The 110,533-nt window shown below is 63.2% G+C and carries 101 protein-coding genes, 2 rRNA genes and 3 pseudogenes (2 of these 106 cut by a window edge); 51 read left to right on the top strand and 55 right to left on the bottom strand.

Annotation, left to right across the window (positions count from 1 at the left end; genetic code table 11):
- The 4 genes from C2U30_RS12015 to C2U30_RS12000 form a co-directional block, all read left to right on the top strand.
- Positions 1-1,263: ribosomal RNA gene (locus C2U30_RS12015) — 23S ribosomal RNA — on the top strand; it begins 1,626 nt to the left of the window's first position.
- A gap of 123 nt (positions 1,264-1,386) precedes the next feature.
- Positions 1,387-1,501, top strand: a 5S ribosomal RNA gene (rrf, locus tag C2U30_RS12010).
- 373 nt (positions 1,502-1,874) lie between these two features.
- Positions 1,875-2,192: a PTS system regulator TmaR gene (gene tmaR / locus C2U30_RS12005; protein WP_010672687.1), complete on the top strand. Its 318-nt coding sequence runs from the start codon at positions 1,875-1,877 to the stop codon at positions 2,190-2,192.
- Between the two features lie 213 nt (positions 2,193-2,405).
- Positions 2,406-5,489 (top strand): transglycosylase domain-containing protein, encoded by a 3,084-nt coding sequence (locus tag C2U30_RS12000; protein ID WP_103243831.1) that lies wholly within the window; start codon positions 2,406-2,408, stop codon positions 5,487-5,489.
- A gap of 86 nt (positions 5,490-5,575) precedes the next feature.
- Here C2U30_RS12000 and yjgA read toward each other — a convergent pair whose 3' ends face one another.
- Entirely contained in the window at positions 5,576-6,100 is a 525-nt protein-coding gene (gene yjgA, locus C2U30_RS11995; RefSeq protein WP_010672689.1) for a ribosome biogenesis factor YjgA, read from the bottom strand.
- A 114-nt stretch (positions 6,101-6,214) separates the two neighbouring features.
- Here yjgA and pmbA point away from each other — a divergent pair, with 114 nt between their 5' ends.
- Positions 6,215-7,558 carry a metalloprotease PmbA gene (gene pmbA, locus C2U30_RS11990; protein WP_010672690.1) on the top strand — a complete coding sequence of 448 codons (1,344 nt, stop codon included), beginning with the start codon at positions 6,215-6,217 and terminating at the stop codon, positions 7,556-7,558.
- A gap of 75 nt (positions 7,559-7,633) precedes the next feature.
- Here the strand turns inward: pmbA and C2U30_RS22920 are convergent.
- The 6 genes and pseudogenes from C2U30_RS22920 to hemC form a co-directional block, all read right to left on the bottom strand.
- Positions 7,634-8,028 (bottom strand): annotated as a pseudogene (locus C2U30_RS22920) (integrase core domain-containing protein); the annotation flags it as partial.
- Positions 8,010-8,144: a hypothetical protein gene (locus C2U30_RS23040; protein ID WP_010672691.1), complete on the bottom strand. Its 135-nt coding sequence runs from the start codon at positions 8,142-8,144 to the stop codon at positions 8,010-8,012. The pseudogene C2U30_RS22920 and the gene C2U30_RS23040, both read right to left, overlap by 19 nt.
- Before the next feature lie 58 nt (positions 8,145-8,202).
- Positions 8,203-9,366 (bottom strand): heme biosynthesis HemY N-terminal domain-containing protein, encoded by a 1,164-nt coding sequence (locus C2U30_RS11985; protein ID WP_103243830.1) that lies wholly within the window; start codon positions 9,364-9,366, stop codon positions 8,203-8,205.
- Positions 9,367-9,376: 10 nt separating this feature from the next.
- The gene (locus C2U30_RS11980) at positions 9,377-10,453 is read right to left on the bottom strand and encodes a uroporphyrinogen-III C-methyltransferase (protein ID WP_039039811.1); all 1,077 of its coding nucleotides are present in this window, start codon (positions 10,451-10,453) and stop codon (positions 9,377-9,379) included.
- Complete coding sequence (locus C2U30_RS11975; protein WP_103243829.1) at positions 10,450-11,184, bottom strand: uroporphyrinogen-III synthase; 735 nt, start codon at positions 11,182-11,184, stop codon at positions 10,450-10,452. The genes C2U30_RS11980 and C2U30_RS11975 overlap by 4 nt, the downstream gene beginning before the upstream one ends.
- 46 nt (positions 11,185-11,230) lie before the next feature.
- Positions 11,231-12,160, bottom strand: a complete 930-nt coding sequence (gene hemC, locus C2U30_RS11970; RefSeq protein WP_158654913.1) for a hydroxymethylbilane synthase — start codon at positions 12,158-12,160, stop codon at positions 11,231-11,233.
- Positions 12,161-12,482: 322 nt separating this feature from the next.
- On the opposite strand from hemC, the gene C2U30_RS11965 reads away from it, so the two are divergent.
- Complete coding sequence (locus tag C2U30_RS11965) at positions 12,483-15,002, top strand: class I adenylate cyclase (RefSeq protein WP_042879398.1); 2,520 nt, start codon at positions 12,483-12,485, stop codon at positions 15,000-15,002.
- 187 nt (positions 15,003-15,189) lie between these two features.
- On the opposite strand, the gene C2U30_RS11960 is transcribed toward C2U30_RS11965, so the two are convergent.
- On the bottom strand, positions 15,190-15,843 hold the full coding sequence (locus C2U30_RS11960) for an alpha/beta hydrolase (protein WP_103243827.1): 654 nt from the start codon (positions 15,841-15,843) through the stop codon (positions 15,190-15,192).
- Positions 15,840-16,154 (bottom strand): iron donor protein CyaY, encoded by a 315-nt coding sequence (gene cyaY / locus C2U30_RS11955; RefSeq protein ID WP_010672698.1) that lies wholly within the window; start codon positions 16,152-16,154, stop codon positions 15,840-15,842. Before cyaY ends, C2U30_RS11960 begins: the two co-directional genes overlap by 4 nt.
- 73 nt (positions 16,155-16,227) lie before the next feature.
- Here cyaY and lptM point away from each other — a divergent pair, with 73 nt between their 5' ends.
- The 7 genes from lptM to C2U30_RS11920 all read left to right on the top strand — a co-directional run bounded on the left by lptM (position 16,228) and on the right by C2U30_RS11920 (position 21,604).
- Positions 16,228-16,428, top strand: a complete 201-nt coding sequence (lptM, locus tag C2U30_RS11950; protein ID WP_010672699.1) for an LPS translocon maturation chaperone LptM — start codon at positions 16,228-16,230, stop codon at positions 16,426-16,428.
- A gap of 20 nt (positions 16,429-16,448) precedes the next feature.
- Positions 16,449-17,699, top strand: a complete 1,251-nt coding sequence (lysA, locus tag C2U30_RS11945; RefSeq protein WP_039039806.1) for a diaminopimelate decarboxylase — start codon at positions 16,449-16,451, stop codon at positions 17,697-17,699.
- 62 nt (positions 17,700-17,761) lie between these two features.
- A complete protein-coding gene (gene dapF, locus C2U30_RS11940; RefSeq protein WP_029313578.1) occupies positions 17,762-18,592 on the top strand; it encodes a diaminopimelate epimerase in 831 nt (276 codons plus the stop codon).
- A 79-nt stretch (positions 18,593-18,671) separates the two neighbouring features.
- Positions 18,672-19,352: a DUF484 family protein gene (locus C2U30_RS11935; protein ID WP_010672702.1), complete on the top strand. Its 681-nt coding sequence runs from the start codon at positions 18,672-18,674 to the stop codon at positions 19,350-19,352.
- Positions 19,345-20,322, top strand: coding sequence for a tyrosine recombinase XerC (xerC, locus tag C2U30_RS11930; protein ID WP_103243826.1), 978 nt, complete (start codon positions 19,345-19,347; stop codon positions 20,320-20,322). The genes C2U30_RS11935 and xerC overlap by 8 nt, the downstream gene beginning before the upstream one ends.
- Positions 20,323-20,417: 95 nt before the next feature.
- Positions 20,418-21,128, top strand: a complete 711-nt coding sequence (locus C2U30_RS11925) for an HAD-IA family hydrolase (RefSeq protein WP_103243825.1) — start codon at positions 20,418-20,420, stop codon at positions 21,126-21,128.
- Positions 21,129-21,199: 71 nt separating this feature from the next.
- The gene (locus tag C2U30_RS11920; protein WP_043154050.1) at positions 21,200-21,604 is read left to right on the top strand and encodes a hypothetical protein; all 405 of its coding nucleotides are present in this window, start codon (positions 21,200-21,202) and stop codon (positions 21,602-21,604) included.
- Between the two features lie 151 nt (positions 21,605-21,755).
- On the opposite strand, the gene C2U30_RS11915 is transcribed toward C2U30_RS11920, so the two are convergent.
- The 3 genes from C2U30_RS11915 to C2U30_RS11905 all read right to left on the bottom strand — a co-directional run bounded on the left by C2U30_RS11915 (position 21,756) and on the right by C2U30_RS11905 (position 25,477).
- On the bottom strand, positions 21,756-22,526 hold the full coding sequence (locus tag C2U30_RS11915) for a gamma-glutamyl-gamma-aminobutyrate hydrolase family protein (protein ID WP_039039802.1): 771 nt from the start codon (positions 22,524-22,526) through the stop codon (positions 21,756-21,758).
- 363 nt (positions 22,527-22,889) lie between these two features.
- Complete coding sequence (gene yidA, locus C2U30_RS11910) at positions 22,890-23,699, bottom strand: sugar-phosphatase (RefSeq protein ID WP_103243824.1); 810 nt, start codon at positions 23,697-23,699, stop codon at positions 22,890-22,892.
- Positions 23,700-23,812: 113 nt separating this feature from the next.
- Positions 23,813-25,477 (bottom strand): DUF342 domain-containing protein, encoded by a 1,665-nt coding sequence (locus C2U30_RS11905; RefSeq protein ID WP_042864529.1) that lies wholly within the window; start codon positions 25,475-25,477, stop codon positions 23,813-23,815.
- A 395-nt stretch (positions 25,478-25,872) separates the two neighbouring features.
- Here C2U30_RS11905 and C2U30_RS11900 point away from each other — a divergent pair, with 395 nt between their 5' ends.
- On the top strand, positions 25,873-26,388 hold the full coding sequence (locus C2U30_RS11900; RefSeq protein WP_041214350.1) for a metal-dependent hydrolase: 516 nt from the start codon (positions 25,873-25,875) through the stop codon (positions 26,386-26,388).
- Here the strand turns inward: C2U30_RS11900 and C2U30_RS11895 are convergent.
- Positions 26,385-27,560, bottom strand: a complete 1,176-nt coding sequence (locus tag C2U30_RS11895) for a competence/damage-inducible protein A (RefSeq protein WP_103243823.1) — start codon at positions 27,558-27,560, stop codon at positions 26,385-26,387. The genes C2U30_RS11900 and C2U30_RS11895 overlap by 4 nt on opposite strands.
- A 28-nt stretch (positions 27,561-27,588) precedes the next feature.
- Entirely contained in the window at positions 27,589-28,833 is a 1,245-nt protein-coding gene (locus C2U30_RS11890; RefSeq protein ID WP_029313584.1) for an HD-GYP domain-containing protein, read from the bottom strand.
- Positions 28,834-28,977: 144 nt separating this feature from the next.
- Here C2U30_RS11890 and metA point away from each other — a divergent pair, with 144 nt between their 5' ends.
- Positions 28,978-29,925: a homoserine O-acetyltransferase MetA gene (metA, locus tag C2U30_RS11885; RefSeq protein ID WP_010672713.1), complete on the top strand. Its 948-nt coding sequence runs from the start codon at positions 28,978-28,980 to the stop codon at positions 29,923-29,925.
- Between the two features lie 6 nt (positions 29,926-29,931).
- On the opposite strand, the gene C2U30_RS11880 is transcribed toward metA, so the two are convergent.
- Entirely contained in the window at positions 29,932-30,450 is a 519-nt protein-coding gene (locus C2U30_RS11880; RefSeq protein WP_010672714.1) for a phosphatase domain-containing protein, read from the bottom strand.
- 149 nt (positions 30,451-30,599) lie between these two features.
- Between C2U30_RS11880 and C2U30_RS11875 the strand changes: the two genes are divergently transcribed.
- Positions 30,600-31,070 carry an Lrp/AsnC family transcriptional regulator gene (locus C2U30_RS11875; RefSeq protein ID WP_010672715.1) on the top strand — a complete coding sequence of 157 codons (471 nt, stop codon included), beginning with the start codon at positions 30,600-30,602 and terminating at the stop codon, positions 31,068-31,070.
- Positions 31,071-31,125: 55 nt separating this feature from the next.
- On the opposite strand, the gene C2U30_RS11870 is transcribed toward C2U30_RS11875, so the two are convergent.
- Positions 31,126-33,090, bottom strand: a complete 1,965-nt coding sequence (locus C2U30_RS11870; protein WP_103243822.1) for an LTA synthase family protein — start codon at positions 33,088-33,090, stop codon at positions 31,126-31,128.
- A 258-nt stretch (positions 33,091-33,348) separates the two neighbouring features.
- Between C2U30_RS11870 and C2U30_RS11865 the strand changes: the two genes are divergently transcribed.
- Both C2U30_RS11865 and C2U30_RS11860 read left to right on the top strand, forming a co-directional pair.
- Positions 33,349-33,627: a DUF2442 domain-containing protein gene (locus tag C2U30_RS11865; RefSeq protein ID WP_039039795.1), complete on the top strand. Its 279-nt coding sequence runs from the start codon at positions 33,349-33,351 to the stop codon at positions 33,625-33,627.
- 117 nt (positions 33,628-33,744) lie between these two features.
- Entirely contained in the window at positions 33,745-35,361 is a 1,617-nt protein-coding gene (locus C2U30_RS11860; RefSeq protein ID WP_103243821.1) for an alpha-amylase family protein, read from the top strand.
- A 55-nt stretch (positions 35,362-35,416) separates the two neighbouring features.
- On the opposite strand, the gene C2U30_RS11855 is transcribed toward C2U30_RS11860, so the two are convergent.
- Positions 35,417-35,947, bottom strand: coding sequence for an MgtC/SapB family protein (locus C2U30_RS11855; protein ID WP_039039793.1), 531 nt, complete (start codon positions 35,945-35,947; stop codon positions 35,417-35,419).
- 24 nt (positions 35,948-35,971) lie between these two features.
- Positions 35,972-37,414 (bottom strand): RimK family alpha-L-glutamate ligase, encoded by a 1,443-nt coding sequence (locus C2U30_RS11850; RefSeq protein WP_010672720.1) that lies wholly within the window; start codon positions 37,412-37,414, stop codon positions 35,972-35,974.
- A gap of 187 nt (positions 37,415-37,601) precedes the next feature.
- On the opposite strand from C2U30_RS11850, the gene C2U30_RS11845 reads away from it, so the two are divergent.
- From C2U30_RS11845 to C2U30_RS11830, 4 genes are all read left to right on the top strand, one after another.
- Positions 37,602-38,075, top strand: a complete 474-nt coding sequence (locus C2U30_RS11845) for a GNAT family N-acetyltransferase (protein ID WP_103243820.1) — start codon at positions 37,602-37,604, stop codon at positions 38,073-38,075.
- Positions 38,072-38,308 carry a DUF3624 domain-containing protein gene (locus C2U30_RS11840; RefSeq protein ID WP_041212265.1) on the top strand — a complete coding sequence of 79 codons (237 nt, stop codon included), beginning with the start codon at positions 38,072-38,074 and terminating at the stop codon, positions 38,306-38,308. Before C2U30_RS11845 ends, C2U30_RS11840 begins: the two co-directional genes overlap by 4 nt.
- 42 nt (positions 38,309-38,350) lie before the next feature.
- Positions 38,351-39,097, top strand: coding sequence for an SDR family oxidoreductase (locus C2U30_RS11835; RefSeq protein ID WP_103243819.1), 747 nt, complete (start codon positions 38,351-38,353; stop codon positions 39,095-39,097).
- Positions 39,098-39,322: 225 nt separating this feature from the next.
- Positions 39,323-39,748, top strand: a complete 426-nt coding sequence (locus C2U30_RS11830; protein WP_103244697.1) for a hypothetical protein — start codon at positions 39,323-39,325, stop codon at positions 39,746-39,748.
- Positions 39,749-39,848: 100 nt separating this feature from the next.
- On the opposite strand, the gene C2U30_RS11825 is transcribed toward C2U30_RS11830, so the two are convergent.
- The gene (locus C2U30_RS11825; RefSeq protein WP_103243818.1) at positions 39,849-40,433 is read right to left on the bottom strand and encodes a hypothetical protein; all 585 of its coding nucleotides are present in this window, start codon (positions 40,431-40,433) and stop codon (positions 39,849-39,851) included.
- 184 nt (positions 40,434-40,617) lie between these two features.
- On the opposite strand from C2U30_RS11825, the gene C2U30_RS11820 reads away from it, so the two are divergent.
- Entirely contained in the window at positions 40,618-41,793 is a 1,176-nt protein-coding gene (locus tag C2U30_RS11820; protein ID WP_103243817.1) for an iron-containing alcohol dehydrogenase, read from the top strand.
- A gap of 146 nt (positions 41,794-41,939) precedes the next feature.
- Here C2U30_RS11820 and C2U30_RS11815 read toward each other — a convergent pair whose 3' ends face one another.
- The 3 genes from C2U30_RS11815 to C2U30_RS11805 all read right to left on the bottom strand — a co-directional run bounded on the left by C2U30_RS11815 (position 41,940) and on the right by C2U30_RS11805 (position 44,271).
- Entirely contained in the window at positions 41,940-42,569 is a 630-nt protein-coding gene (locus C2U30_RS11815; RefSeq protein WP_199767271.1) for a glutathione S-transferase family protein, read from the bottom strand.
- Between the two features lie 108 nt (positions 42,570-42,677).
- Positions 42,678-43,946 carry an O-acetylhomoserine aminocarboxypropyltransferase/cysteine synthase family protein gene (locus tag C2U30_RS11810; protein WP_103243815.1) on the bottom strand — a complete coding sequence of 423 codons (1,269 nt, stop codon included), beginning with the start codon at positions 43,944-43,946 and terminating at the stop codon, positions 42,678-42,680.
- A 148-nt stretch (positions 43,947-44,094) separates the two neighbouring features.
- Positions 44,095-44,271 (bottom strand): hypothetical protein, encoded by a 177-nt coding sequence (locus C2U30_RS11805; RefSeq protein ID WP_080767934.1) that lies wholly within the window; start codon positions 44,269-44,271, stop codon positions 44,095-44,097.
- A 100-nt stretch (positions 44,272-44,371) separates the two neighbouring features.
- Between C2U30_RS11805 and sgrR the strand changes: the two genes are divergently transcribed.
- Genes sgrR through C2U30_RS11790 form a run of 3 tightly spaced genes read left to right on the top strand, consistent with a single transcriptional unit; the run spans position 44,372 to position 47,301 of the window.
- Positions 44,372-46,126: an HTH-type transcriptional regulator SgrR gene (gene sgrR, locus C2U30_RS11800; protein ID WP_103243814.1), complete on the top strand. Its 1,755-nt coding sequence runs from the start codon at positions 44,372-44,374 to the stop codon at positions 46,124-46,126.
- Positions 46,127-46,161: 35 nt separating this feature from the next.
- A complete protein-coding gene (locus C2U30_RS11795; protein ID WP_010672731.1) occupies positions 46,162-46,557 on the top strand; it encodes an acyl-CoA thioesterase in 396 nt (131 codons plus the stop codon).
- A 30-nt stretch (positions 46,558-46,587) separates the two neighbouring features.
- A complete protein-coding gene (locus C2U30_RS11790; RefSeq protein WP_103243813.1) occupies positions 46,588-47,301 on the top strand; it encodes a hypothetical protein in 714 nt (237 codons plus the stop codon).
- Positions 47,302-47,355: 54 nt separating this feature from the next.
- On the opposite strand, the gene C2U30_RS11785 is transcribed toward C2U30_RS11790, so the two are convergent.
- Positions 47,356-48,096, bottom strand: coding sequence for a lipase secretion chaperone (locus C2U30_RS11785; RefSeq protein WP_103243812.1), 741 nt, complete (start codon positions 48,094-48,096; stop codon positions 47,356-47,358).
- A complete protein-coding gene (locus C2U30_RS11780) occupies positions 48,093-49,004 on the bottom strand; it encodes a lipase family alpha/beta hydrolase (RefSeq protein ID WP_103243811.1) in 912 nt (303 codons plus the stop codon). Before C2U30_RS11780 ends, C2U30_RS11785 begins: the two co-directional genes overlap by 4 nt.
- A gap of 293 nt (positions 49,005-49,297) precedes the next feature.
- Between C2U30_RS11780 and C2U30_RS11775 the strand changes: the two genes are divergently transcribed.
- Both C2U30_RS11775 and C2U30_RS11770 read left to right on the top strand, forming a co-directional pair.
- The gene (locus C2U30_RS11775; protein WP_103243810.1) at positions 49,298-49,723 is read left to right on the top strand and encodes a hypothetical protein; all 426 of its coding nucleotides are present in this window, start codon (positions 49,298-49,300) and stop codon (positions 49,721-49,723) included.
- 23 nt (positions 49,724-49,746) lie between these two features.
- Entirely contained in the window at positions 49,747-50,361 is a 615-nt protein-coding gene (locus tag C2U30_RS11770) for a superoxide dismutase (protein ID WP_103244696.1), read from the top strand.
- A gap of 53 nt (positions 50,362-50,414) precedes the next feature.
- Here C2U30_RS11770 and C2U30_RS11765 read toward each other — a convergent pair whose 3' ends face one another.
- From C2U30_RS11765 to C2U30_RS11730, 8 genes are all read right to left on the bottom strand, one after another.
- Positions 50,415-51,332 (bottom strand): SanA/YdcF family protein, encoded by a 918-nt coding sequence (locus C2U30_RS11765; protein ID WP_103243809.1) that lies wholly within the window; start codon positions 51,330-51,332, stop codon positions 50,415-50,417.
- Positions 51,333-51,488: 156 nt separating this feature from the next.
- A complete protein-coding gene (locus tag C2U30_RS11760; RefSeq protein ID WP_103244695.1) occupies positions 51,489-54,236 on the bottom strand; it encodes a collagenase in 2,748 nt (915 codons plus the stop codon).
- 176 nt (positions 54,237-54,412) lie between these two features.
- Positions 54,413-55,813, bottom strand: a complete 1,401-nt coding sequence (menE, locus tag C2U30_RS11755) for an o-succinylbenzoate--CoA ligase (RefSeq protein ID WP_103243808.1) — start codon at positions 55,811-55,813, stop codon at positions 54,413-54,415.
- A 3-nt stretch (positions 55,814-55,816) separates the two neighbouring features.
- Positions 55,817-56,746, bottom strand: coding sequence for an o-succinylbenzoate synthase (gene menC / locus C2U30_RS11750; protein ID WP_039039780.1), 930 nt, complete (start codon positions 56,744-56,746; stop codon positions 55,817-55,819).
- Entirely contained in the window at positions 56,746-57,606 is an 861-nt protein-coding gene (menB, locus tag C2U30_RS11745) for a 1,4-dihydroxy-2-naphthoyl-CoA synthase (RefSeq protein ID WP_039039779.1), read from the bottom strand. Before menB ends, menC begins: the two co-directional genes overlap by 1 nt.
- The gene (gene menH, locus C2U30_RS11740) at positions 57,599-58,363 is read right to left on the bottom strand and encodes a 2-succinyl-6-hydroxy-2,4-cyclohexadiene-1-carboxylate synthase (RefSeq protein WP_103243807.1); all 765 of its coding nucleotides are present in this window, start codon (positions 58,361-58,363) and stop codon (positions 57,599-57,601) included. The genes menB and menH overlap by 8 nt, the downstream gene beginning before the upstream one ends.
- Entirely contained in the window at positions 58,353-60,098 is a 1,746-nt protein-coding gene (gene menD / locus C2U30_RS11735; RefSeq protein ID WP_199767270.1) for a 2-succinyl-5-enolpyruvyl-6-hydroxy-3-cyclohexene-1-carboxylic-acid synthase, read from the bottom strand. The genes menH and menD overlap by 11 nt, the downstream gene beginning before the upstream one ends.
- A gap of 33 nt (positions 60,099-60,131) precedes the next feature.
- Positions 60,132-61,463 (bottom strand): isochorismate synthase, encoded by a 1,332-nt coding sequence (locus C2U30_RS11730; protein ID WP_043154006.1) that lies wholly within the window; start codon positions 61,461-61,463, stop codon positions 60,132-60,134.
- A 210-nt stretch (positions 61,464-61,673) separates the two neighbouring features.
- Between C2U30_RS11730 and C2U30_RS11725 the strand changes: the two genes are divergently transcribed.
- The gene (locus tag C2U30_RS11725; protein WP_180344859.1) at positions 61,674-62,579 is read left to right on the top strand and encodes a 1,4-dihydroxy-2-naphthoate polyprenyltransferase; all 906 of its coding nucleotides are present in this window, start codon (positions 61,674-61,676) and stop codon (positions 62,577-62,579) included.
- Positions 62,580-62,784: 205 nt separating this feature from the next.
- Here C2U30_RS11725 and C2U30_RS11720 read toward each other — a convergent pair whose 3' ends face one another.
- The gene (locus C2U30_RS11720) at positions 62,785-64,179 is read right to left on the bottom strand and encodes a PepSY-associated TM helix domain-containing protein (RefSeq protein ID WP_103243805.1); all 1,395 of its coding nucleotides are present in this window, start codon (positions 64,177-64,179) and stop codon (positions 62,785-62,787) included.
- A gap of 285 nt (positions 64,180-64,464) precedes the next feature.
- Between C2U30_RS11720 and C2U30_RS11715 the strand changes: the two genes are divergently transcribed.
- A complete protein-coding gene (locus tag C2U30_RS11715) occupies positions 64,465-64,857 on the top strand; it encodes a hypothetical protein (protein ID WP_234917570.1) in 393 nt (130 codons plus the stop codon).
- Positions 64,858-64,866: 9 nt separating this feature from the next.
- Here the strand turns inward: C2U30_RS11715 and C2U30_RS11710 are convergent, their stop codons facing one another.
- Together C2U30_RS11710 and dbpA are read right to left on the bottom strand one after the other, a co-directional pair.
- Positions 64,867-65,157 carry a YkgJ family cysteine cluster protein gene (locus C2U30_RS11710; protein ID WP_103243803.1) on the bottom strand — a complete coding sequence of 97 codons (291 nt, stop codon included), beginning with the start codon at positions 65,155-65,157 and terminating at the stop codon, positions 64,867-64,869.
- Positions 65,158-65,243: 86 nt separating this feature from the next.
- Positions 65,244-66,623 (bottom strand): ATP-dependent RNA helicase DbpA, encoded by a 1,380-nt coding sequence (gene dbpA, locus C2U30_RS11705; protein WP_039039771.1) that lies wholly within the window; start codon positions 66,621-66,623, stop codon positions 65,244-65,246.
- A 527-nt stretch (positions 66,624-67,150) separates the two neighbouring features.
- On the opposite strand from dbpA, the gene C2U30_RS11700 reads away from it, so the two are divergent.
- On the top strand, positions 67,151-68,356 hold the full coding sequence (locus tag C2U30_RS11700) for a NupC/NupG family nucleoside CNT transporter (protein WP_041214374.1): 1,206 nt from the start codon (positions 67,151-67,153) through the stop codon (positions 68,354-68,356).
- A 106-nt stretch (positions 68,357-68,462) separates the two neighbouring features.
- On the opposite strand, the gene C2U30_RS11695 is transcribed toward C2U30_RS11700, so the two are convergent.
- The 3 genes from C2U30_RS11695 to C2U30_RS11685 all read right to left on the bottom strand — a co-directional run bounded on the left by C2U30_RS11695 (position 68,463) and on the right by C2U30_RS11685 (position 69,912).
- Complete coding sequence (locus tag C2U30_RS11695) at positions 68,463-69,020, bottom strand: cytochrome b/b6 domain-containing protein (RefSeq protein ID WP_103243802.1); 558 nt, start codon at positions 69,018-69,020, stop codon at positions 68,463-68,465.
- A 48-nt stretch (positions 69,021-69,068) separates the two neighbouring features.
- Positions 69,069-69,338, bottom strand: coding sequence for a PepSY domain-containing protein (locus tag C2U30_RS11690; protein ID WP_010672753.1), 270 nt, complete (start codon positions 69,336-69,338; stop codon positions 69,069-69,071).
- A gap of 121 nt (positions 69,339-69,459) precedes the next feature.
- Entirely contained in the window at positions 69,460-69,912 is a 453-nt protein-coding gene (locus C2U30_RS11685) for a YaiI/YqxD family protein (RefSeq protein ID WP_103243801.1), read from the bottom strand.
- A 131-nt stretch (positions 69,913-70,043) separates the two neighbouring features.
- Between C2U30_RS11685 and zntB the strand changes: the two are divergent.
- Positions 70,044-71,008: pseudogene (gene zntB, locus C2U30_RS11680) on the top strand (zinc transporter ZntB).
- 9 nt (positions 71,009-71,017) lie between these two features.
- Positions 71,018-71,536 carry a mechanosensitive ion channel domain-containing protein gene (locus C2U30_RS11675; protein ID WP_010672756.1) on the top strand — a complete coding sequence of 173 codons (519 nt, stop codon included), beginning with the start codon at positions 71,018-71,020 and terminating at the stop codon, positions 71,534-71,536.
- Between the two features lie 36 nt (positions 71,537-71,572).
- On the opposite strand, the gene C2U30_RS11670 is transcribed toward C2U30_RS11675, so the two are convergent.
- The 8 genes from C2U30_RS11670 to C2U30_RS11635 form a co-directional block, all read right to left on the bottom strand.
- A complete protein-coding gene (locus tag C2U30_RS11670; protein ID WP_010672757.1) occupies positions 71,573-71,821 on the bottom strand; it encodes a hypothetical protein in 249 nt (82 codons plus the stop codon).
- A 69-nt stretch (positions 71,822-71,890) separates the two neighbouring features.
- Positions 71,891-73,681: a cation:proton antiporter gene (locus C2U30_RS11665; protein ID WP_103243800.1), complete on the bottom strand. Its 1,791-nt coding sequence runs from the start codon at positions 73,679-73,681 to the stop codon at positions 71,891-71,893.
- 94 nt (positions 73,682-73,775) lie between these two features.
- Positions 73,776-74,297: an MltR family transcriptional regulator gene (locus C2U30_RS11660; protein ID WP_010672759.1), complete on the bottom strand. Its 522-nt coding sequence runs from the start codon at positions 74,295-74,297 to the stop codon at positions 73,776-73,778.
- 96 nt (positions 74,298-74,393) lie between these two features.
- Entirely contained in the window at positions 74,394-75,539 is a 1,146-nt protein-coding gene (locus C2U30_RS11655; RefSeq protein ID WP_042015428.1) for a mannitol-1-phosphate 5-dehydrogenase, read from the bottom strand.
- 37 nt (positions 75,540-75,576) lie between these two features.
- Positions 75,577-77,505, bottom strand: a complete 1,929-nt coding sequence (locus tag C2U30_RS11650) for a PTS mannitol transporter subunit IICBA (protein WP_041212287.1) — start codon at positions 77,503-77,505, stop codon at positions 75,577-75,579.
- A gap of 644 nt (positions 77,506-78,149) precedes the next feature.
- Positions 78,150-80,171: an exoribonuclease II gene (locus tag C2U30_RS11645; RefSeq protein WP_103243799.1), complete on the bottom strand. Its 2,022-nt coding sequence runs from the start codon at positions 80,169-80,171 to the stop codon at positions 78,150-78,152.
- 86 nt (positions 80,172-80,257) lie between these two features.
- The gene (locus C2U30_RS11640; protein ID WP_010672764.1) at positions 80,258-81,157 is read right to left on the bottom strand and encodes a LysR family transcriptional regulator ArgP; all 900 of its coding nucleotides are present in this window, start codon (positions 81,155-81,157) and stop codon (positions 80,258-80,260) included.
- A gap of 233 nt (positions 81,158-81,390) precedes the next feature.
- The gene (locus tag C2U30_RS11635) at positions 81,391-82,020 is read right to left on the bottom strand and encodes an acyl-homoserine-lactone synthase (protein ID WP_029313613.1); all 630 of its coding nucleotides are present in this window, start codon (positions 82,018-82,020) and stop codon (positions 81,391-81,393) included.
- Between the two features lie 64 nt (positions 82,021-82,084).
- Between C2U30_RS11635 and C2U30_RS11630 the strand changes: the two genes are divergently transcribed.
- From C2U30_RS11630 to C2U30_RS11615, 4 genes are all read left to right on the top strand, one after another.
- A complete protein-coding gene (locus tag C2U30_RS11630) occupies positions 82,085-82,867 on the top strand; it encodes a LuxR family transcriptional regulator (RefSeq protein WP_010672766.1) in 783 nt (260 codons plus the stop codon).
- 262 nt (positions 82,868-83,129) lie between these two features.
- Positions 83,130-83,750: an L-lysine exporter gene (gene lysE / locus C2U30_RS11625; protein WP_103243798.1), complete on the top strand. Its 621-nt coding sequence runs from the start codon at positions 83,130-83,132 to the stop codon at positions 83,748-83,750.
- A gap of 127 nt (positions 83,751-83,877) precedes the next feature.
- On the top strand, positions 83,878-85,857 hold the full coding sequence (locus C2U30_RS11620) for a bifunctional 2',3'-cyclic-nucleotide 2'-phosphodiesterase/3'-nucleotidase (RefSeq protein WP_043153994.1): 1,980 nt from the start codon (positions 83,878-83,880) through the stop codon (positions 85,855-85,857).
- A 124-nt stretch (positions 85,858-85,981) separates the two neighbouring features.
- Entirely contained in the window at positions 85,982-87,184 is a 1,203-nt protein-coding gene (locus C2U30_RS11615; RefSeq protein ID WP_076611394.1) for an ISL3-like element ISAeme19 family transposase, read from the top strand.
- 99 nt (positions 87,185-87,283) lie between these two features.
- On the opposite strand, the gene lpxL is transcribed toward C2U30_RS11615, so the two are convergent.
- Positions 87,284-88,207 carry an LpxL/LpxP family Kdo(2)-lipid IV(A) lauroyl/palmitoleoyl acyltransferase gene (lpxL, locus tag C2U30_RS11610; RefSeq protein WP_103243797.1) on the bottom strand — a complete coding sequence of 308 codons (924 nt, stop codon included), beginning with the start codon at positions 88,205-88,207 and terminating at the stop codon, positions 87,284-87,286.
- A 248-nt stretch (positions 88,208-88,455) separates the two neighbouring features.
- On the opposite strand from lpxL, the gene hldE reads away from it, so the two are divergent.
- Entirely contained in the window at positions 88,456-89,883 is a 1,428-nt protein-coding gene (gene hldE / locus C2U30_RS11605) for a bifunctional D-glycero-beta-D-manno-heptose-7-phosphate kinase/D-glycero-beta-D-manno-heptose 1-phosphate adenylyltransferase HldE (protein ID WP_103243796.1), read from the top strand.
- Between the two features lie 154 nt (positions 89,884-90,037).
- Here the strand turns inward: hldE and tolC are convergent, their stop codons facing one another.
- On the bottom strand, positions 90,038-91,363 hold the full coding sequence (gene tolC / locus C2U30_RS11600; protein WP_029313618.1) for an outer membrane channel protein TolC: 1,326 nt from the start codon (positions 91,361-91,363) through the stop codon (positions 90,038-90,040).
- A gap of 306 nt (positions 91,364-91,669) precedes the next feature.
- Between tolC and nudF the strand changes: the two genes are divergently transcribed.
- From nudF to parC, 11 genes and pseudogenes are all read left to right on the top strand, one after another.
- Positions 91,670-92,311, top strand: a complete 642-nt coding sequence (gene nudF / locus C2U30_RS11595) for an ADP-ribose diphosphatase (RefSeq protein WP_199767269.1) — start codon at positions 91,670-91,672, stop codon at positions 92,309-92,311.
- 99 nt (positions 92,312-92,410) lie between these two features.
- Entirely contained in the window at positions 92,411-92,857 is a 447-nt protein-coding gene (locus C2U30_RS11590) for a DUF1249 domain-containing protein (protein ID WP_039039758.1), read from the top strand.
- 27 nt (positions 92,858-92,884) lie between these two features.
- Positions 92,885-93,703, top strand: coding sequence for a 3',5'-cyclic-AMP phosphodiesterase (gene cpdA, locus C2U30_RS11585; RefSeq protein WP_041214382.1), 819 nt, complete (start codon positions 92,885-92,887; stop codon positions 93,701-93,703).
- Positions 93,704-93,712: 9 nt separating this feature from the next.
- Complete coding sequence (locus tag C2U30_RS11580) at positions 93,713-94,300, top strand: YqiA/YcfP family alpha/beta fold hydrolase (protein WP_103243794.1); 588 nt, start codon at positions 93,713-93,715, stop codon at positions 94,298-94,300.
- A 2-nt stretch (positions 94,301-94,302) separates the two neighbouring features.
- The gene (locus C2U30_RS11575; RefSeq protein ID WP_103243793.1) at positions 94,303-94,926 is read left to right on the top strand and encodes an NUDIX hydrolase; all 624 of its coding nucleotides are present in this window, start codon (positions 94,303-94,305) and stop codon (positions 94,924-94,926) included.
- Between the two features lie 36 nt (positions 94,927-94,962).
- On the top strand, positions 94,963-95,367 hold the full coding sequence (locus tag C2U30_RS11570; protein WP_103243792.1) for a GFA family protein: 405 nt from the start codon (positions 94,963-94,965) through the stop codon (positions 95,365-95,367).
- A 171-nt stretch (positions 95,368-95,538) separates the two neighbouring features.
- Positions 95,539-95,781, top strand: coding sequence for a DUF1656 domain-containing protein (locus tag C2U30_RS11565; RefSeq protein ID WP_039039819.1), 243 nt, complete (start codon positions 95,539-95,541; stop codon positions 95,779-95,781).
- Positions 95,774-96,640, top strand: a complete 867-nt coding sequence (locus C2U30_RS11560) for an efflux RND transporter periplasmic adaptor subunit (RefSeq protein WP_010672778.1) — start codon at positions 95,774-95,776, stop codon at positions 96,638-96,640. Before C2U30_RS11565 ends, C2U30_RS11560 begins: the two co-directional genes overlap by 8 nt.
- A 1-nt stretch (position 96,641) precedes the next feature.
- A pseudogene (locus C2U30_RS11555) lies at positions 96,642-98,644 on the top strand (FUSC family protein).
- 113 nt (positions 98,645-98,757) lie between these two features.
- Positions 98,758-100,668, top strand: a complete 1,911-nt coding sequence (gene parE, locus C2U30_RS11550) for a DNA topoisomerase IV subunit B (protein ID WP_042015440.1) — start codon at positions 98,758-98,760, stop codon at positions 100,666-100,668.
- 254 nt (positions 100,669-100,922) lie between these two features.
- Positions 100,923-103,217: a DNA topoisomerase IV subunit A gene (gene parC, locus C2U30_RS11545; protein ID WP_103243791.1), complete on the top strand. Its 2,295-nt coding sequence runs from the start codon at positions 100,923-100,925 to the stop codon at positions 103,215-103,217.
- A gap of 88 nt (positions 103,218-103,305) precedes the next feature.
- On the opposite strand, the gene C2U30_RS11540 is transcribed toward parC, so the two are convergent.
- Positions 103,306-104,430: an HNH endonuclease gene (locus C2U30_RS11540; protein ID WP_103243790.1), complete on the bottom strand. Its 1,125-nt coding sequence runs from the start codon at positions 104,428-104,430 to the stop codon at positions 103,306-103,308.
- Between the two features lie 373 nt (positions 104,431-104,803).
- On the opposite strand from C2U30_RS11540, the gene C2U30_RS11535 reads away from it, so the two are divergent.
- Positions 104,804-105,966, top strand: a protein-coding gene (locus C2U30_RS11535) for an IS3 family transposase (RefSeq protein ID WP_103243789.1) whose coding sequence is annotated in 2 segments (ribosomal slippage) — positions 104,804-105,059 and positions 105,059-105,966 — 1,164 coding nt in all. Because the reading frame shifts where the segments join, the coding sequence is not laid out codon by codon here.
- 269 nt (positions 105,967-106,235) lie between these two features.
- On the opposite strand, the gene C2U30_RS11530 is transcribed toward C2U30_RS11535, so the two are convergent.
- The 3 genes from C2U30_RS11530 to C2U30_RS11520 form a co-directional block, all read right to left on the bottom strand.
- Positions 106,236-106,997, bottom strand: a complete 762-nt coding sequence (locus C2U30_RS11530; protein WP_158654912.1) for a CPBP family intramembrane glutamic endopeptidase — start codon at positions 106,995-106,997, stop codon at positions 106,236-106,238.
- A gap of 142 nt (positions 106,998-107,139) precedes the next feature.
- Positions 107,140-107,514, bottom strand: a complete 375-nt coding sequence (locus C2U30_RS11525) for a hypothetical protein (RefSeq protein WP_103243787.1) — start codon at positions 107,512-107,514, stop codon at positions 107,140-107,142.
- A 148-nt stretch (positions 107,515-107,662) separates the two neighbouring features.
- The gene (locus C2U30_RS11520; protein ID WP_039039818.1) at positions 107,663-107,914 is read right to left on the bottom strand and encodes a hypothetical protein; all 252 of its coding nucleotides are present in this window, start codon (positions 107,912-107,914) and stop codon (positions 107,663-107,665) included.
- Positions 107,915-108,161: 247 nt separating this feature from the next.
- On the opposite strand from C2U30_RS11520, the gene C2U30_RS11515 reads away from it, so the two are divergent.
- Positions 108,162-108,485 (top strand): hypothetical protein, encoded by a 324-nt coding sequence (locus tag C2U30_RS11515; RefSeq protein ID WP_103243786.1) that lies wholly within the window; start codon positions 108,162-108,164, stop codon positions 108,483-108,485.
- An 85-nt stretch (positions 108,486-108,570) separates the two neighbouring features.
- Here the strand turns inward: C2U30_RS11515 and atcC are convergent, their stop codons facing one another.
- The 3 genes in view from atcC to atcA are tightly spaced (at most 12 nt apart) and all read right to left on the bottom strand, a layout consistent with a single transcriptional unit that may run on beyond the window.
- The gene (gene atcC, locus C2U30_RS11510; RefSeq protein ID WP_103243785.1) at positions 108,571-109,473 is read right to left on the bottom strand and encodes a cold adaptation protein AtcC; all 903 of its coding nucleotides are present in this window, start codon (positions 109,471-109,473) and stop codon (positions 108,571-108,573) included.
- 11 nt (positions 109,474-109,484) lie between these two features.
- Complete coding sequence (atcB, locus tag C2U30_RS11505; protein ID WP_103244693.1) at positions 109,485-110,252, bottom strand: cold adaptation protein AtcB; 768 nt, start codon at positions 110,250-110,252, stop codon at positions 109,485-109,487.
- A 12-nt stretch (positions 110,253-110,264) separates the two neighbouring features.
- Positions 110,265-110,533: the final stretch of a cold adaptation protein AtcA gene (gene atcA, locus C2U30_RS11500; protein ID WP_103243784.1), read on the bottom strand. Its footprint extends 274 nt past the window's final position; 269 of the gene's 543 nt are visible here — the last part of the coding sequence; its start codon lies off the right edge, out of view; its stop codon occupies positions 110,265-110,267.

Raw genomic sequence — 110,533 nt, 5'->3', positions numbered from 1 at the left:
AGGCGCTTGAGAGAACTCGGGTGAAGGAACTAGGCAAAATAGAACCGTAACTTCGGGAGAAGGTTCGCTCTTGATGGTGAAGTCCCTTGCGGATGGAGCTGTCGGGAGTCGCAGTGACCAGATGGCTGGGACTGTTTATCAAAAACACAGCACTCTGCAAACACGAAAGTGGACGTATAGGGTGTGACACCTGCCCGGTGCCGGAAGGTTAATTGATGGGGTTAGCGCAAGCGAAGCTCTTGATCGAAGCCCCGGTAAACGGCGGCCGTAACTATAACGGTCCTAAGGTAGCGAAATTCCTTGTCGGGTAAGTTCCGACCTGCACGAATGGTGTAACCATGGCCATGCTGTCTCCACCCGAGACTCAGTGAAATCGAATTCGCCGTGAAGATGCGGTGTACCCGCGGCTAGACGGAAAGACCCCGTGAACCTTTACTACAGCTTGGCACTGAACATTGAACCTACATGTGTAGGATAGGTGGGAGGCTTTGAAGGCGTGACGCCAGTTGCGCTGGAGCCGTCCTTGAAATACCACCCTTGTATGTTTGATGTTCTAACGCAGGGCCCTGAATCGGGCTCGCGGACAGTGCCTGGTGGGTAGTTTGACTGGGGCGGTCTCCTCCCAAAGAGTAACGGAGGAGCACGAAGGTTGGCTAATCCTGGTCGGACATCAGGAGGTTAGTGCAATGGCATAAGCCAGCTTAACTGCGAGACGGACAGGTCGAGCAGGTACGAAAGTAGGTCATAGTGATCCGGTGGTTCTGAATGGAAGGGCCATCGCTCAACGGATAAAAGGTACTCCGGGGATAACAGGCTGATACCGCCCAAGAGTTCATATCGACGGCGGTGTTTGGCACCTCGATGTCGGCTCATCACATCCTGGGGCTGAAGTCGGTCCCAAGGGTATGGCTGTTCGCCATTTAAAGTGGTACGCGAGCTGGGTTCAGAACGTCGTGAGACAGTTCGGTCCCTATCTGCCGTGGGCGTTGGATGATTGAAGGGAGTTGCTCCTAGTACGAGAGGACCGGAGTGAACGAACCTCTGGTGTTCGGGTTGTCACGCCAGTGGCACTGCCCGGTAGCTAAGTTCGGAATCGATAACCGCTGAAAGCATCTAAGCGGGAAGCGAGCCCTGAGATGAGTCATCCCTGACCCCTTGAGGGTCCTAAAGGGCCGTTGGAGACCACAACGTTGATAGGTGGGGTGTGTAAGCGTAGCGATACGTTGAGCTAACCCATACTAATTACCCGTGAGGCTTAACCATACAACACCCAAGAAGTGTTTCTGGCCTTGTAGCAAGTGCATGAACTACTTACAAATTCAGTGATAATGACCAGCAACTAGCAAAGTCGTTATTCACGTCAGCTTTCTAAGATTGAAGATTTTGCCTGGCGGCAATAGCGCAGTGGAACCACCTGACCCCATGCCGAACTCAGAAGTGAAACGCTGTAGCGCCGATGGTAGTGTGGCATTCGCCATGCGAGAGTAGGACACTGCCAGGCACCCAATACAAGAAACCCCGCTCACTCGAGCGGGGTTTTTTATTGCCTGAAATTCAGCACTCACTGGAGGGCAAACGGGCACTATGGTGCTGTTCGTCGTTCACTTGTTGCCTGTACCGGAAAAAGTTGCGGCTGCTCTGGCCGCATTGAACCCACATGTTGGCTCTCTCCGTTTTCATCATTTTTCGCGTAATAACCCAGTCGGATCCGTTCTGTCTAAACCCGCCGCCCGCGCTGCGATTGGGGTTGTATCTGAATCATAACTCGGTAGAGTAAGGGGCATTCCGGGTTTGCCCGTGCCATGGTTTCGGTTTCTTTTTCTGGTATGGGACTCTCCGCCTGTTTTTATTCACCTTCACTCAGTGGTACCGATATGGAACAAGTAAACAAGTCAACCTTCAACGATGTGCTGGAATATGTGCGTATGTCCCGTCGTCAGAACAAGCTCAAGCGTGAAATCGCGGACAACGAGAAAAAGATCCGTGACAACCAGAAGCGGGTACTGTTGCTCGACAACCTGAGTGACTATATCAAGCCCGGCATGAGCATTGACGAGGTTCAGGCCATCATCGCCAACATGCGGACCGATTATGAAGAGCGCGTAGATGACCATATCATTAAAAATGCCGAGCTTTCCAAGGAGCGCAAGGAGCTGAGTACCAAGCTGAAGAGTATGAGCACCAGCAAATAATACCGCCCCGCTCTCGTCAACACCGGCCTCTGGCCGGTGTTTCATTTTCATGCCGCAGCTCGGATCTCTTGCCGCGTTGCAACAATCGGCTCCCATTTTCACAATCGCCCTGTTAACATCGCTGCAAAGCGGTCAATAGATTTCAAGCCCTTGACTTGAAACGACTAAGCTTGATTGAAAGACAATAAATTGCGCAACCATGGTGGGGCTGATATGGGCGCATCAAAACAGACGGATTCAAATAAAGTGGCATCTCAGGATTCATCCGTACCTAATGCGGACGGGCAACAGCAGCGTAAACGCCGACCCTGGTGGCGCTGGTTGTTCTGTTTTATCTTCTTGCTTTGCCTGGCTGCCGTGGTCGCCCTGGTGGGTTATGAAATGAAGACCTCCCGACTGCAGTCACAGGAGATCTCCCGCTATGCGGCCACCCTGACCTATCAGATCGAACCCGGCCCCAGCAAGCAGATTGCCTTCCCCGACGACGGCCCGTTCGACAAGCGACTCGGTTATGTGCTGATGCCCATGATCCAGGAACGTCTCGTTCAGCGTGGCTACCAGGTGAGCGAACAGGTCCGCTTCTCCGATGCGCTCTACAATTACGCCAGCCACGGCTTCTTCGTGCCTTATACCGAGAAGGTCCAGGCAGGATTGACACTCTATGACTGCCGTGCCGAACCTTTCTACCAGTACAAGTATCCGACTCATTACTATCCAGATTTCAATGCCATACCGCCCCTGGTCATCCAGTCTCTGCTGTTTATCGAGAACCGTGAACTCCTGAGCAACAAGGAACCGCTGGCCAACCCGGCCGTAGACTGGCCGCGCTTTGCCAAGGCGGCGCTGTCTCAGGTGGGCAAGGCGCTGGATATGCAGGATCAATCTGCTGGCGGCAGTACCCTTGCGACCCAGGTGGAAAAGTATCGTCATTCTCCCGATGGACTGACCGTTTCGCCGACCGAGAAGATCCGCCAAATGGTCTCGGCCAGCGTTCGTGCCTATCGGCTGGGGCCCGAGACCCTGGAGGCCCGCAAGCTGGTTGCCTGGGCCTACCTCAACTCGGTCCCGCTCTCTGCTGCGCCCGGTTATGGCGAGGTGCACGGTCTCGGTGATGGCCTCTGGGTCTGGTTTGGCGCCAATGTCGATGAGGTGAATCGACTGCTGGATCCCGCTCGCAACCAGGATTCTACCCTGGCCGAGCAGGGCCTTGCCTTGCGCCAGGTTGTCTCCCTGATGATTGCCCACCGCCGTCCTTCCTATTACCTGGCGCAGGGTAGAGAAGCACTGTCTACCCTGACAGACAGCTATCTGCGACTCTTCGTGCAGGAGGGAATGATCACGCCCCCCCTGATGGAGTCGGCTCTCAAGGCCAAGCTGGTCTTCCGCGATTTCCTGCAGGCACCTGCCATCACTCGAGTCAACAACAACAAGGGGCTGCAGGTAGCTCGCACTCGTCTCAGTCGTCAGCTCGGGGTGCAGCTTTATGATCTGGACCGCATGGATCTGACGGCCAACACCACCCTCAATATGCCGCTGCAGAACGAGGTGTCACGGTATCTGCAGCAACTGGCAGACCCTGCATTCGCAGCCCAGGTGGGCCTGTTTGGTGAGCGCCTGCTCTCGCCGGAGAAGACGGGTGATGTGAAGTACAGCTTTACCCTGTTCGAGAAGACGCCGGAAGGGGTCAAGGTGAGGGTGCAGACCGACAACACGGACCAGCCGTTCGACATTAATGAGGGCAGCAAGCTTGAACTGGGATCCACCGCCAAGTTGCGGGTACTGACGACCTATCTCGAGATTGTCACCGAGTTGCATGACAGCTACGGCAATATGCCGGTGGAGAGCCTGCGAAAGATCGAAGTGTCCGATCAGGACAACATCAGCCGCTGGGCCATCGCCTATCTGATGAGTGCCAAGGACAGAAGCCTGCCGGTGATGCTGGAGGCCGCACTGGACCGCAAGTATTCCGCAAGTCCCTATGAAGGCTTCTTTACCGGCGGTGGCATGCACACCTTCAACAACTTCCGCAAGGAAGACAACGGTCGCATCCCGCCCATTCGCGATGCGCTGCGGGAATCCATCAACCTGCCCTTCGTGCGCTTGATGCGGGACATTGTCCGCTACAGCCTCTACAAGGAGGGAAATCGTGCCCAGTTGCTGAAAGATGACAGGGATCCTCGCCGTACCGAGTACCTGGCCAAGTTTGCTGACAAAGAGGGCCAGACCTATCTGCTGAGGTTCTGGCGCAAATATCGTGGCAAGAGTGCAGAAGAGCAGCTCGATACCTTCCTCGATGGTCTCAAACCCAGCGCGGTGCGTCTCGCCGCCGTGCATCGCTATCTGATGCCGGAAGCCTCCCAGGCCGACTTTGCCGCTTTCCTGGCCAAGCGCCTGCCGCGGGAGAAATTGACCGAGAAGCGCATAGAGCAGCTCTATACCAATTACGGCCCTGGCAAATATTCTCTGCCGGATCAAGGTTATATCGCACGGGTGCATCCACTTGAGCTGTGGTTGCTTGCCTATCTCAAGGAGTTTGACAAGGCCACCTTTACCGATGCGGTAACCGCCAGCCGTGACGAGCGTCAGGAGGTCTACAGCTGGCTGTTCAAGACCCGTCATCGCAGTGCCCGGGACAGCCGGATCCGCACCATGCTGGAGGTTGAGGCCTTCCTCGACATCCATCAGCGCTGGGCTCGCCTGGGTTACCCGTTCGATCACCTGGTTCCGTCCCTGGCGACCGCACTGGGCAGCTCGGGCGATCGTCCTGCAGCGTTGGCCGAGCTGATGGGGATCATCCAGAACGGCGGCATTCGTGCACCGACCCTGCGCATCGAGCACCTCTCCTTTGCCAAGGGGACCCCCTTCGCCACCGTCTTTGAGCCGGCGAACACCCAGGGGGAGCGGGTGATGCCTGTCGAGGTGGCCAACGCCTTGCGCAATGCACTCTCCAAGGTGGTGGAAGGGGGGACGGCGCGGCGCATCGCCGGTGCCTTCGCCTTGCAGGATGGTACTGTCCTGGCCCTGGGGGGCAAGACGGGGACCGGGGACAACCGGATCGAGACGGTGGGTCGCTACGGCAATGTGACCAGTTCACTGGCTCGCAACCGGACTGCGACTTTCGTCTTCTACATCGGGGATGATCACTTCGGCACGCTGACGGCCTATGTACCAGGCAGCCAGTCCGACAAGTTCCGCTTCACGTCGGCGCTGCCTGTGCAGGTGCTCAAGGGGATGGCCCCCCTGCTGGTACCCTATCTGCAACCCGCTACTCACACCCAGTGCATGGCGGGCAGCTGAGCGGACATCGCATGAAAAAACGGGGCCATTTCGGCCCCGTTTGATTGTGTACTGCACGCCGCCATGAGGTGGACGTGAGTCATCACTTACAACAGATCTTCAATTTCACCGCGCAGGTACTGGTACATCTCGCGATAGGCTACCGGCGGCTTGTTCAGCTCCCGCTCCTTGTTGGCGGTGCGGATCAGCTGACGCAGCTTCTGGCGATCCAGCTCGTGGAACTGGGACATCAGCTCGTTGAGGGCGCTGTCGCCTTCGGTGATCAGCCGCTCGCGCCACTGTTCGAGGCGGTGCAGGCGGGCGTTCACGGTGGAGTGACGCATCTTGATGATGGAGAGGGCCTCTTCGATGGGGGCGACATCGCGGCTACGCATCAGACGGCCGATGAACTGGAGATGGCGGCGGAAGGACTCATCCTTCTTCGGCTTGAGCTTGCGGCCCAGCTCGACCGCTTCGGCAAGCTCTTCATCCAGGGGGATCTTCTCCAGCTCGCTGTGACTCAGGGAGACGATCTCTTCCCCCATCTTCTGCAAGGCCTCGGCATCACGCTTGAGCTGGCTCTTGCTGGGGCCCCAGTCTTCCCACTCGTTGTCGTCTTGATATTGACTCATCGGTCTCTGTATTCCTGTCATTCACGTTTGGCGGATATGTTACCAGCTTCTCCCGCTGGGCGCAGGGGTCTGATATGCTTAGCCCCTTTCCTTCCCTTCATACAGATGTGAGTTATGGACCAGCAAGATCAAATCCGCCAGGATCAATCCCATCTCGAGGCCGTGGTCGCCGAGGCCCTTGAGATAGCGAAAGGGCTGGGCGCCGGGCTTGCCGAAGTCTCCATCAGCAAACAGACCGGCCTCTCGGTGAACACCCGGGGCTGCGAGCTGGAAAGCATCGAATTCAACAAGGATGGCGCACTCGGCATCGCCGTCTATCGCGACGGTTGCAAGGGGTCCTCCTCCACCACGGATCTGACCAAGCCGGCCATTCGCGCCGCCGTGGAAGCGGCCATGGAGATCGCCCGCCATACCTCTCCCGATGACTGCGCCGGTCTTGCGGATGCGGATCTGCTGGCCTGGGATGCCCCGGACCTGCAACTGTGCCACCAAATCGAGCTGGATCCCCAGCGTGGCATCGCGCTGGCCATCGAGTGCGAGCGGCTGGCCCTGGGACGGGATGCCCGCATCAAGCACTCTGACGGAGCCAGTTTCTCCAGCCACCTGGGCGTCAAGGTCTATGGCAACAGCCACGGCTTCGTCAAAGGCTATGCTGCATCGCGCAACTCCCTGAGCTGCGTACTGATCGGCGAGCAGGATGGCGACATGCAGCGCGACTACGGCTACTCCTCCAGCCGCTCCCTGGACGGGCTGTGGAGCCCCCAGCGCATCGCTGACGAGGCGGTGGAGCGCACTGTTTCCCGCCTGGGGGCTCGCAAGATCAGCACCCGCCATGCCCCTGTGCTGTTCCACCCCGATACCGCTGCCGGTCTGTGGGGCCATCTGGTGATGGCCATCAGTGGGGGGAACCTCTATCGCAAGTCGAGCTTCCTGCTGGACAAACTGGGCAAGCAGATCCTGCCCGAGTGGCTCACCATCCAGGAGTTCCCCCACTTGCCGGGAGGACTTGCCAGCACCCCGTTCGACGGGGAAGGGGTTCGCACCCGAGACATGGACATCATCCGCAACGGCGAGCTGATGAGCTGGCTGCTCACCTCCTACTCCGCCCGCAAACTGGGCCTGACCACCACGGGCCATGCCGGGGGTATCCATAACTGGCAGGTTTCCAATACCGGCCAGGACTTCCAGGGCATGCTCAAGGAGATGGGTACCGGGCTGCTGGTGACCGAGCTGATGGGGCAGGGGGTCAACATCGTCAATGGTGATTACTCCCGCGGCGCAGCCGGTTTCTGGGTTGAAAATGGCGAGATCCTCTATCCTGTGGAGGAGATCACCATTGCAGGCAATCTAGCCGACATGTTCAGCCATATCGTGGCGGTGGGCAGTGATGAGGATGAGCGTTCCAGCCTCAAGACCGGCTCCGTACTGGTCGAGCAGATGAAACTGGCGGGGCACTGATCCCCCTCCGTCCGATCTGGAATATGGTGTCTAGTCCTGAGATAGGTCTACACATTTTCAGCTAGCTTTTAGCACTCAGAACCCCCGATGCGTCACATCAGGGGTTCTGTATTTCAATGCCTGATGCGGTTGCTCCAGGTTATAAGTATCCACTGCCTTTCGCACTTTTCCCCGCCTGCGCCAGCCTCTGCAGGCTTTGCAGCAGTGACTCTCTTTTCAAGATCTCAGTGCATTTTGGTGACAGTTATGAGTATCTGTCATCAAGCATTTGACCCCGTGTTGTTCATGCAATGACTGATACAACCCCGAACAATACTGCACCTGGTGGTCCGAATGATGAATAAGCTCTCCGTGGTCACGTTGTTGCTTCAGTGTTTTCTCGATCACCATCGACTCGGCATTCATCTCTTAGTTGCCACTATTTTGCGTGAGCAGGTGTCCGTCACCTAGCTCAGGTAGAGCGGCCCTGAGTGTCATAACGCGTCTGCGTCTGTTTATAGGTGAGCTTGCCTTCTTCAATCTGCTCGACCAGGGCCAGTTTAAAAATCAGAGTAATTGTGTTGTGTTCGTTTACGCCCTGTCCCATCGAGATCTCCATCTATTCGGAGGAGAAGATGCAAACCATATTCAGGCAGATGCGCCGATCAGACGTCGGCCAGCTGCAATGCCTGGCGGTAGTACTCGTTGGCCTTGTTGGTCAGGCGGCGCTTGTCCATCACCTGGCCGAGGGCGTGGTAGAGGGCGGCATCCGGCGCCTTCGCCACTTCCTGCTCCAGCAGCCGCTGGGCTTCGTCCAGTTGACCGGCCAGCAGGCAGACCCGGGCCAGCGCGGCTTCGGCGCCAGGCTGATCCTGGATCTTTCTGAGCAGGGTCAGCATGGGCTGGTAGTCGTCCAGTTTGAGCTTGGGCAGGCGGGCGAACAGCTCGGGGGAGGGATCCTTGCGCAGGGCCTCCAGCCAGAGATCGGCGGCTTCGGCATCGGCCCCCAATCGGCGCAGGCGATCCCCGTAACTGGCCAGCAACACGGGATCCTGGCGCTGTTTGCGGGGCAGTCCCTGCCAGACCGTGCGCAGGGTGTCGAGGGAGCCGCTGGCGGCCTCCAGACGACCGCACCACGCCTGGTGCAGCAGGGTCTCTTCCTGCTGGGCGGTCAGCTTGCCCACCTTGCGCAGGGCAGGGGTGAGATCGATGAGGGCCGCCCAGTCTTCACGGGCCAGATACACCTGACGCAGCTGATCCAGCACCATGGGGTGGCGCGGGTTGAGGGCATAGATGGACTCGAGGCGACCGAGGGCGCTGTCGTACTGGCCCTGCTCAATCTGCAACTGGGTCTGGATCAGGGTCAGTGCCAGCTCTGCCTTGGGGTTCTCTTCCTGAGCTTTCTGCAGGTAGTGATCCCGGCGCACGTCATCGCCCCGGGCCTGGGCCACCCGGGCGGCGCTCAGGTAGTTGAGTAGCGGGGTGTCGCTGTTGTCGGCGCCCTTGATGAGGAGCTTCTCGGCCTGGTTGTAGTGCCCCTCTGCCATGGCCAGGGTGGCATTGACGGTTTGCAGGTTGGCCTTGCGGCGGCGGCGGGAGCCGAACCAGCCCTGGGTCTTGCGGCGCAGGCCGAACAGGCGGGCCAGCACCCATTCCACGATGAGCAGGGCGCCGTAGAACAGCACCGCCAGGATCACCGCGCTGGTGACCGAGGATTCCACCGTGTAGTTGCCCAGCGAGATGAGCACATAACCCTTGTTGCCGGAGGCTTCGGGACCGAAGATGAGGCCCGCCACCATCACGGCGACTATGACGATCAGACGAATCATGGTCTCTTCCTCAGTTGCCGGCCAGGATGCGTTGCAGGCGTTCGGTCAGCACCTGTTCCAGCATGGTCTGGGTCTTGAACTGATCCGGGTAGTCAAACTGGATCTGCTCGCCTTTGAGCTTGTCGAGCTCGGACTGCATGTACTGGGTGGCGCTGTTGTCGGCATCGAAATACTGGGTCAGCCAGCGCTGGGCCTTCTCCAGGCTGTCGACATAGAGGGACTGCTGTTCGCGATAGACGGCGAGCTGGGCCTGCAGCAGCTTGGTCTTGAGGTTCTCTCGCAGGAAGATCTCCTGCTGCGGGGAGAGCAGGGCTTCCACGGCGCCATCGCGGCGACGGATGGTGATGAAGTTTTCGGTGAACTTGACCCAGTTCTTCTTCAGGTTGCTCTGCCACTCGTCCGGGTTGGTGCTGACGGTCTGGTCGGGCTCGCTCTTGGCTTCCGGCATGCTGACGGTGGAGAGGGGCAGCAGCTCGATCTGGTCCGAGAGGGCGGCCAGCTTCAGGGTCAACCCCTCGCGATCGACCCGCGGCATCCCCTTGAGCTTGGCGATGTCTTCCGCCAGCGCCTTGCGAATGGGCATCAGGCTGGGGTCGTTGAGCGCCTTGATGCGCTCGTCGGCGTTGCCGAGCAATGTGATGGCGGAGACGATGTCGTGTTCGAGCCACAGCTTGCGGCCCGCCATGCGCACCAGGTATTCGGATTCGGCCAGCATCCAGTCATTGGGGCGCTTGTCGTCCAGATCCAGCACCTTGGTCTGCAAGGCGTCCAGCGCCTCCTGCAACTGCTGCTGGCTCTTGCCGAGGGCACCGATCTGTTCGGCATCCTTGCTGCTGCCCTGATCAATTCTGGTCATGGCGTCGGCCAGTTGCTGCTTGAGGGCTACCAGTTCGGCCTGCTGGGCAACGGCGTTCTGGTGTCCGTGCACATAGAGACCACCGGCCAGCCCCAGGGCCAGCAGGATGGCGATGCCGCCAAGCACGGTGCCAGAGCTGCCCTTCTTGCTCCCTGTCGTTCCGGGAGCGGGCTTGTTGTTGTCGGCCACGGTGGCCGCGGCACTCGGCTGGACTTCTTGCTGTTCAGTCATTCCATCTTCCTCAGTTCCAGGGCGGCCACCAGAGCCTGGTTGGATGCACCTTGGGCAATCACGATACGGGTAAAACCAGCCCCTTCTGCCATCTCGGCCACCCGGGGACTGGGTACCACCAGCAGGCGGTCATAAAGCCAGGGGTGCTGCGGGCCGGGCACCAGGGCCAGCAACCGCTGCAACAATTCGCCACTGGTGATGAGCAGGCTGTCGAGCCCGGCTGCCTGCCAGTGGCGGGTCAATGCGTCCCCGTCAAGATCGGGGTAGTGGCGCTCGTAGGTGGCACAATAGTGCACCAGTGCGCCCCGTGAGGCCAGCGTCCGGGCGATGAGATCCCGCCCGTCGTTGCCGCGCAGGATCAGCACCCGGCGGCCACTCACCCCTTGCAGTGCCGGCAGGGCCAGCAGCCCTTCGCTGCGGGGATCGGCCGGGCACAGGGCCTGGATGCCCGCCTCGGCAAAGGCATCCGCACTCGCCTGGCCGACTGCAAAGTAATCAATATGTGGCCAGGTCTGACCAGTTTGCAACAGAAAATAATGTGCAAAATGAACGGCATGCATGCTGACGGCGATAACGAGGTCCGCCTCTCGCAGCATGTCACCCAGGTGAGGGAGGTCGCATCCCGGTCGGGTTTCCAGCAACGGACAGCAGAGCGGTGCATGACCCAGCTGGCGCAGCATCTGCACCAGCTGGTTGGCCTGGGCGGCCGGGCGCACCACCAGGGGGATCATCAGGCGGCGCTCCGGGCAGATGACCGCGAACCGGTCTGTGCTGCACTCATGCCCGGTAGACCTCGGCGAGGATGACGTCGGCGCCGGCGGCCAGCAGGCGCTGGGCCAGGGTGTGGCCCAGTGCCTCGCCCTCTGCCAGGGGGCCGCGGATCTCGTCGCGGATGACGCGGCTGCCATCCGGGCTGCCCACCAGGCCGCGCAGCCATACCTCTTCTCCCTGTACCAGGGCATAGGCCCCGATAGGCACCTGACAGCCCCCTTGCAGGGCGCGGTTCATGGCGCGCTCGGTCAGCACCCGGATGCGGGTCTCGGGGTGTTCGAGCGGCGCCAGCAGGGCGTGCAGCTCGTGATCGTCGAGGCGGCATTCGATGCCGACCGCCCCCTGGCCGTTGGCAGGCAGGCTCTGCTCGGGCTCGATGAAGGCGGCGATGCGATGGGCCATCTCCAGTCGTTTCAGGCCGGCGGCGGCCAGGATGATGGCGTCATATTCACCGGCATCCAGCTTGGCGAGGCGGGTGTTGACGTTGCCCCGCAGGTCGCGGATCACGAGATCAGGGCGGGCAGCGCGCAGCTGGCACTGACGGCGCAGGCTGGAGGTGCCGACCACGGCCCCTTGAGGCAGCTCGTCTATCTGGTTGAAATGGTTGGAAACAAAGGCATCACGCGGGTCTTCGCGCTCACAGATGGTGTGCAGGCCGAGTCCGTCGGGGAACTCCACGGGTACGTCTTTCATGGAGTGGACAGCGATGTCGGCACGCCCCTCCAGCATGGCAGTCTCCAGCTCCTTGACGAACAACCCCTTGCCGCCGACCTTGGCGAGGGGGGTGTCGAGGATCTTGTCACCCTGGGTGCTCATGGGCACCAGTTCGACCTGCAGATCCGGATGGAGTGCCTCCAGCCGATCTTTCACAAAATTGGCCTGCCACAGGGCCAGTGGGCTCTTTCGAGTGGCAATTTTCAGGGTTCGGGCTGCCATATCAATCAGTTGTTTCATCTTTTGAGAGGAAAACGATCTTACCACCCTTTGCAGGGGCTTTCATGGCGCAGCCCGCAAAAGCGGGGCCAAGCTCAAAAACGGGGGCTGAAAATTATTTTCATTCAGCCAATAATTGATTTTAAGCCATTGAAAATAAGCAGTTTTATTGCTTTCCGTTGATACCGTTACGAACAGGGTCAGAAATAATCCGGTGATTGTGTGCGGGCTTGTTTACCACTGCTGTTTGCATTGTTAACATGATCACACTTTTTTGACGTCTCCCCGTTTTGGTGCGTCATTTCTCTTCCCCATAGGTAGGGCATTGCTGGTTAAACTCGACACGCTGGTGGCGCGCTACGACGAACTCAATCGTCTCAAGACGCAACGAGCGCTGGATCTCATGAGTCGCTACGGGCAGCAGGTTTTCCACTTGCTGCCTGTCATGCTGCACTTCAATCACCCCCTGTTGCCCGGTTATGTGGCAGGGGATGTGCCTCATGGTATCTGGAGTTTTGTCGCCAACGAGGCCCAGCAGGCCTTCATCCAGGATCTCTGCCAGAACGCCAACTGCCAGGGCGGTCTCAGTACCCACGACAAGTCCATCCAGGGCCTCTACTCCATGGGGAGCACCTCCTCCATCGGTCAGTGCTGCCACTCGGATCTCGACATCTGGGTCTGTCACGTGGCCGGTCTGTCGAGCGAGCGCCTCGCCCTGCTGGAACAGAAGTGCCAGCACCTCTCCATGTGGGCCGAGCAGCGGGGGGTCGATCTCAACTTCTTCCTGATCCCCGAAGACAAGTTCCGCCAGCGCAACGATGCCCAGATGCAGGGGGAGAGCTGCGGCAGCGCCCAGCACCTGCTGCTGCTCGACGAGTTCTACCGCAGCGCCATGCACATCGCCGGCAAGCGGCTGCTCTGGTATCTGGTGCCGGCCGAATATGACGATCACTACGACGACTACGTCAACGGCCTGTTTGCCCACGGCAAGTTGAGCCAGGATGACTGGCTCGATCTGGGGGGCTTTGATCGCATTCCTGCCGAGGAGTATTTCGGCTCCGCCCTGTGGCAGCTCTACAAGGGGATCGACTCCCCCTACAAGGCGGTGCTCAAGTCGGTGCTGATGGAGGCCTACTCCCACGAGTATCCCAACACCCGGCTGCTGTCGGTGACCAGTCGCGACTGGTTCCAGCACAACGAGGGGATGCACTACCGCCTCGACAACTACTGCCTGATGCTGGACAAGGTGACCAACTACCTCAAGTCCATCGGCGACATGCAGCGCCTCGATCTGGTGCGTCGCTGCTTCTATCTGAAGGTGTGCGACGGGCTGAGCCATCCCAAGGAAGATCACTCCCCGGACTGGCGCCGGGAGCAGATGGCCCAGCTGGTGGCCTACTGGGGTTGGAGTCCGGAGCGCCTTTACCACCTTGATCACCGCCAGGAGTGGAAGGTCGAGGACGTCAAGGTGGCCTACGCCGAGTTGCTGGAGGCCCTGATGCAGAGCTACCGCAACCTCATCCAGTTCGCCCGGCGCAACAACATCAGCGAGTCCATCAACCCGGAAGACATCGGCATCCTGTCGCGCAAGCTCTATGCCGCATTCGAGAGCCTGCCGGGCAAGGTGCAGCGCATCAACCTCAAGATTGCGCCGGATCTCGGCGAGCCGGATCTCAGCCTGGTACAGGTACCCCACGGCCGCCTGAATCGCGCCGGCTGGTATCTCTACAAGCATTCCCTCGAACCCGCCGACATCATCGGCCGGGCGCCGCTCGAATATAACGGCTACATCAGCAAGCTGGTGGCCTGGGCCTATTTCAACGGCCTGCTGACGCCCCAGTCCCGGGTGCACCTGTTCAACCAGGGCTCGGATCTGCACATCGACAACCTGCATCAGTTCTGTCGCGATCTCTCCGGCACCTTCCCGGTCAAGTATCCCCGTGCGACCAACCTGGCCCTGAGCCGGCCGTGCGAGATCCGCCAGCTCTCCATCTTCCTGAACCTGGAGACGGACCCGTCCAGCCACTGGGTGGGGCAGGTGATCGAGTTCGATGCCAACGCTGCGGACGTCTTCTCGTTCGGTCGCAACCAGGAGTGTCTGGTGGGATCCGTGGATCTCGTCTATCGCAACTCCTGGAGCGAGATCCGCACCCTGCACTTCGAGGGAGAGGAAGCCGTGGTGGACGCCCTCACCACCATCCTCGGCAAGATGCACCAGGACGCCGCGGCCCCCGAGATGATCGAGGTGTTCTGCTACAGCCAGCACTTCCGCTCCCTGGTGCGCACCCGCTTCCAGCAGCTTGTGGCTGAATGCATCGAGTTGCGTCTGGCCCGGGACAAGCAGCAGCTGGTCAAGACGCTGGCGCTCGGCAAGGAGAAGTACGGCATCTTCTTCGAGCGGCGCGGGGTGTCGGTCAAAAAGCTGGAAAACGCCATCGACTTCTACCGTCACATCTCCCACAACAAGCTGGATCACCTGCCGCTGCGCCTCGACAAGACTCACAGCCAGCACCTGCCCGGCATCGTCGACGCCTACGCCAGCGAAGGGCTGGTGCAGTTCTTCTTCGATACCCGGGATGCAGGCACCAACATCTATATCCTGGACGAGGCGAACCGGGTGGAGATCTACCAGCACTTCGCCGGCAACAAGGACGAACTGGTACAGGGGGTGAACCGGTTCTACACCTCGGGTCACGAGCGATTCAGCAATGCGGGTCAGTTCAGCAACTTCAACCTGCCCCAGTACTACGAAATCGTGCAGGTGGGTGACAAACTCGATGTGATCCCCTACCGCAGCCAGAGCCCGCAGCGGGACACCCCAGGAGCGGCACGGGAAGTAGGATGATGCGCTGATAGCCGCACCGGCAAGATGGCAAACGGCCTGCATGATGCAGGCCGTTGTCGTATCCGTGGTGCGGGAATCTGGTGTGGAGGGGGCCGCGGCCAGTGGGGGATGCCGTCGAGCATCGCCGTCAGGGATGAAAGCAAACGGCCTGCTGATGCAGGCCGTTGTCTTACCCGTGATCCGACAATCAGGCACCGAGGCGGGCCAGCAACCAGCTGCGAATGTCGCCCAGCTGGGGGCGGCAGATCTCGTGGCGCATGGGGTATTCGTGCCACTCGGGGCTGAGTCCCACCGCTTCCAGCCGGTTCTTGGCGTCCCAGCCCATGGAGAGGTTCACCACGTCGTCATAGATGCCGTGCATGTAGCAGATGGGCAGGGCGCGGGCCGCCTCGCTCATCTCGCCGGGCAGGGCATCGGGTACCGCCAGGTAGGTGGACATGCAGAGCAGGCCTGCCAGTGGCACCGGATGGCGCAGGGCGGTGAAGGAGGCGATGACGCCCCCCTGGGAGAAGCCGGCCAGCACGATGCGCTCGGGGGCGAAACCCTCGGCCACCAACTGTTCAATCAGCGAGGCGATACGGGCCGCTGACTCCCTGACATGGGACTCCACGGCGCGATCCGCCGGATCCTCGAAGCTCTTGATGTCGTACCAGCCGCGCATCCGGTAGCCCATGTTGATGGTGATGGGACGCTCGGGCGCATCCGGCAGCAGATGGCGGACGGGCAGGTCGGCGGGCAGGGCCAGCGCCTCCACCAGGGGGGCGAGGCCGGCGCCGGAGTCCCCCAGCCCGTGCAGCCAGATCACCGCATGGCGGGCACCTTCGGGATGCAGATCCGTCATGAGAAGACCACGGGCTCGCCGGCCTGGGTGGTGCAGGCCCGGGTCAGCAGGGCCTTGAGCTCGTCGCCGAAGCGGTTGTCGATCCAGCTGTCACCGCGCAGCTCGAAGTGGAAGCCGTTCTCCCGGGTGGCGACCCAGATCTGGTGCAGGGGCTCCTGCTTGTTGATGATGACCTTGGTCTTGTTCTCGAAGCTCAAGGTCAGCACCCCGCCTGCGCGTTCGCAGTCGATATCCGGATACCCCTCGTCGATGGTGTCTTCCACATACTGGAAAAAGGCGTCGGTCAGGGCGTGATACTCGTGATCCTTCATCGGTTTATCCTGTTGCTTTTAACAATGTGAGTGCGATTATAGAGGGCCAAAAATTTTTTCGCAGCGAACCATTATGATTACCCAGTTCACCAAGTGCCTGTTTGCCGCGTCGCTGTCGCTCGGGTTGGCCGCCTGTGGCCTGACGGGGCCGCTCTACATGCCGCCGGCCGAACAGCCCGCACCTGCAGAGCAGACACAGCCCAAGACAGAGAGTACACCGCAAGCCGCCTCGCCTGCGACCGCTACACCGGCCTCAGAGGCCGCGCCGCAATAATTTAGGAAGGAACCGCCCCCTTGGATCACTTTAACTACGACGCAGACGGTCAGCTTCAGGCCGAACAGCTTCCCCTGCAACAGCTTGCCGACCAGTACGGCACTCCGCTCTATGTCTACTCCCGCGCCACCCTGGAACGCCACTGGCATGCCTTCGACCAGGCGGCTGGCGACATTCCCCACCTGATCTGCTATGCGGTCAAGGCCAACTCCAACCTGGCCCTGCTCAATCTGCTGGCACGCCTCGGTTCGGGCTTTGACATCGTCTCCGGCGGCGAGCTGTCCCGGGTGCTGGCGGCGGGCGGTGATCCGGCCAAGGTGGTCTTCTCCGGCGTCGCCAAGAGCGAAGCCGAGATGCGCCTTGCGCTGGAAAAAGAGATCCTCTGCTTCAACCTGGAGTCCGAAGCCGAGCTGGAGCGCCTGAACCGGGTCGCAGGCAGCATGGGCAAGAAGGCGCGGGTCTCGGTGCGGGTCAACCCGGACATCGACGCAGGCACGCACCCCTATATCTCCACCGGCCTCAAGCAGAACAAGTTCGGCATCCCCATCGAACAGGCGCCCGCCATCTACCGCAAGGCAGCGGCCATGGCCCACATCGAGATCAAGGGGGTGGATTGCCACATCGGCTCGCAACTCACTGAATTGAATCCCTTTATGGAGGCGGCGGACAAGCTGCTCAAGCTCATCGACGAGCTGGCGGCGGAAGGCATCCACATCCATCACCTGGACGTGGGCGGCGGTCTGGGGGTCAACTACGGCGCCGAGCAGCCGCCGCACCCCACCGAGTATGCCGAGGCGCTCAAGCAGAAGCTGGCGGGCCGGGATCTGACCCTCTTGTTCGAACCGGGCCGCGCCATCGTCGCCAACGCCGGTGTGCTGTTGACCCGGGTCGAGTTCCTCAAACCCGGCGAGACCCGCAACTTCGCCCTGATCGACGCCGGTATGAACGATCTGCTGCGCCCCTCCCTCTACGGCGCCTGGATGAACATCATCGAGGTGGACAGCCGCGCGACCCACGAGAAGGCACTCTATGACGTGGTGGGCCCGGTGTGCGAGACCGGCGACTTCCTCGGCAAGGAGCGTACCCTGGCGATTGCCGAGGGCTCCCTGCTGGCGGTGCGTTCCGCTGGCGCCTACGGCTTTACCATGTCCTCCAACTACAACACCCGACCCCGTGCGGCCGAGGTGCTGGTCGACGGTGACCAGGCGCACCTCATCCGTGAGCGGGAGCAGTTGGCGGATCTCTGGCGTGGCGAGCACCTGCTGCCGTGATGGATGGATTTTCAGCGTTCCTCCATGTGAGAGCGTGATTAACGGTGAGACAGGAACGCGCGATGTTGATTGAGTTTTCCAAAATGCACGGCCTCGGTAACGACTTCATGGTGGTGGATGGCGTCACCCAGAAGGTGTTCTTCAGCAACGACATCATCAAGAAGCTGGCGGATCGTCACTTCGGTATCGGCTTCGACCAGCTGTTGCTGGTGGAGCCGCCCTATGACCCCGAGCTCGACTTCCATTACCGCATCTTCAATGCCGACGGCAGCGAGGTGGAACAGTGCGGCAACGGGGCCCGTTGCTTCGCCCGTTTCGTGCGTCTCAAGGGGCTGGTCAACCGGGATCGCATCGCGGTCAGTACCGCCCGGGGCCGCATCACCCTGCAGCTGGAAGGGGAGAATCAGGTCACGGTCAACATGGGGGTGCCCCAGTTCGAGCCGGGCAAGATCCCGTTCCGTGCCCAGAAGGCGGAGAAGACGTATCTGCTGCGGGCCCAGGATCACACCGTGATGTGCGGCGCCGTCTCCATGGGCAACCCTCACTGCGTCATCGAGGTGCCCTCGGTGGCCGATGCGCCGGTGGAGACCCTGGGACCCATCATGGAGCGCCACGAGCGCTTCCCCGAGCGGGTCAACGTCGGCTTCATGGAGATGGTCAACGCCAGCGAGATCAAGCTGCGGGTCTTCGAGCGCGGGGTGGGGGAGACCCTGGCCTGCGGGACCGGGGCCTGTGCGGCCGTGGTGATAGGCATCAGCCAGGGCAAGCTCAAGGAGCGGGTCACCGTCACCCTGCCGGGTGGCAAGCTGACCATCGCCTGGAAGGGACCGGGTCAGCCCGTCTACATGACGGGGCCGGCCGAGCACGTCTTTGACGGCCAGATAGAGTTGTAGACAAGGAGCGGGTGATCCCGCTCCATCAACGGATCATATCGGGGCCCTTGGCCCCTTTTTCGGATGGATCAACCAAGTTATGAGCGAACTCAAACGGCAGGAATCACTGGTGGATGAAGCCACAGTGCTGGAGTACCTGGCCCGTTATCCCGAGTTTTTCCTGCGTCACGGGGCCATGCTGGACAAGATCCGCATTCCCCATGCGCAAAAGGGCACCATCTCCCTGGTGGAGCGCCAGCTGGACAGACAGCGGGAGCGCATCGAGCAGCTGGAGCAGGAGATCACCGAACTGATGGGGGTCGCCAGCGAGAACGAGCGGATCTTCCGGGTCTATGCGGATCTCTACGGGGAGATCTACGGCTGCCAGACCCTGTTCGAGCTGAGCGCCGTGATGGGCAAGGCCTTCGTCCAGCGGCTGCGACTCACCGGCCTGCGGCTCTGGCTCAATCCCAGGCATTTCCAGCTGAGCGGCCCCGAGCAGCGTTTCCTGGCGCAGGGCAAACAGCTCGAACAACTGCTGGGGCAGCGCCTGCCCGGCACGGACTACTATTTCGGTCGCCTCAACCAGAGCGAGAAGCAGGCGCTGTTTGGCAATGATGTGCTGGTCAACTCGGTGGCCCTGATGCGGCTCGGGGAGCTCGGCGTGCTGGCCTTCGCGAGCTCGGATCCCAGCCACTTCACCCCTCACAACGACACCCTGCTGCTGGGTCAGCTGGGGCGTCTGCTGCAGCTGCGTCTGCCCGAGCTGGCCCGTGGCTAAGGCAACGACCCGATCCCCTGCCAAGGTGCCCCCTGCCGCCGACCCCCTGCCGGTCGCACTGGCGGGGGAGCTGGACGCCTTTATCGAATACCTGAGGGTCGAGCGCCAGCTCAGCCCCCACACCCGCAGCAACTATCAGGCTCATCTGGAAGCCATGACCGCCGAGCTGGTGAAGCTCGGGGTCGACGACTGGGCCCGGCTCGAGGCGAGCCAGGTGCGCAGCCTGGTGACCCGGATGCACAAGGGGGGGTTGGCGCCCCGTTCCCTTGCCACCAAGGTGTCGGCCCTGCGCAGCTTCTGCGACTGGCAGGTGCGCCAGGGGCGGCTCACCGCCAACCCGGCGCGGGGCATCGTCACCCCCAAGCAGGGGCGGCCCCTGCCCAAGAACCTGGACGTGGACGAGATGTACCAGCTGCTCAACATCACCGACGAGCAGGATCCGCTGGCGGTGCGGGATCGCGCCATCATGGAGCTGATGTACTCCTCCGGCCTGCGCCTTGCCGAGCTGGTGGGGCTCAACCTCGCGGACGTGAAGCTCGAGGAGCGCCAGCTCAGAGTGATCGGCAAGGGCTCGCGGGAGCGGGTGCTGCCCATCGGGCGGATGGCGGTGGAGTGGTTGCACAAGTGGCTCAAGGTACGCCCCCTGCTGGCCGGTGACGAGGGGGAGGCATTGTTCGTCTCCAAGCGCAGGCAGCGGCTCTCGGCCCGCTCGGTACAGGAGCGGCTCGACGGCTGGGGCAACAAGCAGGCTCTCAATGCCCACGTGCACCCCCACAAGCTGCGCCACAGCTTCGCCACCCACATGCTGGAATCCTCCGGCGATCTGCGGGCGGTGCAGGAGCTGCTGGGGCATGCGGATCTCTCCACCACCCAGATCTATACCCACCTCGACTTCCAGCATCTGGCCAAGGTATATGACAGTGCCCACCCGCGAGCGAAGCGGGATCCGGAAACGCCGGAGGATGAGTGATGTGGTGTGCGATCTGCGGGGATGACAATCTCCACGTCGCCCCGGTCAGGCGGGAGCCCGCAACGCCAGAGGATGAGGAGTAAAGAGGAACAGCCATGCAGTTTTACCGTCGCTGGCAGCCGGTGGCCGCCATCTCGTTCGATCTGGACGACACCCTCTATGACAACGGCCCCGCCATCGCGCGGGCGGAACAGTGGATGCTGGACCACCTGCGCAGCGAATACCTGGCTACCGCCATGCTGGACAAGCCGCGCTGGCTCGCGCTCAAGCGCCAGTTGCTGCTGGACCACCCGGCGCTGAGCCACGACGTCAGCCTGGCGCGCCAGCGGGGCATTCGCGAGGCCCTGGTGCAGGGGGGCATGGAGCCCGGGCTGGCGGAGCAGCAGGCCAGGGTGGTGTTCACCGGCTTCATGGCCGAGCGCTCGAAGATAGAGGTGAGCGAGGCGACTCACGCCCTGCTGGCTCGTCTGGCGGCGCGCTACCCGCTGGCGGTGATCACCAACGGCAACCTGGATCTGGAGCAGGCGGGCCTGGCTGGCTACTTCACCCTGGTCTGCAAGGCGGGAGCGGGAGCCAGAATGAAACCGGCGCCCGACATGTTCGTGCAGGTGCAAGAGGTCCTGGGGCTGGCCCCCGGCCGCATCCTCCATGTGGGGGATCACCCGGTGACCGACGTGCTGGGTGCCAGGCTGCACGGCTTTCGGGCCGCCTGGCTCAACGAGAGCGGTCAGTCCTGGCAGTCGCTGTCGCTGCTGCCGGATGTGGAGCTGGGGCAGCTGCAGGATCTGGCCGCCCTGCTGCTCTGAGCTGGGGATGAGGGACAGATTCCGTGATCTATATCTGGCAATAACAACAAGGGAGCAAGGGCGTGAAGGGAATGAAGGGTGTCATCTGGCTGGCGATCCCCGTGATGCTGGCGGGATGCGATCTGGTGCAAGACCGTTACCGGATGGAGTTCAGGGACGGATCCTGGCGGGAGATCGCCATTTCCCCGTTTTCCAACGAGGCGCGCTGGCGCGAGGGGTGTGCCACCGGCGAGATCCAGGTGGACATGACCCTGCCCCTGAAACGGGGCAAGGTGGTGAATGGCCGGGAGCAACTGCTCATCGGTGGCGAGCTGTTCGAGCTGGAGGATGCCCGTCTCTATCGCGGCAACGGCATGGTGCTCGGGCAGGCCCCGGACCATATCCAGCGGGGCCTCAAGGGGCTGGATGTCTGCCGAACCCTGCGCCCTGATCGCGGGGCCCTGCCCAAGCTCAAGGGCAAGGGATTTGGCGACTAGCCCGTCTGCTGCCTGAGCGGGCAGGAGGCGTCGCCGAAGGCAGTGGACAGCTTGATGGCGTGGGGGGGGCACAGGCCCGTCACGTCGGATGCCTCTGGGCAGCCCCCGATGTACGAGGCCCTCCCCAGGCTCAAGGGCAAGGGGTCGGCGACTAGCCGACCTGCTGCCTGAACCGGCGGCAGGCGTCGCCAAAGGCGGTGAAGAGCTTGATGGAGTGGGGGTTCTCGCTGGCCTTCCACTCCGGGTGCCACTGCACCGCCAGCAGGAAGGGGGAGAGGGCGGGAGCGTGGATCGCCTCGATCAGCCCGTCTTCGGCATGGGCCAGGGGGGCCAGCCCCTTGGCCAGCGTCTTGATCCCCTGCCCGTGGAGGGAGTTGACCGGAATCGACGGCTGCCCCATCAGCTCGGCCAGCCAGGTACCGGGCACCAGCTCGACCTGATGGCTCTCGCCATACTGCTCGTCCACCGGGTCATCCGCATCCTCCCGATGATCGTCATAACCCGGCTCGCAATAGACCTTCTGGTGAATGTCGCCTCCCAGGGCCACGTTGATCTCCTGCATGCCGCGGCAGATCCCGAGGATCGGCAGGCCACGGTCGAGGGCGGCGCGCACCAGGGGAATATCGAACAGATCCCTGTCCCTGTCCTGGGGCTTCTCCGGGGTGAGGTTCTCCTGGCCATAGAGGGCAGGATCGATGTTGGAGCCAGCACCGCTCAGATAGACCCCGTCGGCGAGGTCCAGATACTGCTCCAGATCCTCGGTGCCACAGCAGGTGGGCACCAGCAGCGGCACGCAGCCGCTGATCTCCACCAGAGGCTTGATGTATTTGTGGGTCATGACCTGGTAGGCGTGGCCACTGCGGGCCTGGGCCCCCATGGTCATCAGCACGACGGGTTTGTTATGGGCACTGGGGTTGGGCATAGGTCACCTTGGCTATCCTTGGCGGTCTCATCCTGCGCCTTGGGAAGGCCCTTGCCGCCTCGGCTCGCAAGGGCATGCCTCAAGGCATGGTCATGGGATCAGGGTCGCGCCAGCGTGCCAGAATCGTCGGTCAGCCTTGGCAACGACAGCCTGGATCCTGTCTCCAGTCTGCCAAGGCCGTTCAATATGTCAAACAAAATGATGCAATTATGTTAACCATTGATGTCGAGATACGGCTGTGAGTCCCATTTAAAGGGACTTGAGGGGGGATGCCTGGTGCGGCGAGCGATTTGATGGTGGATATATTAAACATCTGGCCGGGCGGCCGGATAGCAGAAGGGGCCCACAGGGCCCCTTGTCGACTCAGGCGTTCAGGATGAAACGTTCGATCACTTGGGCGACCCCGTCTTCATCGTTGCGCCCCGTGGTGTGCTGTGCCAGCGCCTTGATCTCGTCGGTGGCGTTGCCCATGGCGACCCCGAGTCCGGCGTAGGCGATCATGTGGTGATCGTTGCCCGCATCTCCCACCGCGATCACCTGGGAGGCATCCAGCCCCAGGTGCTCGGCCAGGGCGGCGACGCCGGTGCCCTTGTTGCTGCACTTGTTCATGAACTCGAGGAAATAGGGGGCGCTGCGCACCACGGTATAGCGCTCGTGGAGTTCGGTGGGCAGCTGGGCGATGGCACGGGAGAGCAGGGGCTCTGGGTCAATCATCATCACCTTCATGATCTGCTCGTCGTCGGGCAGGGTGGCGAAGTCCACCAGGTTGATGGGTTGACCGATGAGGCGGGATTCGTGCTCGGTGTAGGGGCTGATCCTGGGGCTGATGAGCCCCTGGCGGACGGAGAAGCCGTGGATGTTCACCCCCAGCTCACAGGCCAGGTGGGCGATGGCACGGGCATCGCTGCCGGTCAGCAACTGGCTGCGGATGATGCGTTGCTCGGATACCTGCTGCACCAGGGCGCCGTTGTAACAGATGACGTAGTCATCCTGGCCGGTGAGGCCCAGCTCGGTCAGGGCGGCGGTCATGCCTTCCAGCGGGCGGCCGGAGGCCAGCACCACGGTCACGCCCCTGGCGCGGGCTGCCGCGATGGCGGCCTGGGTGCGGGGGGAGATTCGGCCCTCTGGGGTCAGCAGGGTGCCATCCATATCCAATGCGATCAGCTTGTACATCTTCTCACTACCTGAGTCTGGCCGGCCCGCCCGATGGGGCCATGGGGAGGCCGAGTGTAGCGAAAATCGCCGCCGGGATCACGCCGCCTGCCGAAGCGGGGGCACGTTGCCCCTCAGCGCTGGCCCTGGTAGGGGGTCAGTTGCAGCTGATCTTCCCGGATGGCGAAGTGGATGGGGCCGTGCTCGATGTCGACCCTGTTGTGGTGATGGGCCATCTCCACCTCGACGCCGGGGAAGAGGCGCTGGGTGGCGATGATGTCCATGTTGGCCATGAGCGCCTGCAGCTCCCGCTGCGCCTCGGCGAGCTGCTCGTCCAGGCTCTTGCTCTCGTCGAACTGGCGGGTGCGCAGCGCCTTGATCTTCTGCAGGGTCTCGGGATTGCGCTTGTCACGGGGCAGTTGCAGCAGCCGCAGGATGAGATCCTGCAGCTTGTCTATCTGCTCGGCGCAGGTCTGTTTGCGCTGGCGCAGCGCCAGCTCCTGCTCCTTCTGGCTGAAATAGCCACCGAGGATCTGCAACCGGGTCCGGTTGGCCGCCGAGGCTCCGAGCACCGGGGCCATGATGAGCCGGTTGGCGATGTTGATGCCGCCGATGAGGTGCCCCTTGCGCATGGCGCTGTCCCCCACCTTGAGATCCTGGCCGCTGCGGCAATAGCAGTGACTGAGCTGGCTCAGGATATGGATGTCGCCATCGGCCTCCAGCCTGGCGTACTGGGCATAGCTGGCGTGGATCTCCCCCCCGGCGTTGAGGTGGCAGAGGTATTCGTCGTCCGCCAGCTTGCGCCCTATGATGCCGTTGCGCACCGTGATGGTGCCGCCGGATTCGATGTAGCCGCCCTCGACGAAGCCGCCGATCACCACGTCCCCGCTGGTCTTGACGCGCATGCCGGGCATGACGTCCCCGGTGACCAGCAGCGATCCCTCGAACTCGACGTGGCCGTGGCGGATGTCGACCTGCTTGACGTTGAGCACCTCGTCGACCCGCATCCCGGCACGCTCCTGACAGGGGAGCCCCGGGCGGGTCGCCAGCAGCAGGTCCGGATCCTCGGGGGAGAGGCAGGTGCCGTCACCCGGCGTCATGGCGCTCTCCTTGCCGTGGCGGGCGGTCAGGGTCTGGCCCGTCACGGTGAAGCCGTCGATGCCCTGGGTGGCGGGGTGCCTGCGCATCAGCAACGCCCCCGCCTTGACGGTGAGCAGGGTGCCGAGGTCGCGCATGTCCACCTTGCCGTGATCCCGCTCCTGGGGTTTGAGGATCCGCTCGGCTGCGGTCTCCACCAGCCGCTCCAGGCGGGTATCCAGGCCGTGCCTGGCGGCCTTGCCGAGGGCGATGACGGGATTGAGCTGGGCACCGGGTGCCGCCTCACCCGCTGCCTGGATGGCGGCGGCAAGCAGTCGCTCGCTCACCCCCTGCTTGACCGTGCTGGCCGCCAGGGCCTCCTGCAACCGGGCCAGGGTCAGGGGCTGGCCGCCCCAGTCCGCGGTGATCTGCGCCCTGGCGCTCATCTGGTCCTTGTCCACCTGGATGAGCAGCCTGGCATCCTGGCGCCGGGCAATGGGGACTGGTGGATGCGCGGGGGCATCCGGCTCTGCGATGAGGGCGTTGAGCAGGGTGACGGCTTCGCGGATCCCCTCGCCGAGGGGTTCGTAGCGCCGACAGTTGGAGAGTCGCAGCAGGGCCAGGACGTCGCTTTCCTGGATGGGCTCGGTGAGGCCCGGGGTGATGCGCAGGCAGACATAGCTCATGTCGGCCGACAGCTGAAACCACGCTTTGCTTAACACCGGGCCCTCCTTCGTTGTCCCTGTCCGGTTTGCCCCATGCCGGGGCCTCTCCTTGCCGGCATCCCATGCCGCCGGGGCGGATCCAACGCGCAGTATTCGGGTATTTTTCCTTCCGGGTCAACGATCTGAATGCAAATGGGTGAGCCGGGTTGAGGAAATATCGGCTGACGGGAGAGGGGGCAGAGCCGGCCATGCCATGGGCTCCATTGCAGTTTTTTAGCGCAATATGCTGATGTTTTATGCTTTCGCTATCCAGAGTGTCCATCACGTTCAGGGTGGCGATGCAAATCACCTTGCCAGGCAGGGAGAGAAGGATTTTAATCTGCCGCCGCCCCAGGGCGAGGACCCTGGTCGCCACCGATCAGCCCCTTTTTCTGTCCAACCGAACGAGCCCCATGACCGCCCAAGGCCACCTGCTGTTTTCCGTCACCTGCGTCCTGCTTGCCCACAAGGTCGGGCTGACTCCGGCCCTGGCCGATGCCAGCCTGTGGCACATCGTCCCCATGGCCCTGGCGAGCGCCCTGCTGCCGGATCTCGATCACCCCCGTTCCCTGCTCGGGCGGCAGCTGCCCTGGATCTCGGGGCCGCTCTCCCGGCTGTTCGGCCATCGCGGTTTCACCCACAGCCTGCTGGCGGTGGGGATGGGGGTCTGGGGGCTGGCCCAGGTGGAAGCCCCCTGGTTGCTGTCGGGGGCGGTGAAGGATGCCCTCATCGTGGGCTATCTCAGCCATCTGCTGGGGGACTGGCTTACCCCCATGGGCATTCCCCTGCTCTGGCCCTGGCGTCGGCGCTTTCGCCTGCCCGGCCTGCCCCTCAAGAGCGGCGGGGGTTACGAGAGGGCCTTCTGCCTGCTGACCCTGGCGCTCGCCGGGTACTGGGTCCATGGCGGTGCAGGCTTGGCTCACTTCTAGCCCCGGGCGCTCTCCTGGCACCTGGCCGTTCGGGTCAGGGTGAGGTAGTCGGCGAGCACCGGCAGCCCCAGCAGGTGGCGGCGCAGCATGTCGAGGGCGGCGAAAGCGAGGATCCGGCGACCGCTCGCGGGATCCGGGTGGCTGACCCTGAGCGTCTGGCCGTGCAGTTGCCCGTCGGCGCAGAGCAGCAGCGGCACGCCGTCCGGACCGGCACGGCCTATGGTGAGGCTCAGGGGGGCGGCGGGCACCGCCAGTTGAGTCAGATCGTCGCTCAGGGTGTGGCTGAAGCCGGCGGTCAGGGCCGGGTACCCGTGACACATGGTCAGCAGGGCGCCCCGGCTCTCCCCTTCCTGCAGGTGCAGCGACCGCTCCCCCAGCAGGGCCAGGATCTGGCTGGCAGGCGCCTCGTTGCCACGCCCCACCAGCCAGGGGGCGATGGCCGCAAGCAGCCTCGCCTCGGCGGCGTCGATGTCGGCGGTGCTGGCACCGTGGCCGATGAGCTTGAGCTCGATGAGGGGCATGGAGGAGCGGTAGCCCAGCTCGATGCCGGCAGGCCAGGGGGCCGCATCCAGCATGTCGCTGAGGGCGGACTCCGAGACGCCGAAGGTGTAGAAACGGCGCAGCTCGGTGTCGGTCTCTTCCCCGGCCAGCGCCTTGAGGCGGGGCATGATCTGTTCGCGCACCATCTGCTTGAACTCGAACGGCACGCCCGGGGTGAAGAAGAGCCGGCTCTGGCCGTGGCTGGCCGGGTGGCAGACCACAAAGCCGCAGGCGGTGCCCACCGGGTTGTCGAGGATCTCGCAGTCCCGGGGCAGCCAGGCCTGCTTGGTGTTGCTCCGGGCCATGGTGCGGCCCCGGCTGGCATAGCGTTCGGCCATGGTGGCGAGCCAGTCCGGGAACAGGGTCAGGGGCTGGTCAAACGCCTCGGCCGCGGCCTGGGCGGTGAGGTCGTCCGCCGTGGGGCCGAGGCCTCCACACACCAGTACCACCTCGGCGCGGTTGGCGCTCTCCTGCAGCACGGCTGTCAGATCCGCGAGGTTGTCCCCCACGGTGGCGCGGCGGCGCACCTGCCAGCCCTGCTCCAGCAAGAGGGCGCTGAGCCAGGCGGCATTGGTGTCCACCACCAGGCCGGTCACTATCTCGTCGCCTGTGCTGATGATCTCGATGCGCATGGGGACTCCTTGGGTGGGGCCAGCCCTCTCAGGGCTTGCCGTGTTCGAAGTAGTAGCTGATCCGGGTGCGGGGGTTGAGGTATTCGAACACCGCCGGGGGCAGGCGTTTGGGCTGGATCACCTTGGCGATGGTCAGCCCGGCCGCGTCGAGGTCGATGATGGCCGCCTCCTGGCGCGGAATGCGGGGGTCGTATACCAGCACTGCGGGGTAGAGCAGGCGGGAGGCGTTGACCGACATCACCAGCCCCACCTGGCCGTTGGAGAGCTGCACCACGCTACCCGGGGGATAGACCCCCATCAGCCGGATCAGCATGCCGAGGTGATCGGCGTTGAACTGGGACTTGCGCTGCTTGTAGAGGCTGCCGAGGGCCGCGTAGGGCACCTTGGCCTCCAGGTGGCAGAGGTTGTCGTACTCGTTGATGAGGGAGACGATCTGGGTGAGGGGATCGAGCTGATCGCCCTTGAGCCCCTGGGGGCCGGTGCCGTCCAGGTACTCGTGGTGGTTCTGCACTATCTGCTTGGCTGCTTCCGGAAAATCGCTGACCAGCCCCAGCAGTTCCAGGCCGTAGCGGGGATGCTGGGCCATCAGGTTCTGCTCCGGCTTGGTCAGCGGCTCCGTCTTGCGCAGGATCTGGCTCGGGATCCTCAGCTTGCCGATGTCGTGGAACAGGGCCCCCATGCCGACCTGACGGATCGCCTCGGCCGGCAACTTGCACTCCCGGGCGAGCAGCATGCTGAGCACGCTGACGTTGAGGGAGTGAAACTGCAGGCTGTTGCCATCATCGCTGTCGGAGACCAGGTGCAGCACCATCTCGTCCACCGAGAGGAGCTGCTCCGTCATGGCGTTGATCAGCTCCTGGGCCTCGCTGATGGCGTTGAGGGGGCGGGACTGGATCTTGCCCATCAGGTTGCGCACCTGGGCCAGGGATTGGCGGAACTGTTTCTCGCACTGCTGCAGGTCGCGGCGATAGCGCTGCAACTGCTCGATGCGCCGCAGTTTCTCCTGCTGCATCTCCTCCTGGCGGGCGACGAGACCCTCTCCTTCAACCTCATCCGCCTGGGGCTGGGTCTGGCCGAGGGGCTTGGGCGGCGTGTCGCTCTTGTCGGGAATGATGGTCACCAGCTTGAGGCCAAGGCGACGAATGAGCTCGATCTCCTCCTCGCTCTTGAGCTTGAAGCTGGAGAACAGAAACGGGTGCTCACGCCATCCCAAAGGCAGGGAGACATAATTGCCGACTTGCAGCCGTTCTACGGAGATCTTGATTCCTGTCATGGGGTTGGGCACGAGGGACACACTGAGCCGTATGCTAGTCAAAGGGCGGGGTGAATACAAAAGGTATCTGATGACAGCGGGAGCGCTTTATTATAGGCTTCTAGATGTCCAGACATATTTACCGATGCAGTACAGGGAGTCAGCATGCCGATCAAGATCCCGGACCAGTTGCCCGCCGCCGAAGTGCTTGGGCAGGAGAACATCTTCGTGATGACGGAATCCCGGGCCGTCACCCAGAACATCCGCCCGCTGCGGGTGCTCATCCTCAATCTGATGCCCAAGAAGATAGAAACCGAGATCCAGCTGATGCGGATGCTCTCCAACTCGCCCTTGCAGGTGGACGTGGATCTGTTGCGCATCGACGATCGGGAGTCGAAAAACACGCCCCAGGCGCACCTGGAGAACTTCTATCACGACTTCGAGCAGGTGAGAGGCAACAACTACGACGGCATGATCATCACGGGGGCGCCGCTCGGGCTGGTGGAGTTCGAGGAGGTGGTCTATTGGCCCCGCATCGTCGAGATCATCGAGTGGTCCCATCAGCATGTCACCTCCACCCTCTTCCTCTGCTGGGCGGTGCAGGCGGCGCTGAAAGCCTTGTACGGCATGGAGAAGCAGACCCACGGCGAGAAGCTCTCCGGGGTCTATCGCCACCACCGCCTCGACGAGCACGAGGCGCTGCTGCGCGGCTTCGATGACGAATTCGTGGCGCCCCACTCCCGTTATGCGGCCTTCGACGGGGATCTCATCCGCGCCCACACCGATCTGCAGATCTTCGCCGAGTCGGAAGAGGCGGGCGTCTATCTGGCCGCCACCAAGGATTGTCGCCAGGTGTTCGTCACCGGCCATCCGGAATATGACGCCCTGACCCTGGATGGGGAATACCGGCGGGATCTGGCGGCCGGGCTCACCCCCGTCATTCCGGTCAACTATTACCCGAACAACGACCCAAGCCAGACCCCGCGCGCCACCTGGCGCAGCCACGGTCACCTGCTGTTTTCCAACTGGCTCAACTATTACGTCTACCAGTTGACCAGCTACAAGGTGGAAGACATCGGCAAGGTGTTTACCTACCAGCAGCCCAAGGGATAGAGCCCATCAGTCCGCTCCGGCCAGCCGCCGCCCACGGGTATCGAGCCAGTGACGGTGGCAGGCCAGGGTGAAGGCGCGTGGCCGTCTGGCCCGGATGAGGGTCATGGCCTCCTGCTGGGGCAGCCCCTGGGTCATCAGCAGCAGGGCGGCCGCCAGCCCGGTACGCCCGCTTCCTCCGTGGCAGTGAATGGCAAGGTGCCGTCCCTCGCGTAGCAGGGCGAGCAGTCGGGGTTGCACCCCGGGCCAGGCCTGTTCGAAGGCGGCATCCGGTGCCTCGTCATCCGCAATGGGCAGATGGAACCAGCTCATGCCTCTGGCCTGCACCAGCTGCCCGAGAGAGAGGGGCCCGCACAGGGCCAGCTCCTCCACCGTCATCAGGGTCAGCACCCCGCCGGCACCGGCCAACTGCAACTGGGCAAGGGCGTCGGCCATGGGGACCTGCTGGCTGCCGGGGCAGGGGGTGAGCAGGAGCTGGCCGTCGAGCCGTGGAACGTCCAGGCTCCAGAAGGGATGGGCACTGAGCATGGGGTTCCTCGTGGTGGTCGGGGTCAACGGGATCGGCATCCCGCGGGTGCGGCACAGCATAGAGGGGCCGGAGGCGATGTCAATCTGCGTTGTGTTCGGCCCGGTTTACGGGCAGAGTCTAAAAAAATCGAGCGATGCAAGGAGTAAAGATGAGAAACCTGGATCAACTGGACTTGGACATCCTGGCCCATCTGTTTCGCGATGCGGGCATGACCAACAAGGATTTGGCGGCCCTGGTCGGGGTGGCGCCGTCCACCTGTCTGGAGCGGGTGCGCAAGCTGCAGCAGGATGGCGTGCTCAAGGGGGCGCACTGCGAGGTGGATTACCAGGCCCTGGGCGGTCACATCCAGGCCATGGTCTCCCTGCAACTGGCCCGTCACAGCCGCCAGATCATCGATGCGTTTCGCGACGCCATCCTGGCCCTGCCCGAGGTGATCAGCCTGTTCCACATGGGCGGCAAGGATGATTTCCTGGTGCACCTGTGCGTCTCCGATACCGAACACCTGCGCAATTTCGTCTTCGATCACTTCACCTCCCGGGAAGAGGTGGTGCACCTCGAGACCTCCCTGGTGTTCGAGCACAGGTTCAGCCGCTCGCTTCCCTGCTTCCCCCACCCCTGACGGGGCTAGCCGCAAGAAAAAACCGCCCGAGGGCGGTTTTTTTGTGGGCGGTTCCTCAGTTGAGAGCCAGCCGGCTGTCCTGCGCCGTCCGGTAGAGCCCCTGCTGATAGGCCAGGCTGCCCCACAGGACCAGCCCCAGGGCGGCATCCTTCATGGCGCCCGGTTGCGGCGCCGGGGTGAGCGTCTCGGTCGCATCCTCGTAGATGAAGCCTTCCGGCGCCCGCTCGGGCTGCAGGATCACCACATCCTTGCCGCGCATCAGGGCGAAGTTCTTGTCGTATTGCATGATGGCGCGCCCCGGCCAGTCGGCGGGCATGCGGGTGAGATCCTTGCCCAGCATGGGGTAGTCGGCACTGATGCCCATGAGGGAGAGCAGGGTCGGGGCCATGTCGATCTGGCTGACGATGCGGGGATCCTTTCTCGGTGCAATGCCGTCCCCCAGGATGACCCCCGGGATGTGGAAGCGGGGGATGGGCACCAGGCTGGCTCCCCCGACCCGGCTGTCGTGATCGGCGATGACCAGGAACAGGGTGTCCTGCCAGTAGTCCGATGCCCTGGCCTTCTTGAAGAACTCGCCGACGGCGTAGTCCGCGTACTTGGCGGCGTTGTTGCGGGTCTGCTTGGGCTGCTCGTACAGGGCGATGCGGTTGTCGGGGAACTCGAAGGGATCGTGGTTGCTGGAGCTGAACACCAGGCTGAAGAAGGGTTTGCCCTCCTTGTGCAGCGCCGCGAAGGTCTCGTTGGCCTTGGCCATCAGATCTTCATCCGAGGCGCCCCAGGATCCCTCGAACACCGGGTTCTTGAAGTCCTTCTGCTCGACGATGGTGGTGAAGCCGTTGCCGAGGAAGAAGCTGCGCATGTTGTCGAAGTGGCTCTCGCCGCCATAGATGAAGCTGGTGTCATAGCCTCGCTGCTTGAGCAGGTCGGCGATGGTGAAGAAGTTGGTCTGGCTCTTGCCGAGCTTGACCACGGCCTGGGCCGGGGTCGGTGTGAAGCCGGTGAGCACCGCCTCGATGCCGCGTACCGAACGGGTACCGGTGGCGTAGAGCTGCTCGAACGCCCAACCCTCTTTCGACAAGGCATCGATGTTCGGGGTGAGCGGCAGGCCGCCGAGGGAGCCGACGAACTGGGCCCCCAGGCTCTCTTGCAGCAGGATCACCAGGTTTTTGGGCTTGCCCTGGTAGCTGGCCGTGTTGAAGGTCTGGCTCGGCAGATCGGCAGAGGTGAAATCGCCGAGAGGGCGACCGCTCTCCTCGCGGACTATGTCGAGTACCTGATGGTCAGCCATCTTGCCGTAAAACTGGCTGGCGTCCTCCTCGGCCCCCATCTGCTTGATGGCAAAGAAGAGGGAGTAGGCGGAGTTGACGGTGAGGGCGTTGACCAGGGGATCGTCGGCAAAGGCCACCATGGCCGGATTCAGGGCGCGATGGCCGAGACTGGAGCGGGCGCCGAGGAAGCCGACGGCGAGGATCAGCAGGGCGAAGGCGGGGCGCCAGTACCAGCGGGGGAAGCTTAGGTCACGCACCAGGCGGCCGCTCAGCCACCAGCCACCGCCCAGCACGGCGCCGCTGAAGATCACGGCCAGCAGCAGCTCGCCCTTGCGGCCAGCCCACAGCATGGAGAGCACCTCCTTCGGATAGATGAGGTACTCCACATAGAGGCGGTTGGGGCGCACCCCGTATTCGGTGACGAAGGCGGGAGTGGAGATCTCGAGAAAGAGCATCAGCCAGAGCCCCAGGGTGAGCCAGATCCGGATAAGCTGCATCCAGAGCCGCCCCGGCGCGTGGGGTCCGGCCAGCAACTGGGTCAAGACGGCGGGTACGCCCCAGACCCAGCAGAGGGTGGCGACGTCGACGCGAATGCCTTGCAGCAGCATCTCCTGCCAGCCAGAGACGGCATCCACCCGTTCCAGTTGCCAGAGCCCCAGGCCAAGGCGGCTGACGGTCAGGGAGATGAGCGCGATCAATGAAAAGACGGCGATGGGCCAAACCGGTCCCAGCCATTGTCTGATGGTGGTCATATTGTTCCTGCAAACCTGTTTGCGCCCAGTCCCCGGACGCATTGTTGTTATGGTGCAGGAGTATGACAGTGGCGCCTGGCAAAGGTTGCATGGGGGTGAGGTATAAATGGAGAAGCTGGCACGTTTTATGATTTTTTTGTGACGGGATGCAGGGTTCGAAGAGAGCATAAAACGCTGGGGAAACTGTGATCCTGCTGGCACATCGAGACAATGGTCGTGCCTATAATGGCGCCGGATTTCTCAATCGGAGCCGAAGGGATGCCGGTCTTCATCGATGTGGAATATATGCAGGGCTGGTCTCTGTTCGTGGTGCTCTCCGACGGCACCACAGGCGTGCTGGATCTCACCCCCTGGCGCGGCCAGCCGCTGTTTGCGGCCATGGAGACCGAGCGTCGCTTCGCCCGTGTCTTCATCGATGATCGCCATCAACTGGCGTGGCCCTCGGGCTTCACCCTGGCGGCCCACGAGGTCTACCACCTGATCCTGCCCATCGACGAGCGCGCCGCCTTCCCCGATCGCAACATGCATCGCTTCTGACATGCTAACTCGTTGAGTCAGGTAACGTTTTCAGTCACAGACCCGCGTCGGTCAGGTCGTTATCATGACCCCAGTGCGGCGCTTTGGGCGCCCATCCACCACAGCGGGAACATAACAATGAAACAAGGAACGTTGCGTCGTGGCGGCCTCATCGGGGCCGCCCTGTTACTGACGGCTTGCGGCAGCGGGGGAGGCGGTGGCAGCAGTGACCCCCAGCCCCCGGTGGTCAATCCGCCCCCCGCGTCGGCCAGCCGCGCCTGCTACGGCAATGATCAGCCAGCCTGCAACCTGCGCACCTACCAGGTGATGGTGGAGTCCTTCGTCGACGGCGACGGCAGCGCCAACTACGGCGTCGGCTACGGCCCCTCCCGGCACAACGGCGATCTGCAGGGGATCATCGACAGCCTCGACCACATCAAGAGCCTCAACGTCAACGCCATCTGGCTCACGCCGGTGTTTGACTCCTGCGCCGGCCAGGCCGGGGACGACCGGCTGGATGCCACCGGTTACTTCGCCTGCGACTTCTTCAACGTGGATCCCAACTTCGGCAGCAACGCCCAGCTTAAAAAACTGGTGGACGGGGCGCACCAGCGCGGGCTCTATGTCTTCCTCGACGGGGTGTTCGGCCACGTCAACAAGGTGGGGGTGAGCAAGCCATCACCAGAGGGGCGGCTGCCTGCCCTCAAGAGCGGCGGCGCAGGCTACCCGGGTCAGCTGGTGGATTACGGCCAGCCCGAGAGTCTGGCCTACTTCAAGGAGGTGGCCCGTTACTGGGTCGAGCAGTACGGCATCGACGGCTGGCGCCTCGATCAGGCTTATCAGTTGGGGCTGGATGACTGGCGCGCCATTCGCAGCGAGGTGGCCCAGGCCAGCGCGGCGCGCAAGGCCGCCGGCCAGCAGTGGGGCACCCTCGGCTACATGGTGGGGGAAGTGTGGAAGGGCGCCGACGAGATCCGCGCCCAGGCCTATGGCCCGAGCGACAACCCGGCGCTCTCTTCGGCGTTCGACTTCCCCCTGCGCTACGGCCTGGTACAGGCGCTGGCGGTGGAAGAGTCCGGCAAGGGCGGGCAGGGGGCCAGCGTGCTCGACGCCAGTTGGAACAAGGTGGAGAACTACCCGGACCACGCCATGCCCAACCTGATGCTGGGCAACCACGATCTGGTGCGCTTCGGCGATCTGCTGGAGCGGGGCAACTTCAATGGGGCGGACTACTGGCAACGCCACAAGGCGGCCTTCAGCTTCATGGCCGCCCGCTCCGGTCCCATTACCTTCTACTATGGCGAGGAGTTTGGCGACGAGGTGCCTGGTTTTGCCAGTCAGGTGGGGGGCGACTGTGCGGCCCAGGGGCTCTGCGATGATCACGTGGCCCGCAGCGATGGCAAGGTCCCCGGTGTCACCGGCTTCGTGCCGAGCAGCGAGCAGGCCGAGCTCAAGCAGTGGCTGAGCGACCTGCTGGCCCTGCGCGCCGCCCACCCGGCCCTCTATCAGGGGGAGCGGGTCAAGCTGGTGGCCGAGGGGAGCGTCTATGGCGACATCAAGCAGACGGCGGGCGAGCAAGTAGTCTACCTGCTCAACGTCTCCACTACGCCCCAGAGCTACGCTGTGCCGGTCGGCAAGCTGCGCAGCGGCAGCGCCCTGGTGGATCTGCAGAGCGGCGAGAGCCTGGCCATCGGTGGCAGCAGCGTGACGGTGGACTTGCCACCCCTCACTGGCCGCTTCCTGCTGGTGCGCTGAGGGAGGCAGACAACAGAAAGGGCTCCATGATGGAGCCCTTTTTCATGGTGGCGGCTTACTTCTCGATGCCGCTGCCAAGGTCGTCCCGGCGGGAAGAGACCGAGGGCTCGGCCCCGTGGCGCCAGTGTTCCAGCCGGTTGTGCACCCCGCGGCGCAGGCTCTTGAAGCTGGCTTCCAGATAGTCCACCCCCACCAGGATGGAGAGGGTGACGACGGTGAGCAGCAGCGCCTGATGCAGCATGTCCATGCCGATGAGGGCGCCGAGGGCGGCCAGCATCCAGATGGCGGCGGCGGAGGTCACCCCCAGCACCTGACCATCCCGGGTCATCATGACCCCGGCCCCGAGAAAGCCGACCCCGGTGATGAGCTGACCCAGCACCCGCGCCTGATCGGCGCCCTGAGGACTGACGGCGGCGCCGATGGCGAGAAAACAGTAGGTGCCGAGCACGATGAGGGAAGAGGTGCGGATCCCCACCGGTTTGCCGCGAAGCTGCCGCTCCAGCCCCACCAGGGTGCCACACACCAGACAGACCAGGATGTTCTCCCAGCCAAGGGGCGCGATGTCCCACCACTGCATTGTCATCATATCCACCTCTGCTCGCGATGCTTGTTATCCTGTCGCGCTCTGCCCCCGGTTCTCCAGCCGCTGGCGGAAGGCCCGGGCGAGGCGCTCGTAGAGGTCCTTTGCCTCCCTGTCTTCAATATCGCCACGTATCCAGGGGTTGTCGATGATTTCCAGCAACACGCAGCCCTGACCCTGCTGGCGCAGATCCACCCCGAACAGGCCGTTGCCGAGCTGGTGCACGGCGCGGCGGGCGGTTTGCAGCACCCGCTCCGGCACGTCGCTGAGGGGCAGCGCCTCGATGCGGCTCATGTCGAGGGGGTGTTTGCGGCGACGGATGCGGTTGCCGGGTTCGGGTCGGTAGCGGCGGCAGGCGAACAGCGGCGAGCCGTCGAGAAAGCCGATGCGCCAGTCGAACTCGGCAGGGATCCGGCTCTGGACCAGCAGCAGGGCGGAGCGGGCCAGCCCCTCGTCCAACAGGCGGGCGAGCTGGATGTCATCGCTGGCCATGGCGAGGTCGCGCCCCTGGGCGCCGTCGGGGATCTTCACCATCAGCGGCAGACCGAGGCGCTGCACCAGTTCGTCCACATGCTGGCGGCCGCGGCGGGTCACGACGGTGGTGGGGGGCATGGGCACGCCGCTGCGCACCATCAGCTCGTAGAGATAGAGCTTGTTGCTGCAGGCGAGGATGGCACGGGAGCTGTCGATGACCGGCATCTTGAGCTGCTCGGCACGGCGGGCAAATTCGAAGGTGTAGTGGCCGACCGCGGTCTCGGCGCGCAGCCAGAGGGTGTCGAACTCCGGCAACCGCTCGATGGCCGAGGGAGGCAGGATCTCGGCCTGGATCCCCTGGGCAGCGGCCGCCTTGATGAAACGCTCCAGCGCCAGGGCATCGCTGCTGGCGCGGCCGTCGTTGGGGTCGACCAGGATGGCGAGCTGGTAGCGTGGTGCCGTCTGCTCCTCGTCCCCCGTGCCCACCAGCGCCTGGGCGTGCTGCACCATCAGCGCCTTCTCGCTCGGGCTCAGCGCCAGCGGTGACAGGCTCTCCTGCTGGCGCACCGACCAGCCGTGGCGACCGCGCTTGAGGGTCAGCTCCTGCAGCGGCAACTGGCTCAGGCCGTAGTAATAGCGGGCGAGTCCCGCCAGCTCGCTCTGTTCGCACTGGCCGAAGATGGCGCGCACCCGGATCCTGTCCTCGCTCTGCTGGGCCAGCCAGCCCTGCAATTTGCGCCACAGCTTGGCGGGAGGCTGCTGGGGTTGCAGCCGGCTGATGGCCTGCAATCCGGGCAGGCAGTGGTGGCCGCGGGCCTGGGCCAGCAGGGAGCAGTAATAACCGGCCCCCAGGTGTTCCAGGCTGCGGCAGAGGTTGATGATGCGCGGACGCCCCCCTGTGGTGGGCAGACCGTGTTGCAGGTAGGTGCGGGCGGTCAGCAGATAGTCGGCATGGCAGGGCCAGTCGCCCGGCTCCTCGACGATGACATAGGTACTCATATTTTCAGGCTCCACAGAAAGGACTGCCAGAAACGGCAGGATCCCCAGTGGGCTTCGATGCACCGACAAGCACGACAATGGCGCGAGGGGAAACAAGAGGTTACAGTGCCTAATATTCTGCCTTGGTAACTTGTGATACAAGTCGCATTTCTGGTGCTGAGGATAAATAACCGAACAAGGACTCCCCGTGTTGACCGTGCGCGCCGCCCGAGCCGATGATTTGGGCGCCATCGTGAAGCTGGAACGCTACTGTTTTCCCCCCGAGGTCGCCTTCGGCCGCAGCCGCTGGCACTATCTGCTCAATCAGGCCAAGGGGCGCACCCTGCTGCTGCAAGACGAGAAGGCGCAGGTGATGGGCTATGTGAGCGTGCTGGAACACAAAGGTTGGGATCGTCTCATCATCCAGACCCTCGCCATCCACTGGACCGTCCGCCGTCAGGGGTGGGCACGCCGCCTGCTGGAGCAGGTGATCCGGGAAGGGCGCGAGGCCGGCTGGGGGGCGATTCGCCTCGAGGTCGCCGACGCCAACCCAGAAGCCAGGGCCCTCTATCAGGGGCTGGGGTTTCGCCCCGGGGTACGGCTGCCCGATTATTACGGGCCCGGCCAGCATGCCCACCGCCTGGTGCTGGCGCTGGGGGATGAGCGGCAGGCGCCATCATGAGTTGCGAGGATTGCCTGGCCACGGCCATCAGGGCCAAGCTCGGGCGCTGCCCGGTCTGCGCCGCCCAGACCTTTCTCATCGGGGTCGTCGGCTGGCTGGTCTGGTGGTGGTGCGGCGCCGATACCTCGGTCAACGCCCTGACCGGCCTGCTGTTTGCGCTGGGGGGCTCGGGTCTCTTCCTGCTGCATCTGGCGGTGTTCGCATGGCGAAAGCTGGGCAAACGCGACATATAACGTGCTGATTTTTCAAGAAGACAAATAACAATGGAGGTTCACATGATTGCAATGGTAACGGGCGCCTCGTCCGGCTTTGGTGAGGCCATCAGCCGCCTGCTGGTGAGCGCAGGCCACCGGGTGATCGGCACTGGGCGTCGCGCCGAACGGCTGGCCGCCCTGTCCGAGGAGCTGGGCGAGCAGTTCCTGCCCCTGGTGTTCGACGTCCAGGACAAGGCTGCCACCCGCGCCGCCATCGAGGGGCTGCCGACCGAATGGCAACAGGTGGACCTGCTGGTCAACAACGCCGGCCTGGCACTGGGGCTGGAGCCTGCCCACAAGGCGGATCTGGAAGACTGGGAGCAGATGATCGCCACCAACATCAGCGGCCTGACCCTGATCACCCGGTTGCTGCTGCCGGGCATGGTGGCGCGCAACCGCGGCCACGTCATCAATATCGGCTCAATCGCAGGGACCTATCCCTATCCGGGCGGCAACGTCTACGGCGCGACCAAGGCGTTCGTGAAGCAGTTCAGCCTCAACCTGCGTGCGGATCTGGCGGGCACGGCGGTGCGTGTCACCAACGTGGAGCCCGGCCTGTGTGGCGGCACCGAGTTCTCCAACGTGCGCTTCCACGGCGACGACGCCAAGGCGGCCACCGTCTATCAGGGGGTGCAGGCCATCCTGCCGGAAGACATCGCCAATACCGTACTCTGGATCAGCGAGCAGCCTGCCCACGTCAACATCAACAGCATCGAGATCATGCCGGTGGCCCAGACCTTCGGTCCGCTCCACATCAGCCGTCGCTGATGTCATGACGAGCCGACTCCTGTCCACAAGAGGCGCCTTCGGGCGCCTTTTTTTGATGGGTCTGGTCGCACTCGTCATGGAGTGCAGAAGGAGGCGTGCTGCGACCCCGTGCTGAACCGTCGAAAGAGGGGGGTACTCAAGTTGGCCTGCATTTTGCTGTCTCCGGCCCATGGTGGGGAAACCATCCCCGGAGCCGGCGAGGCCGGCAGTGAGCGTGGAGCCTTCATGGATATCAAACCCTATGGTCATCAACTCGCCCAGAGCGCGTCCCAGAACCGTGCCCTGGCGACCCTCAGCGACAGCGACGACAAGCAGAGCGGCTGGTCTCAGCAGGTCAGCCTCTCCAGCCAGGTGCTGACCGGCAAGGCGCAGCAGGCTCTGACCTACGAGCATCTGGCCAGGAACGGCAAGAACACAGTCCTGACCGGTGGCGTCAAGGATGTGCGGGTGCAGCAGATGGTGGACAAGGCCCTGGGCTTTGATCGCAAAAAATTTGACGATCTCGAGCGTCAGCTCAAGGGGATAGCGGATGACAAGACGCTCTCTGCCGAGGAGCGCGAAACGCAGAGCAAGGACCTGGCCGCGCAGCGCGATGCCATGCTCAAGGAGGCCATGGATCGCCTCACCGGCAAATCCGCCTCCCAGGCATGATGTGATTCAAACGGCAATCTTTGGGCGTTAAAGGCAAGGGGTTGCCCCCTTGCCACGGGGCCGGCAGGCCGTGGGAGGCACGGCCTGCCGTGGTCAGAGCTCAGGGACTCTGGGGGGCGATCCCGATGGCGATGGCGGTGGTCTGCACGGCCTTGATCTGGTCCCCCTTGGCGATGAGGGCGAACTGGGCCGGATCCTGCACCTTGAGGGTCAGGGTATGGTCGACCCCCTTGACCCGGATGGTCTGGTGCGCCTTGTCCACGTCGATGACATCGGCATAGATGGTTACCTGCATGCCGGCGCCGGCTGCGGGTTTCTCCCCGGCGGCCGCCTTGCCCCCTTCCACTTCCACCACCCGTTTTCTCACCCCGGCGGTGCCCTTGAGCAGGGTCAGGTCCAGCAGTTGCAGATATCTCAAGGCCACGACATCTCCCACCTTGAGCTGGGGAAGGTTGGTCACCTCCTCCCCGGCGATCAGATTCAGGGTCTGCCCTTCGGCATTTTTCAGGCTGACCTTGCGGGTGGCCAGGTCGATGGCGGTGACGGTTGCCCTGGCGGTCAGTTCTTCGGCCAGGCTGGCTTGTCCGGGGGCCACGGCCACATGGGTGGTGACCTCGGCGGCATAGAGCAGGGGAGGGGCACAGAGGGTGAGGGCACCCGCAATCCAGGCGTGCTTCAGTTTCATGATAGAGACCCTGTGAGTGGGAAAGGGACCCCGGGAGGGGCTTGAGGGGGCGACGAACTCGTCTGCCCGCTATCACCATAGCAAAGTCGGGCAGGAGCGCCCGGCATCGGCAGGCTGGCATCGTATTTTTGACGACAGGCTCCCGTTTTGACCTGATGGCACGGCAGGCGCACAATTCCCCGGCATGCAATCAACCGAGGGCTCTGCCGTGTACAACTTCCAATATGCCAATCCCACCCGCATCTGCTTTGGTGAAGGCCAGATAGCCACTCTGCCCGAGCTGATCCCGGCCGGCAGCCGTCTGCTGGTGCTCTACGGGGGTGGCAGCATCAAGCAGAACGGGGTCTATGAGCAGTTGACCCAGGCGCTGGCGGGCCGGGAGTGGCTGGAGTTTCCCGGCATCGGCGCCAACCCCCAGTACGATCAGCTGATGGAGGCGGTGGCCCTGGTCAAGCGCGAGCGCATCGACTTCCTGCTGGCGGTGGGTGGCGGTTCCGTGGTGGATGGCACCAAGTTCGTGGCCGCCGCGGCCTGCTTCGAGGGGGACGACCCCTGGGAGATCCTGCGGGACAAGGCCTCCATCAAGGGGGCGCTGCCGCTCGGCTGTGTGCTGACCCTGCCGGCCACCGGTTCGGAGAGCAACCCCGCCGCCGTGGTGAGCCGGGGGGAGGCCAAGCTCTCCTTCTACAATCCGCTGGTGCAACCGGTGTTTGCTGTGCTGGATCCCGCCACCACCTACAGCCTTCCACCGCGCCAGGTGGGCAATGGCGTGGTGGATGCCTTCGTCCACATCCTCGAGCAGTACCTCACCTTCCCGGTGGGGGGCGAGGTGCAGGACCGGCTGGCGGAAGGGCTGTTGCAGGTGCTGGTGGACAACGGTCCGCGGGCGCTGGTGGAGCCCACCAACTACCAGGTACGTGCCAACCTGATGTGGGCGGCCAGCCTGGCCCTCAACGGCCTCATCGGTCGCGGCGTGCCCCAGGACTGGTCCACCCACGCCATCGGTCACCAGCTCACCGCCCTGCACGGGCTGGATCATGCCCAGAGTCTGGCGGTGGTGCTGCCCTCCCTGCTGCGGGAGCAATCGGCCCAGAAGCAGGAGAAGCTGGCCCAGTTCGCCGAGCGAGTATGGCACTCCAGCCGCGAGGACAAGGCGCTGCGTATCGAAGAGGCGATCATCCGTACCGAGCAGTTCTTCCAGCAGATGGGGGTGGGTACCCGCCTCGCCGACTATGGTCTGGATGCGCGCTGCATCCCGGGGATCTGTTCCAACCTCAAGCTGTTCGGCCTGACCGCCCTCGGGGAGCAGCAGGACATTGATCCCGACAAGGTAGCGCGGATCCTCTCTCACGCCCTCTAGGCCTGAGTCCCTTGGCCAAGGGGCGATCTGGACAATAAGTGCGGCCAGGATCCTGTCCCACGCGCTTTGATATCTGGCTGACGGCCGGAAAAGAGAACGCCCCGATCATCGGGGCGTTTTGCAGGGTGTCACCGGGGCACCGCCGTTTATTCGGCGCTGCGGTCCAGCTCGCGCTCCAGGGCTGCCGCCTTCTGGCGGGCCGGATGGGTATTGAGGCGCTGCCAGTAGGCTTGCAGATGCGGGAACTGGGCCAGCTGACCGTTCTGGGCCAGCAGATCCACCAGGAAGGAGTTCAGGATGTCGGCGCCGGATAGGCGATCGGCCACCAGGTAACGGCGGTTTGCCAGCACCTCATCGAGATAGCCCAGCACCTTGGCGCACTCGGCTTTGGCGTAGTCCGGCAGGAAGCGCATCGGGCTGCCATCCTTGCGCACGAACATGTCGAGCAGCAGCGGCAGAATGCCGGAGCTCTCGGCGAAGTGGAGCCACTGCAGGTATTCGGGATACTCCGGGCTGTCGGTGGCCGGTGCCAGCCGGTCCGGGGCGTGGCGGGCGATCAGGTACTCTGTGATGGCACCGGATTCCGCCAGCACCCGGCCGTCAAACTCGATGACCGGCGACTTGCCGAGAGGGTGGACGGCCTTGAGCTCGGGCGGCGCCAGAAAGGTGGCGGCATCGCGCTGGTAGGCCTTGATCTCATAGGACAGGCCCAGCTCTTCAAGCAGCCAGATGATGCGCTGGGAGCGGGATTTGTTCAGGTGGTGCAGGACTATCATGGAAACCTCGACGCAGTGACGGAAGGCGGTGATACGCAGCGCCCCGGCAGCAGGTTCACTTATGGATGAAAAAGAGCGGGCGTGGTGCCCGCTCCTTCGTCGATTGACTCAGGCCTCCAGCGCCTGATCCAGATCCGCCAGGATGTCCTCGATGGCTTCGATTCCCACTGACAGCCGGATCATCTCAGGTTTCACTCCAGCCTTGGCCTGCTCCTCTTCGCTCAACTGGCGATGGGTGGTAGAGGCGGGGTGGCAGGCCAGGGACTTGGCGTCGCCGATGTTGACCAGCCGCTTGAAGATCTTGAGGGCATCGTAGAAGCGCACGCCCGCCTCGTAGCCGTCCTTCAGGCCGAAGGAGAGGATGGCCGAGGGGCGACCGGCCATGTACTTCTCCGCCAGCGGGTAGTGGGGGTTACCCGGCAGACCGGCGTAGCTGACCCAGGCCACCTTGGGGTGGTGCTTGAGGTGGTGGGCCACCCGCAGAGCGTTGTCCACGTGGCGCTCCATGCGCAGGCTCAGGGTTTCCAGCCCTTGCAGCAGCAGGAAGGCGTTCATCGGCGCCAGCGCCGCCCCGGTATTGCGCAGCGGCACGGTGCGCACCCGGCCGATGAAGGCCGCCGGGCCGAAGGCCTCGGTGTAGACCACCCCGTGATAAGAAGGCTCGGGTTGGGTCAGCTGGGGGAAGCGCTCGGCGTGATCCGCCCAGGGGAACTTGCCCGAGTCGACGATGACGCCCCCCAGGGAGTTGCCGTGGCCGCCGACATATTTGGTCAGGCTGTGCACCACGATGTCGGCGCCGTGTTCGATGGGTTTGCACAAGACCGGAGTGGCGACCGTGTTGTCGACGATGAGCGGCACGCCGCGGGCGTGGGCGGCCTTGGCCAGGGCGGCGATGTCGACGATGTTGCCGGCCGGGTTGCCGATGCTCTCGCAGTAAACCGCCTTGGTCTTGTCATCGATGAGGGCGGCGATGGCCTCGGCGCTGTCATCCTTGGCGAAGCGAACCTCGACCCCGAAGCTCGGCAGCATGTGGGCGAACAGGGTGTAGGTGCCGCCATAGAGCTGGGGGGTGGAGACGATGTTGTCACCGGCGGCGGTCAGCGCCTGGATGGCGTAGGTGATGGCGGCGGAACCTGCCGAGACCACCAGGGCGGCGATCCCCCCTTCAAGGGCGGCCATCCGCTGCTCCAGCACATCGTTGGTGGGGTTCATGATGCGGGTGTAGATGTTCCCCGGCACCGCCAGATTGAACAAGTCCGCCCCGTGCTGGGCGCTCTCGAACTCGTAGGCCACCGTCTGGTAGATGGGCACGGCAACGGCCTTGGTGGTGGGGTCGTTGGCAAAGCCGTGGTGCAGGGCCAGGGTCGCATCTTTCATCACACACTCCTTGTTGGATGTCACCATTATGGATGGATAGACGTCCAATCTAGCAGTCCTGGCGCCGATGTAAACCACCCAATCCGGCAAAGCAATTGCGCCCGTTGGCGAACTGCGCCCCCCCTTGTGCGATCCGGGCGAGGGGGGCTCAGAGGCGGCGGCGATACTCCCTGTCGTCTATCTGGTGCATATCCCACTGCATCAGGCGGTTGAGCTGCACCATGGGATCTTCGACCAGCGTCAGAGGGCGGGGCAGGATCCTCAGGAAGTAGCGACGAAGGGTTTGCTGGATCCGGTTCGGTTTGAGGGGGGTGGCATGGCTCATGATGGTGCTCCTGTGCTGTGGTTCTCACGTTCGCCAGCAGTATTGAGCTAAAATGCGGAAGTAAAAACTGATGACTTTCATAGAAAGGATCTCCTCTTTTATGCCTACCACCCGCCTTTATCAGCAATTTCAACGGCTCACCCAGCAGCTTGGCTGCGACGAGCGGGAAATCAGCCTCGCCGAGGTGGCGGACTTGCTCTGCTGCACCCCCCGCAATGCCCGCCTGCTGCTGCGCCGCATGGAAGGGCAGGGCTGGCTGTGCTGGACGGCGGAGGCAGGGCGGGGGCGGCGCTCCCGCCTCACCCTGCTCGACAACCAGGAGAGCCTGACCCGGCGCCGGCTGCGGGATCTGCTGAGCCAGGGCCAGCTGGCGCAGGCGGTGCGGCTGGCCGAAGATCGCCTCGATCTGCTCACTCCGCTGCTCATCGAGCAGCTCGGCCAGGCCACCCGGGAAGGGCGCCAGATCCTGCGGGTGCCCTACTACCGGCCCCTGCCCGGTCTGTTGCCCACCGCGCCCTTGCGCCGCTCCGAAATTCACCTGAGCCGCCAGATCTTCAACGGTCTGACCCGGCGAAACGAGGAAAATGGGGAAATAGAGGGGGATCTCGCCCACTACTGGGAGTGTCTGGCCCCCTGTCACTGGCGCTTCTATCTGCGCCCCGTGGTGCGCTTTCACCATGGCCGCGAACTGGTGGTGGAGGATGTGATGGAGAGCCTGCAGGCCTTGCGGGATCGCCCGCTGTTCGCCCATCTGGCACGGCTGGAGAGCCGCTGGCCGCGCACCCTGGATCTTCATCTCGACAGCCCGGATCCTCTGCTGCCGCACCTGCTGGCCGAGCCGGTGGCGGCCATCCTGCCGCGGGAGCTCAAGGGGGAGGCGAATTTCGCCCTGCAGCCGGTGGGCACCGGCCCCTATCGGGTGAGCGCCAACGACCCCCTGCACCTGTGCCTCGAAGCATTTGACGACTACTTCGGGCTGCGGGCCCTGCTCGACGAGATCGACATCTGGATGCTGCCGGAGCTGGCGGAACGGCTGGAGAGCCACGTCAGGCTGGGCAGCGACACCCCGGAGCTTGGTTCCATGCGCGGGGAGTCCGAACTGGAATCCGGCTGCTACTTCCTGCTGCAGGACGACAGATCGGTCCCCCTGCAGGACCCGGCCCTGCGCCAGTGGCTGACCCGGCTGCTCAACCCCATCGCCCTGATGGCCCGGGTGGCACCCGAACTGCAGCGGGGCTGGACCAGCGCATTGGGCCTCCTGCCCCACTGGCGCGAGAGCCTGCCTCTTCCCGAGCCCGGCCCGGTCAGCCTGCCAGCGCGGCTGGTACTGGCCTGCTTCAACCAGCACCTGGAATTCAACGAGTGCGCCAGCGCCATGAGCAGCCTGCTGGCAGAGCAGGGGATCCAGCTCGAGGTACGTACCCTGGACTACGGCCGCTGGGTGAGCGGGGAGGATGAAGATGTGGATCTCTGGTTCGGCACCCTCAACCTGGAGCATGAGCACGCCTTCGCCCCTTACGCCTGGCTTCAGGGCACCCCCTTGCTGCGCCGGGTGTGGGGCGGCCAGCAGGCCCTGTGGCAGGGATTGACGCAGTGGCGCGCCCATGGTGAAGAGCCCGGCCCCCGCGCCCTGCTGGCCGAGGTGCAGCGCCAGAGCTGGTTCGTGCCGCTGTTTCACCACTGGCTGGAGCTGGAGAGCCGGGTCGGCGTGCACGGTGTGCGCATGACGGCTCTTGGCTGGTTCGATTTTCGCAGCGCCTGGTTAAAGCCCGAGCAGGTGGCGCAGGAGCCGGAAACCGGCGGTGGCTCTCACCCCCAGGCAGGGACGCTTGAGTCGGACGGGTTGGCGCGCTAGCCTGTGCGCGGTCCTACGACAAGGAGTCGACATCCATGCTGGAAATGCAGATCCAACCCCGTTTTCAAGAGACGGACGCCCTCGGCCACATCAACAACACGGTGCCGGCGGTCTGGTTTGAATCGGCCCGTGATCCCCTGTTTCGCCTCTTCTCCCCCGAGCTGGATGTGCATGACTGGCATCTGATCATCGCGGGCTACACGGTGCAATTCAAACGGGAGCTGTTCTATGGCCAGATGGTGTCGATCAAGACCGGCGTGCGGCGTATCGGTACCAGCTCCTTCACGCTCTGGCAGGAAGCCTGGCAGGGCGGCGAGCTGGCGGTGACCGCCGAGACGACCCTGATCCATTTTGACTACCGGACCCGGCAGTCCATCCCTTTGAGCGAGGCTCACCGGGAGGGACTGAGGGTCTGGCTGGTAGAGAGTTAATCCGGCCTTCGGGCCCACCACAGGACACTTATGCGCACAACCGCGATCGCCCTGAGCCTCGGCTTGGGACTGGGACTCTGCTCCCTGCCTTCATTTGCCGCCTCCCTGGCCGAGCAGTTCACCCTGATGGAGAAGGGGGCCGACAGCGCCCTCGATACCCGCTTGTTCAGCCACGATGGCGTTGACATCAAGGCCTGGGTCGACGGCACGCCTGTCATCATCGCCGTGCCCATCCTGAACGAGCAGGGCAAACAGGAAGGGGAGAGCCGTTACTACTTCAAGGGCGGCAAGCTGTTCGGGGTGAAGGAGCCCGCCGCCCAGTTCGCCTTCGATGACAGTGGCAAGCTGACCCAATGGCTGGACGACAAGGGGCAGCCTGCGGAGTTTGTCAGCAAGATGAGCATGCAGCAGCGGGAAGCCTGGCTGACCAGACGGGCGGCCGAGCTGGGCGGGTTGCTTGCACCGAGCACCGCCGAGGAGAAGGCTGACAAGGGGGGCGTCAAGCTCAAGGGGGCGGAGCTGGCCCAGTGGCTCTGCAATGGCAAGCTGATGGCGCTCGCCGGAGGTGACAAGGTGACCTTCGAGCCGGCCAAACTCAAGAGGAGTGCAGAGGGCATCAAGGGAGAGGTCTCCCTGCGCCAGGAGAAGGGGTGGCAGGATCTCTGCCTCACCTGCGAGGTGCAGGGCAACCGGGTGACTCGCCTCACCTGGCAGCCGCTGCCGGGTGCCAACAAGCCGCAGTAAGGGCGGCAGCGTCAAAGAATGGGGGCCCACTTGCGGGCCCCTTTTTCATGCCGGTTACTGCTCGCCCAGGGTGAGCCGGGTGAGGGCCTCCACCCGTCGCCACTGACCGGGCTCGAACCAGCGTGCCAGGATCTCCGGCTGCTGGCTGACCCGGGCCTCGGCAGGCAGGGGCCTGATCTCGGCCAGATAGCCGGCCAGCTGCTGCTCGAACGCCTGCTGGCTCTCTGCCAACTGGTGCAACCGGTCTGCCGCCTCCGGTCCCAACTGTTCGCGCAGTGCGGCGTCACGCCCTGCTGCGGGGAGTTGCTCCAGAGCCAGCAGATCGCCCAGCAGGCGGCTGTTGGCCTCCGCCTCCCGAAACCACTGGGGCTGCTCCGCCAGCCAGAGCTCCAGCTCGCTCGCCAGCAGCGGCTTGTCGGCATCGCTGGCCTCCGCCAGCGCCTTGCGGCGCAGGGTCCACTGCTCCATCAGCCTGTCCTCGGCAAACAGCTGCTCCTGCTCGGCCGGGGTGAAGCGCTGCCTGCGCAACTGCTCGCGCTCGTCGAACAGCTTCTGCAAGCTGGCCAGGCCCGGATCCGCCGGCACCGTCAGGCTGCCCTCAGCCGCGAGAAAGGCTTCATGGCGGGCCTGCAGCGAGGACTTATCCGACGGCGGTGCAGCCTGCCTGACCAGAGGGGAAGCGGGCCCGGCATGTTGCGGCGAAGGGGCGGTTGCGTCAGCGGAGGGCCAGTATTGCCAGCCCCCCAGCAGCAGGGCCGCCGCCAGCGGAGCAGCCATCAGCCATGCCCTGTTCATAGTCCCAGCCTCTGCAGGCGGTTGGCGTGCTGGCGATAGAGGTTGACCGGGTCGGTCTCGAACAGGTGGCGAATGCCGAACGACTGGTTCACCTCGTCCAGATGGTTCATGCGGTAGTGGGTGCCGATCACCTTGCCGAGGTGGCTGCTGCACACCCCGACCAGGCCGTCACTGGGCTCCTTGAAGAAGCTGCCGGTCAGCGCCAGCGCCGGATCCACCGGATCCAGGATGTTGGTCATGGTGCCGCGTCCGCTCCAGGAGAAGTAGTAGACCCCGTTGGCGGCCTGCATGGGCCCTTCACCGCAATGCTGGCTCGGCAGCCCTTCCGGATAGCGCTGGTTGAAGCGCTGGGCGCCGGTGCTGGTGAGGGCGTCGAGGGCGGCGAGGGGATCCTGCGGCAGCTGGCTGCCCCCGGAGAGCAGCGAGATGACCCCGGACAGGGCCGAGGCGGCGGCCACCGCCAGCTTCTCGGCCACCGAACCCGGTGCCACCTTGGCCCGCACCAGGTCGGCGATCTCCGAGCCATGGTTGACCCCGCCCACGCTGGTGGCGGAAGCGACCAGCTCGGGGGCGACAGAAGCGACGTAGCGAATGGTGGGGCCGCCGTGGGAGTGGCCGATGAGGTTCACCTTCTCCGCCCCCGTGATGGCGAGCACCTGCTGCACCTGCTTGAGCAGCTGTTCACCGCGCAGCTCCGAGCTCTGGGTGGCGGAGACCTGGGCCACGTAAACCTTGGCGCCATCCCGGGTCAGGGCCTGGGGGATGCCGTAGAAGTAATCGACCCCGAGCAGCTTGTCGAAACCGAACAGACCGTGCACCAGCACTATGGGGTAGCGGGTCTGGGTATAACCGGCCCCCTGACCCAGCATGGGCAGGGCGCACAACAGCATCAATAGCCATCTTTTCATCTTCACCGTCCTTGCGAAAAAACCGGCTGCATTCTGGTCGTCACCGGGGCAGCCACCGGCCTCATGCCAGTACCGGCAGCATGGTGGCTGAACTCAAATGTATCTGTGGATGGGATCACTAAACCGGGGATTGCAGAAAAACCCTACCCATATGGGCAAAAAAGGCGGCACCAACTATTCCTTGTGTCTGCCCATCAAATAAGTTAAATAATAATTATTATCATTTGAGTGGTCGAGTCATGACGGGAACCTGGGTGAAGGGGTGGGTCGGTACCACCGGAGCGGACAGCAGCATGGCGCACTGGAAGGCACAGACCCTGAGTGGCAACCGCCATTTCGATGCGGGGGAGTACGCCAGGGCGCTCGACTGCTATCAGCAGGCGCTGTGGCTTGCCCGCCAGCAGTTTGCCGACTGGCACGATGCCGACGAAGCGGTGGCGGCCCTGGTGGTGGCCCATCACAACCTGGCGGATCTGCTGGTGGCCATGACCCTGCCGGATAGGGCCGCCGACCTGCTGTGTCACATCCATGATTGCCTGCTGGCCACCAGCCAGTCCCCCACCAGTTCCGCTGCCCTGCGGGAGGCGGCTGTTCGCCACGCCCGCAGCACCCGTACCGAGCTGCTCGCCTTTCTGGGCAAACACGGTCATCACGACGGCATCCAGCGCAGCCTGGGTCAATGTCTGTGTCAGACCGTCTCTGCCCATCAACTGCATTGAGCCCAACAGGAGAGACAATGAACATGAGCCATACCTTGCCAGCCCTTCCTTACGCTTATGACGCGCTGGAACCCCATATCGATGCAAAGACCATGGAGATCCATCACAGCCGTCACCATCAGACCTACATCACCAACCTCAATGCCGCCCTGGCCGATCTGCCGGAGCTGGCTGCCCTGCCGCTGGAGGCATTGCTTGCCCGTATCGACAGCCTGCCGGCCCAGGTTCAGGGGGCGGTGCGCAATCACGGCGGCGGTCACGCCAACCACAGCCTGTTCTGGCAGGTGATGAGTCCACAGGGCGGCGGCGAGCCGGACGGCGAGCTGGCCGCGGCGATGGAGCGGGAGCTGGGTGGGCTGGAGGCCTTCAAGCAGGCCTTTACCCAGGCGGCGTTGAGCCGTTTTGGCAGCGGCTGGGCCTGGCTGGTGGTCGATGGGCGCGGCAAGTTGCAGGTGGTGAGCAGCGCGAACCAGGACAGCCCCCTGATGGAGGGGCTCACCCCGATACTCGGGCTGGATGTGTGGGAGCACGCCTACTACCTCAAGTACCAGAACAAGCGTCCCGACTACATAGCCGCGTTTTACAACGTGATCGACTGGGATGAGGTGGCACGGCGTTACGTGGCGGCAAGGGCCTGATCGCCGGAAATACCGAGCCCAATAAAAGAGACCCGCCTGTTGGCGGGTCTCTGCTATTGAGGGGTCGGCGCGCTGCTGGCAGCCGGATTATCCACGGGTGTTGCTTCGCTCGGCACGGCTGCGCTGGTGGCCGGGGCACCGCTGGTTGCAGCCGCTGCACTGGTGGCTGTTGCAGCGCTCACGGCCGTTGCCTGCTTGGCCTTCGGCTGATGAGGGGGCGGTGCAATGGGCAGGCAGGGCTGGCTCGCCCCTATGGTGCTCAACGCCTGGCAGGGGACCGGGCCGCCGATGACGATGGGCTCGCCGAGGAACTTGGGCCCCTTGTCCAGCACGTAGAGGTCCAGCAGCCCCATCAGGCGGGCGAACACCTCGCGCACCCGGGTCTTGATGCCCTGATAGGCGCTGGGATCCACGGCGTTGAAGCCGACCGCCTCGATGCCGAAATGGCGGGCGATGAAGATGGCGCGCTCGTTGTGAAAGGCCTGGGAGACCACGGTGAAGTGGGCCTGACCGAACACCTCCTTGGCACGCACGATGGAATCCAGGGTCCGAAACCCTGCGTAGTCGCTGTAGATGGCGTTGGCCGGGATGCCGGCCTGGATCAGGGCCCGCCGCATCTGGCGCGGTTCGTTGTACTGCACGGTGGCGTTGTCGCCGGAGACCAGGATGTAGTCCACCTTGCCGTTGTTGTAGAGCTCGGCGGCGGCCTTGATCCGGTATTTGAAGTAGTGGTTCGGGCTGCCGCCAATCAGGTATTTGGAGGTGCCGAGCACCAGGGCGACCCGGTTGTAGGGCACCGCATTGACGTCGTCGTAGGTGTAGTGACGGGCGTCCGAGACGGTCCACTCGCTGTAGCCAAGCAGGGCGGCGATGGAGGCCAGCAACAGGCAGAGGCAGGCGAGCAGGATCTTGGCAAACTTCTTCATGCGCGGTGCGGTTCGGGTCTGAAGTAAGAGAAGACAGGGGGCCATTCTATTACAAGTTGTTGTGGCGCGTCAGGTTTGATGGCGGCGCAGGGTCTCACTCGGGCAGAGGTTGTCGCAGCGCGCGCCAGGATCCCGGGCTTATCAAACGGCGCCATAAACAAGGGGCGACCATGGCCGCCCCTTGTCATAGCCGTCTCGTCCTCAGTGGGAGGAGTCGTTGGCCTTGCACTCGTCAGAGTCTTTGTTGGCTTCCCACCAGGGCAGCAGCTTGCGGCCGAGCCACTGCTGGTAGGCCTCGCTGTCATTGGCAATCAGCTGGTCCAGCTCGGCTTCGAAGGCGCTCATGGCCTGCTGCTGATCCGGGTTGCGCAGGGCCTGGGCCATGGCCAGCCAGCTGGCGCCGCGACCGGTCTCATTCAGGAAGCGGTGCACCGTGTAGGACCAGGAGTAGACCATCTCGCCGCCCTTGTCGTAATCCAGATGCAGGATGTCGGCCAGGGTCGGACGATCGCTGGCCGGACGGCCGGCGACGTTGTCCAGACCGCGGGCGAAGCACTGGCCGTGGGCGATGAACTCCGCCAGCCCTTCCGACCACCAGGTGGTGCGGTTGAGCGGGTAGTGGCCGAAGCTGCCGTACTGGTTGAAGCGGCCGTCCAGGTAGTGCACGTACTCGTGGCGCAGGTTCCACACCTGGAACGCTGGGCGCTTCCACTCCGCCTCGTAGGCGAAGAAGCGGGCCTGGTTGCCGGGGCGCGCCGGATCCCCTTCGAGGTAGATGCCGCCGTTGTCGGTGGAGACGCCGCCGAACAGGGCACTGCCATAGCGTTTCCAGTCGGCGGAGGAGTTGAAGACCACCAGTTCCAGCGCCTCGTTGTGATCGTCCGCCACCGGCTGCCAGCCGGTCTCCATCTGCTGGTGGAACTGCTGCTCTTCGGCACCCAGTTCACGGCAGATCCCCTCGGCCTGGCTCATGGTCAGATCCTGGGCCCGCAGGCGCAGGGTCGGCGAGCAGGTATGCTCGAACGGCAGCACGTCCTCCACCCGGACAGGGGTGCAGAGCCCGGCGAAGTCACCGCTGATGCAGGCTTCGCTGGTGCGGTCCGTGTAGGTCAGGTAGTAGGTGGAGAGGGTCAGCGACATGTCTTCCAGCAGATCCTGGCTCTGCTGACCACCAGGGATCAGGTCGTGGTGGCGAACCAGTGCAATGACGGAGTCATCCAGCAGCTTGCGGTAGCCATCGAGCTCGTCCGGGCGGGTGTAGCGGGCGACCCGGTAGAGGCGGGTGTAGGCATCCAGCACGTTGTTGAGCAGGAACAGATCGGCGCCATCCCTTCCTTGCCACAACGCGAGCTCGCTCATGCCGAGGGCGTGCAGCTGCTTGCGCAGCTCGCCATCCTGCTGGCGGAAGTCGTTGGCGAAGGGGTCGCTGTAGTCGCTGGCGAAGTCGAGGAAGTTGAGCAGATCGAACAGACCGGTTGCCCAGGCGTGCTGACCGTTGATCTCGCTGGCATGGCGGGTGCTGTAGGCCAGCATCTGGTTGAACTCGCCGAGCAGGGTGCCAAAGCGGCTCTGCACTGCCGGGCTCTTGAACTGACCGTGCAGAGCGATGCTCCAGGCTCCCATGACGGCGCCTACTTCGTCGCTGGCCTGCTCCGGGAAGAGCAGCGGATGGGCACCGAGTGCCGTCAATGCCTCGGCCAGCGCCTCAGCAGCAGCCGGGCCGTCTTCCTTGTGCTTGCCGTAGTTGTGGTAGTTGTGGGCACGCACGTATTCCAGCAGCAGCTTCATGGCCGGATGGGCCGGCTGATTGGCCGCCAGCAGGCTCTGGATGCCGCGCGACACGGCCAGCAGCTTGGTGTCATCGTGACCATAGTTCTCCTGCCAGACCGGTGCGGGCTGGCCACTGGCATCCTGCACTATCTTGGCAGCTTCGGCGTCCAGTAGCTCGGTGCCCGGCAGATCCGTCTCGGAACAGGCGCGGCCGTCGGTACGGCGACAGTCGAGCTGCTCTTCCTTGCTGGCCAGCACGATAGGGCGGTTGAGCCCCCGGCTCTCCTGCCACTCGGTTGTCTCCGGCAGGGTCTGCCATTCGCTGCCCCCCACCGGGTATTGATAGCCGGTGTCCTTCAAGACCACCTGCACTTCGCTGCCAGCGGGCAGGGTTTGACGGCACACCCGGTAGCTGATGGTCTTGTCCCCTTCCTGACGGGTCTGGGGTTCATCGCACTCCTGTTGGGCCTTGATCTCGTCCAGCAACCAGGTGTACTGACGCCAGACGTGCAACTCGCTCACCTGCTTGGCGGCCTGGCTGCCCGCGATGGGCTGCAGGCGGAAGAAGATCTGCTCGAGGCGGCCATCCCGTTCATTGGGGGTCTCTTCCAGCACCTTCAATTGCTGCCAGTTTTGCGGCTGGTACTGCCATGCCTGCTCGGCGCAGCGACCTTCGGCGTTGAGCTCGCAGCGATCCAGCTCCTGCTCGCTGTGACCCAGGATGACCCGCTCAGCCAACGGCAGACGATCCTGACGCGGCGCGGTCGGGGTGCCCGCCAGCGGCTCCCAGCGGCCCTGCTTCATGCCGTAGCCATAGTCATAGCTGCTGGCCGGGACGGCCTTGCCGGCCGGTACCACCTCTTCACAGCTGAGGTAGCGGATCTGCCAGCCCTGCTCGATCTTGAGTTGCGGCTCGCCGCACTGCTGCTCTGCCAGCGCAGCCAGGTTGGCATCGCGCCAGTCGAAGCGGCGATACACCCTCAACTGCTGATAAGGGGCGTCGCCGCTGCGGGCGCTCAGTTCAAAGGTCACTTCGGTGAGACGATCCCCCAGCTGACGGCTGGATTCGCCTTTGAGTTGATACTGTTGCCAGTCGGAGGGGGAGTAGTTGGCCAGCGCCGAAGTGGCGAGCAGGCCTGGGGCTGCCAGGAGCAGCAGCCGGGGAGAGAGGTGCTTCATCATGATCCCTTTGGTGGATGGAGAGGCGTGGGGACCAGAGAGGGTATTGGGCTCCAAAGGAATATCAATTGGCCAGATGGCGCAGCGAAATGATGTATTCGGGAGCAAACAACATAAAAACAGCCCCAAAGGGGGCTGTGTTGATAGCAAGGACTCCGCCCCATATGGGGGAGGCGTCACTCCTCTTGTCGCAAGCTGCGGGCGAGCAGGGTGCGGGAGGGTTTCAGATTGCCGCCGAGATCCGGCCAGGGATGCCACTGGTCCGGCACCATGAAGCCGGGTAACGACAGCCTGATCCAGGCGGCCAGCTCGGCAGATGGTGCCGGTTCGCCGTGCCAGTCGATGAAGGCGGCGGGCCTATGCCCCCACTCGTCGCTCGGCACCGGCACCACCAGGGCCTGGGCCACGGCGGGGTGATCCACCAGCCGCTGCTCTATGGTCTCGGGCTGGATGTTCTCCCCTCCCGAGATGAAGAGGTTGTCGAGCCGCCCCTCCACCACCAGATCGCCCCCCGGAGTGAGGCGGCCCTTGTCCCGGGTGTGGAACCAGCCCTCTTCATCGAGGGGGCGCACCAGCTCGCCTTCCCTGAAATATCCGGCAAACAGGGTCTCACCGCGCACGCAGATCTCCCCCTGGCGGATGCAGACCTCCCGCCCCGGCAGCGGGCGACCCACCACGCCGGCGGCGCAGGGTTGCCCGGTGCAGACCTGGCTGCCCATCTCGGAGAGGCCATAGCTCACCTTGGGCTCCAGCCCCAGAGCGGTCAGCCGGTTGACCAGGGGCGCCGGGATGGCGGCGCCCCCGAGCAGCAGCTCTCGCACCCGGGTGCGGGATGGGTCGAAGCCCTGTGCCAGCAGGCGCCAGAGCTGGGTCGGCACCAGCGAGAGGTGGGTGATGTGCTGATCCTCGAGCCGCGCCTTGAGGGGCCGGGTGCGATCGTCCAGCACCAGGGCGGCTCCCGCCAGGAAGACCCGAAACAGGATGGCGTAACCGCCGACGTGAAACAGTGGCAGGGAGAGCAGCCAGCCGCAGGCTTCGTCCAGGGGGATCAGGGTGGCGGAACCCCGGGCCGAGGCGAGGTGGTTGGCGAGGCGGTGGACCACCGCCTTGGGGGTACCGCTGGATCCCGAGGTGAGGATCATGTTGTTCGGCTGGTCGGGTACCAGCGGGAACTCCCCATCTGCGGCCAGCTCGCCCGTGAAGTCGAGGCTGAGGGCTTGCCAGTCGCCCGCCGGGATCTCGCCTGCCGACCAGAATGCCCGGGCCTCGAGCTGGCTCGCCAGTTCGCTGTGTCTGGTTGCCGGAAAGGCGGGATTGAGGGGGCAGAAGACGATGCCGCTGCGCACGCAGGCCCAGGCCAGCAACACATCCTCCAGGGCGCCGCGCACCACGGCGGCGAGATGATCTCCCCGTTCCAGCCCGGCCCGGGCGAGCTGATTGCACAGGCTGTTGAGGCGCAGGTCGAGGCGCTGGTAGCTAAGAGGCTCCCCGCTGTGGATGGCAATACGATGAGGGGCCTGTGTCGCCCAGCGTCGTACCGGGCAGGTTTCCTGCCGTGGGATCTGACGGGTCACCATGGGTCAGTCACGGTGAAACAGGGGGTCCATCCTGCCCGGATCGGGTTGCCCCTGCTTGTCCAGCAGATCCCTGGCCAGCCAGCGGCGGGTATCGAGGCCAGGGGCCTGATCCGGCGCCCACTCCCCTGCGAGGCGGGCGAGCTGGCCGAGGCCGAGACCGGACTCGAAACAGGAGGAGACGATCACCTTGAGCTTAAGTTCGCGAGCGCGGGCTACCAGGGCCTCGCTGTTGGCCAGGGTGCCGAGCAGGGTCGGCTTGAGCACCAGGGCGCGCAGTTGCGGGATGGGCTCCCAGGGCTTGCCCTGGGCCAGCAGTTCGTCCAGCGCCACCGGCATGCCGGTGCGGCTGGCGACGAAGGCGATGTCCTCGAAGTCGGCGCACAGATCTTCGAGGTATTCGATGCGATTCGGATCCAGGTGGCCGCAGAAGGCCCAGGCCTCCTCGCGGGTCCAGCCCTGGTTGGCGTCCAGGACCAGCTTGAGGTTGGGGCGCCGATCGAGCAGCAGCCGGATCAGCGCCAGCTCGTCGCGCATGGGGTAGCGGGCCACCTTCAGCTTGGCCTTGAGGGGGGTCTCGTGCAGCCACTGCTTCCAGTTCTTGAGCAGCTCCTGGGGGGAGCCCTGGATCAGCGGATAGGGCTCGGGCAGGGGGGCACCCTGCTCGGGCCAGCTACGACGGGCGCAGTCGAGCCCGAACTGCACCGAGGGCAGCTGTGGCGTCGGGGTCTGTCCCCGCGCCAGCTGCGCCAGACAGTCGAGGGCCTCGGCCTGGGCGTCGGCCAGGGTCTCTTTGGAAAATCCTGGCAGGGGGGCTATCTCCCCCCAGCCATCGTCGATGCGTACCAGCAGGCCCTCGCGCGCTACCTGCAACTGACCATGAAAGGCCAGGGGCTGGGTAAAGGGCAGTTGGTAGCGGTAGAGGGCGAGTGTCATCAGGGATTCCGCTTGTATTTGGAGAAGTCGGGACGGCGTTTCTCGTTGAATGCGTTGCGCCCTTCCTGACCCTCTTCGGTCATGTAGAACAGCATGGTGGCATTGCCTGCCAGCTCCTGCAAACCGGCCTGGCCGTCGCAGTCGGCGTTGAGGGCCGCCTTCAGGCAGCGCAGGGCCATGGGGCTGTGTTGCAGCATCTCGCGGCACCAGCGCACGGTTTCACGCTCCAGCTCGGCCAGGGGCACGACGGTGTTGACCAGCCCCATGTCGAGGGCCTGTTTGGCGTCGTAGAGGCGGCAGAGGAACCAGATCTCCCGAGCCTTCTTCTGGCCGACGATGCGGGCCATGTAGGAGGCGCCCCAGCCGCCGTCGAAGGAACCCACCTTGGGGCCGGTCTGGCCGAACTGGGCGTTGTCGGCGGCGATGGTCAGGTCGCACATCATGTGCAGCACGTGGCCGCCACCGACGGCGTAGCCAGCCACCATGGCCACCACGGGTTTGGGGCAGGTACGGATGTCACGCTGGAAGTCGAGCACGTTGAGGTGATGGGTGCCTTCATCGTCCTTGTAGCCACCGTAGTCGCCGCGGATCTTCTGGTCGCCGCCGGCGCAGAAGGCCTTCTCGCCGAAGCCTGTGAGGATGATGGAGCCGACCTTGTCGTCGTAGCGGGCATCGGCCAGGGCTTGCAGCATCTCTTTCACGGTGCGGGGGCGGAAGGCGTTGCGCACCTGGGGACGGTTGATGGTGATCTTGGCAATGCCCTCTGGGGACTTGTGATAGAGGATGTCCTCGTAACCGGCGGAGCAGTCGTGCCACTCGACAGGGGCATAGAGCTCGGCTTCCGTCATTGCTTCAATCATGGATCTTCTCTTCTGGTTGGTGAGCCCACTCCCGCAGGAGCCGGGCAAAGGTATCGGGCTGGCTTGTGTGCAGATTGTGTCCGCCATCCAGAGCCAAGTGTTTGATATTGCAGCCTTGCTTTACCAACTGGCAAGCGAGGGCATGGAATTTGTGATCCCGGTTGCCTGAGATCCACTGCACCGGCAGCCGGGTATCCCGAAGCCAGGGGGCGAGATCCGGCTGTCGCCCCAGGGACGTGGCCCTCAGCATGGCGGCCACGGCCTTGCCGTCGTTGCCAAGGCGGCGTGCGGCCTGGCGGGTGCGGGCATCGTCGTCCAGGTCGGCGAAGACGCCCTGGCGGTACCAGTCGGCAAGCACCCGGGTCAGGGGCTCGCACTCGAAACGCCGGGCCCAGGCTTCATCGTGAGCGATGCGGGCCGGACGTTCACCGGCAGGCAGCCCGGGGTGGCAGTTCTCCAGCAGCAGGGCCTGCAACCCCGCCGGGGAGTGGCTGGCGTGATGAAGCGCGAGTCGCCCCCCCAGCGAATACCCCACCAGCCGGTAGTGGGCGATATCCCGCGCGGCCAGCTCGTCGCAGAGCCAGCGATGGGCCTCGTCAAAGCCGCTCACCCGCAGTGCCCGGTTGCGGCCGTGGCCCGGCAGATCCAGGGCATGGCACGGGACGCCGGGCAGGGTCTGGATGACAGGTCGCCAGTCGTCGGCGTCCCCCAGCAGGCCGTGCAGCAGCACCAGCGGCTCGGCGGGATCAGAGACCACGGATAGCGGCTCCCAGTGCCTTGAGATCCTCGGCGACTTCACTGCTCGGTACCTTGATTTCAATCAGGGTTACCCCGTTTTTCAGGGCCGCGGCATAGTCCCGCTCAAATGCGTCGAGGGTGGTGGGGGCCCGGTAGTGCAGGCCGAACATGGCGGCGGCGTGCTCGAAGTGCAGGCCGTGGGGCAGGCAGTAGTAGGTCTCCAGCAGGGCGTCCCGGGTGGGCACAGGCAGCATGCGGAAGATGCTGCCGCCGTCGTTGTTGAGCAGGATCACCACCAGGGGGAGGCTCCCCTTGCCGAGCAGCGCAAGGCTGTTGAGATCGTGCAGGGCGCTGAGATCCCCGAGCAGCAGGGTGGTGGGCTCGCGACTGTCAGGCGGGACCGACTGTGCGAAGCCGTATGCGGTGGCGATAAGACCATCGATGCCGGAGGCGCCGCGGTTGGTCATCACCCGGCTGGGGCCCTTGCCCACCTCGCCCAGCATGTCCATCAGCCGGGCCGGCATGCTGTTGCCGACGAACAACTGACCCTGGATGAGCTGATTCAGGCGGTGGCACACCCCGAGCTCCGAGAAGCGATCACAGGCGGTGCGGATCTGCTGGCTGATAGCCTGCTGGCGCGCGGTCAACTGGTGCCAGGGCTGCTGCGAATGGGGGATTGGATGGGCGGCCGCAAAGGCGGCGGGGTCGCACACCAGACGACGACGCAGCCGGTAGTCGGGGTCGAGGCGTGCCGGCTGCGGGTCCACCAGCCAGTAATCCTGCCAGGGGTGTTGTTTGATGAACTGGCCGAGGCGCTTGGAGATGAGGCGGGCGCCGAATTGCAGCAGTACCTCGGCGCGGGCCAGCTCGGCCACGAAGTCGCTGTGTTGCAGGGCGAGATCCGTGTGGACGAGGTTGCGATCATCGAAGCGGATCTGGCTTTGCAGATCCGCCAGCAGGGGCCAGCCGAGGCGGTCGGCCAGCTCGGCCACCGCCTTGCCTTGCACCGGATCCTGGATGCGCCCGGCGACGATGACACCGCGCTTGCCCTTCAGCTCCTCCCAGTCCGGCTGGGTGGGGCAGCCCGGCTCGCCCGCCAGCCAGGGGCTCCAGGGCTTGGCCGAGTGCAGCCAGTCGCCGAGGGGCGCCAGGTAATCGGAAAAGTCCAGATAGTGGTCGCCGGGGTAGAGGGGCTCGGGGTACATGCAGTTGAAATGCACCGGCCCCGGGGTGTGCGCCTGTCGGGCCAGGGCCTGATCCACCGAGCTCAGCACGAAGGCCGCCGGAATGGCGGGAGTGGGGCTCGGCAGATTTTGCTGATAGACGGGGTAGCGACCGAAGATCCCCGGCTGATCGATGGCCTGGTTGGCCCCGTTGTCGATGAGCTCGGGTGGCCTGTCGGCAGAGAGAATGATGAGCGGGACCCCGGTGAGCTGGGCTTCCGCCACCGCGGGCCAGAGGTTGGCCACCGCGGTGCCCGAGGTCATGATGACCGCCACCGGGCGGCCGCTCCCCTTGGCCAGCCCCAGCGCCATGAAGCCCAGACCCCGCTCGTCGAAGTGCAGATGGCGGCGAAAGCCCGGGTGGGCTGCGGCGGCCATGGTGAGCGGCGCCGAGCGGGATCCGGAGGCCAGGGCGATGTCACGCACGCCGAGGCGAAAGAGCTCTTCCAGCAAGAGGGAGGACCAGACATGGTTGAAGGTGGCGTGATGGCTGGCAAAGGCGTGATGCGCGGACACGTGGCTGGCGGACATGAAGCTCTCGCAGTGAGGAGTCGGTGAGAAACGCTATCCCAGCAGGGAGAGCACGTTGGCGATCTTGTTGTCGAGTTCGGCCCACTCGGCGGCGGGCTCCGATCCCGCCACTATGCCGGCACCGGCGAACAGGCTGATGCGCGGGCCCCTGATCCGGGCGCTGCGAATGGCGACGGAGAACTCCGAGGTCTCCCGGCTCAGCATGCCACAGGCACCGGCATACCAGCCGCGATCATGGGGCTCGCATTCACGGATGAAGGCGAGCGCCGCCTCGCGGGGGGCGCCCCCCACGGCGGGGGTGGGGTGCAGGGCAGCCAGCAGTTGCCAGTCGCAGACGCCGGGTTTGAGCTCGGCCTCGATGTCGCACTTGAGGTGTTGCAGCAGCCGCAATTTCAGAATGCGCGGCTCTGTCAGGGTGGCATCGGTCGTGAGGGGGGCCAGGCGGCTGAGAATGTCGGCGTGAACCAGCCGGTTCTCCAGCCGGTTCTTGCTGTCGGCCAGCAGCTCGGCGGCCAGGGCCGCGTCGGTCGCCTCATCCCCGGAACGGCGAATGGTGCCTGCCAGCGCCTCGGTAAAGAGGTGGCCCTTCTCCCGGCGGTAGAGGCGCTCGGGGGAGCAGGAGATGAAGCTCTGCTCGGGGGAGAACTGAAAGCCGAAGTGGAAGCACTCCTGGGCGTGGCGGGCCCACTGTGTCAGCAGGGACCAGGGGCAGAGGGGCGCATCGTGCGCCTCGCTCTGGAGCAGGCTCTCCCGCGACAGCACCACCTTGGGGGTGCGGGCCTGGAAGTCGGGGGCCGTGACCTGCTCCACCAGGGTCTGCCACTGGGCAGGGCCCGGCAGGTCCTGGCGCTGCCATGGCCGCTTTTGCAGGGCGGGCAGAGGGGCCTCGGGTTGCAGGGCATCGAGCGCCGCCTCGGCGGCGCAGAGTTCGGCTTCGAATGCGTGACCCTCTTCCCGAGCGGGCAGCCAGAGATTGAGGCAGAGGCTGGTGCACTCCCCCCGGCGTACCAGCTCGATGCGGGGCAGCACGAAGCGGCAGGGGCCAAAACCCTGCCAGCCGGGCAGATCCGGGTCGAACGCCAGGCCACCGTAGTAGCGAGGGCTGTCTTCACTGGCCGTGCCGGCAAGGTCGCAGACCCGCTGGATATCCTCCGGCCGCGTCAGCTCGTGGATGGCGCCAAGCGCCACGTACTCCGGGCTCTGTTGCCCTCTGGCGTGCCAATAGATGCGGGGGTAGAGCGTCTGGGCCGCCAACCAGCCGGGAAAGACGTCGACGTGAGCGGCCACGCGCAGTCGCACGAAACCGCTGACAGTGCTGTGACGCAGGGCGTCCAGTTGTTGCTTGAGGTGGGTCTGAGCCAACATGGATGTCTAGTCTGAGCCGGATAATCGCGATCGCTCCGGGGGAGGATGGCGCAGGTTGATGCCAAAGGGCGACGATTTCCTATATATTATCTGCCCATTCGTCCATGTAAATTGCCCGGGGGAGCCGACGCCCCCGCGCAGCCAAGTATACCTAAATCCGGTTCGATAACCCTTAACACGATCAATATCTGATTGTTTGGCCATCACAATATGACAAATACCTTCTCTGTTTGGTTGCTGGCGGCGCGTTTGCGAACTCTGCCCCTGGCGTGCTCCTCCATCTTGCTGGGCTCGGGGCTGGCAGCCAGCCGGGGAGCGTTCGACGGCACCATCATGGGGCTCTCCCTGCTGACCGCCATCCTGCTGCAAATTCTCTCCAATCTGGCCAACGACTATGGCGATGCGGTCTCCGGTGCCGACAACGGGGAGCGGATCGGTCCCCAGCGCGCCGTGGTTTCCGGCCTCATCACCCGGCACCAGATGTGTGTGGCCATGGGGCTGACCGCCCTGGCGGCCGTGGTGAGCGGCCTCTCCCTGCTGATCTGCGCCTTCGGGGAGGCGTGGCAGCAGATCCTGACGTTCATCCTGCTGGGGGGAGCGGCTATCGTCGCGGCCATCACCTACACGGTGGGCAAGAGCCCCTACGGCTATCGCGGCTTCGGGGACATCTCGGTATTCCTGTTCTTCGGCCTGCTGGGGGTGCTCGGTTCCTACTACCTCTTCACCCATAGCCTGGAGTGGGACCTGTTGCTGCCTGCCACCGCCTGCGGCCTGCTGGCGACTGCCGTGCTCAACATCAACAACGTGCGGGACATCGAGACCGATGCCGCCAGCGGCAAGATCACCCTGGCGGTGCGCCTTGGCCGCAACCGGGCCATCGCCTATCACTGGGTCTTGCTGGGGGCGGCGCTGCTGGCGACCATCGCCTTCCTGCTGACCCAGCCTGCGAGCCTCTGGCCCTGGATCTTCCTGCCCGCCATGAAGCCCCTCACCGATGCCGCCCGTACCCTGCGAGAGAGTTTCGATGGCGAGGTGCTGACCGGCGCCCTCAAGAAGACCGCCATCAGCGCATTTCTGTTCAGCCTGCTGCTCTCCGCCGGGCTGGCGCTCACCTGAGGCCGACGCGTTTGGCAATGAAAAGGGCTCCCGAACGGGAGCCCTTTTTGCTGATGTGTCGATGCGTTGTTGGTCATCAGACCGATGTGATGATCGAAAGGGGAGGAGCCTGCCGCCAGGCGAAGGATGATGTCAGGTGATGCAGACGACGAGGGCCCCCGACAGGGAGCCCTCGTGTGCATGAGGCGGGCTTGCCCCTGACGGGTCAGCTTGCCTGGGCCACGGCCGTGCGGCGAGAGAAGAAGAGACTGTCCAGCAGCCAGATGGCAACCATGGAGGCCCCCACCAGCGGGAAGCAGATCCCGAGCACGACCAGCACCGCGATGGCACCGCCCATGGGAGGCAGCTTGGCGGGCAGGGGCGGGGCGGCGAGGCGACCACTGGGACGGCGGCTCCACCAGATCCAGAGCCCGCTCACCGAGCTTGCCAGAATCATCAGGCAGATGAGCAGCATGACGAGCTGGTGCGGCCAGCCGTAGAGCTTGCCCATGTGCAGCATGACGCCGGTTTCCACCGTCTTGGCGACCGGGCCGTAATCCTGCCAACGCACGTCGACCAGCACCTTGCCGCTGTATTGGTCGATGTGCAGGGTGGCGTCGTTGCGGGGATCATCGGCAAAGATGGCGATGGTATAGACGCCGGTTTCACCGACCGGGGGGGTGATGCTGTAACCCGGGCTGACCCCACGCTCGTTGGCGATGTCGACCACCTGTTGCAGCGGAATGCGATGGCTGGCCATGACCATGCCCTCATGTCCGCCGCCATGGGTCATGGCGCTATGATCATGGCTCTCTGCCGTGGGTTGGGAGCTCGGCATGGGCAGGGTCTCGGCCCCCCAGGAGACGGTCTGTTCGTGAGCCTGGTTGAGGCTGCGGGTGAGGGGGGCCGACTTGGGCACCTCGTTCCACATGGCCGCAGGGAAGCGGTTCCAGACGTCGGCGAACTGGCCGCCCCAGAAACCGGTCCAGGTCATGCCCGTCAGCAGCAGCAGCAGCAGGAAACCCGCGCCCCAGAAGCCGACCACGGCGTGCAGATCACGCCACCAGAGACGGCCGCGCTGGTGCATTCTCGGCCAGAGGATGCCCCCTACACCCGGTCCCTTGCGGGGCCACCAGAGATAGAGTCCGCTGACGAGGAGCACGATTCCCCAGCCTGCGGTCAGCTCGATCAGGCGATCACCCGTGGTGCCAAGCATCAGCTCCGCATGGAGAGCGCGCGCCACCGCCTGCAGGTTCCACTTGTTGTCCATGGTGCCGAGCAGGGCGCCGTTAGCGGGATCCATGAAGAGGGTCAGCTCCTGCCCTTCACGCATCACGACTATCTGGGCGCTCGCGTCCGCTGCCACCGGGGGCAGGTATTTGCGCAGGCTGGCGTCCGGCATGGCGATGGTTGCCTTGGCCAGCAGCTGGTCGGCACTCAGGGTCTGGGTGGCGGGCGTCACCTTCATCAGCTGGGGGTAGAGCAGGTTGTCCAGCTGCGGTTTGAACAGATAGACGATGCCGGTGAGGGAGAGCAGGATCAGGAAGGGGGCGACGAAGAGACCGGCATAGAAATGCCAGCGCCAGATCCGTTGGTAATAACTTGCGTCTTGTTGCTTCATCGTTGATCCCTGGGTGAACGCCAAAAGGTTTCAGTAGGTGGAATGTTTTGAGTGGCGCGGATAATAGCAGCAACGTTTTGTTAACTGCAACAGAACATGTCGAAGAAATGTACATTCCGCCATCGGGGTAAAAACGGGGGGTGAATGGAGCTTTCCGTTCACAATGGGGGGAGCTTTATGGACTTTTCGGGGATAAATTCTTACTTTGTGGCAACACAGGGCATATCAGCCGCAGCGAAGGACTCAAGGCAGGAGGTGAACGTGCAAGCACACGGCCATTTTGAGATGCAGCGACAAGGACAACTGCTGATCTGTCGGCCGAGCGGCCCTTTCAACCTGGCAGGCGCCATGGCCTATGAGGGCAAGTTCAGCCAGCAGATAAGCCGTTTGCAGGGAGCCCCCTGGGGCATCGTCGAGGTCGCGACCGAGTTCGAGGCCGCCGGCCCCGAGGTGCTGGCCCGTTTTCGTCGCCAGTTCAACTGGTGCGCCACTCATGGCTGCGTCTTTCTGGCGGTGGTCATGATCGGGGATTTCAAACGTTATCTGGCGGATCACGTCTTCAGCGAGCTTCCCTTTCAGGAGGTGCGCTATTTCGAGGAGGAAGCGCAGGCCATCCACTGGCTGACACAGCGCCTCGAGGGGCTGCAAGGCAAGGAGATCCACGTCAGCACGGGTTGAACACCCCGGTTACTCCAGCCTGATGAACCACTTGTCCCGCTCGTCGAGGCAGTCGGGCTCCCCCATCTCGAATTCACGGCAGATAAGCGGCCGCACCTCGTAGATGCGACACATCATGGTGTTGCGGTCGAGGGCGGCGCACCAGCCATCTTCCAGTCTGTGCATCACGGGCACTTCTCCTTCCCGTTCCTCGACATAGCGGTCCGGCACGCCGGTGTCGGTGAAGAGCATCACCTCGAGGCGGCAGCAGCAGGCTTCGCAGTTCTGGCAGCTCACATCGCTCTGGATTGCTTGGGTCATGTCACCTGTCTTGCCGCATGGCGGCGAATGATATGAAACAGGCGCCTGTCAGGCGCCTGTGGTCTGGCTGGGGCGTATGAAATACCTTAGCCCAGTTTGCGGGCACGGTAGCTGCGCCCCTTGATCTTGCCTTCCTGCAACCGCTTGAGGGCGGCGCTCGCCACCTGGCGCTTCACCGCCACGTAGGAGTACTGCTCGGAAATCTGGATCTTGCCCACATCGGCCCCGGCAATGCCGCCTTCGCCGGTCAGGGCGCCGAGGATGTCACCGGCACGCACCTTGCTCTTGCGGCCCGCATCGATGGAGAGGGTCACCATCTGCGGCGCGATCGGCTTGATGTCGCGGCCGATCCCGGCCAGGTCGCCCTGGGGAATGGGGGCCTGCTGGTACTCCTCGATGAAGTTGACGCGCTGGGCCTCGTTCGGCTGGTAGAGGCTCAGGGCCAGGCCCTGCTGGCCGGCACGGCCGGTACGGCCGATGCGGTGCACGTGCACCTCGGGGTCGTAGGTGAGCTCGTAGTTGATGACGGCCCCCAGCTCCTTGATGTCGAGGCCGCGGGCCGCCACGTCGGTGGCGACCAGTATGGTGGCGCTGCCGTTGGCGAAGCGCACCAGCACCTGATCCCGCTCACGCTGTTCCAGGTCACCGTTCAGCGCCAGCGCCGAGAAGCCCTTGGCGGCCAGGTGATCGGCCACGTCGTTGCAGGCGCGCTTGGTGTTGCAGAACACCACGCAGGAGCCCGGTTGGTAGTGGCTGAGCAGCCAGGTGAGGGCATCGAGGCGCTGGCCGGCCGGCACTTCATACAACTTCTGTTCGATGGCGCTCTCTTCATGCAGGGACTCCACGCTCACCTCCACCGGGTTGCGTTGCACGCCGCGGCTCATCTGGGCGATCCCTTCCGGATAGGTGGCGGAGAACAGCAGGGTTTGCCGATCCCGCGGGGCGTGGCTGATGACGCGGTTGATGTCTTCGCCAAAGCCCATGTCCAGCATGCGATCCGCTTCGTCCAGCACCAGCGTCTTGAGGTCGTCGAGCTCAAGGGTGCCCTGCTCCAGGTGCTTGAGGATCCGGCCCGGGGTGCCGACGGCGATGTGGGCGCCAAAGCCCAGGGTGGCGGATTGCGGTGCGGTCGGGGTGCCGCCGCACAGGGTCACCAGCTTGACGTTGGGCAGGGTACGGGCAAGACGGCGGATCTCGGTGGCCACCTGATCCGCCAGCTCGCGGGTCGGACAGAGCACCAGCGCCTGCACGGCCAGCCGGTTGACGTCCAGCTTGGCCAGCAGACCCAGGCCGAAGGCCGCGGTCTTGCCGCTGCCGGTTTTCGCCTTGGCGATCAAATCTTTGCCGTCGAGCACCAGGGGCAGGCTCTGGGCCTGGATCGGGGTCATCTGCAGATAGCCCAGGCTGGCGAGGTTGTCCTGCAGGGCGGAGGAGAGGTTCAGGCTGCTAAATTCGCTGTTGTTCACAAAAGGACTCTATGTCGGAAAACCAGAAATGGGGGTGCGCGATGCGCAAGGGGGCGCATCATACCAGAATGTGCCGCCGGATGCGGTGAATATTTGAACGGTTGGTGTCATGGGTTGCCGATGGAGGCTTCTGTCTGCGTTGGCGGGCTTGCGGTATGTAAAAAGAGCACAATGGAACAGGGTGGTCATGGCCAGATCATGATGAATGGCGAGAAAACGTTTTTAATTAAACATGTCCTGGTGATGATGAGTCATCGGAGGATGCCATATGGGATATAGCCGTTATGAAATATATATACGAATGAGGAGTAAAATTAATGAAAGTTCATAACTTATTGTTTTTGATTTATTTTTAAGCTTTCTCAATGACGATTAATAATCATGTGTCTTGGCAATTAATTTAAAAACGTTTGTATTATTTCGCATGCATATTTTTACCGCGGATTGTGATGATTCTCTGATTTTTAAATATGCAGTTCTTTATGATGGCGCCGGTCAAAAATAACAATTCAATGGGTGCTACTGGTATGGAATACGTTCATTTCGTGCTCGGACTCGTGATGGTCCTGGCATTGGCGTTGCTGGCAAACCGCCGCAACTGGAAACAGATCAAGCTGCGTTACATCGGCCAGCTGCTGGTGGTCGAGCTGGCGCTCGCCTGGTTCATGCTCAACTCCGAAGTGGGTCTGGCGGTGGTGGGTGGCTTTGCCGCCGGCTTCACCAAGCTGATGGAGTTTGCCAAGCAGGGGACCGACTTCGTGTTCGGCGGTCTGGTCAACGAAGGGGCCTTCTCCTTCTTCCTGATGGTGCTGATGCCCATCGTCTTCATCTCCGTGTTGATCGGCATTTTGCAGTACATCCGTCTGCTGCCCATCGTCATTCGTGGCATCGGCACCGTGCTGGCCAGGATCAACGGCATGGGCAAGCTGGAGTCCTTCAACGCCATCAGCTCCATGATCGTCGGTCAGTCCGAGAACTTCATCGCCCTCAAGAACATACTGCCGCACCTGAACGAGAAGCAGATGTACACCCTGGCGGCGACGGCCATGTCCACCGTCTCCATGTCCATCGTCGGTGCCTACATGCAGCTGATCGAGCCGCGCTACGTGGTGGCCGCACTGGTACTCAACATGTTCAGCACCTTTGTGGTGCTTTCCCTCATCAACCCCTACGAGCCCGACAATACCGTGACCGATGCCAAGGCGCTGGCCGAGGGTGACGAGCACCATACGCCGAAGAAGGAGAACTTCTTCGAGATGCTGGGGGAATACATCATGGCCGGTTTCACCGTGGCGGTGATCGTCGGTGCCATGCTGGTGGGCTTCATTGCCCTGATCGCCCTCATCAACTACCTGTTCGAGGCGGCGTTCGGCGTCAACTTCCAGCACGTCATGGGCTACATCTTCTATCCCGTTGCCTGGATCCTGGGCATCCCGGGCAGTGAAGCGCTGCAGGCCGGCTCCATCATGGCGACCAAGCTGGTGACCAACGAGTTTGTGGCCATGATGGATCTGGGCAAGATTGCCGCCGAGCTCTCCCCGCGCACCGTCGGCATCCTCTCCATCTTCATGGTGTCGTTCGCCAACTTCAGCTCCATCGGCATCATTGCCGGTGCGGTGAAGGCGCTCAACGAAGAGAAGGGCAACATGGTTTCCCGCTTCGGTCTGAAGCTGGTCTATGGCTCCACCCTGGTGAGCCTGCTCTCCGCCGTGATCGCCGGTGTGATGATCTAGGTCCTCCCCCCGCGCTGCTCATGACGACCCCCTGCCTTGGCAGGGGGTCTTTTTTTGGGCAGATGAGCGGGTGAACAGAGGAGGGGACTGGTCGGCAGCCCGGCCATCAAGCGCGGGGGTCTTCCACCTTGATGTTGGCGGGGACCCGCTTGTTGCCCAGCACCATGGCGCGGACCAAATCGCTGCGGGTGAGGCGATCGGTCAGGAGTACCACGGCCGCATGGACGCCAACGGCGGCCATCAGGGTGTTGGCGATGATGCCGTGCAGCTCCTCCAGCCACTCCTCGCCCCAGAAGGCATCCCAGGTGGTGAGCCAGCCGGTGACGACGGTCCCGACCAGGGACAGCAGCAGCAGCCAGATCATCAGGGAGCCGACCGGATTGTGGCCGAGGTAGTAGGGGTGGCGCCCCTGGGCGAGCTGACGCAGGTAGTAGCGGACCCGGGCAGGGGTTGGCCACCACTGGCCGAAGCGGGCGTAATAGGGGCCGACCAGCCCCCACAGCAGGCGGATGATGAGCAGGATGCCCACCGCGTAGCCAGCATATCTGTGGGGTTTGCTGCCCTCTTCCAGCACGAAGAAGTTGAGCAGGCAGAGGGTGACGGTCGCCCAGTGAAACACCCGGATGAGGGGATCCCAGACTTTCACTTCATAGGCAGGTGTCATGGCAAGGCTCCATGGTGGGGGCCGGGGGAAGACCGGCCCGGGGCGGCGTTACTCGTCGATCTCTTCTTTCACCTTTTTCAGGTCAGTCGGGTCGAAGTAGATCTCGACCTTGCGCTTCTCCTTGTCCCAGCCGTAGATCTCGTAGCAGCCGGTCTTGGTGGCCTTGAACTTCTTGATGTCGTAGCCCATCGCCTTGATCTGCTGCTGGGCGTCGGCTTCGCTCATCCACTTGCTCTTGTCGGCCTGGGTGCATTGGGGGTCGGCCAGGGCTGCGCCGCTCAACAGGGGGATCAGTAACAACAGGGGGGTCAGTTTCATTGCTTGCTCCTTGCGGGTAGTTGGGTCAACAGTCGCAAGGCTAATCAAGGAGCATTAAGGAAGAATTAAGGGAAAAGGGAAATGAATGGCTCTCCCCGGCGGTGGGCCGGGGAGAGGGTGATCAGCTCAGCTTGCCCCTGACCAGCCACTTGTCCAGCGCATTGGCGAAGCGCTGCTTGTCGGCGGCGTTGAAGGGCGCAGGGCCACCGGTCTGGACGCCGGCAGAGCGCAGCTCCTCCATGAAGTTGCGCATCCCGAGCCGTGCCTGGATGGTTTCCCGGGTGTAGATCTCGCCCCGGGGATTGAGCGCCTCGCCCCCGGCGTCGATGACCCAGGAGGCGAGGGGAATGTCGCCGGTGATCACCAGGTCGCCGGGCTTGACCTGCTGGGCGATGACATGATCTGCCACATCGAAGCCCTTCTCCACCTGCTGGGTCTTGATGAAGGGGGAGGGGGGGACTCTGAGCCCCTGGTTGGCCACTAGCGTGGTCACCACCTGGGCGCGGTGGGCGGCGCGGTAGAGGATGTCCTTGACCGGGATGGGGCAGGCATCGGCATCAACCCAGATGGGCATGGCATGGCTTCCTGTGTCTGGAACGGGTGGCGCATCTTAGCATGGCTGGTGCGGGGCGGCTGCCCCGGGGCTGAGTCGTCCCCGCCTTTGGTGTAAGCTGGGGCCTGCACATGAAACGAGAAGGAGACGAGATGGATCGGGTGCCCGGTGACGTGATTTATGGCCTGACCCTGGACGGCAAGGGGGGCATGACCCCGCTGGCCGAAGGTAGCAAGATCCCCGGTGCCCAGCCCGGCTGGCTGCATCTGGACTACGGCAACCCGGAGTCGGCGCGCTGGCTGCTGCAGACGCCGCTGCTGGGGGAGGCGGCCCGGGAGGCCCTGCTCGGCCAGAGCAATCGTCCCAAGCTGGTGCGGATGGGGGAGACGGTGCTGCTGATCCTGCGCGGCATCAACCACAACAAGGATCACAGGCCTGAAGAGATGGTGGCCCTGCGGATCTTCATCACGCCGGATCTCATCATCAGCAGCCGACGTCGTCCGCTGCTCTCCGAGAAAGATGTGTTCGAGCAGCTGTCGCTGGGGGGCGGTGCCGACACACCCGCCGACTGGCTGGTGGAGATATGCGACGCCCTGACCGACCGGGCCGGGGAGTTCGTCGAGGAGCTGCACGACCAGATCCTGGATCTGGAGGAGATGGTGCTGATGCGCGACCTGCCCGCCAACGGTCGGCTTGCGCGCATCCGCAAGCAGCTCATCATGATCCGTCGCTACCTCTCCCCCCAGCGGGATCTGGTGGCGCGCCTGGCCAACGAGAAGATCAGCTGGCTGGACGAAGATGACAGGCGACGCCTGCTCGACATCGCCGACCGCTTGCGGCGCTGGCTCGACGATCTGGATGCCGGGGTGGCGCGCACCGCCGTGCTGGCGGACGAGATCAACAACCTGATGGCGGAGGCGACCAACCGCCGTGCATACCAGATGTCGGTGATGGCGCTGCTGTTCCTGCCCGCCAGCTTCCTGACCGGCCTGTTCGGCATCAACCTGGGGGGATCCCCGGGGCCGAGAGTCCGACCGCCTTCTGGGTGTTCTGTGGCTTCCTGCTGGTGCTGGCGACCGGACTGGCGGTCTGGCTCAAGCACAGGCGCTGGTGGTAAGGGGTGAACATGACGACATGGGAATCTTTTGGCGTGACCCTGCTGCTGTTGCTGGGGCACACCCTGGTGCGCGGCCTCATTCACAAGAGCCTGATGGCCCTTGGCCAGAGCCGGCAGGTGAGCGAGAACCGGGTGATCTACGTGGAGCACGTATTCCACTTCCTGCTGGGCTGCGCCACCCTGCTGATCCTGGCCGGGGTCTGGGGGCTCGACTTCTCCCGGCTGGTGGTGCTCGCCTCCTCCTTCTTCGCGGTACTGGGGGTCGCCATGGTGGCCCAGTGGTCGATCCTCTCCAACATCACCGCCAGCATCACCATCTTCTTCGCCTTCCCCTACAAGATTGGCGATCGCATCCGCATCCTCGACAAGGATGACTCTGTCACCGGCATCATCACCGAGATCGGCCTCTTCTACGTGCGGGTGCGGGATGACAACGGCGATCTGGTCACCTATCCGGCGAACCTTATTCTGCAAAAGCCGGTGAGGCGGCTGGAGGGAAAGGAGGCTGAGTCCACGCAGCCGGAATGAGAAAAGGCTCCCTCGGGAGCCTTTTTCGATGGCTGTTCAGCGTTCGAAGAAGCGGTAGAGGTGCTCGACCTGGACGGGGCAGTCGGCCACCAGGTGGATGTGGTCCCGTGCCTCCTCGGTGGACGAGAAGCTCATGGGGCACCCCAGGGTGTCCGTCATCACGTAGAGGTGGCCGTCCTGCCCCCTGAACTCCACGATCCAGCCGGGGGAGACGATGTCGTGCATGATCTCCGCCTCCTTGAATCTGTGCTGCTGGTGAAGCGCGCGCAATTCACTGACTGTCATGACATCCTCCTATGACTCATGGCGCCACCCTCAAGTCTAGTTCTCCTTCCCGGTGGCGCCGTCATCGGATCAGGGCGCCGTCACCCCCTCCCGGGGTGGTTGCAGGGCGATCAGCAGCTCTCCGGGCAGCGGCGTGACAGGGCCGGTGACCACCCTGGGTCTGGCCTTGGCATCCAGCACGAACAGAGGAATGGCGCCGGGATTGGCATCCTGATACTGGTCCCAGTCGAAGGTGTCGCTCAGGCGGGTCGCCTTGATCTGCCCGCCCCGGCTCAGCAGGCCGCTCAGCCTGGCGAAGTTGATGTCGGCGCCGAACAGGTTCTGGCGGGCACGGAAGGTGGCGCTCTCCCGGTTGGCCTTGCCGTGCTGTTCGCTGGAACGCAGGGAGTGGACCTTCTCCTCCCCGTAGAGGTGGGCGAAGTGCAGCACCCCGAGGGCGTTGTTGTGGCGGCTGGGAGAGAGCGCCAGCACGGTGCTGATGCTGGTGAGGGGCAGGTGCCGCTCGGCGTGCTCCGACTGGGGGTTGCCGAAGTAGCAGGGCAGGCCGCTCATGCGGGCCAGCTTGCAGTGCTCCCAGGCAGGATCGGAGAGCTGCACCGGGATCCCCTGATCCGCCAGCGCCTTGCCGATGGCCCGGGCCACCGAGTTGGCGCCGATGAGCAGCCAGACATTGGGGGCGCTCTGGCGCATGTCGAGCAATCTGGCCAATGGCGTGGCCGTCAGGCTCTGCAGCACCACGGTGAAGATGATGACCGCAAACACCAGGGGCACCAGCTTGTCGGCATCCTTGATGCCGGCCTCGTGCATGCTGATGGCGAAGGAGGCGCTGACCGCCGCCGCCACTATGCCCCGGGGGGCTATCCAGGCGAGCAGGGCGCGGGCGCGCCAGGGCAGGTCCGACCCCCGGGTCGAGACCAGGATGCAGAGCGGGCGGGCCACGAACTGCACCACGCACAGCAGGGCCAGCACCATGGGGCCGAGCTGCCAGAGCTGGGCCAGATCGAGGCGGGCCGCCAGCAGGATGAAGAGGGAGGAGATGAGAATGACGGCGAGATCCTCCTTGAAGGCCAGCACCTCCTCCAGATCCAGCCCCTCCTGGTTGGCGAGCCAGATGCCGAACACGGTCACCGCCAGCAGGCCGGATTCGTGACTGAGCCAGTCAGACAGGGTGAAGGTCACCAGCACCAGCGCCAGTACCCCGAACTTGTGCAGGCTGACCGGCAGCCAGTCCTTGCGGATGAGCAGGGTGGTGAGCCAGCCGGCACCGACCCCGATGAGCGACCCCACTCCCACCGTCTTGGCCAGGGCCAGCAGGGTATGACCGACCAGATCCCCCTGGCTGCCGAGGCGCACCGCCTCGAACACCAGTACCGCGAACAGGGCGCCGATGGGGTCGATGACGATCCCCTCCCAGCGCAGGATCTTGTCCACCTCCCGGACCGGGCGGATCACGTTGAGCATGGGGGCGATCACCGTGGGGCCGGTCACCACCAGCACGGCGCCGAGCACCATGGCGACCCGCCAGTCCAGCCCAAGCAGGAAGTAGCTGGCGGCGCCGATGACGGCAAAGCTGGTCACCATGCCGGTGGAGCAGAGGTTGCGTACCACCTTGCCGATCCCCTTGAGTTCGGTCAGGTGCAGGGTCAGCGCCCCTTCAAACAGGATGATGGCGACCGAGAGGGAAACCAGGGGAAACAGCAGATCCCCCAGCAACTGATCGGGATCGAGCAGACCGGTCACCGGGCCGAGCAAGAGGCCGCTCAGCAGCAGGAACAAAATGGCGGGAACGCGCACGGACCAGGCAAGCCATTGGGCGAGCAGGGAGATGAGGGCTATTCCGGCGAGGGAGAGAGCAATCATGCCAACCTCGTACAGGTGATGGGGTTGGACCTAGTGTAGCGGGGAAGGGGGGCAAGATGACACCCGCCAGGCGTGCAGGAGAGAGCCGCTCAGATCAGATGGGGCTCTCTTTGTGGAGTTCGGTGACGCAATCGGTCACCGCCAGCACCAGGGCGGAGCGCACCATCTGATCGAGCCGGTTGAGCTGCATCTGGTAGAGGGGCCAGTCCTCCTCGTTGGCCGGGGGATCCTGCGGCATCATGCTGCCCTGCTGGATGGCATTCAGGCGCTCGAGCAGATCGCGGACCGGCTTGTCGCTGAAGCGGTAATCCTTGGGGTCGCGTACCAGAAAGTCGCGGATCTTCAGGTACGCCTCGAGATCCTGATAGCGCTCGAGGGAGATGAGGCCGAGGGCGAAGATGAGCTTGAGGCGCACCTCCAGCTGGCCGAGGGGGCCGCTCTGGTTGAGCAGGGGTTCGATGGCGTATTTGACGGCATACTCCTCCTGACGAAAGGCTCGCCGCATCAGGGAGTCGACCGCCTCTTCCAGGATGGTCACGACCTCGAGAAAGAAGCCGCGGGGGCCATCCTGCTCGTTCAGTCGCTCCAGTACTTCATCTTCCTGGTGTGTGGTCATAAGTGCTTCGGGTCCGGCTGACAGGGGGAGAGCAGGCCTCCCCCGGTTTGTATCGTATGGGGTCCGTCACGGGCGGTGTGACGCCACCCCATCAGGTCACTTCAAGTTGTTGTAACGGGCGACGATGGTGCGTACCACATCGCTGTGCTCATCCAGGCCGGTGACGCGGGCCAGGGTCCGTGCCGGACCAAGTTCCGCCAGCATGGCCTGCAGCTCCACCGCCTGGGGATCGTCCTCATTGCGGTAATGCAGTGCGGCGGCGATGCCCTCCTGCAGGTGATCGCTCGGCAGGCCGTATTCCAGGGTGCCGAGCAGCGGCTTCACCAGTCTGTCCCCCGCCGCCAGCTTGCGCAGCGGCTGGCGACCGACCCTGTCAATCTCGTCCACCAGATAGGGGTTGGCGAAGCGGGAGAGGATCTTCTCGATGTAGGCGGCGTGCAGGCGCGGGTCGAAGCCGTAGCGTTTCACCAGCACGGCCCCGCTCTCCTCCATGGCGCGGCGCACCTTGCTGCGGATCAGCGGATCCTCGATCGCCTCGCGCACGGTGTGATAGCCCCTGAGCTTGCCGAGGTAGGCGGTGACGATGTGGCCGGTGTTGAGGGTGAACAGCTTGCGCTCGACGAAGGCCATCAGGTTGTCGGTGGGCTCCATGCCTGCCACCTGGGGCAACTCCCCCTTGAACTGGGTCCGATCGACGATCCACTCGCTGAAGCTCTCCACCGTCACCTCCAGGGGATCGTCGTTCGCCGCGGCGGGCGGAACGATGCGATCCACCGCCGAGTCGACGAAGCCGACGCACTGCTCGAGGGTGGCATGATACGCGACCGGCAGGTACTTGAGTACCTCCTCCTTGAGGTGGCTGGTGCCGCGCACCATGTTCTCGCAGGCGATGACGTTGAGGGGAGTCAGGTTGCCGGCATCGAAGCGGGCCTGCAGCCCCTTGGCCAGGGTGCTGGCAATCTTGTCCAAGATGTTGGGGCCGACCGCCGTGGTGACCAGATCGGCGGTGATGATACGGGCGATCACCTCGTGTCCGGCCGAGCTGACGGCGGCAACGTTGCGCACCACGTCCAGCTTCTGATCCGTGCCCACCACGTGCACCTTGTACTCCTGGCGGTGGTTGAGCTGGTCGATCAGGGTCTCGTTGACATCGGCGAAGGTGACCTGATGGCTGGCGTCAGCCAGCAGTTTGCCGATGAAGCCCCGACCGATGTTGCCGGCACCAAAATGCAATGTTTTCATGATATTAACCTCTACAACCAAAGACGATGACGGATGATTACGCGGCCTGCTCGGCCCCCAGCAGATCCAGGAACTCCTGGGGATCCTGGGTGCTGGCCAGACGGTCGACGAGACCGGGCTCATCCAGTGCATTGGTCAGGCGGGTTATGACCTGTATGTGTTCATCGTTGCGGGCGGCAATGCCGATGACCAGGCGCGCCACTTCATCGGCGCCCTCGCCGAAGGCGACTCCGGCCGGGTACTGGCAGATGACGATGCCGGTACGCTTCACGTGCTCCTTGGCGGCGATGGTGCCGTGGGGCACGGCGATGGATTCGCCGAGGTAGGTGGAGACCAGCTGTTCGCGCTCCAGCATGGCGTCGACGTAGTCCGGTGCCACATAGCCTCGCTCGGCCAGCAGCTTGCCGGCGGTCACGATGGCCGCTTCCTTGCTCTCGGCCTTGAGGCCCAGGTGCACGTCCTGCAGGCTCAGGGTGAAGACTTCCGGCTCCTGCGGCTCGTAGCTGTCGTCGTTGGCCGCCACCAGCAGTTGCGGGTTGGCGACGTCATCGTTGGCCGCGTTGGCCAGGCTGAGGTTCTGCACCAGCTCCTGATAGAGGGCGTTGTCGAGGAAGTTGGTCAGCGAAATGTGCTGTGCATGCGGCGCATGGCGACGGGCACGGTCGGTGAGATCCTTGTGGGTGATGACCAGATCCACCTGATCGTCCAGGTTGTTGATGGCACGGTTGGTCACGCTGATGTCGAGACCGGCGGCCTGCACCCGCTTGCGCAGCATGCCGGCGCCCATGGCACTGGAGCCCATGCCCGCATCGCAGGCGACGACGATGTTGCGCACTGCGGTCAGCTCGGTTTCCGGCTTCTTGGCGGCGGTGGTCTCGGGCTTGGCACCCTTCATGGCCTTCATCTTGCGGGTGGCTTCACCCAGGGCATCGGCCTCGTCGGCTTCCGGCTGCTGGGCACGGACGAACACGGCGGCGACCAGGAAGGAGACGGTGGCGGAGGCGACGATGGAGAGCAGCACCCCGATGAGGGAGGCTTTCGGCGTCATCAGCAGCACGGCGAAGATGGAGCCCGGGGAGGCGGGGGAGACCAGACCGGCGTTGAACAGGGTCAGGGTGAAGACCCCGGTCATGCCGCCTGCGATCACCGCCAGGATGAGGCGCGGGTTCATCAGCACGTACGGGAAGTAGATTTCGTGGATGCCGCCGAAGAAGTGGATGATGGACGCACCGGCAGCGGACTGCTTGGCGGCGCCACGGCCGAACACCATGTAGGCCAGCAGCACGCCCATGCCCGGACCCGGGTTCGCTTCGATCAGGAAGAAGATGGAGCGGCCCTGTTCGGTGGCTTGCTGGATCCCGAGCGGCGAGAAGATGCCGTGGTTGATGGCGTTGTTCAGGAACAGGATCTTGGCCGGCTCGACGAAGATGGAGGTGAGGGGCAGCATGTGGTTGTCCACCAGGAAGCCGACACCGCTCGCCAGCACGCCGGAGAGCACCTTGACGAAGGGACCGATGACGAAGAAGGCGAGAATGGCGAGCAACATGCCGATGATGCCGGCGGAGAAGTTGTTCACCAGCATCTCGAAGCCGCTCTTGACGCGACCTTCCATCGCCTTGTCGAAGCGCTTGATGGCCCAGCCACCCAGCGGGCCGACCATCATGGCGCCCATGAACATGGGGATGTCGGTCCCCACGATGACGCCCATGGTGGTGATGGCACCGACCACGGCACCCCGGTCCCCCCCGATCAGCTTGCCGCCGGTATAGCCAATCAGCAGCGGCAGCAGGTAGGTGATCATGGGACCGACCAGCTTGGCCAAGGTTTCATTGGGCAGCCAGCCAGTGGGGATGAAGAGGGCGGTGATGAAGCCCCAGGCGATGAAGGCGCCTATGTTGGGCATGACCATATTGGACAGGAAGCGTCCAAAATTCTGTATCTTGACTTTGGTATCCGGTGATAACATGTCGGGACCCCGTTTTAAGCCTGTGTGATTAAAAGTGGTAGTCGGGATGACGAGTTTTGCCGAACTCCCATCCCAGTCGTCTAAGCAACTTCAATCTACCAGCTTGTGATCAAATTAGGCTGAAAACGGGGTGTCTTGTGACCTGGATCTCAAATACCCCGACCTCCCCCCTCCCGACATAGTGATGACGATCACAGTCAGTCGCTGTATTTCGGCTACATTTCGATCTTCTCGCCTCTGGGTGTCAATTTTTTGTGATTGATGTCTCGTTTTGCGGTTTGCGCAAACACGGTGTCAACGTGACTGTTGTCACAAAACCAAACTTTGCACTCAAATGAGTCATATTTTGTCGCCTCGTATTCGCAAGTAATGACGATGGATATGCCGCAGTTCATCGTTAATCACCAATGAATCATTTATTTTGTAACCCACTTTCAGTTTTTCCCCCGAGAGGTTCGGTTCCGACAAGGCCTCTTGTGACGCCCGGGTGGCGGATCCTGATCCGCTCCCGTCTCGATCCTCCCTGCCGGTAGCGACGCAGGCTGGGGCCTGCGAGCGGGTCTCCCATTCCGTCTGCCCGCGGAGCGCAGCCATAAAAAAAGCCCGCAGGATGCGGGCTTTTGCAGAGCAGACAAGCAGGGGGATCACTGCGCCTTGGGGGCCTCGTCGGCAGGCGCTGCATCGGCCTCGCTGGCAGGAGCGACCGGCGCCGGACCCGGCACCAGATCCACCGCCGGCTTGGCGATGAGGGAGCGGGTCTCTTCCACCGCCTCGGTCAGCTTCACCTCGATGATCTGGCCGAGCTCGTAGACCACCTCGGTCTTGTCCAGATAGACGCGGCCGTTGTCCCAGTTGCACTCCAGCCGATCCTTGTTGTCCAGGATATGGCGGGCGGGCATGAAGACCACGGCGCCGTTCTCCTGCAGGCGCAGCTTGAGGCCGGCGCGCATCACGTCGATGATCTCGGCGTTGAACACCTTGTCGGTGCCCGCATCGGCCTTGAGGTAGCGCACATAGAGCCAGTCGCCGATGTCGCGCTCCACCATGCGGTGCAGGCGGCGGCAGGCGGTCAGGTGCTCGGTCAGCTCCAGGCTGGGGCGCTCACCCGGGGTCTTGCCGGCGATGACCGCCTTGAGCAGGCGATGGTTGACCATGTCGCCGTATTTGCGGATGGGGGAGGTCCAGGTGGCGTAGGCATCCAGACCCAGGCCGTAGTGGGCACCCGGTTCGGCGGACATCAGGGCATAGCTCTGGAAGCGGCGGATCTTGCCGTCCAGCCAGCGGGTGTCCAGGTTGTCTATCCAGCGTCGCAGGGCGCAGAAGCCGGAGAGGCTGGCGATCTCTTCCTTCTCGAACGGGGCCTCGGCGGTCTTGAGCAGCTCGATGGCGCCGTCCAGGGACTCCTCGTCAAAGCCGGTGTGGACGTTGAAGATGCCGTAGCCGACCTCTTTGCCCAGCACGCGGCCGGCGCAGATGTTGGCGGCGATCATCGACTCTTCCACCATGCGGTTGGCGATGCGGCGCGGCTCCACGTGGATGGCCAGCACTTCGCCGTCTTCACCCAGCTCGAAGTCGTAGTCGGGTCTGTCCGGGAACACCAGGGCGTGCTCGGTGCGCCACTTGATGCGGGCCTCCGTCATCGCCTTCATCAGGGGCAGCTGGGCCAGGACGCCGGCGTCGATATCCAGCGCTTTGCCGTGCTCGGCCCAGTCGGAGACGTCGTCATAGCTGAGACGGGCATGGGAGACGATGCGGGCGGCGAAGAACTCGGTCTCCTCCAGCAGCAGGCCATCCTCGGCGATGAGCAGACGGGCGCACAGGGTGTTGCGCTCCTCGCCCTCTTTCAGGGAGCAGAGCTCGTCGGAGAGGGTGCGCGGGATCATGGGCACGTTGCGCCCCGGCATGTAGACGGTGAAGGCGCGCTGGGCGGCCTCCTTGTCCAGCTCGCTCCCCTCGGCCACATAGGCGGTCGGGTCGGCGATGGCCACCAGCAGCTCCCAGCCGTTCTCCAGCTTGGTGATGGCCAGGGCATCGTCCATGTCCTTGGTCTTGGCACCGTCGATGGTGAAGAAGGGAACCTGGGTCAGATCCCGGCGGGGCAGCTCTTCCTCTTCGATCACCTTCCACTCCGGCAGGTCCGCCGGTTCAATCTGGGCCAGGTTGTGGCGCGCCAGCACCACCCACCAGGGCACGTTGTGATCTTCCTGGGTGGCGATGAGCTGGGTGATCTCGGCGGAGAAGTTGCCGTCCACCAGGGCATGGCGCTTGAGGGTGGCAACCACCCAGTCCCCTTCCTTGAAGGACTTCTCGTCCAGACCCTTCTTGGCGCGGGCCTTGATGGCGTCCTTGATGAGGGGGTGGTCGGGCACCACGTTGAGGCGGTCGCGGAACATCTTCACGCGGCCGACGAAGCGGGTAACGGCCTGCTCCAGCAGGGCATCCGGCTCGGCCACCTCTTTCTCTTTTTCAGTGCGGATCAGGGCGCTCACCCGGTCACCGTGCATCACCTTCTTCATGTAGGGAGGCGGCACGAAATAGCTGGTCTTCTCATCGACCTCCAGGAAGCCGAAGCCCCGATCGGAGGCGCGGATCACACCCTCTTTCTTGGGGATGTTTTCGCGGATTTGTTGCTTGAGCTGGGCCAGCAGCGGATTGTCTTGGAACATAAATGGGGAACCTGAGTGGAGACCTGATGGTTAATCGCCCAGCACTATACGTTTTTACCCCCCCAAAGCCAAGGTGAATGGCCCCCTCAACGGGGTTGCAGTGCCCGTCGCCCCTGCTGGATCAGGCGCTGGGATATCTGCTTGTGCAGCCCCCGCTCCAGCACCCAGCGGTGCCAGTAGAGCTGCTCGACCAGGTGGTGATCCGGGTTGAGATCGAGCAGGCGCCCTTCTTCCAGTTGCTGGCGGATCTGCAATTCCGGGATGAGGCAGCAGGCCAGCCCCTGCTCCGCCATGGCGACGAAGGCCTCGGAGGATCGCACCGTGTGGCAGGGGTAGCCACCGGGGGGGAGGGCGAAATGACGGGCCATGTAGCTGATGTGCATGTCGTCGCGCTGATCGAAGGCCACCGCCGGCGCCTTGGCCAGGGCCGCCGCCGTGAGGCCGTTCGGGAAGTGGCGGGCGACGAAGGCGGGGCTGGCGGTGAGCAGATAGCGCATCTCGCCGAGTTCGTCGACACAGCAGCCCGCCAGCGGCTGGGGTTGCAGGCTGACGGCGCCGAACGCCTGCCCCTCGCGCACCCGGTCCAGGGTGCGGCTCTCGTCATCCACCAGAAGGTTCAGCTCGATGGGGTATTGCTCCAGCAGCGGCGCCAGGGCGGGCAGGAACCAGGTAGCCAGGCTGTCGGCATTGACGGCGATGCTGACCCGGATGGGGGCCCTGGGCTCGTCGGGGGAGAGCTCGCCGGCCAGCTCCAGCTCCAGCTGGCGCACCTGGCGATAGTGGGCCAGCAGCTTCTGGCCGAGCCCCGTGGCCTGCAGCGGCTGGCTGCGGATGATGAGCGGCTCCGCAAACTGCTGCTCCAGCTGCTTGATGCGCTGGGAGATGGCGGACTGGGTGATGTGCAGGCGCTGGGCGGCACGCTCGAAGTTTTGCTCCCGGATCACCGCGTCCAGGGCCAGCAGCAGCTTGTAGTCCAGCGTTTTCATCAGCATTCCTTATGAAAAAAGGGAGTTCAGCAAGAATGCTACTCAAGGGAGCGCCAGAGGACAACCTGACCGCCCCCATGGAGGGGGCCGGTGCCCGGGGCCGCCCCTGTGAGATGTGACAGTAGTCCTGACATGAGATTCATAAGATACTCACCCGGTCCGTTTTTGCATGGGGTGGAAACGGACCATAGCGAGCGTCTTGAATCCCGGGCCGGTCCCGGGACTTTTTTTGCTCAGATGACGGCGAGCAGAGCATCCCCCGCCGGCCGGTAATGGCCCTGCAGGGGGCGATGCACGGCGCGGTCGAAACGCTCGTCCAGGTGGAAGCGGATGCCGACCCCGCGCACGGCCCCCAGATCCACCGCCTGGCGATGGCCGAGGCGCTCGATGGGCAGGCCGAGGCGGCGGAAGATGCGCTCCACCGGCAGGCTGACCACGGCCACCAGCTCGCGGATCCCCTGCTCCCTGGCGAAGGCCAGCACCTCGCGGAAGATGACGCAGGTGAGTTCGCTGATGCCGTTCTCCAGGCGAGGGGCCCGGTCGGCGTCGATGGCGAGGCGGGTCAGCTCCCACACGTCGTTGCCGCGCGGCGGGGCTTCGCCAGCGAGGGCGGTGGGGAAGATACTGGGCAGCATGTAATCCTGGGCGCAACTGAGCAGGCGGATGCAGCCGCACAGCCCCTGCTTGTCTTCAATCAGCACCCAGTGGGTGTCGGGCTTGTCGAAGTTGTCCCGCTCCAGGCCACGGCGGGATTCCACGTCCCAACCGAGTCGATCGGAGAAGACGCGGTTGCGAAATCGGTAGAGCTCGTTTTCGACCTCCCATCTGGGGTGTTCTTTCAATTTTCCTTTGAAAACAAGCATTCATGTCTCTCCATTTCATGGTTAGGCGCTATAATCCAAGGCCTTGGCCAGGGGAGGCTTGCCTATGACACGCGACCAACTGCTTGAGTACCTGGAACATTTCACGCTGGTGACCGATGGCAACCGGCTGTCCGAGCTCATCGGCCGCTTCACCCTGGGAATGGGCTACGACTACTACCGCTTCGCCCTCATCCTGCCCATGTCGATGCAAAGGCCCAAGGTGGTGCTGTTCAACCAGTGCCCCGACTCCTGGGTACAGGCCTACACCCTGAACAACATGCTGGCCTGCGATCCCATCATCCAGCTCGCCCGCAGGCAGACCCTGCCCATCTACTGGAACCGGCTGGACGAGAAGGCGCGCTTCCTGCAAGAGGGGAGCATGGATGTGATGGGGCTGGCGGCGGAATTCGGGTTGCGCAACGGCATCTCGTTCCCGCTGCACGGGGCGGCGGGGGAGAACGGCATACTCTCTTTCATCACCCGGGAGCGGGCGTCGAGCGATCTGATGCTGGAGTCCTCGCCCATCCTCTCCTGGATGTCCAACTACATCTTCGAGGCGGCGATCCGGATCGTGCGCCAGAGCATGAGGGAGGACGATCCCCAGGAGCCCCTGACGGAGCGGGAGACCGAGTGCCTGTTCTGGGCCAGCGAAGGGAAGACATCGGGGGAGATCGCCTGCATCCTCGGCATCACGGAGCGCACCGTGAACTACCACCTCAATCAGGTCACCCGCAAGACGGGGTCGATGAACCGCTACCAGGCCATCGCCAAGGGGGTGAGCAGCGGCATCCTGCTGCCGAACCTGGAGCAGGTGGTGGTCACCAACTTCCCCTCCCTGCTGCAGTGAATACAGGCCCGGCGGCACCGGCTCGTCGCCTGGCATCCCCTCTGTCGCCATCACCGCTGTCCTGCGCCGTCCCATCCTGCCGCCGATTCTCGGGGCGGGGCTGTGACCCCACAATTGTCAGATCCTGCAATTGACAACCTTCTTTGTGTGGTTTCGGCCCGGTTTTCATCAGTTTTATGAATGCATCAGAAAATGAATGAATTTCTCTGATTACCCGCGCCCCCTTATAGTGCGTTTCTCTCTTTCACAGGAACGCATCCCCATGTTCGCCACCACCCTGCAAGGCTTTACCCTCGGCCTTGCCATGATCATCCCCATCGGGGCCCAGAATGCCTTCGTGCTGAGCCGGGGCATTCACCGCAATCACCACCTGCTGACGGCGACCCTCTGCTGCCTGTGCGATCTCGTGCTGATCGGCATCGGGGTGTTCGGCGGGGCCAACCTGCTGGCGGCCAGCCCGATCGGCCTGGCCCTGCTGACCTGGGGCGGCGTGCTCTTCCTCGGCTGGTTCGGTATCCGTTCCCTGCGCAGTGCCTGGCGCGGCCAGGAGGCGGCCCTGGCGGACTCGCCCCGGTTGATGGGGGTCAAGAGCGTGCTGGCCATGACCCTCGGAGTCACTCTGCTCAATCCCCACGTCTATCTGGATACCCTGATGCTGCTTGGCTCCTTCGGCAGCCAGTTTGCCGAGGAGCTCAGACCCGCCTTCGCGGCGGGGGCCATGCTGGCTTCTCTGGTCTGGTTCTACGGACTGGCGTTCGGGGCGGCCGCCCTCTCCCCCTGGCTTGCCCGGGGCCGGGTGCAGCAAGCCATTGATCTTGTTGTAGGTCTCATCATGCTGGTGCTGGCGGCCAAGCTGGCATTGGGTGCCATACCGGCCTCATGAGGCTATTTTTGTGCCGGGCTTCATAAAAATGAGTCCCGGTGCCATCTGCTGACATATTCGTCTGTTAAATTCCCGGCGCTGGTAAAGCGTTACTCATAATAAAAGGGAAAAAACAGTGAATAACACCATGAAGCTGGGGGCTATTGCCGCCATCGTGCTGCTGTCTGCCTGCAGCAACGAGAATGACAGCAAGGCGCAGCCGGGGACCGTCTCCCTGCGCCTGATCCAGACCTCCGACATCCACTCCAACGTGCTGGGCTACGACTACTACCAGAACAAGGAGGATCGCAAGTTCGGCCTCTCCCGCACCGCCCTGCTGATCCGCGCCGCCCGCGCCGAGAACCCCAACAACCTGCTGCTCGACAACGGTGACCTCATTCAGGGCACGCCGCTGGCGGACTACATCTTCGAGCAGTCCGGTGCCGGCTACCTCGAGAAACAGGCGCACCCGGTGTTCAAGGCGATGAACGAGCTGGGCTACGACGCGGGCAACCTGGGCAACCACGAGTTCAACTACGGCCTGGACTACCTTGGCAAGGTACTGGCGGGAGCCGACTTCCCCTATGTGAACGCCAACGTGTTCGAGGCGGGGGCCTTCAAGCGCGATGCCAAGGGACAGATTGACTGGAGCGGCAACAAGTTCACCCCCTATCTGCTGCTTGAGCGCGAGGTGACCGATGACAAGGGCCAGCGCCAGCGCGTCAAGGTGGGCATCCTGGGTCTGACCCCGCCCCAGGTGCTGCAGTGGGACAAGCGTCATCTGGAGGGCAAGGTGGTGGTGGCCGACATGGTCGAGACCGCCAATCACTATGTGCCCGAGCTGCGCGCCAAGGGCGCCGACATCGTGGTGGTGGTGGCTCACACCGGCATCAATGCCAGCAGCTATGAGGCCATGATGGAGAACTCCGCCTGGCATCTGGCCAAGGTGAAGGGGGTGGACGCCCTGATGCTGGGCCACGCCCACAAGAACTTCCCCGGGGACTTCCCGGATCTGCCGGAGGTGGACAACCAGGCCGGTACCCTGAGCGGCATTCCCACCGTGATGCCCGGCTACTGGGGCAACCACCTCGGCATCATCGACCTCAAGCTGGAACAGGTGGACGGCAAGTGGCAGGTGAAGCAGAGCCAGGCCAGCCTGCGCAAGATAGACGCCAGCGAGGGCAGTGCGGTGGATCAGCGGGTGGTGGACTTGGTGCAGGCGGATCACGACGCCACCAACCAGTGGCTGGACGAGCCGCTCGGCAAGATCACCTCCCCCATCCACAGCTTCTTCGCCCTGGTGCAGGACGACCCCTCGGTGCAGCTGGTGAGCGATGCCCAGCGCCGCCACGCGGAGCAATTGCAACAAGACGGCCTGCTCAAGGAGTCCTACCCGATCCTCTCGGTGGCGGCCCCCTTCCGTGGCGGTCGCAACGGCATCAACGACTTCACTTACGTGGCTCAGGGTGACATCTCCTTGCGCAACGTCTCCGACCTTTATATCTATCCGAACACCCTGCAGGTGGTCGAGGTGAACGGGGCCACCGTCAAGGAGTGGCTGGAGATGAGCGCCGGCCAGTTCAACCAGATCGACACCGGCAAGACCGGGGTGCAGTGGCTGGTGAACGAGAGCTTCCCCACCTACAACTTCGATGTGATTGACGGGGTCAGCTACGAGGTGGACATCACCCAGCCGGCCCGCTACAGCAAGGACGGGGTCAAGGTGAGCGACGGCCAGCGCATCAGCGGCCTCACCTTCAACGGCCAGCCCGTGGACCCGGCCCAGAAGTTCTACGTGGTGACCAACAACTACCGCGCCAGCGGCGGCGGCCACTTCCCGGGCATCGACGGCAGCAATATCGTCCATGAAGATCCCTTCGAGACGCGGGAGATCATCGCCCAGTATCTGAAGGCCCAGTCTGCGGACAACCCGGCCGGCTTCAGCCCGGCGGCCAACAACAACTGGCACATGAAGGCCCTGCCCGCCAACGTGGACGTGCGCCTCTACTCCTCGCCGACCGACGAGGCCAAGGCCCTGGCGGGGGCGGATCTGTCGTACCAGTCCACCCTGCCGATGGATGACGCCAAGCACCCCGGCTACGCCATCTACCGCCTGATCCGCCAGTAAGGCAGACGCTGGCAGCCAACAAAAAAGGTTCTTCGCGGGATCTTGGGGAAGTGGAAGTTGACAGACAGGGTGCTGGTAAACTGGCTGTCTCCAAACACACCACCACCATCACCCTGCTGTCGCCGTGCATCATATTGATATTGCCTCCTTCTGGCCAGGTTATACCGTCATCGCCCAAGCGCTTTCTGCCAACCATCACACCCTGTTTACCCTTGAGCCTCGCGCCGACCTGTTGCCCCGTTGTCGCCGATGCCTGCAACCCACGCCATTGATCCACGACCAACGTATCCGCCGGGTGCGTGAGCGAGACCTATTTGACCGACAAGTCTGGTTACAACTGCCTGTTCGCCGCGTCGACTGTCTGCGCTGTGGTCGCGTCAGTGAACATATCGACTGGCTCCCCTCTGGCTCCCGCCTCACCCGGCGCATGCAGTGCTGGATTGAAGCGCTCGTTCAGTACCTCCCCATCCGCCATGTCAGCCAGCTCACCGGGGTCGGTTGGCACACCATCAAGGAGATCGACAAGCGCCGTTTGCAGACCAGTGTGGGCACCATCGAACTTGGGGAGGTGCGGCGGCTGGTGATGGATGAGTTTGCCCTGCACAAGGGACACCGCTATGCCACCGTGATCATGGATGCCGAGCGAACCCGCGTCCTGTGGGTGGGGCACGGCAACAGCCGGGCCGCTATCCGTCCCTTCTTCGAGCAGCTCGGCGAGCGATGCCAGCAGATTGAAGCGGTGGCGATGGACATGAACACGGCGTTCGACCTGGAGGTGAAGCAACACTGCCCGCAGGCGGAGGTGGTCTACGACCTGTTCCACGTGGTGGCTCGCTATGGCCGAGAGGTGGTGGACCGGGTGCGAGTGGAGCAGGCGAATGCACTGAAAAGCGATAAACCGGCGCGAAAAGTGGTCAAAAGTGCGCGTTGGTTGCTGCTACGTAATCGGGCGAAGTTGAGTGAAAAACAGGATGTGAAGTTGCAGGAGCTGTTGGCGGCGAATCAACCGCTGGCGATGGTGTACGTGCTGAAAGAGGGGTTGAAGGGCATCTGGTATGCGCCGAGCGTGTGGGAAGGATGGCGACGATGGCGGAGCTGGATGCGGCAGGTGAAGGAAAGCGGGCTAGCGCCGCTGCAACGATTTGGTCGAAATTTATCGAAATATATGCGGGGGATCCTGGCGAGTGCAAACTACCCGATGCACACGAGTGTGCTGGAAGGGGTGAACAACAAGATCAAAGTGATAAAGCGTATGGCATATGGATTTAGGGACTCAGAATACTTTTTTCTGAAAATCAAGGCGGCCTTCCCCGGAAAGCCGCGATGAACCACAAAAAAGCCCTCGCAGTGCGAGGGCTTTTTCATGGGGCGCGGTGCCATCCTGTCCTGTCGTCTGGACTTGCCCGGTCGACGGGGCGGGAGGGCATCAGTAGTAGCCGGGATCGTCCGGATTGGGGCGGGTCTTGAAGCGGCGGTGCAGCCACATGTACTGCTCCGGCGCCTTGCGCACGGCGGCTTCAATTTCGCGGTTGGCGCGGCTGGCATCCGCCAGGTCGTCACCGCTCGGGTAGTCCGCGAGCGGGGCCCCGATATGCAGGGTGTAGCCCTCCCGGGTGCGGATGTTGTAGCAGGGCAGGGTGACAGTGTTCTTCACCCGGGCCAGGGTGGCGGTACCCGTGATGGTGGCGGCCTGCTCCACCGCGAAGTAGGGCACGAAGACGCTGGCATGGCTGCCGTAGTCGTGATCCGGTGCATACCAGAGGGCGTCGCCGTTGCGCAGCGCCTTGATCATCCCCTTCACGTCCATCCGGTCCACCAGGTATTTGTTGGAGGCGCAGCGACCGTGGTACTGGGCGTACTCCAGCACCGGATTGGTGTTGGGGCGATAGACACCGACCCCGGGGCGCACCAGGCCGAAGCAGCGGGCATTGAGCTCAAGGGTGAGGAAGTGGCAGGAGAGCAGCAGCATCCCCTGGCCCTTCTCCATGGCGTTGATGACGTGCTCTTCCCCTTCCACCTTCATCAGGCGGCGCATCCGCCAGTCTGGCCAGAACCAGGCCATGCCCACCTCGAAGATGGCGCAGCCCACGCTCTCGAAGTTCTGCACCAGGAGGGCTTCGCGCTCATCCCGGCTGAGCTCGGGCATCGCCAGCTCCAGGTTGCGGCGGGCAATCTTGACGCGGGATTTCAGCAGTTTGCGGGCCAGGGTGCCGAGCTGGCGGCCCAGCCACATCTGGCTGCGCCAGGGCAGCAACACCAGCAGCCAGAGCAGGGAGAGGCCCAGCCAGCTCCCCCAGTAACGGGGATGGAACAGACGGGGTTCGAGGCGGGGAGCGTGTTCTTGGGCCATGAAGAGTCTCTTGTTCGCAAAGGCAAAGGGGGGAGTCCGACCGAACCGGGGGGCCTGTGTGGGGTGGCCCGGCGCGGATGCGGTCACTCGCATGTCGAGGATTCTATCCGAAAAGCGGGGGCGGGCGCGAATCGCCGTCATCTGGTCAGAGGGGGCGTCAGGGGGCAGGGCCGTGCTTTTTTCACGCCCCGGAAAAGAGTGTGATAAAATCGGCCGCTGAATTTTTCAGGTTTTGAGAGCCGATACAGATGAAAATCACCCTGCCCGAGTTTGAAAAAGCCCACATCCTGGTCGTTGGCGATGTCATGTTGGATCGCTACTGGCATGGCCCTACCGGCCGGATCTCCCCCGAGGCGCCGGTCCCCGTGGTCAAGGTCGAGCACATCGAGGAGCGCCCGGGTGGCGCCGCCAACGTGGCGCTCAACTCCGCCGCCCTCGGCGCCCAGGCCGTGCTGCTGGGCCTGACCGGTCAGGATGAAGCCGCCGATGCCCTCGCCAGCCAGATGGCCGGGGTCAAGGTGGCCTGTGATTTCGTGCGCCTGACCGACTATCCGACCATCACCAAGCTGCGGGTGCTGTCCCGCAACCAGCAGCTGCTGCGCCTCGACTTCGAAGAGGCCTTTCACGACGTGGATGCCAGCCTGCTGATGGGCAAGGTGGAGCAGGCGCTGCCCCAGGCGGACGTGATGATCCTCTCCGACTACGGCAAGGGCGCCCTCAACGATGTGCCCGGCATGATCCGGCGTGCCCGCGCCGCCGGTATCCCCGTGCTGGTCGACCCCAAGGGGACCGATTTCGAGAAGTACCGTGGTGCCACCCTGCTGACCCCCAACATGTCCGAGTTCGAGGCCGTGGTGGGCAAGGTGAAGGGGGAGGAGGATCTGGTCGCCAGGGGGCTGGAGTTGGTCAAGCGCTTCGAGCTGGATGCCCTGCTGGTCACCCGTTCCGAGAACGGCATGACCCTGATCCGCGAAGGGCAGCCCGAGCTGCACCTGCCGGCCCAGGCCCACGAGGTCTATGACGTCACCGGTGCCGGTGACACCGTCATCTCCACCCTGGCGACTTCCCTTGCCGCGGGCAAGAGTCTGGATGAGGCCTGCGCCCTGGCCAACACCGCCGCCGGCATCGTGGTCGGCAAGCTGGGGACCTCCACCGTGAGCCCGGTGGAGCTGGCCAACGCCCTCTACACCGAGCAGGAGACCGGCTTTGGCGTCATGTCCGAGGCCCAGCTCAAGGTGGCCGTCCAGGCCGCCCGTCTGCGCGGCGAGAAGGTGGTGATGACCAACGGCTGCTTCGACATTCTGCACGCGGGTCATGTCTCCTATCTGGCCAATGCGGGCAAGCTGGGGGACCGCCTGATCGTGGCGGTGAACACCGACGAGTCCGTGCGTCGCCTCAAGGGGCCGGGTCGCCCGGTCAACCCGACCGAGCGCCGTATGACTGTGCTGGCGGCCCTGGGTGCCGTGGACTGGGTGGTCCCCTTCAGCGAAGACACTCCCCAGCGTCTGATCGCCGAGATCCTGCCAGACCTCCTGGTCAAGGGGGGCGACTACAAGCCCGAAGAGATCGCCGGTTACGCCGAGGTGACCGCCAACGGCGGCGAGGTGCGGGTGCTGAACTTCGAGGACGGCTGCTCCACCACCGACATCATCAAGACCATCCGCGAGCGCGGATAAGCGTAAAACCCGGCCAAGGCCGGGTTTTTTGATGGGGCTGCCGGGTCGGTGACATGGCCGCTGCCTGGCAGGCCCCGACCAACGCACTTCCAGCGGCGAACAGAGATGAAAAAGGCGACCCCGGGGTCGCCTTTTCTCATGGTGTGCGCCTGGCTCAGGATTTCTTGGTGACCTGGGCGGCGGGCATCAGACCCTGGTTCACCTCTTCCAGATCCTTCTGCTCCAGGATGCCGGCGGCCTGCTTGAGGGAGAGGATGCTGAGGATGTAGTTGTAGCGGGCCTCGGAGAGCTTCTGCTTGGCCTGATACAGCTTGCGGGTGGAGTCCAGCACGTCGACGATGGTGCGGGTGCCTACCTCGTAACCGGCCTCGGTCGCCTTCAGGGCGCTGTCGGCGGAGATGACGGACTGGCTGTAGGCGCGGACCGAGCCGATGCTGGCGTTCACGTTGTTGTAGGAGGAGCGGACCGTGCTCTGCACCGAGCGGAAGCTGCGCTCGAGCTGTTCGCTGGCGGCCACGTAGTTGAACTGTGCCTGCTTGACCTGGGAGGTGGTGGCCCCGCCGGTGTAGATGGGCAGCTTGAAGTTCAGGCCGATGTTGCCCTGATTGCTGTTGCTCTCGGGGTTGCGGATCTCGTCCTTGTAATCGTTGTAACCGGCGTTCAGGCCGGCGCCCAGATCCAGGGTCGGTTCATGACCGGTCTTGGCCAGATCGATCTGCTCCTTGGCGATGTCCTTGCCGATGCGGGCGCTGTGCAGCTCCAGGTTCTTGTCCAGGGCCAGTTCCAGCCACTTGTCGGAGTTGAACGCGGTCTTCTGCGGGCTGAAGCGATCGGTGTTGAGCACGTCCAGTTGACGGTGGTCGATACCGGTCAGCTCGCGCAGGCTCTCGTAGCTGTTGTCCAGGGTGTTCTCGGCATTGATCTCGTCCGCCAGCGCCTGATCGCGCTCGGCCTCGGCCTCGTGCACGTCGGTGATGGCGGTCAGGCCCACTTCGAAGCGCTGCTGGGTCTGTTCAAGCTGACGCTCGACCGCGGTCTTGTTGGCACGCACGAATTCCAGGGTATCCATGGCCTTGAGCACGTCGAAGTAGGCCTGGGCGGTACGCAGCATCAGGTTCTGGTACTCGAGGTTGTAGGCCACGTCGGACTGGGTGGCGCTCTTCTCGGTCAGATCCAGGTTGACCCAGTTGCTGCGACGGTAGATGGATTGATCCAGGGTCACGGAGCCGGTAGCGCCCGTGTTGGTCATGGTGTCGTTCTTGTTTTGCAGGTAGTTCAGGCCGGCGCCCAGGTTGATCTGGGGCAGCAGGGCTGCACGGGATTCGTTGATCTTCTCGAAGGCCTGGTCCCGCTTGGCCTTGGATTCCAGCAGTTGGGTGTCCTTGATCTGGGCCTGTTGGTAAATATCGAGCAGGTTTTCGGCATGAGCGGCGCCGCTCACACCCAGCATCACCATGACTGACAAGAGTGTTCTTTTCATATGATAGTTTTAACCTTTTGTATCAACCCAAAGCTGTCCGCTGGATGAAGGGGGGATTGTCACCGACCAAGCTTGATTTCAGCTTAACCACTCTACTATAAGCAGATTTCATTGCGAACTGTCTCTTTTCCAGCTGCGGAAACGTCAAGGTCCGGGGCGAGTTTTCTCGGCAACGCGCCTAGCCAAATGCCCTGTGGCTGCTAAAATCCTTCCCTCATCGTCGGCGAGAGCGAGTGAATGAATGTTCATTCATGCCCCCGAATATTATGGTCAAACCAAGCCAAGTCAAGCTGGCAGGAGTCTCGAATGTCACAGCAAGCCTTGCCTCAAACCTGCCACTACTCCAGCGATGATGTGAAAATCATTGAAAAATCAGCTGGATATAATGGCTTCTTCAAGGTGAATGTCTACCGCCTGCAACACAGGCTGTTTGCCGGTGGCTGGAACGCCCCCATCGTCCGGGAACTGTTCGAACGTGGCCATGCCGCCGCCCTGCTGCCTTATGATCCGGTGCGGGACGAGATCGTGCTGGTGGAGCAGTTTCGCATCGGCGCCATGGAGACCAGCGCCACCCCCTGGTTGCTGGAGCTGGTGGCCGGCATCATCGATGAAGGGGAGACCGCCGAGGCAGTGGTGCGGCGCGAAGCGGTGGAAGAGGCAGGGATCGAGGTGGGACGCTGCGAACACGCCATCAGCTATCTGGTGAGCCCGGGTGGCAGCACCGAGCGCATCGAGGTGTACGTGGGCGAGGTGGATGCCAGTCAGGCCAAGGGGATCCACGGTCTGGCGGAAGAGGGGGAAGACATCCGGGTCCACGTGGTGAGCCGCGAGCAGGCCTATGCCTGGCTCAAAGAGGGGCGCATCGACAATGCCGCCTCCGTCATCGCCCTGCAGTGGCTGGCTCTGAATCACGGCGAGCTGCGGGCACGCTGGCTGGCGGGGCGCTGAGGTGACGCTCGTTCAGACCCGGGTCAGGTGCCCTGTGTCCGACTGGAACACTGTGCAGTGGGTCCACCCTTCATGGACCCTGATTGAGGGAGCCGCGACATGTCATTAGTCCAGAGCCCGATGAAGCGCTATGTGCCTGATTTGATGTCCTTGCAGCGTACCTGCGAGGTCAATTACATGGCGCTGATGAAACTGTTGCCGCCCGGCGGCAGCGTGGGTGCCGAGCGCCGCTATCAGGTCGGCAACGGCCTGCAGTTCCAGCTCACGGTGACCGAGGAGAGCCGCTTCACCAGCCAGGTGATCCTGGCCCAGCACAACCCCGAATTGCCGAGCTACTTGCAAGCCCGGATAGAGATTCGTTTGTATCATGATGTGCGAATGGCGGAAGTGTGTGCGGCGCAACAGATTTCAATGTTGCAACCACGTTATGATTATCCCAATCAAAAAATGCATCACAGGGATGAAAAGGAGCAGGTAAATCTATTCTTGGCCGATTGGTTGAGATTTTGTCTCAAACACGGCACCAGCCTGATTAACATCCTCTAGTCGAACCCATAAAAAAGAAGCGTGATTTTGGAAACAGAGCTACCTCAGGCGCCGGACGGCAGTGTGCGCCTGTTACAGATTACCGATACCCATCTCTTCGCCAGTGCCGAGGGGCGGCTGCTGGCCGTACCCACGGCGCAGAGTCTGGCCGCCGTGCTGGAGCGAGTGCAGGCCAACGAGCACCCGTTCGATCTCATCCTCGCCACCGGGGATCTCTCCCAGGATCACAGCCCGGAGTCCTACCAGCGCTTCGCCTCCATGATGGCGCCCCTGGCTCGCCCCATCTACTGGTTGCCCGGCAACCACGACGACGGCCCTCTGATGACCGAATACCTCCATGCGGCCGGCATCAGCGAGGCCAAGCAGCTGGTGGGGGAGCACTGGCAGGTGATCCTGCTGGATACCCAGGTGCGCGGCAAACCCCACGGGGTGCTGGGGGATCACCAGCTGGCGGCCCTGGATCAGGCCCTGCGCCAGCATCCCGAGCGCCATGCCCTCATCGCCCTGCACCATCAGGCGGTGCCGGTGGGCTGCGCCTGGCTGGATCAGCACAACCTCAAGAATGCCGACGACCTGTTCGCCGTGCTGGCCCGCCACCCGCAGCAGAAGACCATACTGTTCGGCCACGTCCATCAGGAGTTTGACGAGGTGCACCACGGAGTGCGGCTCATCGCCAGCCCCTCTACCTGCATCCAGTTCAAGCCGCTCTCCGACGGTTTCGCACTGGACGAATCCGGCCCGGGCTGGCGCTATCTCACCCTGCACCCAGATGGCCGGGTGGCGAGCCAGGTGTGGCGCCTGCCGCTGGGGCAGTTCGTGCCCGACCCCAATGCCACCGGTTACTGAGGGGTTGCCATGAAGCCCGTCCTGCTCTATCTGCACGGTTTCAATTCATCCCCCGGCTCGGCCAAGGCGCAGCAGATGGCGGCCTGGGTGGCAGAGAACAGGCCCGATATCGAGGTGGTGATCCCGGCCCAGCCCAACACCCCGGCGGCCGCCTGGGTGGCCATCGAGCAGGCCATCGCCGACCTGAAGGCCCGCCACGGCAGCGCCCTGCGACTGGGCGCCGTGGGCAGCTCCCTCGGTGGCTTCATGGCCACAAGAGTGAGCGAGATGTACGGTTGCCGCGCCGCCCTCATCAACCCGGCGGTGCGCCCCCACGAGCTGCTCTGCGACTACCTCGGCCCCCAGACCAACCCCTACAGCGGCGAACGCTATGAACTGCTGCCTGTGCACATGGACGAGCTGAGAGCGCTGGCGGTGCCGGTGACTGCTCCCGAGCGGCTCTGGGTGCTGCAACAGCAGGAGGACGAGGTGCTCGACTATCGCAAGGCGCTGGACGAATACCGCTTTGCCCGTCTCTCCCTGGAGTGCGGCGGCGATCACGCCTTCACAGGCTTCGAGCGCTACCCCGCCCAGATCGTCCGTTTCCTCGGGCTCTAGCCATGCAACCGCCGTTGGCCGCCTTCCTCGAACAGGTACTGGCCACGGCCCAGGCGGGGCTCACCTATTCCCGCGATCCCTTCGACATCGCCCGCTTCGAGGCGCTGCGAGCGGCCACGGTGACGCTCATCGCCAGCCAGAGCGAGCTGGCCCCCGACGCCATCGACGACTGGATTGCCCTCGACAGCGGCTATCCCACCCCCAAGCTCGATGTGCGGGCCTTCATTCAGAACGATGCGGGCCATGTCCTGCTGGTGCAGGAGCGCAGCGACGGCTGCTGGACTCTGCCCGGTGGCTGGTGTGATGTCGGCGATTCGCCGGCGGACGCCGTGGTGCGCGAAGTGAGCGAGGAGACCGGCCTCGCCTGTCGGGCGGTGCAACTGCTGGCCCTGTTCGACAAGCTCAAGCATCCCCATCCCCCGCAGTTGCCCCACGCCCACAAGGCCTTCTTCCTGTGCGAGGTGACGGGCGGCGCTCTGCTTACCGACACCGATGAAACCAAAGGGGCGGGGTACTTCCCCATCGACGCCTTGCCCGAACTCTCCCGCCACCGGGTGGTGGCGTCCCAGCTACGCACCCTGCATGACCATCTTTTACAAGGGCGGCGGGATACCCTGTTCGATTAACCGGTTCGCAGCCTGACACTGCGGCAAGGAGGCAGCATGATCAAGCGTATCGGCAATACCCCCATTCAAGAGAAACACAAAGCCAGCTGCCACTGCGGCGCCGTGGTGCTGGAGCTGACCCTGCCGGATGGCGTGGTGGATCCGCGCCGCTGCGACTGCTCCCTCTGCCGACGTCGGGGCGCCATCGTCGCCTCGGTGCCGCTGTCCGGCATCCGCATCCTGCAAGGGGAGGCGGCGCTTCGCTGCTACCAGTTCAACACCCGCACCGCGAAACACTACTTTTGCAGCGTCTGCGGCATCTACACCCATCACCAGCGCCGATCCAATCCGGCGGAATATGGCTACAACCTCGCCTGTCTGGAGGGGGTCAACCCGTTCGATCTGGGAGAGGTGCCGACCCGCGACGGGGTGCATCACCCGGCAGATACCGTAGCCGATTGAACGCGAGGTGACTGCCCCGACGGGTGGCGGAGAGGACGGGCGAGGCGTTGCCGCGCCATTCCCGTGACGACACCTCAGAGAGTCATCTGCCTGTGTAGCCCCCGCAATGGCTGTGTTAACCTTGCCCTGTCCGTCTCCCGGCGGACCCCGGCCTCTCTCTTCATTTCATCTCTGCCAACAGGGGGCACACCCGTGACGACTGCTTCAGCGCTGCCGGATCTGATCCTCGGGGCCTCGCTCTACTTTCCGCCCCTGTTCAAGGCCGTGCTGCTCGGCCTGCTGGGCTGGCTGCCGCTGCACCATCTGCTGCGGGACTGGCTCTACGGCGGCGAGGTCTGGCACCCCCTGCTGATGGATCTCTCCCTCTTCATCCTCGCCGTCAGCGGCGCCCTATGGATATTGCTACATGGCTAAATCACCCCTTGCGACCCTCAAATACTTCTCCACCCTGCTGGTCTTTGCCCTGGCGCTGGTGTCGCTCTGGTGGCTGTGGAACGACTACATGCAGGGTCCCTGGACCCGGGATGGCAAGGTGAGGGCCGAGCTGGTCAGCATCACGCCCCAGGTGTCGGGCAAGATCGTCAGGATAGGGGTCAAGGACAACCAGCTGGTGAAGGCGGGGGAGCTGCTCTTTACCCTGGATCCCGAGCCCTATCGCATCGCGCTGGACAACGCCAGCGCGGCCCTGGCCAAGGCCAGGTCGGATCTCGACAAGGCGGAGCACGAGGCGAACCGTCGCCAGAGCCTCTCCCGCACCGTCATCTCCGCCGAGGCGGTGGATGAATCCAGGCTCAATGCCCAGGCGATGAAGGCGGCCTATGAGGTGGCCCAAGCCAATCTGGAGCAGGCCAGATGGTCCCTTGCCCGGACCGAGGTCCATGCTGCGAGCGACGGCTACATCACCAACCTGCAGGCCAGGGTCGGCAACTACGCCACCGCCGGGGTGCCCCTGGTGGCCCTGATAGACACCCACTCCTTCTATGTGCAGGGCTATTTCGAAGAGACCAAGCTCAGGCACATCGCCCCCGGCAAACCGGCCGAGGTGGTGCTCTACAGCGGGGATCGGGTACTCAGGGGGGAGGTGGAAAGCATAGGGCGCGCCATTCACGATCAGAGCCTGGAAGGCAGCGAGGGGCTGCTGCTCGACGTCAAGCCGAACGTGCCCTGGGTGCGCCTGGCCCAGCGGGTGCCGGTGCGGATCAGGCTGCTGGCGATTCCCCCGGATCTGGTCTTGATCGCGGGCACGACCTGCACCATCACCATAGGGGACTAGGGTGATCCCCTCGCTCTGGCGCCAGACCCCCTGGGGCAAGGCCAACGGCGGCCAGTGGCGCTATGCCCTGCGCAATGCCCTGGCCATGTGCCTGTCGCTCTGGCTGGCGTTCGTGCTGCAACTCGACTCCCCATACTGGGCCATGACCTCCGCCGCAGTGGTGAGCTTTCCCACCGTGGGAGGCGTCATCAGCAAGAGCCTGGGGCGAGTGGTGGGCAGCCTTATCGGCGCCATGGCGGCGGTGATGATCACCGGCCTTGGCATCGGTGATCCCTGGCTCTTCAGCCTGCTTATCGCCCTCTGGCTGGGGGGTGCACCTACATCTCCAACCACCATCAGAACAACGTCTCCTACGGTTTCGCCCTGGCGGGCTATACCGCCGCCATCATCGCCTTCTCCTGCGTCAACCTGACCGACCCGCAACATATCTTCGACATCGCCCAGGCCCGGGTGAGTGAGGTGATCGTCGGCATCCTCTGCGGCGGCCTGATGATGATGATCCTGCCGAGTTTCTCCGATGGCGAGACCCTGCTGGACTCCCTTGGCAAGAGCCAGACCCGGCTGCTGGAACATGCCCAGCTGCTCTGGCTCGGGGAGACGGGCGCCGATGTGCGCACCGCCCACGAGGGGGTGATCGGTCAGATCCTCACCCTGAACGTGCTGCGCATCCAGGCAGTCTGGAGCCACCACCGCCTGCGCCGCCACAACCAGTTGCTGAACTATCTGCTCCATCGCCAGCTGAGGATGGTCAGCCTCATCTCGGGGCTGCGCCGCATGCTGCAACACTGGCCAGAGGACGCCGTCGACCCGGCCCCCATGCTGGCCGCCGTGCTGCGGGAGCTGGGACAGGGGGGCTGCGACAAGCTGCGCATCGCCCGCCTGATGGCGCCCTTCGTGGCCCGTTCGGGGGATGATTATCGCTGTCAGGCCTTCTGGCTGCGGCTGCGCCACTTCTGCTGGAGCTACCTGGAGTGTCAGCGCTGGCTGGAAAGGCTGGCCCGCCACGATGGCCAGGAGTGGCCGGCGCCGCCGCGCCACAGCTCTCTGACCAGCCACACCGACGGCCTGGAGGCGGCCTACAACGGGGGGCGTACCTTCCTCTGCGTGATGCTGGGCTGCACCTTCTGGATCCACAGCCAGTGGGATGCGGGCGCTGCGGCCCTGACCCTGCTCGCCATCTGCTGCGTGCTCTATTCCGCCACCCCGGCCCCGGCCAAGGGGGCCCAGACCATGCTCAAGGCCATCGTGCTGCTCAGCTTTATCTGCTTCGGGGTCAAGTTCGGGCTGATGATCCGCATCGACGACTTCTGGATCTTCTGCGCCCTGCTGTTCCCCGCTCTCATCACCCTGCAACTGCTGAAATTGCAGCGACCCCAGGGAGCGGCGCTCTGGGGCCAGCTCATCGTGCTGCTCGGCTCCTTCCTCGCCATCACCAATCCGCCGAGCTACGACTACCTCGCCTTCGTCAACAGCAGCCTCGCGCAGGCACTGGGGGTGATGAGCGCAGGGCTGGCGTTCCAGCTCCTGAGGCCCAGCTCGGATCGGCGCAAGAGCCGCCGCCTGATGCATCGTCTGCGGCGGGATTTCGTGGACCAGCTGGCCCCGGCCCCGCATCAGAGCGAGGGGGAGTTTGAATCCCGGGTCTATCACGCGGTGAGCCAGCTCAGCCAGAGTCAGGATCAGGGGGCCCGGCTCTGGGTGCTGCGCTGGGGCGTGGTGCTGCTCAATTGCAGCCATATCGTCTGGCAGCTCAGGCTCTGGCGCAGCCGGGATCCGGCCCTCTATCTGGTGCGGGACGGCTGTCTGCGCTGCCTGAAAGGGATTCTGACCGAAGGGGGCGTGCAGCACGAGACCCTGGGGCGCACCCTGGCGGAGCTGGACCGCATCAGCCAAGGGCTGGGGGAACATGCAGACCCGGCGGCCCGCGCACTGGCGGGGCTGGTGTGGCGACTCCACTGCTCCCTCTCCCAGCTTGTGCAGGCCCTGCCCGGGGAACCCGCCTGATCCCGGGCGGGGAGGCCGGAGCCCCTCTGGATCACCCTTTGCGAGCGCCCCATTTGTCCCGGGCCCTCCCAGCGAGTAAGATTCCCCCCAAACGTCAATTCGCAAGGCCCTCCATGTCCACTCAATACAATGCGGATGCCATTGAGGTCCTCAATGGCCTTGAACCGGTGCGTCGCCGCCCCGGCATGTACACCGACACCACCCGGCCCAATCACCTCGGCCAGGAGGTCATCGACAACAGCGTCGACGAGGCGCTGGCGGGTCACGCCCGCAATCTGGAGGTGATCCTGCACGAGGATCAGTCCCTCGAGGTGATCGACGACGGTCGCGGCATGCCGGTGGACATCCACCCGGAGGAAGGGGTCTCCGGCGTGGAGCTGATCCTCTGCAAGCTGCACGCGGGGGGCAAGTTCTCCAACAAGAACTATCAGTTCTCCGGTGGCTTGCACGGGGTGGGGATCTCCGTGGTGAACGCCCTCTCCGATCGGGTCGAGGTGACGGTGCGCCGGGACGGCCAGGTCTATGACATCGCCTTCGAGCGGGGCGACAAGGTGTCTGATCTGACCATCACCGGCACCTGCGGACGCCGCAACACCGGCACCCGGGTGCGCTTCTGGCCGGAGGCGCGCTACTTCGATTCGCCGCGCTTCTCGGTTTCCAAGCTGGAGCACCTGCTCAAAGCCAAGGCCGTGCTCTGCCCGGGCCTCACCATCAAGTTCCTCGACAAGAACACCGGCATCAAGTTGGAGTGGTGCTATGAAGACGGCCTCAAGGATTACCTCATCGATGCGGTCAAGCAGTTCACCTGCCTGCCGGAGCAGCCCTTCGTCGGCTCTTTCAGCTCCGAGCAGTCGGCGGTGGACTGGGCCCTGTGCTGGTTGCCGGAAGGGGGCGAATGCCTCGCCGAATCCTATGTGAACCTCATTCCCACGGCGCTCGGTGGCACCCATGTCAACGGCCTGCGCCAGGGGTTGCTCGACGCCATGCGCGAGTTCTGCGAGTTCCGCAACCTCTTGCCGCGCGGGGTCAAGCTGACCCCGGAAGACATCTGGGATCGCTGCGCCTACATCCTCTCCATCAAGATGCAGGACCCGCAGTTTGCAGGGCAGACCAAGGAGCGACTGTCGTCCCGCCAGAGCTCGGCCTTCGTGTCGGGCGTGGTGAAGGATGCCTTCAGCCTCTATCTGAACAGCAACACCGAGCTGGCCGAACAGCTGGCGGAGCTCTGCATCTCCAGCGCCCAGCGCCGGATGCGCGCCGCCAAGACGGTGGTGCGCAAGAAGATAACCCAGGGCCCGGCCCTGCCCGGCAAACTGACCGACTGCGGCTGCGCCGATCCCATGCAGGGGGAGCTCTTCCTGGTGGAGGGTGACTCCGCGGGCGGCAGTGCCAAGCAGGCGCGCGACCGCGAATTCCAAGCCATCATGCCCCTGCGCGGCAAGATCCTGAACACCTGGGAGGTGGAGGCCGGTCAGGTGCTCGCCTCGCAAGAAGTGCACGACATCTCGGTGGCCATCGGGCTCGACCCGGATTCCGACGATCTCAGTGGCCTGCGCTACGGCAAGGTGTGCATCCTGGCGGATGCGGACTCGGACGGTCTGCACATCGCCACCCTGCTCTGCGCCCTCTTTGTGAAGCACTTCCGCACGCTGGTGGAAAAGGGCCATGTCTATGTGGCCATGCCGCCCCTCTATCGTATCGACATCGGCAAGGAGGTCTTCTACGCCCTCGACGAGGACGAGAAGAACGGCGTGCTGCAACGGGTCGAAGCCGAGAAGAAGAAGGGCAAGGTGATGGTGACCCGATTCAAGGGGCTGGGTGAGATGAACCCGAAACAGCTGCGGGAAACCACCATGGATCCCAACACCCGCCGCCTGGTGCAGCTCACCATGGGCGCGGAAGGGGGGGCAGAAGGGGAAGATGGGGACGAGACCCTGCAACTGATGGACATGCTGCTGGCCAAGAAGCGCGCCGGTGATCGCCGTGAATGGCTGGAAGAGAAGGGCAACCTCGCCATCATCTAAAGCGAGTCGCAAGTACCCCACCCCGGCCCTCCCCTTCGCAAGGGGAGGGGGCCAAGCCTCTCCTCCCCCTCATGGAGGGGGAGGTTGGGAGGGGGGCTTGTGATTCACCGTCGGCCCCCTGCCGACCCGCATTTCCGGCGTGCCCTCCAGGGGCGCGCCATAGCAAGAGAAAAACATATGAGTGATGCTATCGAGCTCAGTCTGTTGGATGAAGTAGAGCGCCAACCAGCTCCCGAACCGAAAGAGATAATCACATGAGTGATGCTATCGAGCTCAGTCTGGACGGGGTAGAGCGCCAGCCAATGCGCACCTTTACCGAACAGGCTTACTTGAACTACTCCATGTACGTCATCATGGATCGGGCCTTGCCGCACATCGGGGACGGCCTCAAACCGGTGCAGCGGCGCATCATCTACGCCATGAGCGAGCTGGGTCTGTCGGCGCTGTCCAAGCACAAGAAGTCCGCCCGTACCGTGGGTGACGTGCTGGGTAAATATCACCCCCACGGCGACAGCGCCTGTTACGAAGCCATGGTGCTGATGGCCCAGCCCTTCTCCTACCGCTACCCGCTGGTGGACGGTCAGGGCAACTGGGGTGCGCCGGACGATCCCAAATCCTTCGCCGCCATGCGTTATACCGAGGCGCGGCTGTCGCGCTTCTCCGAACTGCTGCTCTCCGAGCTCGGCCAGGGCACGGTGGAGTGGACGCCGAACTTCGACGGCACCATGAAGGAGCCTGTGGTGCTGCCCGCCCGCCTGCCCCACATCCTGCTCAACGGGGTGACCGGCATCGCGGTGGGGATGGCGACCGATATCCCGCCCCACAACGCCCGCGAAGTGGCCCACGCCTGCGTGGCGCTACTAGATAATCCCAACGCCGGTTTGAACGATCTGATGGCCCATGTGCAGGGTCCGGACTACCCGACCAATGCCGAGATCATCACGCCCCGCGATGACATCCGCAAAATCTACGAGACCGGCAAGGGCTCCATCAAACAGCGAGCGGTGTGGAGCGAAGAGGATGGCGACATCGTCATCACGGCGCTGCCCCATCAGGCCTCAGGCGCCAAGATCATGGAGCAGATCGCCGCCCAGATGGTGGCGAAGAAGCTGCCCATGGTGACCGATCTGCGGGATGAATCGGACCATGAGAATCCGACCCGTCTGGTGATCGTGCCGCGCTCCAACCGGGTGGACGTGGAGGGGCTGATGGCCCACCTGTTCGCCACCACGGACTTGGAGAAGAACTACCGGGTCAACCTCAACATCCTGGGTCTGGACAACCGACCCCAGGTGAAAGACCTCAAGACCATCCTCACCGAGTGGTTGAGTTTTCGCCGTGAGACGGTGCGCCGCCGCCTGCAGTATCGTCTCGACAAGGTGCTGGCTCGCCTGCACATCCTCGAAGGCTTGCTCATTGCCTACCTCAACATCGACGAGGTGATCGAGATCATCCGCACCGAGGAGGAGCCGGGCCGGGTGATGATGGAGCGCTTCAACATCAGCGAGACCCAGGCCGAGGCGATCCTCGAGCTCAAACTGCGCCACCTGGCCAAGCTCGAAGAGTTCAAGCTGCGCGCCGAGCAGAATGAACTGGCCGAAGAGCGCGACAAGCTGGAACTGATCCTGGGTTCCGAGCGCCGTCTCAGCACATTGCTGAAAAAAGAGATCCTGGCGGACGCCGAGAAGTACGGCGACGATCGCCGCACCCCGCTGGTGGAGCGTGCCACCGCCGTGGCGCTGACCGAGAAGGAGCTCACCCCGAGCGAGCCGGTCACCGTGATCCTCTCCGACAAGGGCTGGGTGCGCGCCGCCAAGGGTCACGACGTGGATGTGGAGGGCCTCTCCTACAAGGCGGGGGACGGTTATCTGGCCCACGCCCATGGCCGCAGCAACCAGCAGGCGGTGTTCCTCTCTACCCTGGGACGTACCTACTCGCTGGAGGCCCATACTCTGCCCTCTGCCCGCAGTCAGGGCGAGCCGCTCACCGGCCGCTTCGCGCTGGGGGCCGGCGAAGAGGTGCGCCATCTGGTGATGGGCAATGAAGGCGAGCCGTACCTCATCTGTTCTGACGCCGGTTACGGCTTCGTCTGCAAATATGACGACCTGATCGGTAAGAACAAGAACGGCAAGGCGCTGCTCACCGTGCCGGAAGGGGGTATCGTCATGGCGCCCCAGAGGATAGGCGCGCCGGACACCGATCTCTGCATGGCCATCTCCAACGAAGGGCGCATGCTGCTGTTCCCGCTCAACACCCTGCCGGTGCTCGGCAAGGGCAAGGGCAACAAGCTCATCAGCATCCCGTCGGCGCGCGTGAAGGCGCGGGAGGAGTTTATGGTGATGGCCGCCGTCATCCCGCAGGGCCAGTCGGTGACCCTGTTTGCCGGCAAGCGCAAGCTGACCCTCAAACCGTCCGATCTCGACTACTACCGCGGCGAGCGCGGCCGCCGCGGCGCCAAGCTGCCCCGCGGTTTGCAGCGGGTCGATCGCATCGAGATTGAACCCGCCGCCGGTGCCGAGCCGGTAGCCGGGGAAAATCAGGAAAGGTAATTAATATAGAAGGGCGCGAAAGCGCCCTTTCTATTAAATATAAAATTTAAAAACTGAATTAATGATATTTAGTGGTTGAGTATAGAGACTAGATTAATTTTTTTCGAATGAATCTGATATAGTAAGGGGTGAGTTTTCGTGCAACTGAATCAGATATTTCATTAATTATATCTGACGTTAGTATTGTGCCATCAGGGTACTTTGAGTAAACGTCTTTTATGCCAGCTTCAACTAGACTATCTATATGTTTATCTTGTTGTATCTTTTTTGATATAAACGCAGTGCGAAAAAATCGATACTTTATTTTCTCGACATTAGCACCGGTCAATAAATAGCCTCCATTTCCAAAGAGCTCTTTGTCAAATAACCATGGTATTTCTACTTCTTCGGTTTTTTCACTGGTTACATCATAATAGTAAGTATGCGATATATTATCGCCAGTATACTCTGTGTTTAGAATAATGAAAAAACAAAGAGCATTGAAATACTCAATATAACAATAAAGGATTTTTTCTCTAGAACATCCTTGAAGATGAATGATATGAGATACAGACTCTTCCTTCAGTACTGGCTCAATAAGCTTAGATGGATAATTGAAAACGCAATTTAAGTTTTTCTCACCTTTAATATATGGAACAAGATGAGTAATGAATTCTTTATCTCCACCAGAAAAAATGTAGTAATTAATAGCAGCTTTACACACAGCTCTAAATACACCATCACCACCAATACTTGTTGAAACTCTAACTGAGTCATCTAAGTATGTCGTTTGCCACATGGCATCAGTCATGCATTTATCTAAATTTATTTGTGGATATGTTCGTTTTAAACCTGAGAGCACTTGTTTTAATTGTTTTTCATCTTTTGCTTTTATCTCTAATGTTACCAAATTATCATCTTTTGTAATATTCCTCACTGGGGTTTTTAAAGTCGGATATCCACCGGGGAGAATATCATAAATCATCCCTGTGCTTGTCTGTGTTGCCGTAATTGTTGGCGCTGGATTTCTATGCCGTTTTACATTAAAGGCGTTGGAGAAAAATGACAACTGCTCAGCAAGTTCTGCATCGAATGAATCACCTAAGCTGGAATTACATCTTCTGCATATTAAATTTTTTGATTTTAACCTACCACCACAGGCATTTATAATAATATGTTCTTCTGTGACATTGTTATCTTTTAATAGAGTGTCGCATATGTAGCAGGTAGGCATATAACTCCTTGTTTCAACGCTATTAAAATTTATTTAAAGCAATAAGCTATCACAAACTATTTATTCTTTCATGTTGTTGTATCGTTGGTTTGTTCTGCGAAGGCCCGTAGGTCTGATTAGCGAAGCCTAATCAGACGATCGCGAAAACAGGTTGCCGTAATTTTGCCGGTGTTCCAGCTGATCTCTTCTCTATGTCCATCGCCACCGGGATTGCGGTGCGGACGATTACGCTGCGCTAATCGACCCTACGCGCTCCTGCTTGATTCAACGCTCTGCGGCTTGTCGGTGGCTTCTGTTGTGATGGTTGTAGTGGTCTAATCATCCCGGACACCGTTTTAGGTGGTACAGTCGCCACCATTATTTGAGGTGTTCAATGACAAGATTACGTCGCTCATTTACTGCCGAGTTCAAGCTGGAAGCCGCATCCCTGGTGCTCGACCAAGGCTATTCAGTCCCCGAAGCCAGCCGTTCACTGGATGTCGGCGAAACCGTGCTGCGTCGATGGGTTCAGCAACTTCAATCAGAACGAAGTGGCGCTACACCTGCTAACCGGGCGCTGACCCCTGAGCAGCAAAAAATTCAGGAGTTGGAAGCCCGCATCAACCGGCTTGAACGCGAAAAGGCCATTCTAAAAAAGGCTACTGCTCTCTTGATGGCGGACGAACTCGAACGTACGCGCTGATAGACCGATTAAGGGAGCAAGCCCCCACCACCCTGGTCTGTTGCGCTTTCGGTATACCAACCGCCTGTTTTTACGACTATCTGGCTCGCAGGCGCACAATTAACCGTGAACGGGTGCAGCAGAGAAGTGAGTTACGGTGTTTGTTCAAAGAGAGTAGAGGCTCAGCTGGCAGCCGGGCCTTGATGTCAATGATGCGGGCACTGGGGCATCAGATTGGTCGGTTCAAGGTGCGTCGCCTGATGAAGGAGGCCGGGCTGGTCTCCAAACAACCGGGAGCTCATCGTTATCAGATCGCGCGGTCTGAACGACCGGATATTCCCAATCTTCTGGCGCGTGAATTTGATGTCCAGCAACCCAATCAGGTGTGGTGCGGCGACATCACTTACGTATGGGCAGGTGGCCGCTGGCATTACCTGGCCGCGGTGCTCGACCTCCACACCCGACGGGTCGTGGGCTGGGCGATGTCCGGCAGGCCTGATGCTGAGTTGGCCGTGAAAGCGCTCGACATGGCGTATCAGCAACGGGGCTGCCCGTCTGGCGTGCTGTTTCACTCCGACCAGGGCAGCCAATACGGCAGCCGGGTATTTCGGCAACGGCTGTGGCGCTATCGCATGACCCAGAGCATGAGTCGGCGTGGCAACTGCTGGGATAACGCGCCGATGGAGCGGCTGTTCAGGAGCCTCAAGACGGAATGGCTTCCGACCACGGGGTACATGAGCCTGCGGGAAGCCAAGCGGGATATCAGCTACTACCTGATGGATTACTACAACTGGCGGCGCCCGCATCAACACAATGATGGGATACCGCCAGCAGAGGCCGAAAATCGGCTTAACTGTGTGTCCGGATTTAGTTGACCACTACAGGTTTATTCCCCCTCATCCCCGACCCTTCTCCCGCAAGGGGAGAAGGGAGCCCAGACCGCAGCATTTTTGGAATGCGTGACATCTATGGCTACAGGTTGGCAGGCGCTGATCCCCTCTCCCCTTGGGAGAGGGTCAGGGTGAGGGGAGGCCGAGGTCTGATTAGCGAAGCGTCATCAGACATTCGCGAAAACAGGCTGCCGCCATGCTGCGGGCACGCCTACGGCTCTCTCTATCCATGGCCAGCCTGTGTATTGCGTGCATCAGGTGCCTGTGTGGCTGCCAAGCAGCAGCATCAGGCTAAACAGCAGCCAGTCATTGATGATGTGTGAGCCGGTCGATACCCAGATGTTTTTGGTGATGATGTAGCCACTGAGCAGCACGATGCGGGCCGTGCCGATCACCAGAAAACATTGCAGAAAATTCCAGTCATAAGTGGGCAGGTGCATGGCCCCGAAGATAAGGGCAGTCGATAGCCAGGCGATGATGATGGCGGACTTGCGCGTCAGGCCGAGCTTTTGGTGACAAAACCAGAGGATGGCCAGAAAAGGCAGGATGGAGACCACCTCCTCGCCGAAGAGCTGGGGCGCCGTCTTGAGATAAAAGAGGATGCGCGCCGTATTGGACGCCTCTGCCAGCATGGCGTTGACCGGGTTTGCATTCAGCTGGAACAGGTGCTGCATGGCCATGGCAACGGTGATTGAGACCAGTATGTTGATGCCGGTAATCGCCAGCATCAAGAGACAATCCCGCCGCGTCGGCGTTCGAAACAGTGAGCGCCACCCTGTTCCCGCCACCATGGCGAGCACGGCCAGAGGAATGAGAGGGAACAGGAGTGCGGGCACAAAGCCCCCTGAGGTGGTCTTGAAAAAGTCGATGGGGGCGGAGAGTGCCGCAAACCCCAGGATGACCCCCAGCAGGATGAGAGCCCAGCCACGGGCAGACGGGGTGTGAGGATCCTGGCGATAGAGGGGGAAATCCCCTGCGCTCTTGCGCTCGATCCCGAGGCGCTCACTGTCATTCAATACCGGCATTGCTGTAGGTTGATGCTCACCCATGGTGATCCTCGAGATGTCTATCCGTTGCTGTGCAGACAACCCTACACCAGAAAGGGGGGAAAGGGGCGCCGCTGGCTACAACACGCCAGGGGAATGGCACCGCCGCCAATCAGTTGTCGAAGTTCCACTCGATGGGCAGCTCAAGATCGAAAACAAGCTGATCCCCGTCGAGGGTGAAGGCCACGCTGGTCTGGTGCTGGTCGTATTCGTCGATAAGGCGGCAGCTCTCGGAAAAGTTGGATTCGTAGCCAAGACGGGCAGTGCCGCCGGTGTTAGCCTCGTCGAGTTCCACCCCCAGCACCCGCAGGGGATCCTTCTGGCTGAGCTTGACCCGGCTATCGCCCACATCCACCAGCCGCTCCAGCAGGGGGAAGAAGTCCTGCTTGTTGGCCTCGATGGCCCGGGCGATGGCCTGCTCCAGCTCGGTGGCGCTGGCAAGGGCGGGATCCAGCGTGTAGCGGGTCTGGATGCTTTCCTGAGTCATATTGTGCTCCTTGGGGCAATGAACCTGCGTCGGCCATCAGCACGATAGGCGGTGAGCAAGGCATGCCTAGCCATTAAATAAGGTAGTGATTCATTCTGGTGGATAAAACCATCAAAAAAAGCCGATGAAGGCAGCATATTGCTTTTCGTCAGGCGGGAATGCGGCCATTGCGCACCAGGGCCCGGCGGATATTTTTGCACATCTTGCCGAAGCGGTTGAGCTCGTCGAAGCTGGGCGGGATGCCGCGATCGATCTGATATTGCCAGTAGCAGAGGTCCGTATCCACCAGCTCCATCAGCTTCTTGGGGCAGCCGATGCAGGTGTTGTCCGGTCCGCATTTGAAGGTATCCGGTTGATAGAGCGGAAATTCCGCCTTCACGGCGTCGATGATCTGCTGCATGGCGGTCATGCGGTCCGGCTTTCTGCTCACGGCTCGTTCCCCGGCGGCTTGTATGGGGGAGTCATTATATCCCTGACAAAATGTGGGCCAATGACGCTTAGGAGGTAGTCCGCCTTGCGTGGCAAGCCACTGTGCCCCGGATCCTGCGCCTGCTTCCCCCCTGGTGGCCTCTTCTGTCTGGCGCCGTTTCGGGTCATGATGAAAGCCCCGAACGAACCACTTTTTGACTGACCCCTCTGGAGGTGTGATGAGACCCTGTGCCCTGCTGTTGCTTGTTCCCCTGGTGTGCCAGGCCGAGGCCAGCCCGAGTGAACCCGTGCAGGAAGGTACCCTGGCCAATCAGCAGCTGATCCGGGATGCCATGGTGGGGGTCGCATCCTGGGTGGCCACCAAGGGGTGTGACGCGCCGGAGCGCTTCGTGCCCGTGGTGTTGCAACTTCCCGAGGGGGAGCCGGGCGGTCGCCACTGGCAGGAGCGCTGGACGGTGACGGGCTGTGGCAACGACTATCCCGTAGTGATCGATTTTCGGGAGACCGGGATGCAAAGCGCCATGTGGACCATTACCCGATAGGGTCGGCGCCGCCATCTGCAAGCTGCACAGATGACAACGCCCGGCAAGCCGGGCGTTGGAACAGGGTGAAGGGGAAAGCCCGTCATCAGAAGTCGTGGTAGAGGGGCCAGCCGAGCAGGGGGTGGCGGATCCCGGCGCGCATCTCCATGTTGTCGAGCTTCTCCGGCGAGGCGTCCTCTTTTTGCAACTGCTGGTACTGGCGCACAAAGCCGAGGGTGTGGAGGAGGTTGGGCACAAAGCCCGGGCTCAGCTCCTGACGCAGGGCGGCGGCCATGTCGGCGGGCAGCGCGCTCAGCATCAGGGCAAGCTGGGCGGAGAGGTAGTCGGTGTCGTACCAGCCCTCGTCGAGCTCAATTTCCCGCGCCAGCTTGCGCTTGAGATCCTGCTTCACCTTGAGGGGGGCGGCGCCACTGCCCTTGCCGCAGAGGATGCGGTAGAGCAGCGCCTCGGCCAGCTTGTCCTCCATGGTGGGGTGGTCGCTCTCGCAGGCGAAGAAGTGCTGGTCGATGAGTTCCATCAGGCGGCTCTTGTTGTGCTCGGTCAGCGCCTTCTCGTACTCCTGCCACCCTTGCCACTCCTCCACATCGGGGGGGCTGGAGATCTTGTCCAGCAGGCGGGCATCCACGTCACCGTAGAGGCTGTTGCCAGCCTGCTTGGGGCTGACGGTGATGAGCATGGACCAGCCCTTCTGGAACGGCTTGATGGGGCCTTCCGGTGCCTGCAACAGGGCCAGTGCCTTGGCCGGATCCCGTTGGGATAGCTCCTGCAGGCCGAGGCTCACCACGCCGATGACGTCGTGGGCCGCTTGCTCCAGCAGGTGCATCTTGTACTTGTTGTAGTACTTGTCGGCGAATTTGAGGCTCATCAGCACCGCCTTGCCCTTGATGGCGGCGAGCTGCTGCTGACTCAAGAGTTCGTTGTCGCGGCCAAAGCGCAGCACCTGGGTCAGAAAGGGGCCCTGGTTGGCATCGCGAATGACTAACTGCATGAATGGGCTCCTTAATCCAGAAAGCTGAACATGTCGTCGACGTCACCGTACTCGTCTTCCTCGACCTTGTTCTTCTCTTTGGCCTGCATCACCAGCTCGGCGGCAAACTTGTTGATGATGCCGTCCCAGGTGGAGTGCTCGTTGCGCAGCAGCGACTTGATGGATTTTTCCACCTCGGGGGCCAGCTCGCGAATGAGCATCAAGAGGCTGCGCGGGTCATCCAGCGCGTAGTCGTGGACATCCTCGCTCTGCTGGCGCTCGCTGTAGCGCAGGGACTCTTCGAGATCTTCCTCTTCGGCGTGCAGCACGTCGCGATAGCCTTCGTCCTCTTCATAGCGATCGCCGCGATAGAACTCGATAAAGGGGATGGCGAGGTAGAAGAGACCGGCCGGATCTTCGGCCACGCACTCGAGGATCTCGCGCTGCTTGGCTTCGCTATCCTGGGTGCGGATCAGGTAGTTGAGGAAGTCGAAAGTGTGCTGTTGCAGCTCGTCGGCGTTGTTCTTGATCGCCTCTTCCCAGTAGAGGGGCTGCTGGCAGACGATGTCGCGGATCCGCTCCGGGGTCATCAGCTCGGAGATGATGGAGGGGAAGGAGATGTCGTGCTGGCCGTTGATCTGGGTCAGGGTAACGATATCAATGTTTTCAATCACTTCTGCCAGCTGGTCGTCAGACATGGTCTTGGCGATCAGCTCGAACTTCTCGCTGGCCTGCTTCGGCTCGATAACGGCCAGCTCTTTGATCTCGATGGCGGTAATTTCTATCAGACTGTTGCTCATGCCTTGCCCCAATTAGAAACGGACTTCGTCGTACATATCCTGATCGCCGTCGTCATCACCATAGCGGTCACTGCCGCCGTGGTAGTCGGCGTCGGCATCTTCCCCGTCTTCCTCTTCTTCGTCCCGCAGCTCATAGTCGTCATCACCGCGGTGGCTGCCGCGGGGCAGCGGGTTGTCCAGCAGGAACAGCACGGCGCAGGCCTCCATCAGCTGATCTTCGCTCTGTGCCCGCACCGCCTTGACCAGCGGCAGGACGGCGTTGCTGAAGCCGACGCTCACCT

Source organism: Aeromonas sp. ASNIH5 (assembly GCF_002902865.1).
Classification (GTDB): domain Bacteria; phylum Pseudomonadota; class Gammaproteobacteria; order Enterobacterales; family Aeromonadaceae; genus Aeromonas; species Aeromonas caviae.
This window is presented reverse-complemented; position numbering and strand designations above follow the sequence as displayed.

What these genes read in the sequence shown, in the direction of transcription:
- tmaR (WP_010672687.1), top strand. Translation starts at nt 1,875, where the DNA reads ATGGAACAAGTAAACAAGTCAACCTTCAACGATGTGCTGGAATATGTG.
- C2U30_RS12000 (WP_103243831.1), top strand. Translation starts at nt 2,406, where the DNA reads ATGGGCGCATCAAAACAGACGGATTCAAATAAAGTGGCATCTCAGGAT.
- yjgA (WP_010672689.1), bottom strand. Translation starts at nt 6,100, where the DNA reads ATGAGTCAATATCAAGACGACAACGAGTGGGAAGACTGGGGCCCCAGC.
- pmbA (WP_010672690.1), top strand. Translation starts at nt 6,215, where the DNA reads ATGGACCAGCAAGATCAAATCCGCCAGGATCAATCCCATCTCGAGGCC.
- C2U30_RS23040 (WP_010672691.1), bottom strand. Translation starts at nt 8,144, where the DNA reads ATGGGACAGGGCGTAAACGAACACAACACAATTACTCTGATTTTTAAA.
- C2U30_RS11985 (WP_103243830.1), bottom strand. Translation starts at nt 9,366, where the DNA reads ATGATTCGTCTGATCGTCATAGTCGCCGTGATGGTGGCGGGCCTCATC.
- C2U30_RS11980 (WP_039039811.1), bottom strand. Translation starts at nt 10,453, where the DNA reads ATGACTGAACAGCAAGAAGTCCAGCCGAGTGCCGCGGCCACCGTGGCC.
- C2U30_RS11975 (WP_103243829.1), bottom strand. Translation starts at nt 11,184, where the DNA reads ATGATCCCCCTGGTGGTGCGCCCGGCCGCCCAGGCCAACCAGCTGGTG.
- hemC (WP_158654913.1), bottom strand. Translation starts at nt 12,160, where the DNA reads ATGGCAGCCCGAACCCTGAAAATTGCCACTCGAAAGAGCCCACTGGCC.
- C2U30_RS11960 (WP_103243827.1), bottom strand. Translation starts at nt 15,843, where the DNA reads ATGACGGATCTGCATCCCGAAGGTGCCCGCCATGCGGTGATCTGGCTG.
- cyaY (WP_010672698.1), bottom strand. Translation starts at nt 16,154, where the DNA reads ATGAAGGATCACGAGTATCACGCCCTGACCGACGCCTTTTTCCAGTAT.
- lptM (WP_010672699.1), top strand. Translation starts at nt 16,228, where the DNA reads ATGATTACCCAGTTCACCAAGTGCCTGTTTGCCGCGTCGCTGTCGCTC.
- dapF (WP_029313578.1), top strand. Translation starts at nt 17,762, where the DNA reads ATGTTGATTGAGTTTTCCAAAATGCACGGCCTCGGTAACGACTTCATG.
- C2U30_RS11935 (WP_010672702.1), top strand. Translation starts at nt 18,672, where the DNA reads ATGAGCGAACTCAAACGGCAGGAATCACTGGTGGATGAAGCCACAGTG.
- C2U30_RS11925 (WP_103243825.1), top strand. Translation starts at nt 20,418, where the DNA reads ATGCAGTTTTACCGTCGCTGGCAGCCGGTGGCCGCCATCTCGTTCGAT.
- C2U30_RS11920 (WP_043154050.1), top strand. Translation starts at nt 21,200, where the DNA reads ATGAAGGGTGTCATCTGGCTGGCGATCCCCGTGATGCTGGCGGGATGC.
- C2U30_RS11915 (WP_039039802.1), bottom strand. Translation starts at nt 22,526, where the DNA reads ATGCCCAACCCCAGTGCCCATAACAAACCCGTCGTGCTGATGACCATG.
- yidA (WP_103243824.1), bottom strand. Translation starts at nt 23,699, where the DNA reads ATGTACAAGCTGATCGCATTGGATATGGATGGCACCCTGCTGACCCCA.
- C2U30_RS11900 (WP_041214350.1), top strand. Translation starts at nt 25,873, where the DNA reads ATGACCGCCCAAGGCCACCTGCTGTTTTCCGTCACCTGCGTCCTGCTT.
- C2U30_RS11895 (WP_103243823.1), bottom strand. Translation starts at nt 27,560, where the DNA reads ATGCGCATCGAGATCATCAGCACAGGCGACGAGATAGTGACCGGCCTG.
- C2U30_RS11890 (WP_029313584.1), bottom strand. Translation starts at nt 28,833, where the DNA reads ATGACAGGAATCAAGATCTCCGTAGAACGGCTGCAAGTCGGCAATTAT.
- metA (WP_010672713.1), top strand. Translation starts at nt 28,978, where the DNA reads ATGCCGATCAAGATCCCGGACCAGTTGCCCGCCGCCGAAGTGCTTGGG.
- C2U30_RS11880 (WP_010672714.1), bottom strand. Translation starts at nt 30,450, where the DNA reads ATGCTCAGTGCCCATCCCTTCTGGAGCCTGGACGTTCCACGGCTCGAC.
- C2U30_RS11875 (WP_010672715.1), top strand. Translation starts at nt 30,600, where the DNA reads ATGAGAAACCTGGATCAACTGGACTTGGACATCCTGGCCCATCTGTTT.
- C2U30_RS11870 (WP_103243822.1), bottom strand. Translation starts at nt 33,090, where the DNA reads ATGACCACCATCAGACAATGGCTGGGACCGGTTTGGCCCATCGCCGTC.
- C2U30_RS11865 (WP_039039795.1), top strand. Translation starts at nt 33,349, where the DNA reads ATGCCGGTCTTCATCGATGTGGAATATATGCAGGGCTGGTCTCTGTTC.
- C2U30_RS11860 (WP_103243821.1), top strand. Translation starts at nt 33,745, where the DNA reads ATGAAACAAGGAACGTTGCGTCGTGGCGGCCTCATCGGGGCCGCCCTG.
- C2U30_RS11855 (WP_039039793.1), bottom strand. Translation starts at nt 35,947, where the DNA reads ATGATGACAATGCAGTGGTGGGACATCGCGCCCCTTGGCTGGGAGAAC.
- C2U30_RS11850 (WP_010672720.1), bottom strand. Translation starts at nt 37,414, where the DNA reads ATGAGTACCTATGTCATCGTCGAGGAGCCGGGCGACTGGCCCTGCCAT.
- C2U30_RS11840 (WP_041212265.1), top strand. Translation starts at nt 38,072, where the DNA reads ATGAGTTGCGAGGATTGCCTGGCCACGGCCATCAGGGCCAAGCTCGGG.
- C2U30_RS11835 (WP_103243819.1), top strand. Translation starts at nt 38,351, where the DNA reads ATGATTGCAATGGTAACGGGCGCCTCGTCCGGCTTTGGTGAGGCCATC.
- C2U30_RS11830 (WP_103244697.1), top strand. Translation starts at nt 39,323, where the DNA reads ATGGATATCAAACCCTATGGTCATCAACTCGCCCAGAGCGCGTCCCAG.
- C2U30_RS11825 (WP_103243818.1), bottom strand. Translation starts at nt 40,433, where the DNA reads ATGAAACTGAAGCACGCCTGGATTGCGGGTGCCCTCACCCTCTGTGCC.
- C2U30_RS11820 (WP_103243817.1), top strand. Translation starts at nt 40,618, where the DNA reads ATGCAATCAACCGAGGGCTCTGCCGTGTACAACTTCCAATATGCCAAT.
- C2U30_RS11815 (WP_199767271.1), bottom strand. Translation starts at nt 42,569, where the DNA reads ATGATAGTCCTGCACCACCTGAACAAATCCCGCTCCCAGCGCATCATC.
- C2U30_RS11810 (WP_103243815.1), bottom strand. Translation starts at nt 43,946, where the DNA reads ATGAAAGATGCGACCCTGGCCCTGCACCACGGCTTTGCCAACGACCCC.
- C2U30_RS11805 (WP_080767934.1), bottom strand. Translation starts at nt 44,271, where the DNA reads ATGAGCCATGCCACCCCCCTCAAACCGAACCGGATCCAGCAAACCCTT.
- sgrR (WP_103243814.1), top strand. Translation starts at nt 44,372, where the DNA reads ATGCCTACCACCCGCCTTTATCAGCAATTTCAACGGCTCACCCAGCAG.
- C2U30_RS11795 (WP_010672731.1), top strand. Translation starts at nt 46,162, where the DNA reads ATGCTGGAAATGCAGATCCAACCCCGTTTTCAAGAGACGGACGCCCTC.
- C2U30_RS11790 (WP_103243813.1), top strand. Translation starts at nt 46,588, where the DNA reads ATGCGCACAACCGCGATCGCCCTGAGCCTCGGCTTGGGACTGGGACTC.
- C2U30_RS11785 (WP_103243812.1), bottom strand. Translation starts at nt 48,096, where the DNA reads ATGAACAGGGCATGGCTGATGGCTGCTCCGCTGGCGGCGGCCCTGCTG.
- C2U30_RS11780 (WP_103243811.1), bottom strand. Translation starts at nt 49,004, where the DNA reads ATGAAAAGATGGCTATTGATGCTGTTGTGCGCCCTGCCCATGCTGGGT.
- C2U30_RS11775 (WP_103243810.1), top strand. Translation starts at nt 49,298, where the DNA reads ATGGCGCACTGGAAGGCACAGACCCTGAGTGGCAACCGCCATTTCGAT.
- C2U30_RS11770 (WP_103244696.1), top strand. Translation starts at nt 49,747, where the DNA reads ATGAGCCATACCTTGCCAGCCCTTCCTTACGCTTATGACGCGCTGGAA.
- C2U30_RS11765 (WP_103243809.1), bottom strand. Translation starts at nt 51,332, where the DNA reads ATGGCCCCCTGTCTTCTCTTACTTCAGACCCGAACCGCACCGCGCATG.
- C2U30_RS11760 (WP_103244695.1), bottom strand. Translation starts at nt 54,236, where the DNA reads ATGAAGCACCTCTCTCCCCGGCTGCTGCTCCTGGCAGCCCCAGGCCTG.
- menE (WP_103243808.1), bottom strand. Translation starts at nt 55,813, where the DNA reads ATGGTGACCCGTCAGATCCCACGGCAGGAAACCTGCCCGGTACGACGC.
- menC (WP_039039780.1), bottom strand. Translation starts at nt 56,746, where the DNA reads ATGACACTCGCCCTCTACCGCTACCAACTGCCCTTTACCCAGCCCCTG.
- menB (WP_039039779.1), bottom strand. Translation starts at nt 57,606, where the DNA reads ATGATTGAAGCAATGACGGAAGCCGAGCTCTATGCCCCTGTCGAGTGG.
- menD (WP_199767270.1), bottom strand. Translation starts at nt 60,098, where the DNA reads ATGTCCGCCAGCCACGTGTCCGCGCATCACGCCTTTGCCAGCCATCAC.
- C2U30_RS11730 (WP_043154006.1), bottom strand. Translation starts at nt 61,463, where the DNA reads ATGTTGGCTCAGACCCACCTCAAGCAACAACTGGACGCCCTGCGTCAC.
- C2U30_RS11725 (WP_180344859.1), top strand. Translation starts at nt 61,674, where the DNA reads ATGACAAATACCTTCTCTGTTTGGTTGCTGGCGGCGCGTTTGCGAACT.
- C2U30_RS11720 (WP_103243805.1), bottom strand. Translation starts at nt 64,179, where the DNA reads ATGAAGCAACAAGACGCAAGTTATTACCAACGGATCTGGCGCTGGCAT.
- C2U30_RS11715 (WP_234917570.1), top strand. Translation starts at nt 64,465, where the DNA reads ATGCAGCGACAAGGACAACTGCTGATCTGTCGGCCGAGCGGCCCTTTC.
- C2U30_RS11710 (WP_103243803.1), bottom strand. Translation starts at nt 65,157, where the DNA reads ATGACCCAAGCAATCCAGAGCGATGTGAGCTGCCAGAACTGCGAAGCC.
- C2U30_RS11700 (WP_041214374.1), top strand. Translation starts at nt 67,151, where the DNA reads ATGGAATACGTTCATTTCGTGCTCGGACTCGTGATGGTCCTGGCATTG.
- C2U30_RS11695 (WP_103243802.1), bottom strand. Translation starts at nt 69,020, where the DNA reads ATGACACCTGCCTATGAAGTGAAAGTCTGGGATCCCCTCATCCGGGTG.
- C2U30_RS11690 (WP_010672753.1), bottom strand. Translation starts at nt 69,338, where the DNA reads ATGAAACTGACCCCCCTGTTGTTACTGATCCCCCTGTTGAGCGGCGCA.
- C2U30_RS11685 (WP_103243801.1), bottom strand. Translation starts at nt 69,912, where the DNA reads ATGCCCATCTGGGTTGATGCCGATGCCTGCCCCATCCCGGTCAAGGAC.
- C2U30_RS11675 (WP_010672756.1), top strand. Translation starts at nt 71,018, where the DNA reads ATGACGACATGGGAATCTTTTGGCGTGACCCTGCTGCTGTTGCTGGGG.
- C2U30_RS11670 (WP_010672757.1), bottom strand. Translation starts at nt 71,821, where the DNA reads ATGACAGTCAGTGAATTGCGCGCGCTTCACCAGCAGCACAGATTCAAG.
- C2U30_RS11665 (WP_103243800.1), bottom strand. Translation starts at nt 73,681, where the DNA reads ATGATTGCTCTCTCCCTCGCCGGAATAGCCCTCATCTCCCTGCTCGCC.
- C2U30_RS11660 (WP_010672759.1), bottom strand. Translation starts at nt 74,297, where the DNA reads ATGACCACACACCAGGAAGATGAAGTACTGGAGCGACTGAACGAGCAG.
- C2U30_RS11655 (WP_042015428.1), bottom strand. Translation starts at nt 75,539, where the DNA reads ATGAAAACATTGCATTTTGGTGCCGGCAACATCGGTCGGGGCTTCATC.
- C2U30_RS11650 (WP_041212287.1), bottom strand. Translation starts at nt 77,505, where the DNA reads ATGTTATCACCGGATACCAAAGTCAAGATACAGAATTTTGGACGCTTC.
- C2U30_RS11645 (WP_103243799.1), bottom strand. Translation starts at nt 80,171, where the DNA reads ATGTTCCAAGACAATCCGCTGCTGGCCCAGCTCAAGCAACAAATCCGC.
- C2U30_RS11640 (WP_010672764.1), bottom strand. Translation starts at nt 81,157, where the DNA reads ATGAAAACGCTGGACTACAAGCTGCTGCTGGCCCTGGACGCGGTGATC.
- C2U30_RS11635 (WP_029313613.1), bottom strand. Translation starts at nt 82,020, where the DNA reads ATGCTTGTTTTCAAAGGAAAATTGAAAGAACACCCCAGATGGGAGGTC.
- C2U30_RS11630 (WP_010672766.1), top strand. Translation starts at nt 82,085, where the DNA reads ATGACACGCGACCAACTGCTTGAGTACCTGGAACATTTCACGCTGGTG.
- lysE (WP_103243798.1), top strand. Translation starts at nt 83,130, where the DNA reads ATGTTCGCCACCACCCTGCAAGGCTTTACCCTCGGCCTTGCCATGATC.
- C2U30_RS11620 (WP_043153994.1), top strand. Translation starts at nt 83,878, where the DNA reads ATGAAGCTGGGGGCTATTGCCGCCATCGTGCTGCTGTCTGCCTGCAGC.
- lpxL (WP_103243797.1), bottom strand. Translation starts at nt 88,207, where the DNA reads ATGGCCCAAGAACACGCTCCCCGCCTCGAACCCCGTCTGTTCCATCCC.
- hldE (WP_103243796.1), top strand. Translation starts at nt 88,456, where the DNA reads ATGAAAATCACCCTGCCCGAGTTTGAAAAAGCCCACATCCTGGTCGTT.
- tolC (WP_029313618.1), bottom strand. Translation starts at nt 91,363, where the DNA reads ATGAAAAGAACACTCTTGTCAGTCATGGTGATGCTGGGTGTGAGCGGC.
- nudF (WP_199767269.1), top strand. Translation starts at nt 91,670, where the DNA reads ATGTCACAGCAAGCCTTGCCTCAAACCTGCCACTACTCCAGCGATGAT.
- C2U30_RS11590 (WP_039039758.1), top strand. Translation starts at nt 92,411, where the DNA reads ATGTCATTAGTCCAGAGCCCGATGAAGCGCTATGTGCCTGATTTGATG.
- C2U30_RS11580 (WP_103243794.1), top strand. Translation starts at nt 93,713, where the DNA reads ATGAAGCCCGTCCTGCTCTATCTGCACGGTTTCAATTCATCCCCCGGC.
- C2U30_RS11575 (WP_103243793.1), top strand. Translation starts at nt 94,303, where the DNA reads ATGCAACCGCCGTTGGCCGCCTTCCTCGAACAGGTACTGGCCACGGCC.
- C2U30_RS11570 (WP_103243792.1), top strand. Translation starts at nt 94,963, where the DNA reads ATGATCAAGCGTATCGGCAATACCCCCATTCAAGAGAAACACAAAGCC.
- C2U30_RS11560 (WP_010672778.1), top strand. Translation starts at nt 95,774, where the DNA reads ATGGCTAAATCACCCCTTGCGACCCTCAAATACTTCTCCACCCTGCTG.
- parE (WP_042015440.1), top strand. Translation starts at nt 98,758, where the DNA reads ATGTCCACTCAATACAATGCGGATGCCATTGAGGTCCTCAATGGCCTT.
- parC (WP_103243791.1), top strand. Translation starts at nt 100,923, where the DNA reads ATGAGTGATGCTATCGAGCTCAGTCTGGACGGGGTAGAGCGCCAGCCA.
- C2U30_RS11540 (WP_103243790.1), bottom strand. Translation starts at nt 104,430, where the DNA reads ATGCCTACCTGCTACATATGCGACACTCTATTAAAAGATAACAATGTC.
- C2U30_RS11525 (WP_103243787.1), bottom strand. Translation starts at nt 107,514, where the DNA reads ATGACTCAGGAAAGCATCCAGACCCGCTACACGCTGGATCCCGCCCTT.
- C2U30_RS11520 (WP_039039818.1), bottom strand. Translation starts at nt 107,914, where the DNA reads ATGCAGCAGATCATCGACGCCGTGAAGGCGGAATTTCCGCTCTATCAA.
- C2U30_RS11515 (WP_103243786.1), top strand. Translation starts at nt 108,162, where the DNA reads ATGAGACCCTGTGCCCTGCTGTTGCTTGTTCCCCTGGTGTGCCAGGCC.
- atcC (WP_103243785.1), bottom strand. Translation starts at nt 109,473, where the DNA reads ATGCAGTTAGTCATTCGCGATGCCAACCAGGGCCCCTTTCTGACCCAG.
- atcB (WP_103244693.1), bottom strand. Translation starts at nt 110,252, where the DNA reads ATGAGCAACAGTCTGATAGAAATTACCGCCATCGAGATCAAAGAGCTG.